Source organism: Lysobacter sp. ESA13C (assembly GCF_019970005.1).
GTDB classification, from domain to species: domain Bacteria; phylum Pseudomonadota; class Gammaproteobacteria; order Xanthomonadales; family Xanthomonadaceae; genus Lysobacter; species Lysobacter antibioticus_B.
Genome location: NZ_JAHXYK010000005.1, coordinates 170819 through 286161, shown reverse-complemented (window position 1 = coordinate 286161; position 115343 = coordinate 170819). Strand labels below are relative to the sequence as shown.

Genomic DNA, 115343 nt, shown 5'->3' with positions numbered 1-115343 from the left:
AACAGCGGCGTCTGGCCGAACTCGGTGATGTTGGCCAGCACCGGCACCTTCACCGCATCGACGAAGCGGCGGTAAGTCGGCAGATCGTAGGCGGCCTCGGCGAAGATGCCGTCGGCGCCGGCCTCGACGCAGGCGATCGCGCGTTCGATCGCGGCATCGACGCCGTCGACCGCGATCGCGTCGGTGCGCGCGATCAGGAAGAACTCGGGATCGGTCTTGGCGTCGGCCGCGGCCTTGACCCGGTCGACCATTTCGTCGGCCGAGACGATTTCCTTGCCCGGGCGATGGCCGCAGCGCTTGGCGCCGACCTGGTCCTCGATATGGCAGCCGGCCGCGCCGGCCTTGATCAGCGACTTGACCGTGCGCTCGATGTTGAACGCGCTCGGGCCGAAGCCGGTGTCGATGTCGACCAGCAAGGGCAAGTCACAGACATCGGTGATGCGGCGCACATCGATCAGCACGTCTTCGAGCGTGTTGATGCCCAAGTCCGGCAGGCCCAGCGAACCCGCGGCGACGCCGCCGCCGGACAGGTAGATCGCGCGATAACCGGCGCGCTTGGCCAGCAGCGCATGATTGGCGTTGATCGCACCGATGACCTGCAACGGCGATTCTTCGGCGAGCGCGGCGCGGAACTTCGCGCCAGCGGACAGTAGCGTCATCTTGGAACTCCGGATGGCCCGGGCGGGGCGATCCGGCATTTTAACCCGCCTCGCCGACCCGCCGATGACGGCCCCGTACAGTCGCCCGGGCCGCGGCCCGCGACAGCGGTCCCAGACCGGCGCTCAGGGGCTTCAGCCGAGCTTCGGCTCCGGCCGGTCGTGGTGGCCGTGGCCTTCGCTCTTGCGCACCACCACTTCGACCGAGTCGAGCCCTTCGACCTGGTAGCGCCCTTCCTGAGTGCGCAGGCAGGCCACCAGATTGCGCAAAGTCGCCTCGTTCAGGCGCAGATGCAGGGCCTCGTCGGCGACTTGCGCGCTATTGCGCGGCGCCGGTTCGAACACGATCCGCGCGGTGGGACCGATCAGGCTGAAGGGCTTTCCGAACGGCAGGCGCAGCGGCAACAAGGCGAGCAACTCGCCGACCTGGCGCGAGTCCAGGGAGATTTCGGTGATCGGCCGGCGCAGCAGGCGCTTTTGCTGGCGCCACTCCAGTTGCTCGGTATAGACCATCGCCGAACTGGAGCCTTCGTGGAGGGAGCCTTCATGCAGGCGCTCGGCGATCTGCACGTCGTCGAGCAGGGATTCGCGATCGAGCTCGGTCACCCACAGCGGCAGGTAATCGAGAAAGACCTCCAGCACCCGCAGGGTCGACCAACGCTTGAGCGCGAACTCTTCTTCGTTGGTGATGCCGACGACCTGCAGGAACTCGACCCGGCCGTTCTCGGTGTCGATCGCCGGCAACTCGGGATCGGGCGCGAACGCCACCGCCTGGATGCGGGTGGTGGTGTCGGCGGCGATCGGGCCGTTGGCGTTGAGGTAGTGCCCGGCGTGGAACGCGTTGCCGCTCTCGAAGACGTAGCGGGCGAGGTTCTGCAGGAAATCCGGCACCCAGGCCGGCGGCGTTTCGGCGTCGCCCGGGTTGGCCAGGCGGAAGGTCAGCTCGAAACCGAAACCGCTGACCTGCGGATCGTCGGAGGCCTTGCGATACAACTCGCTGAAACCGTAGGTGATGAAGTGCCAGTGCGGCACCGGGGTGATGCGTTTGTAGGCGCGGATGCCCGCCAAGGGTTCGCTGCCGTCGTCGACCGAGGGACCGTAGTGCTTGGGCTCCTGACGCAGATACAACCGGGTCAAGGCCCGGTCGATCGCATCCCAACCTGGCGCGCTGTCCTGTAGTGCATCCATTACGCGTTCTGCCTCGCTTTTGGCGATGAGAGCGGACGTACCCGCACACTGGGGCCGATGCTAACGCGACTGCGGAAAAAGTTCTGTCAAGAAGCCTATCGCCATCCTCCCCGGCTCTCAACAGTCTGCCCTCAATAGCCCGCCCTCAACCACCGGCATCGGCCCCGCGCGCCAGGGCGCGGCGGACCTCGTCGAGCGCGGCCGGGTCGTCGAGGGTCGACAGGTCGCCGGGGTCGCGGCTTTCGGCCAAGGCCTGGATCGAGCGCCGCAGCAACTTGCCCGAACGCGTCTTGGGCAAGGCATTGACCACGTACACCCGCGCCGGCCGCGCGACCGCACCGAGCTGCTCCACCACGCAGCGCTGCATGCCGGCCGCCGCCCCGGCCGGGTCCTGGTCGGCGGACTGCTTGAGGGTCGCGAACACCACCGGCACCTGCCCCTTGAGCTCGTCGTGCACGCCGATCACCGCGGCCTCGGCGACGCTGGCATGGCTGGCGACGGACTCCTCGATCTCGCGCGTGCCGAGGCGATGGCCGGCGACGTTGATCACATCGTCGGTGCGGCCGAGGATGAAGGTGTAGCCGTCCTCGTCGCGAATCGCCCAGTCCAGCGAGCTGTACAACAGCTCCTTGAAGTGGCTGAAGTAACTCGACAGGAAGCGCGCGTCGTCGTTCCAGACCGTGGTCATGCAACCCGGCGGCAGCGGCGGCACGATCACCAGCACGCCCTTCTCGCGCGGGCCTACGTCGGCGCCGGTGGCCTCGTCGATCACCCGCAGGTGATAGCCCGGCGTCGGCAGCCCGGGCGAACCGAACTTGACCGGTTGAAGGTCCAGGCCGGGCATCAAGGACAGCACCGGCCACCCGGTTTCGGTCTGCCAGTAGTTGTCGATGATGGTCTTGCCGATGCCGTCGGTGATCCAATGCGCGGTCGGCTCGTCGAGCGGTTCGCCGGCGAGGAACAGCCATTGCAGTTTCGACAGGTCATGTTTCTTCAGCCACGACGCGTCCTGCTTCTTCAGCACGCGGATGCCGGTCGGCGAAGAGAACATGGTGCGCACGCCGTACTGCTCGCAGATGCGCCACCAGATGCCCGGGTCCGGATTCGTCGGCAGGCCTTCGTACAGGACCGAAGTCGCGCCGGCGATCAGCGGACCGTAGACGTTGTAGGAATGGCCGACCGCCCAACCGACGTCGGAGGTGGAGAACATCACCTGCCCGGCGCGGATGTCGTAGATCGACGACATCGATAAGGCCAACGCGACCGCGTAGCCGCCGACGTCGCGCTGCACGCCCTTGGGCTTGCCGGTGGTGCCGGAGGTATAGAGCAGATAGCTGGGCTCGTTGGATTCGAGCCATTCGACCTCGACCTGGGAGCCGTCGTGGCGGGCGCGCAAGGCGGCATAGTCGACATCGCGCCCGGCAACCAGCGTCAGCGCCGGATCGAGGCCGCGGCTGACGACCAGCACCTGCGGCGGCGGCGACTGCGCTTCGGCGCAGGCGGCGTCGACCAGCGGTTTGTAAGGAATAACCTTACCGCCGCGCATGCCGGCGTCGGCACAGATCAACAGCTTGGGCGTGGCGTCGTCGATGCGCAGGGCCAGGTTGTGCGCGGCGAAGCCGCCGAACACCACCGAATGCACCGCGCCGATGCGCGCGCAAGCGAGCATGGCGAACACCGCCTCGGCCATGTTCGGCATGTAGATCACCACGCGGTCGCCGCGCCCCACATCGAGCGACTTCAGGATCGCCGCGAAGGTATTCACTTCGCGATGCAATTCGGCGTAGCTGACCTCGCGCGTCAATCCGGTTTCGCTGGAGATCGCGATCAGCGCGGCCTGCTCGCCGCGCGCCTGCAGGTGGCGGTCGACCGCGTTGTAGCAAAGATTGGTTTCGCCGCCGGCGAACCAGCGCCGGAACGGCGGCCGCGAATAGTCGAGGACCTGTTGCGGCGGCTTGTGCCAATGGATCGCCTGCGCCTGCTCGGCCCAGAACGCCTCGGGCTGCTCGATCGAGCGGCGATGGAACGCTTGATAGGACTCGACCTCGTCACGCATGCGGCTGCCTCGTGCGACCTTGGGGGCTACCGCTCGCAGGCTAGACCAAGCGACGGGCGGGCGGCGTTACGACCATGGTCTAGAGGGGTGTTGGCGGGGTGTGAATGGGGACCTGGCGGCCTAGTCGGAGGCTTGCTCCAGGAGTCGCTGCCCTGCCCTTGCTGCGGTCAGCCATTGCTTTGGCTTTGGCTTTGGCTTTGGCTGTGGCTGTGGCTGTGGCTGTGGCTGTGGCTTTGGCTTTGGCTTTGGCTGTGGCTGTGGCTTTGGCTTTGGCTTTGGCTTTGGCTTTGGCTGTGCGCAGCCTAAGACTTGCGAAGGCAATGGAAGACCCGGAGGGCGGCCTGCATGGATGCAGGCCGTTTTTCATCGGGACATGGATGTCCCGTATGAAAAATCCCTGCGTCGGCATCGCTCGCGCGGGCCTGTGATTCAAAGAGAAAGCGTTTTTCTTTGGTTACTTTCTTTTGTCGCTTATGACAAAAGAAAGTTACCCGCCGCTTTAGTGGCGGAAGCTTTAGGCGTTTGATCTGGATTTTGATCTTGATCTCGCGGGAGCGAAACGCCGCAAGACCGTCGCAGCGCGGTCGCGGCTCGCGCCGCTCCTACCCTGACAGGCTGCGGCTGGCATCGGCGCGATATTGAGAGGTTACGGTCGCGGCTCACGCCGCTCCTACAGGAGAAGGATTCGCGATGCTCCCTTCTTCGAGCAAGTGCAGAGCTTTCGCCCGCAAGCGGGCGAGTTACTTTCTTTTGTCATAAGCAACAAAAGTCCGACTGGATTCCCTTCGGTCAAAGGTAACCAAAGAAAAATGCTTTTCTTTGAATCACAAGCCCGCACGAGCGGTGCATCCGCAGGGATTTTTCATACGGGACATCCCTGTCCCGATAAAAAACAGCGCGCATCCCTGCGCGCCGCCCTCCGGGTCTTCGACGGCCTTCGCTAGTCCTAGGCTACGCACAGCCAAAGCTACACAACTAGAGCTAGAGCCCAAGCACAGGCCGAGCAAAAGCAAAAACAAAGCCAAGCCGATCAGAATCGGGCGTCGATCGTCAGAAACACCTGCCGCGGCGCGTTGGCATGGAAGGCGAAAGTCTTACCTTGCGGGTCGGAAGCGCTGAACGCGGTCAGATTGCTGGCGGTGCGCTTGTCGGTGAGGTTGCTGCCATTGAGCGCCACCGACCACTGCCGGAACGGCCCCATCGCGCCGAAGGTGTAGCGGGCCGAGGCGTCGAAGGTGGTCGAGCCGCCGAAGCCGTTGTCGTTGGTGTAGGTGTAGTAGCGCTTGCCGGTGTACTTGCCGCTCAGGCTCAGCAGCCAGGGGCCGCTGCGGTAGCTGAGTTCGCTCGACAGCATTTTGTCGGGCACGTCGACCACGCGCTTGTCGCGGGTCTGGATCTCGCGGCCGCTGTCGATATAGTTATCCTGGTAGGTCGACTTGTTCCACGACAAGGCGTTGTACCACTGGAACTGTTCGGTCGGCTTCCAGATGAAGACCAGCTCGCTGCCGACGCTGTCGACCGAACCGACGTTGAAGAACTTGGTGATGCACTCCGGCCGGGTGCCGGCTTCGATGCTCGAGCAGGGGTTCAGCGACAGCAGGCGGTTGTCGAAACGCACCGCGTACAGGCTCAACGAGGCCTGGTAGGTCTCGCCGACGCGGCGGTAGCCGGCTTCGATGGTGCGCGACTCCTCGGGGTCGAGGCTGTCCTTCTGCGCATCGAACGCGGCCTGGTTGATCGCCAGCGGGCCGCCGGCGCCGCCGCCGACGAAGGCCGCGACGTTGCGCGTATAGGCCGCAAACAGCTCCTGGCCTTCGCCGAGCTTGTAGCCGATGCCGAACTGCGGCAGGAAGCTCTTGTCGGTCTTGAGGCGGCCGGTGGCGTTCGGCACTTCCATGGTCGACGGCGCCACCTGGCGGGCGCGCATGTCGACCTGTGTGCTCTTGGCGCCGATGTCGAGGGTCATGCGCCCGTCGAGCAGGCTGATGGTGTCCTGCAGATAGGCTTGGCGCGTATTGATGCGGTATTTCTGGAAGAACAGGCGGCGATCCGGGTCGCGCAGGTAGCGGTCGTCGTTGACCGGGCCTTCGATGAAATAGAAGTTGCGCTGCACGTCGTGGTGGTTGCTCTCGTACCAGAAGCCGCCTTCGATGCGGTGGTTGCCGATCTCCCAGTTCAACGAGGCCATCGCGCCGTAGCGGTTGATGCCGTAGTTGGTGCTGCGGATCGAGATCGGGATCGCCTTGGAGGTGTTCGGGTAGGAGTAATTGCCCGGCGACCACCAGTGCCCCTGGCCGCGGTTGTCGTGGTAGTAGGCCTGCGACTTCAGCTGCACGCCTTCGCCGAGGTTGAACTCGCCGGCGATCGCGGCAAGGTGGTCGGTGCGCAAGGCACGGCTGGCGTAGTAGGCGTCGTCGATGCTGTTGGCCGGGCCGCTGAAGGCGCAGCGCTTGTCGCCGGCCAGATGCTGGCGCGCCGGCCACGGGCGCGGCGCGCAATAGGCCGCGGCGAGGGCGCGTTGCCAATCGGGCTTGTACAGGTTCCAGTCCCAACCGGCGCCACGCGCGAGCAGGCCCTTGGACAGATAGGCGAAGTTGGCCTGGCTGGTCTCGGCGCTGGCGAGGTAAGCGCTGATGCGGTGGCCGTCGCCGAAGTTGTAGACGGCCTTGAGGTTGACCTGGTTCTGGTCTTGGTTGTCGCCCGGCGCCGACCACATGTCGGCGCTGAGGATCGAGCCGGACAGATACATCGAGAAGCCGCCGTGATCGCCGGTGTCCAGGCGCGCATAGGTGCGGCGGGTCTTGTCGCTGCCGAAGGTCTGGGCCAGGCGCAGGCCGAATTCGGCCTCCGGGTCGGACGAGAAATACTGCAGGGTGCCGCCGAGGTTGCTGGTCGAGGCGGTGCCGAGCGAACCCACGCCGGCGGCGAGTTCGGCGCCGGCGAGGTTTTCGCCGATCAGGGCGCGGCTGATGCCCAGGCCGTTGTAGTTACCGTAGCTGTTGTCGCCGAGCGGGATGCCGTCGAGCGTGTAGCCCAACAGGCGCTGGTTGAAGCCGCGCAGGCTGATGGTCTGGGATTCCTCGTTGGCGCCGTAGACGTCGTTGGACTGCACCGAGATGCCGGGCAGCTTGTTGAGGATCTTCTGTGCGCTGGTGCCCGGGGCCGGCAGCTCCAGGTCGGCGCGCTTGATGCGCTGGACCTGGCGGGTCTCGCCCATGCCGATCACCGACACCGCATCGAGCGTGGTCGCGTCGCTGCCGGCGGCGGCATCGGCCGCAGAGTCGAGGGCACCGGTCTCGAGCTCGGCGGCCTGTGCCGGAAGCATCGCCAGCGCCGACCAGATCGCCAGCGCCAGGGTCGGCGTTGCGTGGGCTCGTTTCATTCGCACATCTCCAAAGGGGCATCGATCACAGCCGGCAAGGATGGCGGTCGCAGATGACGCGCAGATGGCGAGGCTGCGCCCGCGACGCCGCTGCGAGGCGCGAGTGCGGCCGCGCCGCGACGCCGATTGCCGATGGCGCGGTCCGCGGATTCATCGACCGCCGTCACGGCGCCGAAGCCCCTCGCCGCCGTCGATCCGCACACGCCGAATGCGGCGGAGCGCCTGCATTTCCGGCCTTCGGCGCGGCCTCGGCCGGCCCTAACCCTAAGGTGCTATTGGTCGCGGCCGGCCGCGCGCCCACCATCGGCAGCGGGCGCAGGGACGTGCCGCCGTCGTGCCATGGCCGTTCCGCGATGCCTCCGCATCGAACGATCCGGCGCCGTCCCTACCCAACCAGGAGCCGCCGTGAGCGCCACCACCGCCGACACCTTCCTTGCCAGCGCCCCGGCCATGAGCCCCAGCCAGCGCCTGAAGTCGATCTTCTCCGGGTCGATCGGCAACCTGGTCGAGTACTACGACTGGTACGTCTACAGCGCGTTCTCGCTGTACTTCGCCCACGTGTTCTTCCCCAAGGGCGACCCTATCTCGCAAGCGCTCAATGCCGCGGCGATCTTCGCCGTGGGCTTCCTGATGCGCCCGCTCGGCGGTTGGGTGTTCGGCCGTTACGCCGACCGCCGCGGCCGCAAAGCGGCGCTGATGCTGTCGGTGCTGATGATGTGCACCGGCTCGCTGATCATCACCTTCACCCCGGGCTACGAGACCCTCGGCATCTTCGCGCCGATCCTGTTGGTGTTCGCGCGCCTGCTGCAGGGCCTCAGCGTCGGCGGCGAATACGGCAGCTCGGCGACCTACCTCAGCGAGATGTCCTCGCGCGAGAACCGCGGCTTCTGGTCGAGCTTCCTCTACGTCACCCTGATCATGGGCCAGTTGCTCGCCCTGATGGTGCTGATCGTGTTGCAGCAATTCGTGCTCGACGACGAGCAGCTGAAGTCCTGGGGCTGGCGCATACCGTTCGCGATCGGCGCGCTGGCCGCGGTGATCGCCCTGTACCTGCGCCGCAACATGCAGGAGACCGAATCCTTCACCAAGCTCAAGGCCAGCGACACGCCGCAGCGCAAGGAAGGTTCGCTGCGCACCCTGATGCAGCACCCGCGCGCGGTGTTGACGGTGATCGGCCTGACCATGGGCGGCACCTTGGCGTTCTACACCTACACCAACTACATGCTGAAGTTCCTCACCATCAGCACCGGTTTCGACAAGGAGACCGCGTCGCTGATCAACGCCGCGACCCTGTTCGTCTACATGCTGATGCAGCCGCTGGTCGGCGCCCTGTCCGACCGCATCGGCCGGCGCCCGCTGCTGATCGCCTTCGGCGTGCTCGGCACGGTGCTGACGGTGCCGGTGATGCACCTGATCCAGGACGCGCAGACGCCGATGCAGGCGTTCTGGCTGATCATGATCCTGCTCAGCGCGGTCAGCGGCTACACCGCGATCAACGCGGTGGTGAAGGCCGAACTGTTCCCGGTCGAGATCCGCGCGCTCGGCGTCGGCCTGCCCTACGCGCTCACCGTCGCCCTGTTCGGCGGCACCGCCGAACCGGTGGCACTGTGGTTCAAGAAGATCGGCATGGAGACCGGCTTCTTCTGGTACGTCAGCGCCTGCATCGCCTGCTCGCTGCTGGTCTACACCCTGATGCCCGACACCCGCAAGCATTCGCACATCGACCGCGACTGAGCGCCAACGCTCCACTCACTGCTCGTTCCTCTCCACTCGTTCCTCGCCTGAGTACCCGCCATGAAAAAGTCCGGCTCGCGTTTCTACCTCTGGGTGCTCGGCGCCATTCTCCTGGGCGGCGTGGTCGGCCACTTCTTCCCGGACTTCGCGGTCAAGCTCAAACCGCTCGGCGATGGCTTCATCTCGCTGATCAAGATGCTGATCGCGCCGATCATCTTCCTGACCGTGGTGCTCGGCATCGCCGGCGTCTCCGACGTCAAGAAGGTCGGCCGCGTCGGCGTGAAGGCCATCCTCTATTTCGAGGTCGTCTCGACGATCGCTTTGGTGATCGGCCTGATCGTGGTCAACACGCTCAAGCCCGGCGCGGGCTTCAACGCCGATCCGGCCACCCTGGATGCGAGCGCGGTCGAGAAATACGCCGCCGCGGCCAAGGACCAGAGCACGGTCGAGTTCCTCCTGCACATCATTCCCAAGACCTTCACCGATGCCTTTACCGGCAACGGCGACCTGTTGCAGGTGCTGCTGCTCGCGGTGCTGTTCGGCTTCGCCCTGCTGCACATCGGCAAGACCGGCGAGAAAATCGTCGATCTGTTCGAGTCGGTGTCGAAGGTGTTCTTCGGCATGATGAGCATGATCATGAAGCTGGCCCCGATCGGCGCCGGCGCGGCGATGGCCTTCACCATCGGCAAGTACGGCGTCGACTCGCTGGGCCCGCTGGCGCGCCTGATGGGCAGCTTCTACCTGACCTGCGCGGTGTTCATCCTGGTCGTGCTCGGCACCATCGCCTACTTCACCGGCTTCAGCATCCTGCGCTTCATCCGCTACATCCGCGACGAACTGCTGCTGGTGCTCGGCACCTCGTCGTCGGAGTCGGCACTGGTACCGCTGATGCGCAAGCTCGAACGCCTGGGTTGTTCCAAGCCGGTGGTCGGCCTGGTGGTGCCGAGCGGATATTCCTTCAACCTCGACGGCACCAACATCTACCTGACGATGGCGACGATCTTCATCGCCCAGGCGCTGAACGTCGACCTGACCCTGACCCAGGAACTGACCCTGCTCGCGGTGGCGATGCTGACCTCGAAGGGCGCCTCCGGCGTCACCGGCGCCGGCTTCATCACCCTCGCCGCGACCCTGACCGTGGTGCCGGCGGTGCCGGTCGCGGGTCTGGCGCTGATCCTCGGCATCGACCGCTTCATGAGCGAGGCGCGCGCTTTGACCAACTTCATCGGCAACGGCGTCGCCACCATCGTGGTGGCGCGCTGGGAGAACGAGCTCGATCGCGACAAACTCAACCATGAGCTGCTCAACCCGCCGAGCGCGGTCGAACTCGACGCCGCCCTGCCCTCGGACACGCACGCGCCGCTGGCCGACAAGATCGCCTGAGCCCTCCGTAACGCCCGCTTAGCGACACCCCCTCCCTTAGCCATCGCCGCAGCCGGACGCATCGCGTCCGGCACGGCACGCTGCTGCCAGGACGGCTGCTGCACGACCCTGGAGCCCGCCCGATGCCGCGTCCCGATCGTCTCGCCCTCGCCTTGTCCGCCGTGTTGTTGTCGTCCGCCTCGTGCATCGCCCAGGCCGCCGGCTTCGACGATTGGCCTACCAAGTACAGCTTCGGCAACGGCACCGAGTTGTCGGCCACCGGCAATTTCGCCTACGACGTGGTCGACTTTTCCGGCGACCGCGGCTACGGCACCGCGGCGACCGCGCTCGGCGACGACGGCCACTACCGTCGCCGCGAATTCGGCATCGGCCTGAAGAAAAAAGATGTCTACGATTTCACCGCGGTCATGGATTTCGAGTCCAAGCTCTGGCTCGACGTCGCCCTGCGCCTGGAAACCAAGGCGCTGTTCGGCGCCGACTACGGCAAGCTACGGGTCGGCTATTTCAAGACCCCGGTCAGCATGGAAAGCGTCGCGGCCTCGCGCACGGGCAGCATGATGGAACTGTCGGCGGCCTCGCAGGCGATGTTCCAGGGCCGCCGCACCGGCGTGGAGTGGTCGCTGGAACGGCCGCGCTATGCCGTGAGCACGGCCTACTTCTTCGGTCACGACCTGCAGGGCGACAACCCCGGCACCACCGCCGCGGCGCGCGCGGTGTGGACGCCGGTCAAGGACAAGAACCGCGTCGTGCATCTGGGCCTGACCGGCTCGGTCGAGAACCCGCACGGCTTCCGCGACGGACGCGGCGCCTACTTCGGCCCGTCGGCGCGGTTCCGTGCGCGCCCGGAGAATGGACTGACGCCGGTGCGCCTGGTCGACTCGGGCAGCCTGCGCAACACCGACCGCATCGTGCGCAACGGCCTGGAAGCGCTGTGGATCGACGGCCCCTGGTCGGTGCAGGCCGAGTACCTGCGCGCCAGCGCCGAACGCGAAAACGGCGCGCGCGATTTCACCGCCCACGGTTATTACGTGACCGGCAGTTGGGTGCTGACCGGCGAATCCCGCCCCTACAGCAACAACAACGTCGCCAACATCAAACCGGCGCACGGCTATGGCGCGGTGGAACTGCTCGCGCGTTACGGCGAACTCGACCTCGACGACGGCGGCATCGCCGGCGGGCGCCAGCGCGACCTGACCCTCGGCGTGAACTGGTACCTGACCACGCACTTCAAGTTCCAGGCCAATTACGTGCGCATGTCGGCCGACAAGGGTGTGTTGTCGGCCGACCCAGACGTGCTGGAGCTGCGGGCGCAGGTGCATTTTTGAGTCTCGTGTGACCATCGTCGCGCAGTAGTTGCTTTGACGCGGTCGCGGCTCGCGCCGCTCCTACCCCTTAAGAGCGCGCCGCTTTGGGTAGGAGCGACGTCCTACTGGATTTGCTGCGGTCACCAGTCGCGACCGCGAACCCTCGACACCCGGCGCCACTGCGGCCCTCGGCCCAAACCGGTTAGTCTTGCACCGAGGCCTCAACGAGCCCCGCCCCCGTGATTCCCCGCCCTCGCCAGCTCAAGACCGCGCTCTGGATCGCCGCGATCCTGGCCGTGCTGTTGCTGGCGATGCTGATCGCCGGGCGCGTGGCCTATACCCGGGCGCTGCAACGCCAGGCCGCCGAGGCGCGGGTCCTGCTCGATCAACGCGCCCAGGTCATCGAACAGCACATCGACCGCTACCGGATCATGCCGGCGGTGCTGTCGCTCGATCCGCAACTGCGCGCCACCCTCGCCAACCCGGACGACAAGCTGCAACGCCAGCGCGCCAACGAACGTCTGGTCCAGCTCAATTTCGCCAACCGCACCAGCACCCTGACCCTGATCGACGGCAACGGCATCGGCATCGCCGCGAGCAACTGGGCGGGGTCGAACAGCAACGTCGGCCATTCCTATGCCTTCCGCCCTTATTTCCAGCAGGCGATGACCGAAGGCACCGGCGAGTTCTATGCGATCGGCGTGACCACCCACGTGCCCGGCCATTTCATCGCCCGCGCCATCCACGACGAGCGCGGCGGCGCGGTCGGCGCGGTCGCGGTCAAGGTCGAACTCGAAGACATCCGTTCGGACTGGAGCGAGCGCGGCGACCTGGTCTTGCTCAGCGACGCTAACGCCGTGGTGTTCCTGAGCGCGACGCCGCAGTGGCGCTACCGCATGCTGGAGCCGCCGACACCGGCGCAACGCCGCGAACTGCAACTGACCCGCCAATACCAAGGACAGCCCTTGCGCCTGGCCTCGATCCGGCTCGAACGCGACATCGGCGGCGGCGCGCGCGTGGTGCGCCTGCGCGACCCGGCGATGCGCGAGCCGATGCTGTGGCAATCGCTGCACCTGCCGCGCGAAAACTGGACCCTGCACCTGCTGCGCGACACCACGCCGAGCCTGCGCACCGCCTGGATCGCGCGCGCGGTCGCCGCCGGCGGCTGGTTGCTGCTGGTCTCGCTGGCCCTGCTGATCCTGCAGCGTCACCGCATCGCGACGCTACGCCTGCGCAGCCGGCAGGAACTGGAAAAGATGGTCGAGCACCACGCCGAGGCCTTGCGCACGGCGCAGGACGGCGTGGTCCAGGCCGCGCGCCAGGCCAGCCTCGGCGAAGGCCACAGCCTGGAGCATTTGCCGCAGGGCGTCAGCGTGGTCGATTCGCAACTGCGCCTGGTCGCCTGGAACCAGCGTTACGCCGAGCTGTTCCGCTACCCGCCCGAGCTGCTGCAGGTCGGGCGGCCGATCGAGGACCTGATCCGCTACAACGCCCGCCGCGGCCTGCTCGGCAGCGATCCCGAAGAGGCGATCCGCCGCCGCCTCGATCACCTGCAACGCGGCCAGCCGTACCTGCACGAACGCGAGCGCCCCGACGGCACCGTCATCGAGATCCGCGGCAACCCGATGCCGGACGGCGGCTTCGTCACCAGCTACGCCGACATCACCGCCTACAAACAGGCCGCGCGCGATCTGCGCACGCTCGCCGACAGCCTCGAACGCGGCATCGAACAACGCACCAGCGACCTGCAGACCGCCAAGGGCGAGGCCGAACGCGCCAACCGCTCCAAGACCCGCTTCGTCGCCGCGGCCGTGCACGACTTGTTGCAGCCCTTGAACGCGGCGCGCATGTATCTGTCGTCGCTGCGCCGGCGCGTCGATGCCGAGGGCATCGAACTCACCGACCACATCGAGGCCGCGCTGGCGGCGCAGGACGACATCTTGTCGAGCCTGCTCGACATCTCGCGCCTGGAATCGGGCGCGCTCGAAGTGCGCCGTGGCGCCCTGCCCTTGGCGCGCGTGTTCGCCACCATCGACAGTCAGTTCCGCATCCTGGCCGAGTCGCGCGGCTTGCGCCTGCACTGCATCGCCTCCAGCGCCGTGGTCGACAGCGACGAAGTGCTGTTGCGCCGGATCGTGCAGAACTTCCTCTCCAACGCCTTGCAGTTCACTCCGCGCGATGGCCGCATCGTGCTCGGCGCGCGGCGCCTGGACGATAGCCTGCGCATCGAGGTCTGGGATACCGGCCCCGGCATTCCGGCCAACAAACTCGAACTGATCTTCGAGGAATTCCAGCGCCTCGACCTCGGCATCGAAGCGCCGGCGCGCGGCGCCGGGCTCGGTCTGGCGATCGTACGTCGCGTCGCCCAACTGCTCGACCACCGCATCGCGGTGCGTTCGTGGCCCGGCCGCGGCAGCGTGTTCTCGGTGGAAGTGCCGTATGCGGCCACCCAAGCCGAACCGGCTGCGGCCGCCGCTTCGGACCAAGCCCACGACAGCGATGCCGTATCCGATTTCGACCCGTTGTTGCGCGGCCGCCGCGTGTGGGTGGTCGACGACGATCTGCATTCTCGACACGCCGCGCAACGGCTACTCAGCGATTGGGGCTGCCGCGTCGACACCGCCGCCGACGCGGCCGGCGCCCTGCACATGGCCGCGTCGCGGGCCATGCCCGAACTGTTGCTGCTCGATTATCGCCTGGGCGAAAGCACCGGCTTCGAGCTGGCCCTCCAACTCGAAGCCGAGTGGGAGCGCATGCCGCCGGTGGTGCTGATGTCGGCCGACGCCGACCCCACTCTGCGCCCGCGCGCAGCCGAACGCGGCTGGAGCTTCCTGCCCAAACCGCTCAAACCGGCCGCACTGCGCGCGCTGTCGATGCGCTTGTTGGGACGCGGTGCGGTTGAGGGATAGCGGTTGCGTATTCGGAGCAAGCCTTAGTCAGAGACAAGGCACTGCGCTGCTTTGCTTGAGCGTTGGCCGCAAAGCCAAAGCAAATCCCCCCCTGCCCCCCCCTTTTTCAAAGGGGGGAACTGCACGGCTGCCTTGTCGCGTTGTCGGCCGTGCAAGATCCCAGCTCGTAACGAAGTTGCCGACCGGAATAATCGCCCCCTTTGACAGAGGGGGCTGCGCCCTGCGCCCCCCGAGGCCCGGGTTCGATTCCAATGGCGCGAGAGATTTGCTTTGACGTTCGCCGTAAAGCCCAAGCCCCCTCTGCCCCCTTTTTCAAAGGAGGGAACTGCACGGCTGCCTTGTCGCGTTGTCGGCCGTGCAAGATCCCAGCACGTAACGAGGTTGCCGACCGGAATAATCGCCCCCTTTGACAAAGGGGGCTGCGCCCTGCGCCATCACGAGGCCTGAGTTCGATTCCAATGGCGCGGGGGATTTGCTTTAGCGCTCACTGCAAAGCCAAAGCCCCCTCCCTTTTGCAAAGGGGGGAACTGCACATGAGCTCTGGCGCCCTCTTCGCTACTGCGCCGTCGAGCCGTGCAAGTCCGCGCCTTCGTCTTCCAGCGACAGCCCCTTCACCAGCACCGCCGCCTGGGTGCGCGAGTGGCAGCCGAGTTTGCGCAGGATCGCGGTGACGTGGATCTTCACCGTGTTTTCGGCCAGCGACAGTTCGTAGGCGATCTGTTTGTTGAGCAGGCCATCGGCGAGACGCATCAAGACGCGCAGTTGCTGCGGCGTCAGCAGGGCAAGACGGTCGGCGAGTTGCGCATCGTGTTCGTCGCGTTCGGCCTTCTGCGCCGGAAACCAGACATCGCCGGCCAGCACCGCCTTGACCGCTTCGCCGAGCACCGTGGTCGGCGCCGACTTGGGTACGAAGGCGGCGGCGCCGAACTGCTGGGCACGACGGATCGTACGCGGGTGTTCGTTGGAGGAAATGATCACCACCGGCAACTCGGGCCGCTCGCCGCGTGCGTATACCAGCGAGGAGAAACCCATCGCGCCGGGCATCATCAGGTCGAGCATGGCGAGGTCGAACTCCTCGCCGCTGGCGATGGCCGCTTCGAGCGCGCTCTGGCTCGACACCTCGACGATGCTGGCGCCCGGCGCGATCTCGCCGAGCGCATAACGCAGCGCCGCCCGGAACATCGGGTGGTCGTCGGCAATCAACAGGCGCAGGGTCTCGCTCATCGGACTGGGGTCCCCTCGGACTTCGGAGCGGGATCGATGCTACACGCTCGCGGCCGGTTCGGCGGCAGAGGGCCCGGCCCCTTTCGACCAAGGGGAAAACGCCTGGGGCGCTGCGCAATGGGCCGACGACGCGAGCCGCCATCGCGATGCGTCGGCGAAACACGGGGCGATCGCCGCGGAGAGGGATCGGGGCATCCGGCGATCCAGCCCCCAAACGAAAACGGGGCGGCCAAGGCCGCCCCGTTCATGCATCGCGATCGCGCGGCGATCAGCCCAGCAGGTGGGCCACGCCGGCGCGCTCTTCTTCGAGCTCGGCCAGGGTCTTGTCCATGCGCTCGCGGCTGAAGGCGTCGATTTCGAGGCCTTCCACGCGGGTGTATTCGCCGTTCGCGGTGATCACCGGCACGCCGTACATCACGCCTTCCGGGATGCCGTAGCTGCCGTCGGACGGCACGCCCATGGTCACCCACTTGCCGTTGCTGCCGAGCACCCAGTCGCGGATGTGGTCGATCGCGGCGTTGGCCGCCGAGGCCGCCGAGGACAGGCCGCGCGCTTCGATGATCGCCGCGCCGCGCTTGCCGACGGTCGGGATGAAGCTGTCGGCGTTCCAGGCGGCGTCGTTGATCTTGTCCTTCAGCGACACGCCGCCGGCCTTGGCGAAGCGGTAGTCCGGGTACATGGTCGGGCTGTGGTTGCCCCACACGATCAGGCTGTCGATGTCGCCCACGGCGACGCCGGCCTTGGCGGCGAGCTGGCTCAGCGCGCGGTTGTGGTCCAGGCGCAACATGGCGGTGAAGTTCTTCGCCGGCAGGTCCGGAGCCGACTTCATCGCGATGTAGGCGTTGGTGTTGGCCGGGTTGCCGACCACCAGCACCTTGACGTCGCGCGAAGCGACCTTGTTCAGCGCCGCGCCCTGGGCGGTGAAGATCTTGGCGTTTTCCAGCAGCAGGTCCTTGCGCTCCATGCCCGGGCCGCGCGGACGCGCGCCGACCAGCAGGGCCACGTCGGCGTCCTTGAACGCGACTTCGGCGTCGTCGGTGCCGATCACGCCGGCCAACAGCGGAAACGCGCAGTCCTCGAGCTCCATGATCACGCCCTTCAGCGCGGCCTGAGCTTTTTCGAGCGGCAGTTCGAGCAACTGCAGGATGACGGGCTGGTCCTTGCCGAGCATTTCGCCGGAGGCGATGCGGAACAGCAGCGAGTAGCCGATCTGGCCGGCAGCACCGGTGACGGCAACGCGGACGGGGGTCTTCATCGGGGTGTTTCCTTCGCTAGTTGATCGATGGTGCGGGCGCGGGGGCCCGCCAAGGTGATCGTGAATGAGGATGCGAAAGCGCCTAGCGCTTTCAAATTCGATAGCTGCGCCAAGCGCTCCAGGCGCTTCAGAGTCGATAGCCCAGCGGTTTCAGCCGGTCCTTGATCTCGTCCATGTCGTAGCCGTAGACGATCTCCTGGCCGACGATGGTCACCGGCACGCCACGCGCGCCGACCGCGCTCATGGCGCGCTGGCCGGCGGGCGTGTCGATGTCGATGATGCTGTAGCGCACGTCGGCGAGTTCGAAATCCTTGCGCAGCTTTTCGCAGTAGCCGCACCACTCCGCGGCCAGCATCACGATGCGCTTGTCGCCGGTCTGGTGACGCGGGTCGTCGGGTTTCAGTTCTGCCTGGCGCGTGGCGAACCAGGCGGTATCGCCCTTGTAGGCCAGCGCATACGCGCCACCGGCCAGACCCAGGATCAGCAGGACGGTGAGTACGCGCATGCGAGGCTTTCCTTGGCTACGTCAGTGATGGGACTTCGCCGGGCTCAGACGAGCTCGGCGAAGAACTCCTGGAACCGCTGCAGGCCCGGAGCGAGCTGCGGCGTCGGGCAGGTGTAGCTGATGCGCAGCGCCCGCGGCTCGCCGAACGCCGAACCCGGCACGCAGGCGACGCCCTTGGTTTCCAGCAGCGCGCTGCAGAAATCCATGTCGTTGCCGATCTTCAGGCCGCTCGGCGCATGGGTCTTGCCGAAGGCGACGCTGATGTCCGGGAACACGTAGAACGCACCCTGCGGACGCGGGCAAACCACGCCCGGAATGGCGTTCATCACCGCCATGACCTGGTCGCGCTTGGCCTGGAACTCGGCGCATTTCTGCGTCGGCACGTCCTGCGGGCCCGACAGCGCGGCGACCGCGGCGGCGGTGACGACTTCCGGCACGTTGGTGATGTGGTTGGAGTTCATCGTGGTCACGGCCTGGGCGACCGATTCCGGTCCGGCCATGAAGCCCACGCGCCAACCCGGCATGCCGTAGGTCTTGGACAGCGAGTCGATGAAGATCACGCGGTCGCGCAGTTCCGGACGGGCATGGACGAAGTTGTGGTAGCCCAGGCCGTCGAACACCATGCGGTTGTAGATGTCGTCGGTGATGATCCAGGTGTCGGGATACTTCGCCACGACGTCGGCCAGCGCGTCGATTTCTTCCTTCCCGTAGACCATGCCGGTCGGGTTGGACGGGTTGTTGAACAAGAACACCTTCGGCTTCTTCGCCAGTGCGGCGTCGAGCTGGGCGGGGGTGAGCTTGTAGTCCTGCGAAGCCGGGCACGGCAGCAGGTCGATCTGGGCGTTGACGATCTCGGCGATGTCGAGATAGCTGGTCCAGTACGGGGTCGGGAACGCGATCGTGTCGCCTTCGTCGAGCAGCGCTTCGGCGATGTTGTAGATCACGTGCTTGGCGCCGATGCCGGTGGCGACGTTGACGCGGCCGTAGCCGGTCAGGCCGATCTTGCTCATGTGCTCGATGAAGGCATCCAGCAAGGCGTCGGCGCCGCGGTTGCTGCCGTACTGGCCGCTGTCTTTGGCCAGCGCATCGCGCACGGCGGCGTAGACATGGTCGCCGGGCAGAAAGTTGGGAACGCCGATCGAAAAGCTGATGATGTCGCGGCCTTCGGCTTTGAGCCGCTTGGCCTTTTCGGCAACCTGCATGATCGCGCTGGGCTTGGCGCGACCGATGCGCCGGGCGAGCTGGGGCATCGTCTTGAACCTCGTGGGGTGGTGTACGACGGAGCTGGTGCGGGAGAGGAGCGTGCGCGAGACGGCAGTGGCGGCGCGTCGGCGCGCCCGGCAGCTGAAGAACAGTGCTCCGGAAACGCCTGCCGGAACCACTGGTTCGAGCCGCAAAATGGTAGCACAGCGTCGCCGCCGCGCCGGCTTCGACCAGGCCTGTTTACGCGCCCGGATCGGCGTCTTCGCCGCCGTTCGCGGTGCCCGATCGGCCGCGCCGCTTTGCCGGGGCGGCCGCTTCGGCGCGGCCCTGGCGCGGCCGCCGCGGCGGATGCCGGCGGCGGCGCTGCAGAAACGAAAAGACGGCCTTGCGGCCGTCTTTCGTGTCCTGCCTTGGCAGCGATGGCTGCGACGGTGGCCGCCGCAGCCCGCCAGGCCTCAGGCGCGGGCGTTCTCGTCGAGGACCTTGTTCCAGTCGGCGACGCGCTCGGCCTTGGCGGCCAGGGCGCCGGCGACGTCGCCTTCGATCTTGACCGACTTGATCTTGTCGCCCTGCTTGACCGCATCGACCACGTCCAGGCCTTCGAGGACCTTGCCGAACACGGTGTGCTTGCCGTCGAGCCAGTCGCAGACGATGTGGGTGATGAAGAACTGGCTGCCGTTGGTGCCCGGGCCGGCGTTCGCCATCGACAGCACGCCGCGCTGGTGGCCCAGGCCGTTACGGGTCTCGTCTTCGAAACGATAGCCGGGGCCGCCGGTGCCGGTGCCCTGCGGACAGCCGCCCTGGATCATGAAGTTCGGGATCACGCGGTGGAAGTTCAGGCCGTCGTAGAAGCCGCGCTGGGCCAGATTGACGAAGTTGGCGACGGTCAGCGGCGCCTTGTCGGCGGCGAGTTCGACGCGGATCGGGCCGCGGTCGGTGTCGAAAGTGGCGATCAGGCTCATACAGCGGACTCCAGATGGTGCGAGGGGATGGGACAACGGACGTTCGGCAGCCGACATGGCGGCGCCCGGGGCCATCCACAAGGGTACCCGATGGGCGATTCGGGCCGGTCCGCGACGAACCGCGCGCGGCCGCGCCCACGGCAGCCGGCGGCGCCCGGCCCAGCTTGGGACAGTCAGCACGGGCCGCGGGGAAAACCGCGCCCGAGGCCTGCGCCCCGGGGCCTGCCCGGCCCGGATCGCCCTGCCCTGTTCATAAAACTGGCCCGCAGGCGAATAAATCCTCGCCCCGCAGGCACTTGCCATGTTTGCCCGCTATAATGATCGGCTTACTTCCTCAGCTATAGCGCCTTCCGGCGTCCAATCGCATGTCCATCGAACGCCTGCGCAATATCGCCATCGTCGCCCACGTCGACCATGGCAAGACCACCCTCGTCGACTGCCTGCTCAAGCAGTCGGGCACCCTGTCCGAACGCACGGTGCTGGCCGAGCGCGCGATGGACAGCAACGACCAGGAAAAGGAACGTGGCATCACGATCCTGGCCAAGAACACTGCCATCACCTGGCAGGGCAACCGCATCAACATCGTCGACACCCCAGGCCACGCCGATTTCGGCGGTGAGGTCGAGCGCGTGCTGTCGATGGTCGACTCGGTGCTGATCCTGGTCGACGCGATGGACGGCCCGATGCCGCAGACGCGCTTCGTCACCCAGAAGGCCTTCGCGATGGGCTTCAAGCCGATCGTGGTGGTCAACAAGATCGACCGCCCGGGCGCCCGTCCGGACTGGGTCATCGACCAGGTGTTCGACCTGTTCGACAAGCTCGGCGCCACCAACGAGCAACTCGACTTCCCGATCGTCTACGCCTCGGCGCTGCACGGCTACGCCAGCCTCGACGACTCCGCGCGCTCGGGCGACATGACCCCGCTGTACGAAGCGATCATGAAGCACGTGGCGCCGCCGCAGGTCGACCTCGACGGCCCGTTCCAGATGCGCATCAGCCAGCTGGACTACAGCAACTTCGTCGGCCTGATCGGCATCGGCCGCATCCAGCGCGGCAAGGTCCGCCGCAACATGCCGGTCAGCGTGATCGACCGTCACGGCAAGAAGCGCCAGGGCAAGGTCCTGCAGGTGCTCGGCTTCATGGGCCTTGAGCGTCTGGAGACCGAGGAAGCCGAGGCCGGCGATATCGTCGCCATCTCCGGCGTCGCCGAGCTGTCGATCTCCGACACCGTGTGCGCGCTCGATACCCCGGAAGCCCTGCCCGCCCTGACGGTGGACGAGCCGACCATCAGCATGACCTTCCAGGTGAACAATTCGCCGTTCGCCGGCAATAAAGAGCTCAGCGGCGGCAAGTTCCTCACCAGCCGCCAGCTGCGCGAGCGCCTGGAGCGCGAGACGCTGCACAACGTGGCGCTGAAGGTCGAGGAAGGCTCCGACCCGGACAAGTTCCTGGTCTCGGGCCGCGGCGAGCTGCACCTGTCGGTGCTGATCGAAAACATGCGCCGCGAAGGTTTCGAGCTGGCCGTGTCGCGCCCGGAAGTCATCATCAAGGAAATCGACGGCAAGCTGATGGAGCCGATCGAGCAGTTGGTGGTCGACATCGAAGAGCAGCACCAGGGCGGCGTCATGGAAAAGCTGGGCACCCGCAAGGCGCAGATGAAGAACATGGAGCCCGACGGCAAGGGTCGCGTACGCCTGGATTACATGATCCCGGCGCGTGGCCTGATCGGCTTCCAGAACGAGTTCCGCACCCTGACCCAGGGTTCGGGCCTGCTGTTCCACGTGTTCGACCATTACGGCCCGAAGGAACAGGGCGCGATCGCCAAGCGCATCAACGGCGTGATGATCGCGAATGCGCCGGGCGCCACCCCGGCCTACTCGCTGGGCCCGCTGCAGGAGCGCGGCCGCCTGTTCGCCGCCGAAGGCGACAACGTGTACGAGGGCCAGCTGATCGGTATCCACTCCAAGGACAACGATCTGACCGTCAACGCCATCAAGACCAAGCCGCTGACCAACATGCGCGCTTCGGGCAAGGACGATGCGATCCAGCTGAGCCCGGCGATCAAGTACACGCTGGAACAGGCGCTGGACTTCATCGAGGACGACGAGCTGGTCGAAGTCACCCCGAAGGAAATCCGCCTGCGCAAGAAGTTCCTCACCGAGAGCGATCGCAAGCGCGCCTCGCGCGCGGCCTGATCGCTACGAGCGCCGCCTTGTCCGCAAGGCGGCATCGCCCCAACGCTCTCCCGCCCGCGGGAGAGGCCAGGGGCCAAGGAACGCGCGCCGATGGCGCGCGTTTCGGTTTCTGCGGCCTATACCGGCACAGCCGACGGCCACGCTCGATAGCGCAGGCCGGGAACCCTGACGCACAACCGGGATCGAACGCCGCATGTCCATGCACGATCTGATCATGTCCGCTTCTATCCGGTCCGCCTCTATCCGGCCCGCCTCTATCCGGTTCGATTCCACCCGGTTCGACCCAAGCCCCTTCGATTCCTGCCGGTTCGCTTCGAACCGACACGCGCGGCCTGGCCTGCGATCCGCATCCGGCGCACTGCGATGACCTCGACCGCCCCCGATTACGACAGCGACCCCAAGGCCCATCCGGGTCTGCACCTGATCGCCGCGGTCGAAGCGATCAAGGGCCTGCTCGCCTTGTCGGCCGCGAGCGGGCTGGAACTGCTCGGCCCGGCGCCTTTGCAGCGCTGGATCGAAGAACTCATCAAACGCTTCCATCTCGATCCCGAACACGGCTCGCTGGCCTGGCTCGTGCAGGCGATCAGCCCGCACTCGGTGCACCTGGCCGCCGGCGTCGTGCTCGCTTACGGCCTGTTGCATCTGCTCGAAGCGTGGGGCCTGTGGAAGGCGAAGGCCTGGGCCTCGTGGCTCGGCTGCATCGGCGCGGCCCTGTATCTGCCGTTCGATCTCTATGCCCTCTATCGCCATCCCGGCTGGCTGGCCATTGCAGTTCTCATAATCAACGTGATCGTGGTTTGGGTTCTCGGCCGCGACCTGTTCAAGCGCCGTCACTGAGGCCGGCCCTCGCAGTTCGGCGGCGACATCCGGGCGTGCCGGAACCTGCCGCACGCACCACGATCGGGCTCGAAATCACAGGCGCCGCCCACCCGGCGGGTGTATCGTTTTGAGGTCGCGGCCCCGGCCGGACCGCATGCCGCGGCCTCCGCATCCCGGCGTGCGCGATGCAAGGCCGTGCGGACGCGCGCAAGCCATCGCCCGCGGTTCCACCGTCCCGGCAAGGCCCCACTCCCCAACGCGAGGAACCTACATGAAGACCTGGTCCAAGCCTCAGATCCGCGAAATCTCGGTCGGCTGCGAAATCAATTCGTACTCCTCCGGCGACCTGTTCTGAATCATGCCCGCTTCCGCCGTCGCAACGCGCGCGAGTCGTAACGCTGGCCCGATGGCGACACGATGATGCATATCGTCGTGCTCGGTGCGGCGGCCGGAGGCGGTTACCCGCAGTGGAATTGCAACACCCCCGGCAGCCGGCGCGCCTGGCGCCAGGAGCCCGGCCATAAGCGCCGCAGCCAGGCCAGCATCGCGGTCAGCGCCGATGGCGAACGCTGGCTGCTGATCAACGCCTCGCCCGATTTCCGCCAGCAGGTGCTGGCCATTCCACGGCTGTGGCCGCAACGCGGCCTGCGCCATTCGCCGATCGAGGCGGTGCTGCTGACCAGCGGCGAGATCGACCACATCGCCGGCCTGCTGTCGATGCGCGAACGCCAGCGCTTCGACCTGTGGGCCAGTGCGCGCGTGCTGCAGTTGCTGCGCGACAACGCGATCTTCGATGCGCTCGATCCCGAGTACGTAACGCGCAAGCCGCTCACCCTCGATGCGCCGCTCGATATCGCCGGCCTCGACGCTCCGCTCGGCCTGCGCGTGACCGCGTTCAGCGTGCCCGGCAAAGTGCCCTTGTTCATGGAATCGCGCAGCGGCGGCGACCTCGCCGGCTCGGCCGAGGAAACCGTCGGCCTGGAAATTTCCGACGGCGCGCAACGCTGCTTCTATGTCCCCGGCTGCGCGGCGATGACGCCGGCCTTGCGCGAACGCCTGCGCGGCGCGGCCCTGGTGTTCTTCGACGGCACCCTATGGCGCGACGACGAGCTGATCCGCGCCGAAGTCGGCCGCAAGACCGGCGCGCGCATGGGCCACATGAACATCCTCGGCGAAGGCGAAGGCGAAGGCGACGCCGGCGGCACCCTCGCCGCGTTCGCCGACCTCGACGTGCAGCGCAAGCTGTTCATCCATCTCAACACCACCAACCCGGTGCTCGACGAGGCCTCGCCCGAACGCGCGCACGTCGCCGCGCACGGCTGGGAAGTCGCCGAGGACGGCATGGAGATCACGCTGTGATGGAGATCGGGCTGTGAACGCGCACGCCATCGAAACCGACCCGTCCGGGCCGCGCATCGCCGACGACGCGCTGCTGACGCCTGCGCAGCTCGAAGCGCGCCTGCGCGCGATCGGCGCCGAGCGTTATCACGACAAGCATCCCTTCCATGCGCTGCTGCACAGCGGCCGTCTGAACCGCGGCCAGGTCCAGGCCTGGGCGCTCAATCGCTTCGAGTACCAGCGCTGCATCCCGCTCAAGGACGCCGCCCTGCTCGCCCGCATCGAAGACCCCGACCTGCGCCGCGTCTGGCGCCAGCGCATCGTCGATCACGATGGCGAACGCCCCGGCGACGGCGGCATCGCGCGTTGGCTGCACCTGACCGACGCGCTCGGCCTCGACCGCGACCTGGTCGAGTCCGGACGCGGCCTGTTGCCGGCGACGCGTTTCGCGGTCCAGGCCTATATCCACTTCGTGCGCGAACGCAGCCTGCTCGAAGCCATCGCCTCGTCGCTGACCGAGCTGTTCGCGCCGAACATCATCGGCCAGCGCGTCGCCGGCATGCTCGCCCACTACGATTTCGTATCGAAACAGGCCCTCGCCTATTTCGATTCGCGCCTGCACCAGGCGCCGCAGGACGCCCACTTCGCCCTCGACTACGTCAAACATCATGCGCGCACCCGCGAGCAGCAGGACGCGGTCTGCGCGGCGCTGCGCTTCAAGTGCGAAGTGCTGTGGTCGATGCTCGACGCCCTTTACCTGGCCTATGTCGGCAATGCGCCCGGCGAGGACCGCATCGACATGATCCCGCCGGGCGCTTTCCGCCCCGCCCCGGAGCCCGGCGCATGAGCGCGACCATCGATGTCCGCGCGGTACCGCGTTTCCCCGCCGGTGTGCGCCTGCAACACGACCGCGCGCGCGAACAATGGGTGCTGCTGGCGCCCGAACGCGTGGTCGAACTCGACGAGATCGCCCACGCCGTGCTGGCGCGCGTCGACGGTGCCGCCGACGTCGACGCGATCGTCGCCGCGCTCTCGGCCGAGTACGACGCCGATGCCGAGCAAGTCCGCGGCGACGTGCTCGAACTGTTCGCCAGCCTGCTCGACAAGCGCATGCTCGCGGTCGCAGCGCCGGCCTCATGACCGCAGCGACGCCATCGCCGACAGTCGCCGCCGCGCTGGCGCCGCCATTGCGCGCCGAACGCGCACCGGCACCGCCGCTGGCGGTGCTGCTCGAACTCACCCATCGCTGCCCGCTGTCCTGCCCCTATTGCTCCAATCCGCTGCAACTGGTCGGCCTGCGCGACGAACTGGCGACCGCCGACTGGTTGCGCGTGCTCGGCGAAGCCGCCGAACTCGGCGTGCTGCAAGTGCACTTCTCCGGCGGCGAGCCGACCCTGCGCAAGGACTTGCCCGAGTTGCTGCGACACGCGCGTTCGCTGGGCCTGTACTGCAACCTGATCACCTCCGGGGTCGGCGTCGAGCGCGAACGTCTGCTCGCCCTGCAACAGGCCGGCCTCGATCATCTGCAACTGAGCATCCAGGACAGCGAGGAGCGCGGCGCCGACCGCATCGCCGGGTATGCCGGCAGCCATCGGCGCAAGCTCGCCCTGGCGCACTGGTGCGGCGAACTCGGCCTGCCGCTGACTCTCAACGCCGTGGTCCATCGCCACAACGCCGAACGCGTCGCGGCGATGATCGAACTCGCGCTCGATCTCGGTGCCGGCCGGCTCGAAGTCGCCCACACCCAGTACTACGGTTGGGGCCTGAAGAACCGCGCCGCGCTGATGCCGACCCGCGCGCAGCTCGACGCCGTCACCGCCGTGGTCGAGGACGCGCGCCAGCGCCTGCGCGGCACCCTGACCATCGACTACGTCACCCCCGACTATTACGCGCGCCGTCCCAAGGCCTGCATGGGCGGCTGGGCGCAGCGCTTCGTCAACATCACTCCGGAAGGCAAGGTCCTGCCCTGCCACGCCGCCGAAACCATCGCCGGGCTGCATTTCGATTCGGTGCGCGAACGCGGCCTGGGCGAGATCTGGCGCGAGTCGGACGCCTTCCAGCGGTATCGCGGCACCGACTGGATGCCGGACCCCTGCCGCAGCTGCGACCGTCGCGAGATCGACTGGGGCGGTTGCCGTTGCCAGGCGCTGGCTTTGAGCGGACGCGCCGACACCCTGGACCCGGTCTGCGATCGCTCGCCCGACCACGCCGGCGTGCGCGAACTGGCCGAGCGCGAATCGCAGGCGCCGGCGCCGGAATTCGTTTATCGCAAGATCCGGCCCGCGGGCAGCCGCGCGCCCTGAGCCGCATCGGCGCGCCGACACTCGCGCACTGTCCATAGGAGGACCGCCATCCGACCGAACGGCATCCTGCGCCGCACCAGCGGACGAGTGTGCCTCGCCCGTGTACGTTCGCGCGGGCATACTCGCCCGAGTCTCTGCAGGAATCCGCCATGTCCGCCACGCCCGCGCTGCGCCTGAGCGCCGTCGCGCTCGTCCTGGCCGTCGTCGGTTGCGCGAGCAGCGGCGCGCCGCGCCCGACCCGCCCGGCCGTGCCGGCCGACCTGCCGCGCGGTTTCCTGCCTGCCGACCCACTGCGCCTCACCGAGGCCGACAGCGCGACCTTGGCGACACGCATGGCCGCCGGCGACTTCAGCAGCGTCAAACTGACCCAGGCTTACCTCGACCGCATCGCCGCCCTCGACGACGACGGGCCGAGGCTCAACGCGGTGATCGAACTCAATCCGAATGCCGTGGCCGAGGCGCGGGCGCTCGACGAAGAACGCAAGGCCGGCAAGCTGCGCGGCCCGCTGCACGGCATCGCGGTGCTGATCAAGGACAACATCGACGCCACGCCGATGGTCAATTCGGCCGGTTCGCTGGCCCTGGCCGCGCACCGCCCGCCGCAGGACGCGCCGCTGGTCGCCGCGCTGCGCCAGGCCGGCGCGGTGATCCTCGGCAAGACCAATCTCAGCGAGTGGGCCAATTTTCGCTCGATCCGCTCGATCTCCGGCTGGAGCGGCCGCGGCGGTCTGACCCGCAATCCCTACGCGCTCGACCGCACCGCTTGCGGCTCCAGCAGCGGCACCGGCGCCGCCATCGCCGCCAGCCTGGCCACCCTCGGCGTCGGCACCGAGACCGACGGCAGCATCCTCTGCCCGGCGGCCATGAACGGCCTGGTCGGCTTCAAGCCCAGCGTCGGCCTGGTCAGCCGCGCCGGCATCATTCCGATCTCGCACAGCCAGGACAGCGCAGGCCCGATGGCGCGCAACGTCACCGATGCCGCACGACTGCTGAGCGTGCTCGCCGCGGCCGACGCCGGCGGCGATGCCGCCGCACAAGCCGCCGCCGGCAAGCGCATCGACGACTACGTCGCGACGCTCGACGCCGAGTCCTTGCGCGGCGCCCGCCTGGGTTTCATCCGCGACTCCGGGGTCAAGACGCCTCCATCGATCGACGCGGTGCTCGAACGCACGTTCAAGGGCATGCGCGATGCCGGCGCGACCATCGTCGAGGTGCGGATTCCGACCGCGGGGCAGTGGAACAAGGCCGAGTTCGAGGTGCTGCTGTACGAATTCAAGGACGGCGTCGAACGCTACCTGCGCGAACACGATGCACCGGTCAAAACGCTGAGCGAGCTGATCGCCTTCAACCGCGCGAACGCCGCGACCGAGATGCCTTACTTCGACCAGGAGCTGCTAGAACAGGCCAACAAGAAAGGCAGCCTCAAGGAGCCGGCCTATCGCAAGGCCGCGGCGCGCGCGCGCCAACTCGCCGGCGCGCAAGGCATCGATGCGGTGATGAAGCGGCACAAGCTCGACGCCCTGATCGCAGTGGCGACGACCCCGGCCTTCATGGTCGATGCGGTCAACGGCGACCCCTTCGGCGGCGCGAGCTGGGGCGCGGCCGCGGTGGCCGGCTACCCGAGTTTGACCGTGCCGCTCGGCGAAGCCTCCGGCCTGCCGGTAGGCATGGTCTTCATGGGCCGGCGCTGGAGCGATGCGAAGCTGCTGTCGCTAGGCTATGCCTTCGAGCAACTGACTCAGGCGCGCACCGCGCCGAGGTACCGGGCGACGCTGAACCCCTGAGCCGCGAGCGGCTGCGTTGCCGAGCGTGTCCGCTTTGCCTGCACGGTGTGGCTTCGGTTCGCGAGCGATCAATCGCGCAGGAAAGCCGTGGTCGTCGACCACAGCGCCGTGCGCCGCGGTTGCAGGTGCAGCCAATGATTGCCGCCCGAAATCTTGACCTCGCGCCGCTCCGCCGCCCCGCTGAGTTCGGCGTACAGTCGCGCGACATCGGCATCGGTGGTGACGTGGTCCCACTCGCCGCGCACGATCAAAGTCGGCTGACGCACGCGTGCATTGTCGACCAGCGCCTGTCCGGCCCAGAGTCGCTCGATGTCGGCGACCGGCCCGTTGGGTACTCTCACCGACGGCGGGCTGCGCGTGGCCGAGCCTTCGTCGCTGTCCAGATAGGCCTGGCACCAGCGCTCCAGTTCCTGCGAACTGACCGGCGTGGCCGCATCCGCCGGCAAACCAGAGCGCTGCCGAGGCCGTTGATCGGCCGCGCTAATCAAGGTCCAGGCCGGCTTGGCCTCATCGCCTGGCGAGCCTTCGCGAGTCGAAACCGGCCCGAACAACACCAGCTTGTTCACCGCATCGGGATGCTCGATCGCCGCCTGCCGAGCTGGCAGCGTGCCCCAGGAATGCGCAAGCAGATGGATCGGCGCCCGCGGCCGTTCGCGCCCGATCGCGGCGATCGCCGCGGCGATTTGCGCCGCGCCCATGCGGTAATCGCCCCAGGCCGGCGCCGAGCCGGGATCGGCCTGGAACACCGCCGGCCGTTCGGAATGGCCATAACCAGCGAAATCCAGACCCCAGGCATCGAAGCCCTGCGCCTGCAGATGGTCGAGCCACGACAGCCCGCCCATGCGCCAGCCGACCGACAAATCGCAGGGGAACGTCGCGCCGTGTACGTACAGCACCACCGGACCGCGGCCCGGCTGCCGCACGAGCGACAAGCTCAGCGTTTCCCCATCCAGGGCGCATGCGACCGAGCGTCGTTCGCGCGCAGGCCGATCACCCGCCGCCATTGCCGGCATCGGCAATATCGACAGCGCCATCGCCGATAGCGGCCAGGTCATCAGATCGCGTCGGTTCATTGCAGTCATGGCAGAGGGAGGTGCGGCGATTGTGCGCATTGCATCGTCGGAACGATTCGGTCGGCAGCGAAGCGTGGGCGTCGCGATTGCGAGAGGTTGCATCATGCAGCCGAGGTTCCGTCGCATCGGCGAATTCGCGGTCGCGGCTTGCGCCGCTCCTACCCAAGAGCAACGACGGCTGTTGCTGTTGCTGTTGCTGTTGCCATGAAAGCTTGGCGCAGTTCCGAACTTGCGATGCAATCGTAGACCCGGAGGGCGGCGCACAGGACGTGCGCCGTTTTTCGATAAGACAGGGACGTCTTATCGAAAAATCCCGGCGCAAGCTGCGTGCTCGCAGGGGAGCTTCGTCAAGGAGAGCCCTTTTCTTTGGTTACCTTTCTTTTGGGCTTAGCAAAAGAAAGTAACCCGGCCGCGTCAGCGGACGGAAGCTTTGCTCTTGCTTGTGGCTTCTCGATCAGCCAAATCAAGATCAAACGCTAAGAGCTTCCGCCACTAAAGCGGCGGGTTACTTTCTTTTGTCATAAGCAACAAAAGAAAGGTAACCAAAGAAAAATGCTTCTCTTTGAATCACAAGCCCGCGCGTTCGATGCCGACGCAGGGCTTTTTCATACGGGACATCCTTGTCCCGATGAAAAACGGCCCGCATCCCTGCGGGCCGCCCTCCGGGTCTTCTATGGCCTTCGCGAAGCTTAGACGGCGCACAGCAACAGCAACAGCAAGGGCAACGGCAGCGGCAGCGGCAACGGCAACGGCAACGGCAACGGCAACGGCAATCGTCCGATGTTCGTGCTCGGGAGCACCCCGTCTGGATTTCCTTCGGTCGCAAGCCGCCACCGTCCACTGCGCGCGACCGGCATCTCTCCAACCACCGACACGCCACCCAACAAAAAAGCCCGCCTTGCGGCGGGCTTTCGTCTTGCGGTGCGTTTGCCGAAACCTGAAGCGAAAAAACCTCAGGCCGGCGCGGCGATCTGCGCTTGCTTACGCACGATCAGCATCGCCACTTCCAGCGCCTGCTCGTAGTTCAGGCGCGGGTCGACCGTGGAACGATAAGCGCGATCGAGATCGCTCTCGGTCAGTTCGCGCGCGCCGCCCAGGCATTCGGTCACGTCTTCGCCGGTCAGCTCCAGGTGCACGCCGCCCATACGCGTTCCGGCCGCCGCGTGCAGTTCGAACGAGGTCTCGATCTCGGCGCGGATGTTGCGGAAGCGACGGGTCTTGTAGCCGTTGCTGGTGCTCTCGGTGTTGCCGTGCATCGGGTCGCAGACCCACAGCACGCGGCGGCCGTCGCGACGCATCGCGTCGAGCAGCGGCGGCAGCTTCTCGGCGATGTGGCTCGCGCCCATGCGATGGATGAAGGTCAGGCGGCCGGGCTCGTCCTCGGGGTTGAGCAGATCGATGGTGCGCAGCAGTTGGTCCGGCGTCACCGACGGGCCGACCTTGAGCGCGATCGGGTTGCGGATGCCGCGGAAGTACTCGGCGTGGGCGCCGTCGACCGCCGCAGTGCGCATGCCGATCCACGGGTAATGCGTGCTGAGGTTGAAGAAGCCCCAGTGACGCGGCACCTGCCGGGTCAGCGACTCTTCGTACGGCAGCAGCAAGGCTTCGTGCGAGGTGTAGAAGTCGACGCGGTTGAGGTTGTGCACCTCGGAACCCGACAGCGTCTCCATGAAGCGCACCGCATCGCCGATGGCGTTGACCATGCGCCGGTACTCGTCGGCCAGCGGCGAGTGGCCGACCCAGCTCAGGTTCCAGTACTCGGGGTGGTGCAGGTCGGCGAAACCGCCGTCGATCAGGGCGCGGACGAAATTCATCGTCATCGCCGAACGCGCATGCGCCTTGATCATGCGGCGCGGGTCGGGCTTGCGCGCGGCCTCGTTGAAGGCCGGCGCATTGACCATGTCGCCGCGGTAGCTCGGCAGGGTCACGCCGTCGATGGTCTCGGTGTCGGCCGAACGCGGCTTGGCGTACTGGCCGGCGAAACGGCCGACGCGCACGACCGGCTTGCGCATGCCGTGGACGAGCACCAGGCTCATCTGCAGCAGCACCTTCAGGCGGTTGGAGATCACGTCCGAGGAGCACTGGTCGAAGCTCTCGGCGCAGTCGCCGCCCTGCAGCAGGAAGCGCTTGCCTTCCTGCGCCTCGGCGAGCTGCTGCTTCAGCGAGAGGATCTCCCACGAAGTCACCAACGGCGGCAGGTGACGCAGTTCCTGCAACGCGGATTCCAACTCGGCCGCGTCCGGATAATTCGGCAACTGCAGTGCGGTGCGCTCGCGCCAGGACGTCGGCGTCCAGTCGGCGGGAAGGTTGACGGCACGGAGGTTGCGATCGGAGGCGCTCATTTCCTTGGTTTCCAGTTGGGGACAGCGGTGGGGATCGAGTGACGCGGGAACTCTATTGAATCAACGACGGCGGAACGCGGCATAGGCCGCCCAGACCGCCAGGACGACGAAGCAGATCAGGCTCCAGGCCGGCATGGCCAGGCCGAGGAAGCTCCAGTCGACCGCGGCGCATTCGCCGGAACCGGTCATGACCTTGCGGATTACTCCGGCAATCGGCATCGCATCGAGCATGTAATCCAGGCCCGGACCGCAAGCCGGAACTTCGCTGGGCGGCAGGTGCTGCAGACGCACGTGGTTGCCGGCGACGGCGATGCCGCCGAGCGAGGCCAGCAGGGCCAGCACGCCGTAAGTGCCGCGTCCGCCGGCCTTCTTCGGGCCGTGCAGGGCGCCGGCCAGGAACACCAGGCCGAGGGCGAAGAAGGCGACGCGCTGGAAGATGCACAGCGGGCAGGGTTCGAGGTGCTGGTACAGCTGCAGGTAGAACGCGTACGCAAGCAGGCCCGTGCAGGCCAGGAAGCCGAGCAGGTACTGGGTCCGGAAAGAGGCTTTGAAGGGGTTCATGTTCACACCATACGGGTCTGGGTCGGGTCGTGCCAATGTCGGATAGGCATGTCGCTACGCAACGTGGCGTTTCGTCGCAGCAACATCGACTGCGCCGGGCCGGAAAAGTTGCGTCGCGAAACCGATTGCCCCCGAAACCCGTCTCCCATAATCATTACCGACGCAACCGTTGCCGAAGTAACCGTCGCCGAAAAGCAAAAACCCCGGCCGGGGCCGGGGCTTCGCTAGCTGGGCGAGCGACCGTCGCCGGTCGCCTGCCTATTGGCTTGCATGTCGTATCGCAGCGCCGGTCGCCCGGCGCCGGCGATCACTCGGCCGCGGCTTGCGGACGATCGACCAGCTCGACGTAGGCCATCGGCGCATTGTCGCCAGCGCGGAAACCGCACTTGAGGATGCGCAGGTAACCGCCCGGACGCGAGGCGTAACGCGGGCCGAGCTCGACGAACAGGGTGCCGACGGCTTCCTTATCGCGCAGGCGCGAGAAGGCCAGGCGGCGATTGGCCACGCCGTCCTTCTTGGCGAGGGTGATGAGCGGCTCGGCAACGCGACGCAGCTCCTTCGCCTTCGGCAGGGTGGTGCGGATGAGACCGTGCTTGATCAGCGAAGCGGCCATGTTGGTGAACATGGCATCGCGGTGAGCACTGGTGCGGCTGAACTTACGGCCGGATTTCTGGTGGCGCATGGTTGTGATTCCTGATGAATGTCGTAACTGTTGGAGATCGCTGTCGCCATCCAGGCGTTGGAGCATTGGACTGCGGTTGGTCCGAACCGGCCTTCCCTGACCGGCGAGCCGCGGACTTCTGGGTCCGTCGGCTTGTGTTGCGGTGTTGCTGATTGCGGTCTTGCGGGTGGACCTGGATTCAGATCAAAAATCCACGCTTCGGCTTAGCTTCGGCGTGGACTCTCTTCGTTCCCCGGCCCTGCGCAGCGCGCAGGGCGTTCGGCCCAGCCGCGCGGCAGTGCCGCGCGAGCTAGGCTGGGCCTTACCCCATCATCCCGTGCGAGGCGATGCCGGCCGGCGGCCAGTTTTCGAGCTTCATGCCGAGGGACAGGCCGCGCTGAGCCAGCACTTCCTTGATCTCGGTGAGCGACTTCTTGCCGAGGTTCGGGGTCTTGAGCAGCTCGACTTCGGTCTTCTGGATCAGATCGCCGACGTAGTAGATGCTCTCGGCCTTGAGGCAGTTGGCCGAACGAACGGTCAGCTCGAGGTCGTCGATCGGACGCAGCAGGATCGGATCGATGCCGCTGGTGGCCGGCTTCTGCGCACCGCGGTCGCGGTGGGTGAAGTCGCCGAACACCGACAGCTGATCGGTGAGGATGTCGGCGGCGGTGCGCACGGCTTCCTCGGCGTCGATCGTGCCGTTGGTTTCGATGTCGAGCACGAGCTTGTCGAGGTCGGTGCGCTGTTCGACGCGCGCGGCTTCCACCGCGTAGGCGACGCGACGGACCGGCGAGAAGCTGGCGTCGAGCATCAGGCGACCGATCGCGCGGGTTTCTTCGTCCGGACGACGGCGCGAAGCCGCCGGCTGGTAGCCGAAGCCGCGCTCGATCTTCAGACGCATGTTGAGTGCCGTGTCCTTGGTCAGGTGGCAGATCACATGGTCGGTGTTGAGGATTTCGACGTTGTGGTCGGTCTTGATGTCGCCGGCGGTGACGATGCCGGGACCCTGCTTGGCCAGCGACAGCGTCGAAGCGTCGCCGGTGTGCATGCGGATCGCGACGTCCTTGAGGTTCAGCAGAACCTCCAGCACGTCTTCTTCCAGACCTTCGACCGTGGTGTACTCATGCAACACGCCGTCGATTTCGACCTCGGTGATGGCGAAACCCGGGATCGACGACAGCAGCACGCGACGCAGCGCGTTGCCCAGCGTGTGGCCGTAACCGCGCTCCAACGGCTCGATCACGACTTTCGCGCGATTGCCGGTGAGGCGTTCGATCTGCGGACCGCGCGGGCGCAGTACCTGGTTGGCGGTAACCGTCATGTTTCGGTGTCTCCAATGACCTTCGTCGGGGGGCGACGGAAGGCTTTAGCTCTTGGAGCCCCCTCTGTTCGAGGGAGCGGCCGATGCGCCTGGCGCATCGACCTGGGTTGCGGGTACTGCCGGCCCCGGGGGACCGGCAGCGCCCTGCACTATTACTTGCTGTACAACTCGACGATCAGCGCTTCGTTGATGTCGGCCGGCAGGTCCGCACGATCCGGAACCGCCTTGAACACGCCGCTGAACTTCTTGTTGTCGACCTCGACCCACGACGGCGACAGGTCCATCTGCGACGACACGGTCAGGGATTCCTGCACGCGAAGCTGCTTCTGGGCGCGCTCGGACAACGCGATCGCGTCGCCGGCTTTGACCTGGTACGACGGGAGGTTGACCGACTTGCCGTTGACCGTGACGCCACGGTGCGAAACCAGCTGGCGGGCGGCCGGACGGGTCACGGCGAAGCCCATGCGGTAGACGACGTTGTCGAGACGGGTCTCCAGCAACTGCAGCAGGTTCTCGCCGGTGTTGCCCTTCTTGGTCGAGGCCTTCTTGTAGTAATTGCGGAACTGACGCTCCAGCAGACCGTAGATACGCTTGACCTTCTGCTTCTCGCGAAGCTGGGTGGCGTAGTCGGACAGCTTGCCCTTGCGGGCGGTGGGGCCATGCTGGCCGGGCTTTTGCTCGAGCTTGCACTTCGAGTCGAGCGCGCGAGCGGACGACTTCAGACCAAGGTCGGCGCCTTCGCGACGAGCGAGCTTACAGGTGGGGCCAATATAACGAGCCATTTTTCTTCAGCTCCTCAGACGCGACGCTTTTTCGGCGGACGGCACCCGTTGTGCGGGATAGGCGTCACGTCGATGATGTTGATGATCTTGTATCCGACGTTGTTCAGCGAACGAACGGCGGACTCGCGACCCGGACCCGGGCCCTTGATGCGCACTTCCAACGACTTGACGCCGTAGTCGAGCGCAGCACGGCCAGCCTTTTCGGCTGCCACCTGGGCGGCGAACGGGGTCGACTTGCGGGAACCGCGGAAACCCGCGCCGCCCGAGGTCGCCCACGAGAGCGCGTTGCCCTGGCGGTCGGTGATCGTGATGATGGTGTTGTTGAAAGAAGCGTGGACGTGGGCGATGCCGTCGGTGACGACTCGCTTGATCTTCTTCTTGGTTTTGGCAGCTGCCGGCTTGGCCATGGTATGGGTCCCTTACTTCTTGATGGCCTTGCGCGGACCCTTGCGGGTACGTGCATTGGTACGCGTGCGCTGACCACGCAGCGGCAAGCCGCGGCGGTGACGCAGGCCGCGGTAGCAGCCCAGGTCCATCAAACGCTTGATCGCAATACCGACCTCGCGACGCAGGTCGCCTTCGACCACGAACTTGCCGACTTCGGCGCGCAAGCGCTCGACTTCCGGCTCGGACAGGTCACGGATTTTGGTCGTCGAAGTGACGCCTGCGGACTCGCAGACTTGCTTCGAACGGGTACGGCCGATGCCGAAAATGCTTTGCAGGCCAACCCAGACATGCTTCTGGGCAGGCAAATTAACGCCCGCAATACGCGCCATAAGGCGATCTCCAACTGATTTGGCGGCCAGGACGGATTAATCCCGGCGGAGTGAACTGGAAATTATATCTAGGTCTCGGGTTAATAGGAAGCCCCGCGGCACCAAAGGTGCCACGGAACCACGGCATGGGGAGTGTGCCCATGCTCCGGCGACGAATCTGAACTGGCTGAACAAGGCGATGACCTGCCCTCCCAGCCCCGCGCGCTACTCTGGCGCGCGGAACGGTCCTGACTCACCCGCGCGCGAGACCGCCGCGCGAGCCGCCCTTCAAGTTCGCTTTCTTCAACAGGCTTTCGTACTGATGCGACATCAGATGAGCCTGGATTTGAGCGATGAAATCCATCACCACGACCACGACGATCAGCAACGAGGTGCCGCCGAAGTAGAACGAGGTTCCCAGTTGGGTGCGCATGACCTCCGGAAGGAGGCAGACGATCACCAGGTAAATCGCGCCAGCCGCCGTAAGACGAGTCAGCACGCCGTCAACGTAGTCCGCGGTGGCCTTGCCGGGACGGATGCCCGGGATCAGCGCGCCCGACTTCTTCAGGTTGTCGGCGGTTTCCTGCGAATTGAACACCAGCGCCGTGTAGAAGAACGCGAAGCCGATGATCAGGCCAGCATACAGGATCATGTGAACCGGTTCACCCGGGTTCAACCACTGGCTGAGGCGCTGCAGGAAGCCGGAGAAACCGCTGCCGCTGTTGTTCTGGGCGAACCAGGTCGCTGCCGTCGCCGGGAACATCACGATGCTCGAGGCGAAGATCGCGGGGATCACGCCCGACATGTTGAGCTTCAGCGGCAGGAACGAGGCCTGGTTCATGTAGGCATTACGGCCGCCTTGGCGACGGGCGTAATTGACCGTGATCCGACGCTGGCCGCGCTCGACGAACACCACCAGATAGGTGAAGCCGACGACCAGGGCGATGATCGCGATCGCCGCAATGGCGCTCATGTCGCCGTTGCGGATCTGCTCGAACATCTGCAGGACCGCGGCGGGCAGGCCCGCGACGATGCCGGCGAAGATGATGAGCGAGACGCCGTTGCCGATACCGCGTTCGGTGATCTGCTCGCCGAGCCACATCAGGAACATCGTGCCCGCGGTCAACGCGATCACGGCGGTCAGGATGAAGCCCATGCCCGGTGCGTACACCACCGGCACGCCGTTCGGCGCCATGCTCGACTGCAGGCCGGCGGCGATGCCCCAGGCCTGGAACACCGCCAGCGGAATCGCGCCCATACGCGACCACTGGTTGATCTTGCGCCGGCCCGACTCGCCTTCCTTCTGGATGGCTTTCAGGCTGGGCACGATCTGCACCAGCAGCTGCACGATGATCGAAGCCGAGATGTACGGCATCACGTTCAGTGCGAACAGACTGAAGCGATGCAGGGCGCCGCCCGAGAACATGTTGAACATGTCCACGATCGTGCCCTGCTTGGTCGACATGAACTCGACCATCGCCTGCGGGTTGACGCCGGGCACCGGGATGTAGCTACCGATGCGGTAGACGATCAAAGCGCCGATCACGAACAGCAAACGCTGACGGAGCTCGGTGAACTTACCGAGCCCGCCACCGAGGCCAGCCATCGCGTTGCCGCTCCGCGCCATGCGTCGTTTACTCCTCGACCTTGCCGCCGGCCGCTTCGACGGCGGCCTTGGCGCCGGCCGTGGCCAGCACGCCCTTGAGTACGAACTTCTTGGTCAACTCGCCCTTCTTGACGATCTTGGCCTGCTTGGCCGAGCTCGGAACGAGCTTGGCGGCCTTGAGGGCGGCAAAATCGACGTCGCCGGCGTCCAGCTTGTCCAGCTGGTACAGCAGCACTTCGGCCGTGTCGTTCTTCAGCTTGGAGCGGAAGCCGATCTTCGGCAGACGACGCTGCATGGGCATCTGGCCGCCTTCGAAACCGGCCTTGATCTTGCCCTTGCCCGAACGGGCGAACGAACCCTTGTGGCCGCGGCCGGCAGTCTTGCCGAGGCCGGAACCGATACCGCGACCGACGCGCTTGCGGTCTTCGCGGGCGCCGTCAGCCGGCTTGAGTGTATTGAGACGCATGATGTTCTCCTTAGCCCTCGACCTGAACCAGGTAGTGGACCGTGTTGATCAGACCACGAACCTGCGGGCTGTCTTTCAGCACGCGCACGTCGTTCAGCTTGTTCAGGCCGAGCGCCTTCACCGACAAGCGGTGACGGGCCTGGCAACCGCGCATGCCCTTGACCAGGCGCACGGTGACGGTGCCGCCTTCGACGGCCTTGTTCTGAGCCTTAGCCATGGTGCAGATCCTCCACCTTCTTGCCGCGCTTGGCAGCGATCTTCGCCGGCGAGTGCATGCCGGTCAGACCCTTCAGCGTGGCGCGAACCAGGTTGATCGGGTTACGCGAACCGGTGGCCTTGGCCAACACGTTCTTGACGCCGACCGCTTCGAGCACGGCGCGCATCGCGCCGCCTGCGATCACGCCGGTACCTTCCGACGCCGGCTGCATGAACACATGCGCCGCGCCGTGGCCCGACTTCACAGCGTGCCACAAGGTGCCGTTGTTCAGATCGACGTTGTTCATCGCCTTGCGGGCGTATTCCATCGACTTCTGGATCGCGACCGGCACTTCGCGCGCCTTGCCGTAGCCGAAGCCGACCTTGCCGTTGCCGTCGCCCACCACCGTCAGAGCGGTGAAGGTGAACTGGCGACCGCCCTTGACCGTCTTGCTGACGCGGTTGACCGCGATCAGCTTCTCGATCATGCCGTCGTCGATTTCTTCGCGGTTGCGATCACGGTCGCGACCCCGCGGTGCTCTATCGTCTGCCATTTCGATGTCTCGTTTATTGAAGGGATTTGCGGCATCGCCGCTTATGATTGTGATGTGACTCGGGTGTTGCAGCGATGGCGGGAATCCGTCATCGCGCCCGACGCAGCTCGCGTCGGCGAGTTGAAACGATTCGTTGCATCAGGCGTGGAGACGAATCTCCACGCTTTCAAGCCTGCGAAGGCCCGGATGCTTAGAACTGCAGACCGCCTTCACGCGCGGCATCGGCCAGCGCCTTGATGCGACCGTGGTAGCGGTAGCCCGAGCGGTCGAAAGCGACCTTCTCGATACCGGCAGCCTTGGCGCGCTCGGCGATCATCTTGCCGACCTTAACGGCGGCTTCGGCGTTCTTGCCGTTCTTCAGGCCTTCCTTGACGTCGGCCTGGACGGTCGAAGCCGTGGCCAGGACCTTGGAGCCGTCGGCGGTGAAGACCTGGGCGTACAGGTGCTGACCGGTGCGGAGCACGGTCAGGCGGGCCACGCCGAGGTTGCGGATGTGCGAACGGGTCGACTTGGCGCGACGCAGACGAGCGATGTTCTTGTTCATGTTCTGATCTCCGAAAGCTGAAAGCTTGGTGTTTTGGGGCCGGTACGGGACCGGCGCCCTACCCGTTAGGCCTTCTTGGCTTCCTTACGGATGATGACTTCGCCGGCGTACTTCACACCCTTGCCCTTGTAGGGCTCCGGCGGACGGAAACCGCGAATCTTGGCGGCGACTTCACCGACGCGCTGCTTGTCCGCGCCCGAGACCAGGATCTCGGTCTGGGTCGGCGTGGCGATGGTGATGCCTTCCGGGGCCTTGAACAGCACCGGGTGCGAGAAACCCAGCGACAGGTTCAGGTCGGAACCGGCCATCGAGGCGCGGTAACCGACGCCGACGAGCTCGAGCTTGCGCTCGAAGCCTTCCGACACGCCCTTCACCATATTGGCGAGGATGGCGCGCAGGGTGCCGGTCAGCGGGATCAGCGCCGCGTCTTCGGTCGCGAACAGCGCTTCGCCGTTCTCGATCTTCAGGTTGATGGCGGCCGGCTTGGCGATCGACAGCGAGCCCTTCGGGCCCTTGGCGACGATCGAATCGGACTGGACGTTCAGCTCAACACCCTTCGGCAGGGCGATCGGCTTCTTGGCAACTCGGGACATGGTCGTTTACTCCCTTAGGCCACGAAGCACAGGACTTCACCGCCGACGCCCTGCTGGCGCGCCTGCGCATCGGTCATGATGCCTTTCGAGGTGGAGATGATGGCGATACCCAGGCCGCCGAGGACCTTGGGCAGCGCTTCCTTGCCGCGGTACTGACGCAGGCCCGAGCGGGAGTAGCGCTGGAGGCGCTCGATCACCGGCTTGCCTTCGTAGTACTTCAGCGAAATTTCGAGTTCGGACTTGCCCGGAGCGACTTCCGTCACGCGGGAATCCAGGATGTAACCCTCGTCCTTCAACACGGCCGCGATGGCCACCTTGACCTTGGACGACGGCATCTTCACCGTCGGCTTGCGCACAGCCGCCGCATTCTTGATGCGGACCAGCATGTCGGCGATGGGATCAGTCATGCTCATTGAGATTCACCTTATGAGTAGCACCGATATCCGCGGAATTGCGAATTTCAGTTGTAATAACGCTTTGTTGCAGCAGCCCCCAGAAGCGCCGCCGCGACCCGAAGGCCGCGGCGGTGGATCCGGGAAAGCCGACTATCTTACCAGCTTGCCTTGCGAAGACCAGGCACGTCGCCGCGCATGGTGGCTTCGCGCAGCTTGTTGCGGCCGAGGCCGAACTTGCTGTATACGCCGCGCGAACGGCCGGTCAGGGCGCAACGGTTGCGCTGACGGCTCGGCGAGGAGTCGCGGGGCAGCTTGGACAGCTTGACCACGGCCTCGGCCTTGTCTTCGTACGACGAGGCGTCGCTGGAGATGATCTTCTTCAGCGCTTCGCGCTTGCCGGCGAACTTCTTCGCCAGCTTGGCCCGCTTGACCTCGCGGTTGACCATGGAAGTCTTAGCCATTGTTCAATCCTTAAGTATCAGTTGCGGAACGGGAAGCGGAAGGCTTCGAGCAGGGCCTTGGCCTCGGCATCGGTCTTCGCGGTCGTGGTGATCGCGATGTCCATGCCGCGCAGCGCGTCGACCTGGTCGAAATCGATTTCCGGGAAGATGATCTGTTCCTTGACGCCCATGTTGTAGTTGCCGCGGCCGTCGAACGAACGGCCGGACACACCACGGAAGTCGCGCACGCGCGGCAGCGAGATGTTGACCAGACGGTCGAGGAACTCGTACATCTTGGCGCGGCGCAGGGTGACCTTGGCGCCGATCGGCCAACCGTCGCGGATCTTGAACGAAGCCACCGACACGCGGGACTTGGTCACGATCGGCTTCTGGCCGGCGATCTTGGTCATGTCGGCGACGGCATTTTCCAGGATCTTCTTGTTGGTGGCGGCTTCGCCCACGCCCATGTTCAGCGTGATCTTGACGAGGCGCGGCACTTCCATCGGGTTCTTGTAGCCGAACTTTTCGGTCAGCGCCGGAACCACTTCTTTCTTGTAAAACTCTTCGAGCCGGGTGGTCATTTCAGCATTCCTCAGGCGTCAACCGCCTCACCACTGGAGCGGAACACACGCAGTTTGCGTCCATCCTCCAGCATCTTGAAACCGATGCGTTCGCCCTTGCCGGTGGCCGGGTTGAACAGCATGACGTTGGAAATGTGAATCGGCGCTTCGCGCTCGATCACGCCGCCCGGCTGGTTGGCCTGCGGATTCGGCTTGGTATGGCGCTTGATGATGTTGATGTTCGCCACGACGACCTTGTCGCCGAGCACGCGCACCACATCACCCTTCTTGCCCTTGTCCTTGCCGGCGGTGACGATGACTTGATCGCCCTTCTTGATACGGTTCATGTCTAGTTCCTCCGCTCAGAGCACTTCAGGCGCGAGCGAGACGATCTTCATGAACTTCTCGGAGCGAAGCTCGCGAGTCACGGGCCCGAAGATACGGGTGCCGATCGGCTCATGCTTATTGTTGAGCAACACCGCAGCGTTGCCATCGAAGCGGATCAGCGAGCCGTCCGGACGGCGCACACCCTTGCGGGTGCGGACCACGACGGCGTCGTAAACGTCGCCCTTCTTGACCTTGCCGCGCGGGATCGCGTCCTTCACGGTGACCTTGATGATGTCGCCAATGTGCGCGTAACGGCGCTTGGAGCCGCCGAGCACCTTGATGCACATCACTTCCTTAGCACCGGAGTTGTCGGCCACGCCGAGGTAGCTTTGCATCTGGATCATGGTTCAGCCTCCTCTTATTCGGCCGCGCGGCTGACGATTTCAACCACGCTCCAGTTCTTGGTCTTGGACATCGGAGCAATCTCCTTCACGCGGACGATATCGCCTTCTTTGCAGGCGTTCTCGGCGTCGTGAGCGTGGAGCTTGGACGAGCGACGGATGTACTTGCCGTACAGCGCGTGCTTGACCTGGCGTTCGACGAGCACGGTGACGGTCTTGTCCATCTTGTTGCTGACGACCCGGCCTTCAACCGTGCGCAGCGCCTTGTCTGTATTGTTGTCGGTCATGGCGGGTCCTTACTTCTTCTCACCCAGCAGCATGTTGACGCGAGCAATTTCGCGCTTCACACGGCGGGCTTCATGAGTCTTGGCGAGCTGGCCGGTGGCCTTCTGCATGCGAAGAGCGAAGCTCTCCTTGTGCAGTTCCACCAGGTGGGCCTTCAGTTGGTCGGCCGACTTCTCGCGCAGTTGCTTGAGTTCCATTAGCGCACCGTCCGGGTAACGAAAGTAGTGGTCACCGAGAGCTTGGCGGCGGCCAGACGGAACGCTTCGCGCGCCACGTCCTCGCCCACGCCTTCGATCTCGTAAATCATGCGACCGGGCTGGATCTGAGCGACCCAGTACTCGACGTTGCCCTTACCGGAGCCCATTCGGACTTCGATCGGCTTCTTGGTGATCGGCTTGTCCGGGAACACGCGGATCCACATCTTGCCGCCGCGCTTGACGTAACGGCTGATCGAGCGGCGGGCCGCTTCGATCTGGCGCGCAGTGAGCTGGCCGTGAGCGGTGGCCTTGAGGCCGTACTCGCCGAAGCTGACGGCGTTGCCGCTCCAGCTCAGGCCATCATTGCGGCCCTTGTGTACCTTGCGGTACTTGGTTCTCTTGGGTTGCAACATGACGGATTACCTCTGTTCGCGGGCCGGACGGCCCGGACGGTCGTTACGATCACCGCGGTCGCCGCGGTCACCACGATCGCTGCGCGGGGAATCGTCCTGCTTCTCCTGGCCCACCTGGGAGAAGTCGAACACTTCGCCCTTATAGATCCAGGTCTTGATGCCGATGATGCCGTAGGTCGTCTTGGCTTCAGCGAAGCCGTAGTCGATGTCGGCACGCAGTGTGTGCAGCGGCACGCGACCTTCGCGGTACCACTCCGAACGCGCGATTTCGGCGCCGTTGAGACGGCCGGCGACGTTGACCTTGATGCCGAGGGCACCCAGGCGCATCGCGTTGCCGACGGCACGCTTCATCGCGCGGCGGAACATGATGCGGCGCTCGAGCTGCTGCGCGATCGATTCGGCGACCAGCTGCGCGTCGAGTTCCGGCTTGCGGACCTCGGTCACGTTGATGTGCGCCGGGACGCCCATCAGTGCGCTGACTTCCTTACGCAGCTTCTCGATGTCCTCGCCGCGCTTGCCGATCACCACGCCCGGACGGGCGGTGTGGATCGTCACGCGGGCGTTGTTCGCCGGACGCTCGATGAAGATCTTGGAAATACCAGCCTGAGCGAGCTTCTTGCGGAGCATCTCGCGGACCTTGAGGTCGGCAGCGAGGTACTCGGCATACTGCTTCTTGCCGGCAAACCACTTCGAATTCCAGTCCTTGGCAATGCCCAGGCGGATTCCGGTCGGATGTACTTTATGACCCATTGTCTGACTCCGCCTTACTTGCCCGCGCCCACAACCACAGTGATGTGGCTGGTGCGCTTGAGGATGCGGGTGCCGCGGCCTTTCGCACGAGCCATGAAGCGCTTCAGTGCGGGACCCTCGTCCACCATGATGGTCGTGACCTTGAGTTCGTCAACGTCGGCGCCCTGGTTGTTCTCGGCGTTCGCGATGGCGGACTCCACGACCTTGCGGATCAGTGCAGCTGCCTTCTTGTCCGAGAACTTCAGCAGGTTGACGGCGCGCTCGGCGGACAGACCGCGCACCTGGTCGGCGACCAGGCGGGCCTTCTGCGGGGAGATGCGCGCGGTGCGCAGGATGGCTTTCGCTTCCATGGTCATCTCCTTACTTACCCGACTTCTTGTCGCCGCCGTGACCCTTAAACGTACGGGTCAAAGCGAATTCGCCAAGCTTGTGGCCAACCATGTTCTCGTTGACCAGCACCGGGATGTGGTTCTTGCCGTTATGCACGGCGATGGTGAAGCCCACCATTTCCGGCAGCACCATCGAGCGGCGCGACCAGGTCTTGATCGGCTTCTTGTTGTTGCCCGCGGTCTCCACCTTCTTGATGAGATGGTGGTCGACGAACGGACCCTTTTTGAGTGAACGTGCCATGGCCGATTAACCCCTGCGATCGCGCACGATGAATTGCGAAGTGCGCTTGTTCTTGCGCGTCTTGTAACCCTTGGTCGGAACACCCCAGGGGGTGACCGGATGCGGGTTGCCCTGGCCAGCCTTCGCCTCACCACCACCGTGCGGGTGGTCGACGGGGTTCATGGCGGCGCCGCGGACGGTCGGCTTGATACCGCGCCAGCGCTTGGCACCGGCCTTGCCCAGCTTTTCGAGGCTGTGCTCGTCGTTGCCGACTTCGCCGATGGTGGCGCGGCACTCGACCGGCACCTTGCGCATTTCGCCGGAGCGAAGACGCAGCGTGGCGTAGCCCTGCTCGCGAGCGACCAGCTGGACGCCGGCGCCTGCGGCGCGGGCGATCTGAGCGCCCTTGCCCGGCTTCATTTCGATGCAATGCACCGTCGAACCGACCGGGATGTTGGTCAGCGGCAGCGTGTTGCCGACGCGGATCGGAGCATCGCGGCCAGCGATCACCTGATCGCCGTCCTTCAGGCCTTTCGGGGCGATGATGTAACGGCGCTCGCCATCGACGTAGCACAGCAGCGCGATGTGCGCGGTGCGGTTGGGATCGTATTCGATCCGCTCCACGCGCGCCGGAATGCCTTCCTTGTCGCGCTTGAAGTCGATGATGCGGTAGTGCTGCTTGTGACCACCACCGATGTGACGGGTGGTGATGCGGCCGTGGTGGTTACGACCGCCGCTCTTGCTCTGCTTTTCGACCAACGCCGCGTGCGGCGCGCCCTTGTGCAGGCCCGGCGTCACGACGCGGACCGCGTTGCGGCGGCCGGCGGAAGTGGGCTTGAAAGTCATCAATGCCATGGGTCTTTCCTCAGGCCTTGGCCATTACGTCGATCGACTGGCCTTCGGCCAGCTTCACGTACGCCTTGCGCCAGTCGGCGCGACGGCCCATGCGGAACTTGAAGGCCTTGTTCTTGCCCTTCACGTTGACCACATTCACCGCCTCGACCTTAACGTCGAACAGCTTTTCCACGGCGACCTTGATGTCGGCCTTGGTAGCGTCCGTCGCGACTTCGAAGACGTATTGGTTGGATACTTCCTGCAGACGTGCGGTCTTTTCGGACACGCGCGGCGCACGGATGATGCTGTAGAGCTTGGCCTCGTTCATGCCAGCCACTCCTCGATCTTCTTGACCGCATCGGCGGTGAACACGATCGAATCGGCGCCGACGAGGGCCACCGGATCGAGTCCCTGCACGTCGCGGACTTCCACATAGGGCAGGTTGCGAGCCGAGAGGTACAGATTCTCGGAGGCTTCCTCGGTGACGAGCAGCGGACGACGGCCCATTTCGAGCGACTTCAGCATGGCGACCATGCCCGAGGTCTTCGGCGTCTCGACGTCCAGCTTCTCAACGACGGTGATGCGGCCCTGGCGGTTCAATTCCGACAGGATCGCAGCCATCGCTGCGCGGTACATCTTGCGGTTCACCTTCTGGGCGAAGCTGCGCGGCTTGGCCGCGAAGGTCACGCCGCCGCCGACGAAGATCGGAGCCGTCAGCGCGCCATGACGCGCACCGCCGCCCTTCTGCTTCTTCGACTTCTTGGTGGTGCCGTTGACTTCCGAACGCGTCTTCTGCGCCTTGGTGCCGGCGCGGCCCGCGTTGCGGTAGGCCACAACAACCTGGTGGACCAGGTCTTCGCTGAATTCGCGATCGAAGATGGCGTCGGAAACCGACAGCTTCTTGTCGCTACCGTTGATGGCAAGTTCCATCGTCATACTCCCTTGCTCGACGGACGAACGATCACGTCGCCGCCCGGAGCGCCCGGCACGGCGCCCTTGATCGCGATCAGGCCGCGCTCGGCGTCGACCTTGACCACTTCCAGGCCCTGCGTGCTCTGCTGGACGGCGCCCATGTGACCGGACATCTTCTTACCCGGGAAAACGCGGCCCGGCGTCTGGCGCTGGCCGATCGAACCCGGCGAACGGTGCGACAACGAGTTACCGTGCGTCGCGTCGCCCATGCTGAAGTTCCAGCGCTTGATCGTGCCCTGGAAGCCCTTGCCCTTGGTGATGCCCTGGACGTCGACGATCTGGCCCACTTCGAAGATGTCGGCCTTGATTTCGCCGCCGACTTCGAACGCGCCGATCTTGTCGTCTTCCACGCGCAGCTCCCACAAGCCGCGACCGGCTTCGACCTTCGCCTTGGCGAGGTGTCCGGCTTCGGGCTTGTTGACGAGCGCAGCGCGGCGCACGCCGACGGTGACCTGCACGGCGCTGTAGCCGTCGGTGTCCGTGGTCTTGATCTGGGTAATACGGTTCGGGGTCGCCTCGATCAGGGTCACCGGAACCGACTTGCCGTCTTCAGTGAAGAAGCGGCTCATGCCGGCCTTGCGACCGACGATGCCCAACGAATATTTCTTCGCGGTCATGGTGGTGGCCTCAGGTCAGCTTGATCTGCACATCGACGCCAGCCGCCAGCTCGAGCTTCATCAGCGCGTCTACGGTCTTGTCGTTCGGGTCGATGATGTCGAGCACGCGCTTGTGCGTGCGGGTTTCATACTGGTCACGCGCGTCTTTGTCGACGTGCGGGGACACCAGGATGGTGTAGCGCTCGATCTTGGTCGGCAGCGGGATCGGGCCGCGCACTTGCGCGCCGGTCCGCTTAGCTGTCTCGACGATCTCGCTGGCCGAGCGGTCGATCAGACGATGATCGTACGCCTTCAGCCGAATCCGGATCTTTTGGTCCGCCATGACGGAATTCCTTGGTTAAAAGAGCGACGGGCCGGCCTCTGGGTGTGCCGAACCCCACGAAAACGCAAACACTCCAGGACTACACCCACGTCCCGGAGCCTCCTTGCCTGGTAAAAACTAAGGCAGGTCGGTTGCCCGACCCGCCCAGAAAGGAATGGAACGCACGAAAGGCCCCGTTTACTGTTCCTTGGAAGCCCGAGGGCCCGGAACGTACGGAGCGCAGCCGTGCGACATGTCCTTGTCTGGCGAATACGAGGCGCATCCTGCACCTCATTTCGCTGGTCGTGCCGCCCTGGCGTGAACAAGGGTGGCACGGTGGTCGCGCATTCTACATGCATCCGGGAGAAGAGCGCAAGCGCCCTGCCCTGATGGCGGATTGCGCGGGCTGGGACCCTGTTCAGGGAACCGGCCCTCGACCGAAAGCGCAACTCGACTGCCGGCTCTGCACCCCGCCTTCGCGGGGGCACGAACCGACAGAGCCGGGCGCGCTTTGCGGCGCGCCCGGCTTGGTTCGTTACTTGATGATCTTGGCCACGACGCCGGCGCCGACGGTACGGCCGCCTTCGCGGATCGCGAAGCGCAGGCCTTCGTCCATCGCCACCGGGTTGATCAGCGTGACGACCATCTTCACGTTGTCGCCCGGCATCACCATCTCGACGCCCTCCGGCAGCTCGCAAGCGCCGGTGATGTCGGTGGTGCGGAAGTAGAACTGCGGACGGTAGCCCTTGAAGAACGGGGTGTGACGGCCGCCTTCGTCCTTCGACAGCACATAGACTTCGGCTTCGAAGTCGGTGTGCGGCTTGATCGAACCCGGCTTGCACAGCACCTGGCCGCGCTCGACGTCGTCGCGCTTGGTGCCGCGCAGCAGCAGACCGGCGTTGTCGCCCGCCTGACCCTGGTCGAGCAGCTTGCGGAACATTTCCACGCCCGTGACCGTCGTCTTCTGGGTCGGACGGATACCGACGATTTCGATTTCGTCACCGACCTTCACGATGCCGCGCTCGATACGCCCGGTCACCACGGTGCCGCGGCCCGAGATCGAGAACACGTCTTCCACCGGCATCAGGAACGGCTTGTCGACGTCGCGCTCCGGCTGCGGGATGAAGCTGTCCAGCGCTTCGACCAGACGCAGGATCGACGGCACGCCGATTTCGCTCTGGTCGCCTTCCAGCGCCAGACGGGCCGAGCCGTGGATGATCGGGGTGTCGTCGCCCGGGAACTCGTACTTGCTCAGCAGCTCGCGCACTTCCATCTCGACCAGCTCGAGCAGCTCGGCGTCGTCCACCATGTCGGCCTTGTTCAGGAACACGACGATGTACGGCACGCCGACCTGGCGCGACAGCAGGATGTGTTCGCGGGTCTGCGGCATCGGGCCGTCAGCGGCCGAGCACACCAGGATCGCGCCGTCCATCTGCGCTGCACCCGTGATCATGTTCTTCACGTAGTCGGCGTGGCCCGGGCAGTCGACGTGCGCGTAGTGACGCGTCGCCGATTCGTACTCCACGTGCGCCGTCGAGATCGTGATGCCGCGCGCCTTTTCTTCCGGCGCCGCGTCGATCGCGTCGTATGCCTTGAACTCGCCACCGAAACGCTCGGCGCCCACCTTCGTCAGCGCCGCCGTCAGCGTCGTCTTGCCGTGGTCAACGTGGCCGATCGTGCCGACGTTCACGTGCGGCTTGGTGCGCTCGAATTTACCCTTAGCCATGGTTGTCTCTCTTTAAGGAATTACTTGTTGATTGCTTGAACGTGAGCCGGCCGGCAGGCCGGCTCACTTACGATCAGGACTTCTTGATCACTGCGTCGGCGATGTTGTTCGGCGCTTCGGCGTAGTGGTCGAATTCCATCGTGAAGGTCGCGCGGCCCTGGGTCAGCGAACGAATGGTCGTCGCGTAACCGAACATTTCGCCCAGCGGCACCATCGCGTTGATGGTCTTGCCCGACGGCGTGTCGTCCTGGCCCTGCAGCAGGCCGCGACGACGGCTCAGGTCGCCCATCACGTCGCCGACGTACTCTTCCGGCGTCACGACTTCGACCTTCATCATCGGCTCCAGCAGGACCGGATCCGCCTTGCGGAAGCCTTCCTTGAACGCCATCGACGAAGCGAGCTTGAACGCCATTTCCGACGAGTCGACGTCGTGGTACGAACCGAACACGAGCTTGACCTTGACGCCGACGACCGGGAAGCCGGCCAGCGGACCGCTGGTGATGGTCTCGCGCAGGCCCTTCTCGACAGCCGGGATGAATTCCTTCGGAATCACGCCGCCGGTGATGTCGTTGATGAACAGGAAATCGTTCTCGACGTCTTCGTGCGCGCGATCTTTCTCGTTCATCGGCGACAGCTCGATCACGACGTGACCGTACTGACCCTTACCGCCGGACTGCTTGGCGTGCTTGTAGTCCGACTTGACGTCCGACTTGCGGATGGTCTCGCGGTAAGCGACCTGCGGCTTGCCGACGTTGGCTTCGACGTTGAACTCGCGCTTCATGCGGTCGACGAGGATGTCCAGGTGCAGCTCGCCCATGCCGGCGATGATGGTCTGGCCCGATTCTTCGTCGGTACGCACGCGGAACGAAGGATCTTCCTGCGCCAGGCGGCCCAGGGCGATACCCATCTTTTCCTGGTCCGACTTGGTCTTCGGTTCGACCGCCATCGAGATGACGGGCTCCGGGAAGATCATGCGCTCGAGGGTGATGATGTGATCCTGCGCGCACAGCGTGTCGCCGGTGGTCACGTCCTTCAGGCCGACCGCTGCGGCGATGTCGCCGGCACGGACTTCCTTGATTTCGTCGCGCTGGTTGGCGTGCATCTGCAGGATGCGGCCGACGCGTTCCTTCTTCGACTTGACCGGGTTGTACACCTGGTCGCCCGAATTCAGCACGCCCGAGTAGACGCGGAAGAAGGTCAGCGAACCCACGAACGGGTCGGTCATGATCTTGAACGCCAGCGCCGAGAACGGTTCGGTGTCGGACGCCTTGCGGGTGTCTTCCTTCTCGTCCTCGTCGATGCCGGCGACCGGCGGACGGTCGGACGGCGACGGCAGCAGGTTGATCACGCCGTCGAGCATGGCCTGCACGCCCTTGTTCTTGAACGCCGAGCCGCAGAACACCGGCACGATCTCGACGCGCAGGGTGCGCGCGCGCAGACCGGCGACGATCTCTTCTTCGCTCAGCTCGCCCTCGTTGAGGTACTTGTCCATGAGCTCTTCCGAGGCTTCCGCCGCGGCTTCGACCATGAACGCGCGAGCCGCTTCGGCGGTGGCCTGCAGATCGGCCGGCACGTCGCGGTACTCGAACTTGGTGCCCTGCGAAGCGACATCCCAGTGGATGGCCTTCATCTTGAGCAGGTCGACCACGCCCTCGAAGCCTTCTTCGGCGCCGATCGGCACCTGCATCGGCACGGCGTAGGCGCCCAGACGGGCCTTCAGCTGCTCGACGACCTTGTCGAAGTTGGCACCGGTGCGGTCCATCTTGTTGACGAAGGCCATGCGCGGCACGGAGTACTTGTTGGCCTGGCGCCAAACGGTCTCGGACTGCGGCTGCACGCCGCCGACCGCGCACAGCACGAACACCGCACCGTCGAGGACGCGCAGCGAGCGCTCCACTTCGATGGTGAAGTCGACGTGTCCGGGGGTATCGATGATGTTGAAACGGTGCTCGGGCAGGGACTTGTCCATGCCCTTCCAGAACGCGGTCGTCGCTGCCGACGTGATGGTGATGCCGCGTTCCTGCTCCTGCTCCATCCAGTCCATCGTCGCGGCACCTTCGTGCACTTCGCCGATCTTGTGGCTGACGCCGGTGTAGAAAAGGATGCGCTCGGACGTCGTGGTTTTACCCGCGTCGATGTGCGCCATGATGCCGAAGTTGCGGTAACGCTCGATGGGAGTGGTGCGAGCCACGGGACCCTCTCGTAATAAGTTTTCGAATTCCAAATGGCCGGACGCCGCCTCGTGGGCGGCCTCCGGTTCGCTAGGCGGCCTTTACGCCGCCGCGGCAACATCTCATGCGGATGTTGCGAAGGCCCTGTTGCCAGGGCGCTCGGATCACCAGCGGTAGTGCGCGAACGCGCGGTTCGCTTCCGCCATACGGTGGGTCTCTTCGCGCTTCTTGATCGCGGCGCCGCGGTTTTCCGAGGCGTCGAGCAGTTCGGCGGCGAGCTTGCGCGGCATGCTGCTCTCGCCGCGCTTGCGCGCCGACTCGATCAGCCAACGCATAGCCAGCGCCATGCGGCGCGACGAACGCACTTCGACCGGCACCTGGTAGGTGGCGCCGCCGACGCGACGCGACTTCACTTCGACCGACGGAGAGACGTTGGTCAACGCCTTCTCGACCAGCTCGAGAGCATTCGGGCTCTTTTCGCCGATGACGTCCATCGCGCCGTAAACGATCTTCTCGGCGACGGACTTCTTGCCGCTCTGCATGACCATATTGATGAAGCGCGCGATCGTCTCGCTGCCGTGCTTGGGATCGGGCAGAACCGAACGCTGCGGGGTGGAACCTTTACGCGACATGGTGCGTACCTATTCTCGTGATTCTTGGTAGACGTATTTCCGGGACCCGGCGCTTACGCGAAGCGCCAGTCGACGAAACGACGCGCTTAGGACTTCGGACGCTTGGCGCCGTACTTGGAACGGCTCTGGCGACGCTTGGCGACACCGGCGGCGTCGAGCGAGCCGCGCACGGTGTGGTAGCGCACGCCCGGCAGATCCTTGACGCGACCGCCGCGGATCAGGACCACCGAGTGCTCCTGCAGGTTGTGGCCTTCGCCGCCGATGTACGAAATGATTTCGTAGCCGTTGGTCAGGCGCACCTTGGCGACCTTGCGCAGAGCCGAGTTCGGCTTCTTCGGGGTCGTGGTGTAAACGCGGGTGCAAACGCCGCGACGCTGCGGGCAATTCGCCAGCGCCGGCGAGGCGCTCTTGTAGGTGGTCGCCTGCCGCGGCTTGCGGACGAGCTGATTGATGGTTGCCATCTAGAACTCTATTGATGAGGGGCCGGGCGGCCGCTTCGTGAGAAACGAACGGCAAGCCGAATACACCCGACCCACCGAGACGAAAAAGTATAGCTCGCGTTTGACGTGGCCGTCAACGCGAGCGACGCGGACGAACGAAATCGGCGCCGGATAGCGCCAATTCCATTCCAACTCCGATTGATCCCGCCCTGCCCTGGGCCGAACACGAGGCGCTCCCTGCGCCTCATTTCGTGATCTGGGACGGCCCGAAGGCCGTCCGAATTACGTAGTTTAGCTGTATTGCCGTGCGATTACGAGCCGCAGCGCCTCAGGAGGCGCTCGACTCCTCGCCTGCCGCTTCGGCCACCGGGGCCGCCGGGGCCGGAGCCTCGACCGCCGGGGCCGAGACCGGGCCCGACAGGGCTTCCATTTCCGAGTCGGTCAGACCCGAGGCGTTCTTGCGGCGCTGGGTGTGGTACGCCAGGCCGGTACCGGCCGGGATCAGACGACCGACGATCACGTTTTCCTTGAGACCGCGCAGGCCGTCGCGGGTGCCGCGCACGGCAGCCTCGGTCAGCACGCGGGTGGTCTCCTGGAACGAGGCGGCCGAGATGAACGACTCGGTCGCCAGCGAGGCCTTGGTGATGCCGAGCAGGACCGGGTCGTACTTCGACGGGATCTCGTTGCGGGCCAGCAGGCGGGCGTTCTCTTCGACGAAGCGCTGACGCTCGATCTGCTCGCCGTGCAGGAACTTGCTGTCGCCCTGGTCGGTGATCTCGACCTTGCGCAGCATCTGGCGAACGATCACCTCGATGTGCTTGTCGTTGATCTTCACGCCCTGCAGGCGGTAGACGTCCTGGATTTCCTTGGTCAGGTACACGGCCAGCGGTTCGACGCCCAACAGACGCAGGATGTCCTGCGGGCTCGGCTCGCCGTCCACCACGGTCTCGCCCTTCTCCACGTGCTCGCCTTCGAACACGATGATCTGGCGGTACTTCGGGATCAGCTCTTCGTGCTCTTCACCGTCGGCCTGCTTGATGATCAAGCGCTGCTTGCCCTTGGTGTCCTTGCCGAAGCTGACGATGCCCGAGACTTCGGCGAGGATCGCCGGGTCCTTGGGCTTGCGCGCTTCGAACAAGTCGGCCACGCGCGGCAGACCACCGGTGATGTCGCGGGTCTTCGACGCTTCCTGCGGGATCTTGGCGACCACGTCGCCCACGCCGACCGGCGCGCCGTCCTGCAGGTTGACGATCGAGCGCGGCGGCAGCAGGTACTGCGCCGGCAAGTCGGTGTTCGGGATCTGCAGATCCTTGCCGTTCTTGTCGACGATGCGCACGATCGGGCGCAGGTCCTTGCCCATCGAGCCGCGACGCTTCGGATCGGTGATCTCGCGCGAAGCCAGGCCGGTCAGTTCGTCGGTCTTCTCGATCACGGTCACGCCGTCGACGAAGTCGATGAAGCGGATAAAACCGGCGACTTCCGAAACGATCGGGTGGTTATGCGGATCCCAGTTGGCGACGGTCTGGCCGGCCTTGATCTCGGCGCCGTCCTTGACCGCAACGGTCGCGCCGTACGGCAGCTTGTAGCGCTCGCGCTCGCGGCCGTGCGGGTCGAGGACCGACAGTTCGCCCGAACGCGACACCGCGACCAGGTGGCCGTTGGCGTGCGCGACGTGCTTGAGGTTGTTGAACTTGATCGAACCGGTGGTCTTGACCGTGACGTTGTCGATGGCGGCGGCACGCGAAGCCGCACCACCGATGTGGAACGTACGCATGGTCAGCTGCGTGCCGGGTTCGCCGATCGACTGAGCGGCGACGACGCCGACCGCTTCGCCGTGGTTGACCAGGTGACCGCGGCCCAGGTCGCGGCCGTAGCAGTGGGCGCACACGCCGAAGCTGCTTTCGCAGGTGATGGTCGAACGCACCTTGATCGACTGGACGCTGGCGTCCTCGAGCTTCTGCACCCAGGCTTCGTCGAGCAGGGTGTTGCGGGTGACGATCGGATCCTCGTCGTTGCCCGGCAGGAACACGTCCTCGGCCACGACGCGGCCCAGCACGCGGTCGCGCAGCGGTTCGACGACGTCGCCGCCTTCGACGATCGGGGTCATGGTCAGACCGCCGAGCGTGCCGCAATCGGTTTCGGTGATGACCACGTCCTGCGCCACGTCGACCAGACGACGGGTCAGGTAACCCGAGTTCGCCGTCTTCAACGCGGTATCGGCCAGACCCTTACGGGCACCGTGGGTCGAGATGAAGTACTGGAGAACGTTCAGGCCTTCGCGGAAGTTCGCGGTGATCGGCGTCTCGATGATCGAGCCGTCGGGACGCGCCATCAGGCCGCGCATACCGGCCAGCTGACGGATCTGGGCCTGCGAGCCGCGGGCGCCGGAGTCGGCCATGATGTAGATCGAGTTCATCGACTTCTGCGGAACGCGCTTGCCTTCTGCGTTTTCCACGGTGTCGGTGCCGATCGCGTCCATCATCGCCTTGGCCACGCGCTCGTTCGTGCGCGACCAGATGTCGACGACCTTGTTGTAGCGCTCGCCGGCGGTGACCAGACCGGACTGGTACTGCTGCTGGATTTCCAGCACTTCGGTCTCGGCCTCGGCCAGGATGCCCTTCTTCTCGCCCGGGATGATCATGTCGTCGATGCCGATCGAGACGCCGGCGCGGGTCGCGTAAGCGAAGCCGGTGTACATCAGCTTGTCGGCGAACACGACCGTGTCCTTCAGGCCGAGCATGCGGTAGCACGAGTTGATCAGGCGGCTGATGTTCTTCTTGGTCAGCTCGGTGTTGGCCAGCGCGTACGGCAGGCCGTCCGGCAGGATCTCGCGCAGCAGGGCGCGGCCGACGGTGGTGTCGACGATCGAGGTCTTGGGCTCGCGGGTGCCGTCCTCGTTGATCACGATCTCGCTGATGCGGACCTTGACCTTGGCGTGGATCTGCACGACGCGGTTGTCGTAAGCGCGCTTGACTTCGGCCACGTTGGCGAACGCCATGCCCTCGCCCGCCTTGTTCTCCAGGGCGCGGGTCATGTAGTACAGGCCGAGCACGACGTCCTGCGACGGCACGATGATCGGCTCGCCGTTGGCCGGCGACAGGATGTTGTTGGACGCCATCATCAACGCGCGCGCTTCCAGCTGGGCTTCCAGCGAGAGCGGCACGTGGACGGCCATCTGGTCGCCGTCGAAGTCGGCGTTGAACGCGGTGCAGACCAGCGGGTGCAGCTGGATCGCCTTGCCTTCGATCAACACCGGCTCGAACGCCTGGATGCCGAGACGGTGCAGGGTCGGAGCGCGGTTCAACAGCACCGGATGCTCGCGGATCACCTCTTCGAGGATGTCCCACACCTCGGCCTCTTCACGCTCGACCAGCTTCTTGGCGGCCTTGATCGTGGTGGCCAGGCCGCGACGCTGCAGCTTGGCGAAGATGAAGGGCTTGAACAGCTCCAGCGCCATCTTCTTCGGCAGGCCGCACTCGTGCAGACGCAGGGTCGGGCCGACCACGATGACCGAACGGCCCGAGTAGTCGACGCGCTTGCCCAGCAGGTTCTGACGGAAACGGCCCTGCTTGCCCTTGATCATGTCGGCGAGCGACTTGAGCGGGCGCTTGTTGGTGCCGGTGATCGCGCGGCCGCGACGGCCGTTGTCCATCAGGGCGTCGACCGACTCCTGCAGCATGCGCTTCTCGTTGCGCACGATGATGTCGGGCGCATTGAGTTCGAGCAGGCGGCGCAGGCGGTTGTTGCGGTTGATGACGCGACGGTACAGATCGTTCAGGTCGGAGGTCGCGAAGCGGCCGCCGTCCAGCGGCACCAGCGGACGCAGGTCCGGCGGCAGCACCGGCAGCACGGTCATGACCATCCACTCCGGACGGTTGCCGGATTCGAGGAAGGCTTCGACCAGCTTGATGCGCTTGGTGAGGCGCTTGAGCTTGGTTTCGCTGTTGGTCGAGGCGATCTCTTCGCGCAGCTGCAGCATTTCGGCCTGCAGGTCGATCGTGCGCAGCAGGTCGTACACGGCCTCGGCGCCCATCGCGGCTTCGAAGTCGTCGCCGTGCTCCTGACGCGCGGTCAGGTACTGCTCTTCGGTCAGCAGGTTGCCGCGTTCCATCGGGGTCAGGCCCGGCTCGGTCACGACGTAGGCTTCGAAGTACAGGATGCGCTCGATGTCGCGCAGGGTCATGTCGAGCATCAAGCCGATGCGCGAGGGCAGCGACTTCAGGAACCAGATGTGCGCGACCGGCGAAGCGAGGTCGATGTGGCCCATGCGCTCGCGGCGCACCTTGGCCAGGGTCACTTCGGTGCCGCACTTCTCGCAGACCACGCCGCGGTGCTTCATGCGCTTGTACTTACCGCACAGGCACTCGTAGTCCTTGATCGGTCCGAAGATGGCGGCGCAGAACAGGCCGTCGCGTTCGGGCTTGAAGGTACGGTAGTTGATGGTTTCCGGCTTCTTCACTTCGCCGAACGACCACGAACGGATCAGGTCGGGCGACGCCAGCGCGATCTTGATCGCGTCGAAGTCCAGCGCGGGACGCTGCTGGTTGAAGAGATTGAGCAAGTCTTTCATGGGTTTCTCCGGGAATCGGGAATCGAGAATTGGGAGTCGTCAGATCGGGCTTCGGGACGGGGACGGAACGCTTTCGCGATTCCCTCCCGCATTCCCGACTCCCGGCGGTCCTCAGTTCTCTTCCAGCTCCATGTTGATCGCGAGCGAGCGGATTTCCTTCACGAGCACGTTGAAGGACTCCGGCATGCCGGCGACCATCTCGTACTCGCCGTCGACGATGTTCTTGTACATCTGGTTGCGGCCCTGCACGTCGTCGGACTTCACCGTGAGCATTTCCTGCAGGGTGTAGGCCGCGCCGTAGGCTTCCAGCGCCCAGACTTCCATTTCGCCGAAACGCTGGCCGCCGAACTGCGCCTTGCCGCCCAGCGGCTGCTGGGTGACGAGCGAGTACGGACCGGTCGAACGCGCGTGCATCTTGTCGTCGACAAGGTGGTTCAGCTTCAGCATGTGCATGTAGCCGATCGTGACCGGACGCTCGAACGCCTCGCCGGTGCGGCCGTCGTGCAGGATCGTCTGACCGCTGCTCGGCAGCTCGGCCAGCTCGAGCATGCGCTTGATCTCGAACTCTGCCGCGCCGTCGAACACCGGCGTCGCCATCGGCACGCCGTCGACCAGGTTGTGCGCCAGGGTCAGCAGCTCTTCGTCGGTGAACTGCTTCAGATCGACGCGCTGACCGTGCAGCTTCTGGTCGTGGTTGTAGATGTCGTCGAGGAACTTGCGCAGTTCGGCGATCTTCTGCTGCGCTTCCAGCATGCGCTGGATCTTCTGGCCCAGGCCCTTGGCGGCCCAGCCCAGATGCACTTCGAGGATCTGGCCGATGTTCATACGCGACGGCACGCCCAACGGGTTCAGCACGATGTCGACGGTCTGGCCGTCGGCTGCGTACGGCATGTCCTCGACCGGCACGATGGTCGACACGACACCCTTGTTGCCGTGACGGCCGGCCATCTTGTCGCCCGGCTGGATGCGGCGCTTAACCGCCAGGAACACCTTGACCATCTTGAGCACGCCCGGCGCGAGGTCGTCGCCCTGGGTGATCTTGCCGCGCTTGTCGGCGAAGCGGCGGTCGAATTCCTTCTGGTGGACGTCGATCTGCTTCTGGGCGCGTTCGATCGCTTCGATCGCTTCCTCGTCCTTCATGCGCAGGGTGAACCAATCGGACTTCTTCAGGCCGTCGAGCACCAGGCTGGTCACCGTGTCGCCCTTCTTCAGGCCGGCGCCGCCGTTGGCGGTCTTGCCGATCAGCTGCGAACGCAGACGGTCGTAGATCGCCGCTTCGAGGATGCGGAACTGGTCGTCGAAGTCCTTCTTGACGCGACGGATTTCCGACTCTTCGATCTGGCGGGCGCGCTTGTCCTTCTCGATGCCGTCGCGGGTGAAGACCTGCACGTCGATGACGGTGCCGTCCATGCCCGGGGGCACGCGCAGCGAGCTGTCCTTAACGTCCGAAGCCTTCTCGCCGAAGATCGCGCGCAGCAGCTTCTCTTCCGGGGTCAGCTGGCTCTCGCCCTTCGGCGTGACCTTGCCGACCAGGATGTCGCCGGCGCGAACTTCGGCGCCGATGTAGACCACGCCCGACTCGTCGAGGCGGTTCAGCGCCTGCTCGGAGACGTTCGGGATGTCGGCGGAGATTTCCTCCGGTCCCAGCTTGGTGTCGCGCGCGACGCAGGTCAGCTCTTCGATGTGGATCGTGGTGTAGCGATCCTCTTCGACCACGCGCTCGGAGAGCAGGATCGAGTCTTCGAAGTTGTAGCCGTTCCACGGCATGAACGCGACCAGCATGTTCTGGCCGAGCGCGAGCTCGCCGATGTCGGTCGAGGGGCCGTCGGCCAGCACGTCGCCGCGGGCGATGACGTCGCCGACCTTGACCAGCGGGCTCTGATTGATACAGGTGTTCTGGTTCGAACGCGTGTACTTGATCAGGTTGTAGATGTCGACGCCGGCATCGGTGACGCCGGAGATTTCCGACTCGTTGACCTTGACCACGATACGGGCCGCATCGATCTGCTCGATCGTGCCGCCGCGCAGCGCATTCACGGTCACGCCCGAGTCGCGCGCCACGGCGCGCTCGATGCCGGTACCGACAAGCGGCTTCTGCGCCTTCAGGGTCGGGACGGCCTGACGCTGCATGTTCGCGCCCATCAACGCGCGGTTGGCGTCATCGTGCTCGAGGAACGGAACCAGCGCGGCCGCGACCGACACGGTCTGCATCGGCGAGACGTCCATGAAGTGGATCTCGGACGGCGGCTTGAGCAGGGTTTCGCCCTGGTAACGGCAGGCGACGAACTGCGAGCTGATCATGCCCTTGTCGTCCTGCGGCGCGTTGGCCTGGGCGATGACGTACTCGTTCTCTTCGATCGCCGAGAGGAACTCGACGTCGTCGGTGACCTTGCCGTCCACGACCTTGCGGTACGGCGTCTCGAGGAAGCCGTACTTGTTGGTGCGGGCGAACACGGCCAGCGAGTTGATCAGGCCGATGTTCGGGCCTTCAGGCGTTTCGATGGTGCAGACGCGGCCGTAATGGGTCGGGTGCACGTCGCGCACTTCGAAGCCGGCGCGCTCGCGGGTCAGGCCGCCCGGGCCGAGGGCCGACACGCGACGCTTGTGCGTGACTTCCGACAGCGGGTTGTTCTGGTCCATGAACTGCGACAGCTGCGAGGAGCCGAAGAACTCCTTGATCGCGGCGGCCACCGGCTTGGCGTTGATCAGTTCCTGCGGCGTAAGGCCTTCGGACTCGGCCATCGACAGGCGTTCCTTGACCGCGCGCTCGACGCGGACCAGGCCGACGCGGAAGGTGTTCTCGGCCATTTCGCCGACCGAACGCACGCGGCGGTTGCCCAGGTGATCGATGTCGTCGACCACGCCGCGGCCGTTGCGGATCTCGGTCAGGACGCGGATGACGTCGAGGATGTCCGAGGTCTTGCCCAGCTCGTTGCGCAGGCGCACGGACTCGTCGTCCTTGCGCTCGGCGAAGTACTTGGCGTCGTACAGCACCGAGGCGCCGAGGGTTTCCTTGCGGCCGATGCGGCGGTTGAACTTCATCCGGCCCACGCCCGACAGGTCGTAGCGCTCGAAGGTGAAGAACAGGTTGTGGAACAGGTTCTGCGCGGCGTCCTTGGTCGGCGGCTCGCCCGGACGCATCATCCGGTAGATTTCGACCAGGGCTTCCAGCTGCGTCTTCGACGGATCGATGCGCAGGGTGTTGGAGATGTACGGACCGCGGTCGAGGTCGTTGACCCAGATCGTGCCGACCGACTCGATGCCGGCCTTGCGGAACGCGGCGAGCTGGTCGTCGCTGATTTCGTCGTTGGCCGAGGCCAGCAGTTCGCCGGAACGGGTGTCGACGACGTCGTGCGACAGGATGCGGCCGACCAGGTAGCTGTCGGGCACGGCCAGCGCGGCGATGCCGGACTGCTCGAGCTGCTTGACGTGGCGCGCGGTGATGCGCTTGCCGGCTTCGACGATGACCTTGTCGCCGTCGGCCAGATCGAAGTCCAGGGTTTCGCCGCGCAGGCGCTCGGAGACCAGCTCCCACTGCACGCCCTCGGACATGATGTGGAAGGTGTTGATCTCGAAGAACTCGGCGAGCATTTCTTCGTTGTTGTAGCCGAGCGCGCGCAGCAGCACGGTGACCGGCAGCTTGCGGCGACGGTCGATACGGGTGAACAGCGCGTCCTTCGGGTCGAACTCGAAGTCGAGCCAGGAACCGCGGTAGGGAATGATGCGGGCGCTGTACAGCAGCTTGCCCGAGCTGTGGGTCTTGCCGCGGTCGTGGTCGAAGAACACGCCGGGCGAACGGTGCAGCTGCGAGACGATGACGCGCTCGGTGCCGTTGACGATGAAGGTGCCGTTGTCGGTCATGAGCGGGATTTCGCCCATGTAGACCTCTTGCTCCTTCACGTACTTGATGGCCTTGGTCGACGATTCGCGGTCGTAGATCACCAGGCGCACGGTCACGCGCAGCGGGGCGCCGTAGGACAGGCCGCGGTTGCGGCACTCGCGCTCATCGAACACCGGGTCGCCGAGCTTGTAGCCGACGTATTCGAGAGCAGCGTTGCCGCTGTAGCTGGAGATCGGGAACACCGACTTCAGGGCGGCGTGCAGGCCGCGATCGGCGCGCTTGGCCGGGTCGGTGTGCTCCTGCAGGAATTCGCGATAGGAATCGACCTGGATCGCGAGCAGGAACGGCACTTCGAGGATGGACTTGCGCTTGCCGAAGTCCTTGCGGATGCGCTTCTTTTCGGTGAACGAATAGTTCGTGGAAGCTGTGGTCATGGTGAGCTACCGCCTCGATTAACTTTAATGGGCCGGGAAAGCCGCCGTGGCGTCCTTCCGGGCAGACCGCGCGTCCGCGGTCCGGGGGAACAAGGGAAAATTGCCAGTGGGAAGTCGCTGGTATTGCCGGCACCAGCACGCCTTCTCCCGCTACTTCCGACTGGTAACTCGGATGACGCCGGGAACATCGGTTCCCGTGGAACGGCCAAAGGCCGGGGACTTTCGTCCCCAGCCTTCAGTGGTCGCCAAAGTGACTCGGCGACGCAAGTACGACTTACTTGACTTCGACAGCTGCACCAGCGGCTTCGAGGTCCTTCTTGAACTTCTCGGCGTCGGCCTTCGAGACGGCTTCCTTGACGGTCTGCGGAGCGCCTTCGACCAGGTCCTTCGCTTCCTTCAGGCCCAGGCCGGTGATGGCGCGGACGGCCTTAATGACTTCGACCTTCTTCTCGCCGGCAGCCTTCAGGATGACGTTGAACTCGGTCTGCTCTTCGACCGGAGCAGCGGCTTCGGCGGCAACGCCGGCGACGACCGGAGCAGCGGCGGAAACGCCGAACTTCTCTTCGATCGCGCGGACGAGTTCCATGACTTCCATCAGGCTCTTTTCGGCGATGGCTTCGACGATTTGTTCGTTGGAAAGGGACATTTGAATAACCTCAGGAAATATTGATCTTACGAATCGGATTCAGTGAAGCGGTCGCGAATGCGGGGCGGCGATTACGCCGGTTCCGCTTCGGCCGGAGCTTCGACAGCGACTTCGCCACCGCCCTGCTGGTCGGCCACGGCCTTGACGGCGCGGGCGAACATGCTGGCGGGTTCGGACAGGACGCGGGCCAGCATGGCCAGGGCCTGGTCGAGGGTCGGCAGCGAGGCAAGCACGTCGACGTGGCTGGCCGGGTACACCTGGCCTCCCAACGCGACGACCTTGGCCTGCAGCTTGTCGTTACCCTTGGCGAATTCCTTGATCAGACGACCGGCAGCGCCGGGTTCTTCCGTCGAGAACGCATACAGCAACGGACCGACGAGCTTGTCTTGGACGCACTCGTATTCGGTACCGGCGACGGCACGCGAAGCCAGGGTGTTCTTGACGACACGCAAGTACACACCGGTTTCACGAGCCTTCTTGCGCATCGCGGTCATTTGACCGACCGTGATGCCTGCGTACTCGGCAGCAATCAAGGAGTGAGCCTTGGCGGCGACTTCTGCCAGTTCGGCGACTACTTCTTGCTTCTGAGACAGATTAAGAGCCATTGCACTCCTCCAAGGCCGGGATTCGGGATTCGTGAGGGGGAACCGGCGAAGCGGCTTGCGCCTGGCTTCGACCGATCCCCGATCCCGTACTACCCATCCCGGCACTATTAACTCCGCTTACGGCTCCTGCCGCTTGCGGTCCTGGGCGGCGACCGTCCTTGGCGCCGGGGACGCCGAAGGCATCCCGGGTGGTGGCCTTTCCTGAAAATAGTTTCAGGGGCGGCACCATCTACGCCGGCCCGGCTCCGAAGAGTCCGAATTAAGCGATCCCGCTGTACCGACGGCGACTCCTTGCCGTGTCGAGCTTCCCTGCCCGTCGTCGGTATGCGCTGACCGCGCCTGCGGTCTTTGACGGCGATCGCTTCGGGTTGCCCCTGAGCGATAGCCCTCAAAAAGTTAGGAGCGAGGTGAGAGAAGCGAGAAACGAGTGAGAGCGAATGCGGCTTTTCGCTCACTCCTCACTTCTCTTGGCTCACTCCATTGATTCGATTACTTGAGCGACAGCGAGGTCAGATCGACGGTCACGCCCGGACCCATGGTCGAGCTGATCGAGATCTTCTGCAGGTACTGACCCTTGGCGGTCGCCGGCTTGGCCTTGATCAGGTCGAGCAGCAGCGCCTGCAGGTTGTCCTTCAGCGAGGCGTCTTCGAACGAAGCCTTGCCCAGGGTGCAGTGGATGATGCCGGCCTTGTCGGTGCGGTAACGCACCTGGCCGCCCTTGGCGTTCTTGACCGCTTCGGCCGGGTTCGGCGAGACGGTACCGACCTTCGGGTTCGGCATCAGGCCGCGCGGGCCGAGCACCTGGCCCAGCTTACCGACGACGCGCATGGCGTCCGGGGTGGCGATGACGACGTCGTAGTTCAGATCGCCGGCCTGCATCTTCTCGGCCAGGTCATCCATACCGACGGCTTCGGCGCCGGCGGCCAGGGCCTCGTCGGCCTTCGCGCCGGCCGGGGCGAACACCGCCACGCGCACGGTCTTGCCGGTGCCGGCCGGGAGCACGGTCGAGCCACGGACCTGCTGGTCGGACTTCTTCGCGTCCACGCCCAGGCGCACGGCGACGTCGACGGACTCGACGAACTTGGCCTTGGTCGCGGTCTTGACGATCTTGACCGCTTCTTCGAACGAGTAGGCCTTGCCCGGGACCACGGCTGCCTTGATTGCTTTTTCGCGCTTCGTGATTGCCATGATCAGCCCTCCACCACCAGACCCATGCTGCGGGCCGAACCCGCAATCGTCTTCACTGCCGCTTCCAGGTCGGCCGCGGTCAGATCCGCTTCCTTCGCCTTGGCGATGTCTTCGAGCTGCTTACGGGTGACCTTGCCCACCTTCTCGGTGTTCGGGCGCTTGGAGCCCGACGAGATGCCGGCGGCCTTCTTGAGCAGGACCGAAGCCGGGGTGCTCTTGGTGACGAAGGTGAAGGTACGGTCCGAGTAGGCCGTGATGATGACCGGAGTCGGCAGACCCGGCTCGAGCTTGGAGGTCGCGGCGTTGAACGCCTTGCAGAACTCCATGATGTTCAGGCCGCGCTGACCCAGCGCAGGACCGACCGGCGGCGAGGGGTTGGCCTGACCGGCCTTCACCTGCAGCTTGATGTAACCGACTACTTTCTTTGCCATTGCTCTGCTCTCCGGGTGCTAGCGCCTGGACCTCAGGCTCCCCATCGGGCCGGAAATCGCGCGTTCCGGCATCGCGTTTTGCTTGCGCAGACAGCCGCCCCGGACCTTTTCAGAGGGGGCAGCTGAATGAATGGGCCACCGCACCTAGGCAGTGAGCCGCGCACTATATCAGGTTTTTTGGAATACAACACCACGAGGCCCGGCAAGCCGGGCCTCGTTCGATGGGGTCAGCCAGGCCGGGGCCGGGCTCAGGTGGCCTTTTCGACCTGCCCGAATTCCAGCTCGACCGGGGTCGAGCGGCCGAAGATCAGCACTGCAACGCGCAGGCGGCTCTTCTCGTAGTTGATTTCCTCGACCACGCCGTTGAAATCGACGAACGGGCCATCGACCACACGGACCATTTCGCCCGGCTCGAACAGCACCTTCGGACGCGGCTTTTCGACGCCTTCCTGAACGCGCTGCAGGATCCGGTCCGCTTCGCGGTCCTGGATCGGCAAGGGGCGATCGGCGGTGCCGCCGATGAAACCCATGACCTTCGGGGTTTCCTTGATCAGATGCCAGCTTTCGCTGTCGATGCGCGGAATACCGGCTTCGTCGTGCGTGGCGATCTGGACCAGGACATAGCCCGGGAAGAATTTACGTTCGGACCGGCGCTTCTGGCCGGAACGCATCTCGACGACTTCTTCGGTCGGCACCAGGACGTCGCCGAAGCGGTCCTGCATTTCGAAACGGACGATGCGGTCGCGCAGCGCTTGCGCCACGGACTTTTCGAAGCCGGAATACGCATGTACCACGTACCAGCGCTTGTTATCTTGCGAATTCACGTCGGTCGTCTCCTCAACGCGACAGCAGGAACTTGACCGCAGCCTGGATCACATAATCGAAGCCGGACAGGATGAGGCTGAGAATCGCGACCGCGATCATGACCACCCAGGTGGTCTTGAGCGCTTCTTCGCGGGTCGGCCAGACCACCTTGCGCAACTCGAAACGCGATTCCGAGAGGAATTCGCGGGTCTGTGCACCCTTGGTGGAAAACATGAACACCACCGCGCCGGCGAGCAGGCCGGCGACGACCACGCCGCTACGCAGCGGGCCGCTCCAGTTCTCGAACCAGAGGTAGGCGAACACACCGCCCAGCGCAAGCAGCAGCGCCAGCGCGTACTTGGCGATATCACCGGCGCCGCCGGATTTATGTTGTTCGGCCTTGCTGTTCATTCTCGGGGCGATTCCCTCGCGAAAGCCCGCCCATCCCTGCGCGGCCCTTTCAATGCATTCCAGTCGCCGGATCGTCCGAGCCGGCTCGGTATCGAGTGGCACGCCAGGAGGGACTCGAACCCCCAACCTGCGGTTTTGGAGACCGCTGCTCTGCCAATTGAGCTACTGGCGTACGTCTTTGAAGTCTTCTGCCCGACTCAGCGCCCGAATCGGGCCCGGGATCGAGCGGATATTCCAAGGTGTACTAAACAACGAAGGCGGACCGGGTTGCCGGCCCGCCGTTCGCGGCTTGCGGCGGCCTTGCGACCGCCGCGATGGTGCGATTACTTGATGATCTTGGCCACGACGCCGGCGCCGACGGTACGGCCGCCTTCGCGGATCGCGAAGCGCAGGCCTTCGTCCATCGCCACCGGGTTGATCAGCGTGACGACCATCTTCACGTTGTCGCCCGGCATCACCATCTCGACGCCCTCCGGCAGCTCGCAAGCGCCGGTGATGTCGGTGGTGCGGAAGTAGAACTGCGGACGGTAGCCCTTGAAGAACGGGGTGTGACGGCCGCCTTCGTCCTTCGACAGCACATAGACTTCGGCTTCGAAGTCGGTGTGCGGCTTGATCGAACCCGGCTTGCACAGCACCTGGCCGCGCTCGACGTCGTCGCGCTTGGTGCCGCGCAGCAGCAGACCGGCGTTGTCGCCCGCCTGACCCTGGTCGAGCAGCTTGCGGAACATTTCCACGCCCGTGACCGTTGTCTTCTGGGTCGGACGGATACCGACGATTTCGATTTCGTCACCGACCTTCACGATGCCGCGCTCGATACGGCCGGTCACCACGGTGCCGCGGCCCGAGATCGAGAACACGTCTTCCACCGGCATCAGGAACGGCTTGTCGACGTCGCGCTCCGGCTGCGGGATGAAGCTGTCCAGCGCTTCGACCAGACGCAGGATCGACGGCACGCCGATTTCGCTCTGGTCGCCTTCCAGCGCCAGACGGGCCGAACCGTGGATGATCGGGGTGTCGTCGCCCGGGAACTCGTACTTGCTCAGCAGCTCGCGCACTTCCATCTCGACCAGCTCGAGCAGCTCGGCGTCGTCCACCATGTCGGCCTTGTTCAGGAACACGACGATGTACGGCACGCCGACCTGGCGCGACAGCAGGATGTGTTCGCGGGTCTGCGGCATCGGGCCGTCAGCGGCCGAGCACACCAGGATCGCGCCGTCCATCTGCGCTGCACCCGTGATCATGTTCTTCACGTAGTCGGCGTGGCCCGGGCAGTCGACGTGCGCGTAGTGACGCGTCGCCGATTCGTATTCCACGTGCGCCGTCGAGATCGTGATGCCGCGCGCCTTTTCTTCCGGCGCCGCGTCGATCGCGTCGTATGCCTTGAACTCGCCACCGAAACGCTCGGCGCCCACCTTCGTCAGCGCCGCCGTCAGCGTCGTCTTGCCGTGGTCAACGTGGCCGATCGTGCCGACGTTCACGTGCGGCTTGGTGCGCTCGAATTTACCCTTAGCCATGGCTGTCGCTTCTCGTTTGTGGGTCTGTATGTCGCGGCGGCTGTTGGTAAAGCAGCCTTGTCTTGCTTTGGATGGTGCTCACGAAAGGAATCGAACCTTCGACCTCCTCCTTACCAAGGAGGTGCTCTACCGACTGAGCTACGTGAGCGTGAAACCTGGGTGTTGCGACCCGCCTGCGCGGGCTTTACTGCAATGGGACCGACGCGGGCGAATTCAACCTTACCGCCGACGAAGCCGTTCAATGGAGCGGGAGACGGGATTCGAACCCGCATTATCAGCTTGGAAGGCTGAGGCTCTAACCATTGAACTACTCCCGCGCCGCGTACAGCCATTACAGCGTTGGAACTTTAATCTGAAACCCGCACCGCCGACACCCTTGAAAGCGAGATCGTCGTTGCTTGATTCCACTAGTGCCTGCCGCGCCAGAATCCGTCGAACTCAAAAAAACCGACGAACCGTTGCCTGTCGCGATGAAACTGGTGGAGGGAGGTGGATTCGAACCACCGAAGGCGTAAGCCAGCAGATTTACAGTCTGCCCCCGTTGGCCGCTTGGGTATCCCTCCAAAAGAGCCCGTAATTCTGGCGCGCGTTCTTCAGGAAGTCAACGCGTTTTCGTACAACTTTTTTCGGAATCTACTCGCGACGGCCGAACCGGCTGCCAGGCGACCCCGAAACGGCCGCATAGTGTACTCAGACATTGAACCGGAAGTGCAGTACATCGCCCTCTTGGACGCGATATTCCTTGCCTTCCAGGCGCAGACGCCCGGCATCGCGGGCCCCGGCCTCGCCCTTGTACTTGATGAAATCGTCGTAGGAGATGGTTTCGGCGCGGATGAAGCCCTTCTCGAAGTCGGTGTGGATCACCGCGGCGGCCTGCGGCGCGGTCGAGCCGGCCTTGACCGTCCAGGCGCGCACTTCCTTGACCCCGGCGGTGAAATAGGTCTGCAAGCCCAGCAGCTCGTAACCGGCGCGGATGACCCGGTTGAGGCCCGGCTCGGCCAGGCCGAGGTCGGCCAGGAAGGTGTCGCGGTCGGCGTCGTCGAGCTGACTCAGCTCTTCCTCGATCGCGGCCGAAACCGGCACGACCTGGGCGCCCTCGAGCTTGGCGCGCTCGCGCACCGCGTCCAGGTGCGGGTTGTTCTCGAAACCGTCCTCGAGCACGTTGGCGACGTACATCACCGGCTTGAGGGTGAGCAGGAACAGATCGCGCAGCGCGGCCTTGTCATCCTCGGACAGGCTCAGCGCGCGCGCCGGCTTGCCGGCGTCCAGGCCCTCGCGCACGCGGCCGAGGACCTCCTTGCGCACGATCGCTTCCTTGTCGCCGGTCTTGGCCGAGCGCTCGGCGCGCTGGTAGGCCTTCTCGACGCTTTCCAGGTCGGCCAGGGCCAGCTCGGTATCGATGGTCTCGATATCGGCGATCGGATCGACCTTGTTGTTGACGTGGATGACGTCCGGATTCTCGAAGCAGCGCACCACGTGGGTGATGGCGTCGACTTCGCGGATGTGGGCGAGGAACTTGTTGCCCAGGCCCTGCCCGCTAGCGGCGCCGGCGACCAGGCCGGCGATGTCGACGAATTCGACCGCGGTCGGCAGCAGCTTCTGCGGCTTGACGATCTCGGCCAACGCATTCAGGCGCGGATCCGGCACCGGCACGGCGCCGACGTTCGGCTCGATCGTGCAGAACGGGAAGTTCGCCGCGGCGATCCCAGCCTTGGTCAGGGCGTTGAAAAGGGTCGACTTGCCCACGTTGGGCAGGCCGACGATGCCGCATTTGATACCCATGGCTTCGTAATCCGGGAATAGAGAATCGAGAATCGGGAATGGGAAAGCGGGCTCTGACGATTCCCGATTCCCCATTCCCCATTCACGACTTGGGCGTATGCAGGCGGGTCATGGCGTCCATCAGGTTGCCCTGCACCGCCAGCGGCATGACCTCGATGGCGTCGTCGATCGCGCGCAGGATCGTCGCCTCGTCGGCCTTGCCGGGACGTCCGAGCACCCAGGGAGTGACCTTGTCCTTGTGGCCGGGATGGCCGATGCCGATGCGCAGGCGGTGGAACTTGCCGTGACCGAGCAGTTGGATGGTGTCGCGCAAGCCGTTCTGGCCGCCGTGGCCGCCGTCGAACTTGAGCCGGGCCGTGCCGGGCGCGAGATCGAGCTCGTCGTGCGCCAGCAGCGCTTCCTCGGGCTCGATCTTCCAATAACGCAGGGCCGCGGTGACCGACTTGCCCGACAGGTTCATGAACGTGGCCGGCTTGAGCAGCCAGACCGGGCGCCCGGCGATCTCGATCTTCGAGGTTTCGCCGAACAATTTGGACTCCAGGCCGAACCGGCCGCCGAACTTTTCGTTCAGGGCGTCCACAAACCAGAACCCGGCATTGTGCCGGGTCCGGGTGTGTTCCGACCCCGGGTTGCCGAGGCCGACGATCAGGCGCAGATCTGCCATCGCGTAAGACTATCCGTGTACGCAAACCGGCGCGCCGATCACGGCGCGCCGGTCCACGATCACTTCTTGTCTTCGTCCTTCTTGGCGACCTTGGCGGCCGGCACTTCGGCGACCGGCGCCTCGGCGGCTTCCTCGGCCTCTTCCTTGCCGTGCTTGGCGATCACGACGGCGACGTCGTGTTCCTTGCCCAGCTTCAGCTCGGGGATCTCGACGCCCTTCGGCAGCTTGAGCTCCGAGAGGTGGACGATGTCGCCGACGGCGAGCTTGGACAGGTCGATCTCGAGGAACTCCGGCAGGTCCTTCGGCAGGCAGCTGATTTCGACTTCGTTGAGCTCGTGGGTCACGACGACGTCCGCGGCCTTGCCGGCCGGCGACTTGTCTTCGTTGAGGAAGTGCAGCGGCACCGCGACGCGGATGGCCTGGTTCTCGTCCACGCGCTGGAAGTCCAGGTGCATGATGATCTGCTTGTACGGGTGGCGCTGCATATCGCGCAGCAGCACGCTCTCGCTCTTGCCGTCGACATCGAGGGTCAGGATCGAGGAGTAGAACCACTCGTGCTGGCTGGCCAGCCACACTTTCTCGTGATCGAGCTGGATCGGCTGCGGCGTAGCCTTGCCGCCGTAGATGATGGCCGGGATGCTGGCGGCACGACGCAGGCGGCGGCTCGCACCCTTCCCCTCGACGTTGCGGCCAGTGGCCTTGATGATGTGTTCGGACATTGTCGTTTACTCACTTTTACAGCGTTAGGATCGCCTCGCGGCGATTTGGAGACTCATCCGCGACCAGATGAGTCTTTGGAGCTGGGAATCGGAAATGGGGAATCGAGAATCGGTAGAAGCGCATGCCGCGGCGCTGCTTTTTACGATTCCCTATTCCCCATTCCCGACTCCCTGATTCAATCCACGTACAACGAGCTGACCGACTCGCCGAAGGCGATGCGGCGGATCGTCTCGGCCAGCAGCTCGGCGACGCTGAGCTGGCGGATGCGGCCGGTGGCGCGGGCCGCGGCGGTCAGCGGAATGGTGTCGGTCACCACCAGCTCGTCCAACTGCGACTTCATTACGTTGTCGATCGCCGCGCCCGACAGCACCGGGTGGGTGCAGTAGGCGACGACTTTCTGCGCGCCCTGCGCCTTCAGCGCGGCCGCGGCGGCGCACAGGGTGCCGGCGGTGTCGACGATGTCGTCGACCAGCACACAGGTCTTGCCCGACACGTCGCCGATGATGTTCATCACCGTGGCGACGTTGGCGCGCGGACGGCGCTTGTCGATGATCGCCAGGTCGGCGTCGTCGAGGCGCTTGGCGATCGCGCGGGCGCGGACCACGCCGCCGACGTCGGGCGACACCACGATCAGGTTGTCGGTGCCGTGCGCGCGCCAGATGTCGGCGAGCAGCAACGGCGAGGCGTAGACGTTGTCGACCGGAATGTCGAAGAAGCCCTGGATCTGGTCGGCATGCAGATCGACCGTGAGCACCCGGTCGGCACCGACGGCGCCGAACATCTTGGCCGCGACCTTGGCAGTGATCGGCACGCGCGAGGAGCGCGGGCGGCGATCCTGGCGGGCGTAGCCGAAGTACGGCACCACCGCGGTCACGTTGGCCACCGATGCGCGCTTGAGCGCGTCGATCAGGACCAGCAGTTCCATGAAGTTCTCGGCGGTCGGCGCGTTCGTCGACTGAATGACGAACACCTCCTGACGACGCACGTTTTCTTCGATCTCGACCTGCACTTCGCCGTCGGAGAACCGCCCGACGAGCGCCTTGCCGAGCCGGATGCCGAGCTCCTTGCACACCGCTTCGGCAAGCGGACGGTTGGCATTACCGCTGAATACCAGCAGGTTGCGATCGTTTTGCACTGTCTTCTCCGCTTCGCTCTGACCGTGGCGGCTGGTGATGATTGGGGAGTGGGGAATCCACGATTCCCAACTCCCGGCATTCGATGGCAGGGGCGGTAGGATTCGAACCTACGAATGCCAGGATCAAAACCTGGTGCCTTGGGCCTCTTGGCGACGCCCCTGCGGAAGATTTGCCTCGAGTGCGGCACACAGCGCGGAACGCCCTGCACCGCCCGCCGTCCAGGCCCGTAGGCCGGAAGGCAGTTCCGCCAGCGCTGCCTCGGCGGATTCGCGCTGCGCGAACTCGACGAAACACCCGCTGCCAGAGCCGGTCAGGCGTGGCGAACCGATCTGCGACAACGCGGCGAAGGCGGCCTCTACGGCAGCTTCGCGCTTGCGCAACACCGGCTCGAACGCATTCCCGAGCGGCTTACCCGAAACGAAGTCCGACATTGTCGCGGGCGCGGCATCCCGCGTCAATTCAGACGATTGAAACAAGGCCGCGGTCGGCGCGTGAACGCCCGGGTCGACCAGGACATACCAGGCCGGCGCCAGTTCGACCGGCCGCAGCACCTCGCCGACGCCTTCGGCCCAGGCATTCTCACCACGCACGAAGACTGGCACGTCGGCGCCCAGGCGCAGCCCGAGCTCAGCCAGGCGGTCCACACCGAGGTTCGTGCCCCACAAAGCGTCCAGGGCGACCAGGACGGTTGCCGCATCGGACGAGCCGCCGCCGAACCCACCGCCGGCCGGAATGCGTTTTTCGATGACGATGTCGGCACCTTGACTGCTGTTCGACTCTTTCTGCAGCAGCAAGGCGGCCCGCACGGTGAGGTCGTCGTGCTCGGCCACGCAGGCCACCGAGGCGCCGTGACGCATCACCCGACCGTCCGCGCGCGGGCGCAGGCGGAGCGTGTCGCCCCAGTCGAGCAGGCGGAACACGGTCTGCAACAGGTGGTAGCCGTCGGCGCGGCGACCGGTGATGCGCAGGAACAAGTTCAGCTTGGCCGGGGCGGGCCAGATCGACCAATTCGACTCGATCGGAGCGGTCGGCTCGGAGAGGGGGGCGGACATGATCGGATCGCAGCTCGGGCGGGCGTTATCGGGCGGGCGTTAAGGGTCGGGAAAGAACGCTCAGGATCAGCGGCCGGCGCCATCGGACGCCGGCGCGGCCTCCGCGCCCTGCCACTGGTCGACGATCAGGCGCACGCGGGCGTCGCCGCGGCGGGCGTCCAACCGCGATGGCAGGTCGCCGGTGAGCGGCCATTCGTAGGCGATGGTCCAGCCGGCCTGCTCGATCGAAAGCGGGCGGCCGTCGGGCCCCGCGGCGATCCGCGGTGCGGCGCCGCCGGCGGCCGGTAAGGCGCGCAGCCAATCGGCCAGGGCCTCGACGGGAATATCCCAACCGGTGGCCTCGTGTAGCACCGCCGCGGCGTCGGCGCCTTCGCGCGGACCGCCTTCGAGGCCGTCCAGACGCGCTTGGCCGGGGCCGCCGGCAAGGCGCCAGCTCTGCCGGGTGACCGGCGCGCTGAGGGCGACTTCGTAGCGCTCGCCGCGCTGGTTCCATTCGATGCGGCCGCTGCCGCCCTTGCCGGCGTTGGACACGGCGATGCGGCCGGTCAGCGACCACTCGTCGTCGGCGCGGACCCGGGCGATGCGCCCGGCTTCGCGCTCGGCCGCGACCGCCGTCGGCAATACTTCCGGCGGCGGGCGCCTGACGCCCTGCCCGGCGCAGGCGCTCAGCAACAAAACCAATACGGCGACCGCGACGGACTTCGCCGGGCACGAAACAGGGTGCGCCTTAAGACGCGAAGCGAACGAACGCGTGTTCACAGGCCGAGCCGCTTCAGCGCGCGCAACAGCGAGCGATTGTCGGGATCGATCTTGCGCGCCTGCTCGAAGTATTTGCGGGCTTCCTCGCGCTTGCCGCTCTGCCACAACACCTCGCCGAGATGGGCGGCGATTTCGGCGTCCTTCTGCATGGTCAGGGCGCGGCGCAGCTCGGTTTCGGCCTCCTTGACGCGGCCGATGCGGTACAGCACCCAGCCGTAGCTGTCGACGATCGCATAGTTGTCGGGCTCGGCGTTGCGCGCGCGCTCGATCAGTTCCAGCGCTTCCTGGAAGCGCGTGGTGCGGTCGGCCAAGGTGTAGCCGAGTGCGTTGAGCGCGGCGATGTTGTCGGGCTCGGCGACCAGGATGCGGCGGAAATCGGCCTCGGCGCGGGCGATGTCGTCGCGGCGCTCCCAACTCAGGGCGCGGGCGTAAAGGATTTCCGGCTCGTCCGGAAACGCCGCCAGGCCGCGCGCGAAAGCATCGTTCTCGCCGGCGTCGTTCTTGTCCTCGCCGCGCAGATTGGCCTCGACGATATAGGCGTCGCGGCGAGCGTCGTCGCCGGTCGAAGCGTCGGACTGGATCGCGCGCAGATTGGCGTAGGCCTCGTCGTTGCGCTTGAGCTTGTGCAGGACGTTGCTACTGCGCAGGCGCGCGATCGAACGCGGCTGCCCGGCAGGCACGCCCTGGTACCAACCCAGGGCTTCCTCGTAACGCTCGAGGAATTCGGCCAACTGGCCCAGCAGCAGGCGCCGCGCCGGGTCCGGCTTGGCCGCGTTGGCGCGCAATTCGTCGTAGAGCTTGGTCAGGGTCGGCTTGTCTTCGGCGCGGGCCAGGTAGGACGCGCGCAGCGAATAGGTCTGCTCGTCCTGCGGACCGCGCGCCAGGGTCGCGGCGACCGCCTGGAAATCGTTGAGCGCTTCGTACTGCTCGGCGATCAGCGCGCGCAGATTGGTGTCGCGATCGGCCAGCGCGACGATGCTCTGCAGCATTTTTCGGGCTTCGTCGTCCTTGCCCGACTCGCGCAACTGGCTCACCCGCAACAGGGCCACGCGTGGCTCGCCGGGGAAGCGGTCGACCACTTCGGCGACGATGCGTTCGGTGAGCTTGGGCTGGTCCAGGCGCTGCGACAGGCCGCCGAACGCGACCCAGGCCATCAGGTTGCCGGACGGGATCTTGCCGCCGTCGACGAGCTTCTCGAGCACGCGCGCGGCCTGCTTCGGGTCTTTGGAACCGGTGGTCAGCACGATCAGGGCCTGGCGCCAGCCGGCCTCGGGATCGTTCTCCATCAGAGCGTTGAGCTGACGCAATGCGGCGCGGTCGTCGCCGCGGCGCAGCGACAGGGTCGCTTCGGCGGCGCCGATCGAGGTGCCCTTGCCGCCCAGCTTGCGCCACAGCGCCAGGGCCTCGGCGGCCAGCGCGTCCTGCTTGGCGACCACGGCGATGCTGGTCGCCCGCTCGGCCAGGCCGACGTCGTTGGCGGCGCGCGCGGCCTTGAGATAGGCCTCGGCGGCTTCGTTCAGCTTGCCGGACTGGAGGGCGAATTCGCCGCTCAGCAGCGATTCCAGCGAGGCCCCGGTCGGGTCCTTGGCGGCACGCGCCTGGATCGTGGACTTGGCCGTGGCCAGAGCGGAGGCCGATACCGGCGTCGACGGCTCGGCGGCGGCGCTGCCGAGCCAGCCGCCCAGGGCCAGGGCCAAAACCGCGATTTGCAGGCCCCGTCGCGGCGCGGCGGGCCGGCGCGAACCGAGGCCGGCGCAGGCGAGCCGCGCGGCCTCGGCCGAGTCGTCGCTGCCGTCATCGTTGCCATCTATTGGACCGATCGAGCAAATCGAATCGTAGAGAACCACGTCGGGACCAGTGGGCCGGTAGAATGGCGGCCTTCAGCAGCCCGCAGCTTATCGCAAGCACCTGAACCGATGTCCCGCGACGCACGCCGCCTCATGAAACTTTTTTGCGTCGCCGCGACGGCGGTTTACTGCGTCCGCCGCCCGGGATCGAAGCGCGCCCACCGATGAGTCTGTTCGTTCTAGGCATCAACCATCAGACCGCGCCGGTCAGCCTGCGCGAGCGCGTGGCGTTTTCCGGCGACACCGTCACGACCGCGCTCGACGCCCTGCGCGCGCTCGCGCCGGTACGCGAAGTGGCGTTGCTGTCGACCTGCAACCGCACCGAGCTGTATGCGGTGGCCGACGACGACGGCCGCGCCCTCGCCGACTGGCTGGCTACGCACCCGGACGACGTCGGCGATCTGCACGCCTATCTCTATCGCCATCGCGATGCCGACGCCGTGCGCCACCTGTTCCGTGTCGCGACCGGGCTCGATTCGCTGGTGCTCGGCGAGCCGCAGATCCTCGGCCAGGTCAAGGACGCCTGGGCGACCGCGCGCGCCGCCGGCACCCTGGGCAGCCAACTCGACCGTCTGTTCCAGCAGGCCTTCTCGACCGCCAAGCGCGCACGCACCGACACCCGCATCGGCGCCAATCCGGTGTCGGTCGCCTCGGCCGCGGTGCGTCTGGCGCAGGAGTCGTTCGCACGCCTGGAAGACTCGACCGTGCTCCTGGTCGGCGCTGGCGAAACGGTCGAACTGGCGGCGCGGCATCTGGTCCAGGCCAAGGCCAAGCGCCTGCTGATCGCGAACCGCACCCTCGCCCACGCTCAGGACCTCGCCACCCGCCACGGCGGCGTGGCCCTGCCATTGAGCGAACTCGAACGCCACCTGGGCGAGGCCGACATCGTGCTGTCGGCGACCGCCAGCCGCGAACCGATCCTGCACCGCGCCCAGGTCGCCGCCGCGCTCGCCACCCGCAAGCACCGGCCGATGCTGTTGTTGGATCTGGCGGTGCCGCGCGACATCGCCGCCGACGTGGCCAGTTTGAAAGACGTATTCCTGTACACCGTCGACGACCTGGAACGCGCGATCGAAGACAACCGCCGCAGCCGCCGCGAAGCCGCGACCGAAGCCGAAGCCATCGTCGAGCTGCAGGTCGCCCGTTTCGTCGAGACCCTGGCCGCGAGCACGCGCACCGCGCCGATCAAGCGCCTGCGCGACCACGGCGAGGCCGCGCGCGAAGAAGTGCTGGCGAAAGCGCGCCAGCAACTGGGCGCCGGGCAGGACCCGGCGGAGGTGCTGAACTTTCTCGCCCACACCCTGACCAACCGCCTGCTGCACGCCCCGACCGTGGCCCTGCGCGAAGCCGCGCTGAGCGGCAACCCGGAGCTCGCGCGCGCGGCCGACAAGTTGTTTCCGGCGGTGGGGTCGGGAATCGGAAATGGGGAATCGGGAATCGAAACAGCGGATTCGTCGGACGACCGTTAGCGACCAGATCTGATCGCATGCGCTTCCGACTCCCGACTCCCTATTCCCGGCTCTCCAATGACCCCCACCCTGCGCCGCAAGCTCGAAGCCCTGGCCGAACGCCGCGAAGAACTCGAGCGCCTGCTCGCCGACCCCGGCGTGATCGGCGACAACGACCGCTTCCGCAAGCTTTCGCGCGAATTCGCCCAACTCGAACCAGTCGCCGTGGCGCTAGCCGAGGAAGCGCGCGCCAAGGCGGATCTGGCCGCCGCCGAAGCGATGCGCAACGATCCTGAGCTGCGCGAACTCGCCGACGAGGAAATCGCCGCCGCGCAGACGCGCCTGGAACAGCTCGACGTCGAACTGCTGGCGCACCTGATCCCGAAGGACGCGCGCGACGAAGGCGACCTGTACCTGGAAGTGCGCGCCGGCACCGGCGGCGACGAAGCCGCGATCTTCGCCGGCGACCTGTTCCGCATGTATGCGCGCTACGCCGAACGCCAGGGCTGGAAAGTCGAAATCGAGTCGTCCAATGCCGGCGAGCACGGCGGCTACAAGGAAATCATCGCCCGCGTCGAAGGCCGCGGCGCCTATTCCAGGCTCAAGTTCGAGTCCGGCACCCACCGCGTCCAGCGCGTGCCCGAGACCGAATCGCAGGGCCGCATCCACACTTCGGCGGCCACGGTGGCGATCATCGCGGTCGAGCCGGAAGGCGAACCGATCGAGATCAACCCGGCCGACCTGAAGGTCGACACCTTCCGTTCTTCTGGCGCGGGCGGCCAGCACGTCAACAAGACCGAATCGGCGATCCGCATCACCCACATCCCCAGCGGCGTGGTGGTCGAGAACCAGACCGAACGCAGCCAGCACGCCAACCGCGACAAGGCGCTCAAGCGCCTGCAGGCGATGCTCGCCGACGCCGCGGCGGCGAAGGCCGCGGCCGCGCAGGCGCAGGACCGGCGCCTGCAGGTCGGCAGCGGCGACCGCAGCCAGCGCATCCGCACCTACAACTTCCCGCAGGGCCGCATCACCGACCACCGCGTCGAAGGCCTGACCCTGTACGACCTGCCCAACATCGTCGCCGGCGATCTCGACGGACTGATCGGGCGCCTAATCCACGAGCATCAGGCCGACGAACTGGCGCGCTTGTCGGCGGGCTGAGGCGGCCCTCACCCCAGCCCTCTCCCGCCAGCGGGAGAGGGAGCAAGTCCGAGCATCGGCGGTCAAGCGACCGTACTCGCAAGCACGAAGCCTCCCTCGGCCCGGCAACTCTCGACACACAACGGACCGGCCCCGCTCCAGTTTGCGGGAGAGAGTTAAGGCGAGGACCCGCTTGCGGGAGAGGGCTAGAGCGAGGGCATGCTTTCACAGCGAAGCCGCCGCCTGGTTCAAGTCGGCCTGGTTCAAATCGGCCTGGTTCAAATCGGCCTGGTTCAAGTCGGCCTGCCTCAAGTCGGCCTGCCTCAAGTCGGCCTGGTTCCAGTCGGCCTGGTTCAAATCGATTTGACTCAGATCGACCCGACTCGAATCGAATCGCCCACTCCATCGCCACCGCGCCCGAATGGAGCCATATAGCGCACAGCGCCTGAGCCAAAGCCTCCGCCACGCCCGCGCCTTGTGCGCCGCTGCGCGATTCGTCGAAGTCGCGCCGCACAGTCATGACGCCGCGCGCGTTCAACGGCCATAATCCGCCCTCCCCTGCCGGATCGCCTGCCATGAGCCTCTCAGTTCGCCGCGCAAACCTCGACGATCTCGACCTGCTGGCTCCGCTGTTCGATCATTACCGGTACTTCTATACCCAACGCCACGACGAAAGCGTCTCGCGCGCCTTCATCGGCGAACGCCTGAGCCGCGGCGACTCGGTCGTGCTGCTCGCTACGCTGGACGGCGTCGACGGCGCCGGTTTCACCCAGTTGTATCCGACCTTCTCCTCGGTCCGGGCCGCACGCGTGTGGGTGCTCAACGATCTGTTCGTCGATCCGGCCGCGCGCCGGCGCGGCGTCGCTCAGGCCTTGCTCGACGCCGCCACCGGTTTCGCCCGCGCCGATGGCGCGGCGCGGCTGGAACTGGAGACCGACCACGACAACCTCACCGCCCAGGCCTTGTACGACGGCGTGGGCTGGCAACGCTACGACGGCACCCAGCGCTACCACCTGCCGCTCAGTGCGGCCTGATCGCGCCATGCGCAACCGCTGCATGCCCGAACCCGGCGCGAACGCCCTCGTCGCGAGGTCGGCGCCGTGAACGACCCGCGCCTCGAACTGCGCCAGGCGCTGCAGCGCAATCCCGGCGACGCCATGGCCTGGATCATGCTGGCCGAACACGAACTCGACGCCGGCGATGCGCGCGGCGGCGAAGCGGCGGCGCGACGCGCCTTGACCCTGCGGCCGGGCCACCCCGAGGCGCTCGCCCGCCTGGGCCGGGCGCAATGGATGCAGGGCCGCCGCGACGACGCGGTGACCAGTCTGCGCGCGGCCGCGCACAACGCGCCGCAGCACCCCGGCATTGCGGTGTGGCTGGCGCATGCGCTCGAAGACGTCGGCGATGCCGAAGGCGCGCTCGGGGCCTATGCCCACGCCTATGCGCTCGCACCGCGCGAACCGCAGTTGGCCGCCTATCTGCTGGCATGGCGACGCAAACTGTGCGACTGGCGCGATCTCGATGCCCTCGCCGGCCAGGTCCGCGATGCGATCGCACGCGGGCAGGCCTCGGTCGAGCCCTTCGCCTTCCTCAGCGAAGACGCCAGCGCCGCCGAACAACGCCGCTGCGCGGCGCTGCGCGCGACGGTGATCGCCGGCAGCGTGCGGCCTTTGCCGGCCGCACCGCAGAAAGACACATCGGCACCGATCCGGGTCGGCTTCCTCTCCAACGGCTTCGGCGCCCACCCGACCGGCCTGCTGATCGTCGCCTTGCTGGAAGCGCTGCAGCGGCGCGGCGGCCTCGACCTGCACCTGTTCGCCCTCAACCGCGACGACGACAGCGCCATCCGCCGCCGCCTGCATGCCGCCGCAAACGCTTTGCACGACGTCGCCATGCAACCGCACGCCCAGGTCGCCGCGACGATCCGCCGCGCCGGCATCGACGTGCTGTTCGACCTGCGCGGCTGGGGCGGCGGCGGTGCGCCGGAAGTGTTGGCGATGCGACCGGCTCCGGTGCAGGTCAACTGGTTGGCGTATCCGGGTACTTCGGCGGCGCCGTGGATCGACTACATACTGGCCGACCGCTACGTCCTGCCGGAAGCGCTGAGCGCCGATTTCAGCGAAACCGTGGCCTGGCTGCCGCGCTGCTTCCAGCCCTCCGACACCACCCGCGAACCGGCCACGCCGCCGAGCCGCGGCGAATGCGGCCTGCCCGAGCAGGGCGTGGTGTTCTGCTGCTTCAACAACAGCTACAAACTCAATCCGCGCAGCGTCGCGCGCGCACTTGCGGTACTGCGCGGCGTGCCCGGCAGCGTGCTGTGGTTGTTGTCCGGCCCGGGCCGCGCCGACCAGCGCCTGCGCGATTTCGCGAGCCGCCAGGGCATCGCGCCGGAGCGCCTGGTGTTCATGCGCAAGCAGCCGCATGCCGACTACTTGGCGCGGTTGCGCCATGCCGACCTGTTCCTCGACACCGATCCCTACAACGCCCACACCACCGCCTCGGACGCGATCTGGGCCGGTTGCCCGGTGTTGACCTGCCCCGGCGCGACCTTCGCCGCGCGCGTGGCCGGCAGCCTCAACCACCACCTCAGCCTGGAGTCGATGAACGTCGCCGACGACGCGGCCTTCGTCGCCCGAGCGATCGCGCTCGGCAACGACCCGGGCGCGCTGCGGGCCTTGCGCGACGAACTTGCCGCACGCCGCAGCGACAGCGGTCTGTTCGACATGGACGGCTTCGCCGTCGATTTCGCGGCGATGACGATGGCGATGGCGCGCAGGCAGCGCAAGGGCGAAGCGCCGACGCCGCTGCGCGGGCCGGCGCGCTAGCCGTTCCGACACACTCGATCGGATCGACCCGACTTGAACGGCCTGGCTTGAAAGGCCTGACTTGAACGGCCTGAGTTGATCAGCCCCACCCGGTTTGCGCTAGGCTGCGCGCATGACCGCAGAACGCGATTTCATCCCCCTCTCGCTGTGCGTGCTGACCGTTTCGGACTCGCGCACCCTGGCCGACGACAGTTCCGGCGACTATCTCGTCCAATCCCTCACCCAGGCCGGCCATCGCCTCGCCGAGCGCAAGCTGCTGCCCGACGATCGCTACAAGTTGCGCGCCGCAGTGTCGCAGTGGATCGCCGACGACAGCATCGACGGCATCCTGGTCACCGGCGGCACCGGCTTCACCGGCCGCGACTCCACGCCCGAGGCCCTGCTGCCCTTGCTCGACAAGGAAATGCCCGGCTTCGGCGAGCTGTTCCGCGCGATCAGCTACGACGAAATCGGCACCTCGACCCTGCAATCGCGCGCCTTCGCCGGCCTGGCCAACGCGACCTTCCTGTTCTGCCTGCCGGGTTCGACCTCGGCCTGCCGGACCGCTTGGGAAAAGATCGTCGGCGCCCAGCTCGACGCGCGCACCCGGCCGTGCAACCTCGCCACCCTGCGTCCCCGCCTCAAGGAGTGATCGGCATGCCGCTCGACACCACCCTGCGCCTGCTGGCCAAGGCCCGCGGCCTCAACGCCACCGACATCGCCACCGCGATTCCGCGTGCTGGCGTCGCCACGGTCAGCGCCTGGCTGCGCGGCGACAAGCTGCCCGGCAAGGACCAGCTCGATGCGCTCGCGCGCGCCTTCGGCGTGCCGGCGGGCGCGCTGCTGTCGGAACTCGCCAGCACGCTCGACCCGGCCCGCACTCAGGGCGAACACGACCTGCTCGCTGCCTATCGCGCGCTCAACACGCGCCAACAGGGCGCCTTGCTCGAAGTCGCCACCAGCATGGCCGGCACCCAGCGCAGTGCGGCGCCGCGCAAGACCGCGGCGAAGAAGAACAAACGATGAGCAAGCTCAAGCGCAAGGACTACGAAGCGCAGTTGGAAACGCTGCAGTTGGAACTGGTGGCGATGGCGCGTTGGCTGCAATACAGCGGCCGCCGCGTGGTGGTGCTGCTGGAAGGCCGCGATACCGCCGGCAAGGGCGGCGCGATCGGGGCGATCTCCGACCACCTCAATCCGCGCCAATGCCACATCGTCGCTCTGCCCAAGCCGAGCGAACGCGAAAGCGGCCAGTGGTATTTCCAACGTTACGTATCGCATCTGCCGGGCGCGGGCGAGATCAGCCTGTTCGACCGCAGCTGGTACAACCGCGCTGGTGTCGAGCAGGTCATGGGCTTCGCCAAACCCGCGCAGGTGAAGGCCTTCCTGCAGCAGGCGCCGGTGTTCGAGAAACTGCTGACCGACGACGGCATCCTGCTGTTCAAGTATTGGCTGTGCTGCGACCAAGAACAGCAGGAAGAACGCTTCGCCGAACGCCTGGAAGACCCGCTCAAGCGCTGGAAACTTTCGCCGATCGACTTGCAGGCGCGCAGGCATTACGACGACTACACCCGGGCCCGCGAGGCCATGCTCAAGGCCACCCACAGCCAGCACGCACCCTGGACCCTGGTCGATTTCAACGACCAGCGCCAAGGCCGGCTGACCCTGATCCGGGACCTGCTGTCGCGCTTGCCCGACACTCACCTGCCGGATTCGGAACTCGAATTCGCGCCGCTCAAGGGCAAGCCGTCGAAAGAGAAATACGGCGTGCTGAAGCCGATCCGGGCTGGCAAGAAGGGCTGAGCCCGCTCGGGTAGGTCGCGGCTCATGCTGCAGGCTTCCACCACCAAAGCGGCTGCATCGACGAATTGAAGCGCTGCTCTTGCTCGAAGAAGAAAGCGCTGCGAATCCTCTCTCTGTAGGAGCGGCGCAAGCCGCGACCGCGCTGCAACGGTCTCGCGGCGTATCGCTCAAGCAAGATCTAGATCTAGATCAAACGCCTAAAGCTTCCGTCCCTAAAGCGGCGGGTTACTTTCTTTTGTCATAAGCAACAAAAGAAAGGTAACCAAAGAAGTTGCTTTTCTTTGAATCACAGGCCCGCGCGTTCGATGCCGACGCAGGGATTTTTCATACGGGACATCCCTGTCCCGATGAAAAACGGTGCGCATCCTTGCGGGCCGCCCTCCGGGTCTTCTGCTGCCTTCGCGAGTGTTTTACGACGCACAGCAACAGCAATCCTGCAACCACGACGGCACAAAGGGTAGGAGCGGCGCAAGCCGCGACCGCGAATCTGCGGCTGCCGGCACCAGTGATCGTGGTTGCGCGGTCGCGGCTTGCGCCGCTCCTACCCTAAGAACAAAACACGCGTTGCCGTTGCCGTTGCCGTTGCCGTTGCCGTTGCCGTTGCCGTTGCCGTTGCCGTAAAGAGCTTGGCGCAGTTTCGGTCTAGCGATGCGATCGTAGACCCGGAGGGCGGCGCACAGGACGTGCGCCCAGCCTTTAAAGGAATAACTCGATAGGACAAGGATGTCCTATCGAAAAATCTCGGCGACAGCATCGTATTCGTGGCCTGTGCCCTTGCAAGGAGGGCCCTTTTCTTTGGTTACCTTTCTTTTGGGCTTAGCAAAAGAAAGTAACCCGGCCGCGTCAGCGGACGGAAGCTCTGCTCTTGCTTGATAGACGCGCCGCAAGACCATCACATCGCGGTCGCGGCTTGCGCCGCTCCTACCCTCGCGACAGTTCAAGACTTCGATCAAGGACGTAAGCGATGCGGCCTCTGCGCATTCCGTGGTCGCGGCTTGTGACCGAAGGAAATCCAGTAGGACCTCGCTCCTACCCTCGCGACGGCACGCCGCTTCGATGAATGGCATCGGCTATGTCGTTCCTGCGCGTCCCTTGGTCGCGACTCACGTCGCTCCTACAGGGGCCGCGTTCGGTGACGTCGCGAGACCGTGCGCTCTCACTCGCCCTGCGAACGCCGATACGGGTGAAACAGCTGCAACAGCCACGGCTTCTGCGCCAACACCAGGCTCACGCCGACCCGCTCCTGCGCGCTCAAGGCGGCATCGCGCGCCAACAATCCGTCGAACTCGCGCGCGACCTCGCCCAGGCGCTGCTTGAGCTGACGGATGCCGGCGACGCTCAGGGCGCCGCTGAGCAGCAGCAACACGTCCTGCTCGCCGTCGAAGGGATCCGCGAAATAGTCGCCGAGCATGCGCAAGCGGAAATGGCGCTCCATCGGACCGTCGGCACGCCAGCGGAAGTTGCGCGCGGTCAGCGGCCGGCCGCGGTTGCCGGGCATCAATTCGATGATGCCGAGCCGGTCCAAGCGCACCAGCAAGGCCGTCCACTTGACGTCGTCGAAGGTGAAATGCGCCTGCACGTCCGCCTGCTTCCATCGGTTCAAGGTCAGGAACAAGGCCAATAGCAGGGCCGGATCGTCGACCAGGGCCTGCTCCTGCTCTTCGCTGAGCATGGCCATCGGCGCGCGGCCGCGGCCGGCTTCGGCGCTCAACTCGACCAGGCCAATATCGAGCACGTCGCAGATCTGCTCCAGCCGCTGCAGGCTCATCGCCCGCCGCGAAAACATCCGCTTGACCGCGGCCTCGCTGAGCTTGAGGCGCAAGGCCAGGTCGCGGTAGGTCAGGTCCTGGGCGCGCAAAAAACGCTTCAGGCCGTCGATCAGTTCGATGGAAATCGCCATGCGTATCAAAATACGCTACCCGATGGCGAATTCCGAGACACTTTGTCGATGATTATTGCATTCGCCCCGCGTCCCACCGAGGGTGGCCCCGGACCTTCACGAGACGGTGCGAGATGCCAAGGATTGCCAGCTGCATGTGTCCCCTCGCCCTGTCCGTTTCGGCCGCCGTTGGCCTGCTGGCAGGGACGCCGGCCTTTGCGGCGGTGCAGTCCGACGGCCTCAGCCGCCAGTCCGAACTCAGCCTCAACGCCTCGGTCGAAGTGCCGGTGGCCGCGGCGCGGGCGCTATCGGCCGGGGCGAAATTCTCGGTCGCCGGGGTCGAGGCCAGCGCCGAGGGCGTAACGCTGACGGTCTCGGCGGTCGGCCTGGGCACCTCGTTCGCGGTGGCGTTGTCGGCGCAGGCGGTCAAGCAGCTCGGCCTCAAGGTTGGCCAGGCTTTGACGGTGTCCACGGTCGCCGGCGGTTGGCTGCTCAGCGGCGCCGATGGCGATCCCTTTTGCTTCATCCCCAACGAACGCGCCCGCGCGCTGATGCACAGCGAGCGGATCGATGCATGAGCGCCGCGCGCGTTCCTTTTGCTTATTCCGGATTCGCGGCCTGCAGGATGCTTATGGCCGCGTTGGCGGTGGTGGTCCTGGGAGTGTTGCCTGCACAGGGACGTGCAGGCACTCGCTGCGACAACCAGACCGTCACCCCACAGAAACTGGCCGCGGCGGCACAGACCGCGCTGACCGTCGCCACCGCGCTCGAGCAACGCGATGCACCCGCCGCGCTGGTCGCCCGCGTCGGCACCGACTTATCGGCGCAGGGCCTGGTCTATAGCCATGTCGGTTTCGTCGTGCGCGACCATGCCGCCGGCCGTTGGACCGCGGTGCATTTGCTCAACGAATGCGGCAGCGACCGCTCCGGCCTGTACACGCAAGGCCTGGTCAACTTCTTCGCCGACGATCTGGTCAACCAGGACGCGCGCATCGTCTGGCTGCAACCGGCCCAGGCCGAACGCCTCGCCGCGCACCTGCGCGGCCTGCCCAGCGGGGGCCTGCACCAGCCGCACTACAACCTGATCGCACGCCCTGGCAGCGCCGACTATCAGAACTCGACCGCATGGGTGCTGGAGCTGTTCGCCGACACCCTGCCGGACGCGTCCGCGCCCGGCAATCGGCGCGAGGCCTATCGCGCCGCGCTCGCCGACGGCTTTCGCCCCGATCGCGTGCGGATCCCCTATTCCAAGCGCGTGCTCGGCGGTTTGTTCACGGCCAATGTGGCCTTCAGCGATCACCCGATCGGCACCCGCCTCGCCGGCGACTACCCAGTGGTGACCGTGCGCTCGATCGTCGACTACCTGGCGCGCGGCGGGCACATCAGCGAGCAGCGCGAATGGCGCAACGGACGCTTGATGGCGAATCCGGGCGCGTTGTAGCCCGGCTCAACCGCAGAGGAAGCCGGCGCCGGCTTCGTCCTCGCGCGCCGGCTCGCGGATCACCCGGTCGACGCGCGCCTGCGCCGGGCCGTGGCCCAGCCATTCGGCCAGGCGCGTCACGGCGGCCTCGTCGCCGACCGCCAGCACTTCAACGGTGCCATCGGCGAGATTGTTGGCGTAACCGCGCAGCCCCAGGGCGAGCGCCTGCTCGCGGGTCGAGGCGCGGAACCACACGCCCTGGACCTTGCCGGCCACGAAGAAGCGCGCCGCGCTCATGCCTTCGGCACGGCGACCTGGGCCGAGGCCTTGGCGATGGCGGCCTCGATCTTCTTGGCGTCGACCGGGCCGAGGAATTTCTCCGCGACCTTGCCGTCGGGCCCGATCAGATAGGTCATCGGCAAGCCGCGCGGCGTATCGAAGGCCTTCGGCGGGTCGGCGACGTCGAGGATCGCGATCGGATACGACACCGGGTGCTTCTTGAGGAAGGCCTGCATATCGGCGAGCTCGATTTCCTCGTAGGCCAGGCCGATCACTTCGATGTGGTCGCGCATGGTGTCCAGCGCCGACAACTCGGGCATTTCCTTGATGCACGGCGCGCACCAGGTCGCCCAGAAGTTCACCACCACCCAACGGCCGCGTCGCTCGGCCAGGTCGTAGGTCTTGCCGTCGATGGTGGCGATGCGCAGCTCGGGCGTGTCGCTCGCGGTATCGGCGGGCGGCGCATCGGCCGGCTTGGCATCGGCCGGCTTCGTGGGCGCGGCCGGCGCTGGTTTGGCGTCGGTCGTTGCGGCCGGCTTGCCGTCGCTGGCCGGCATCTGCGGCTGCCGGCAGGCGCCGAGCGACAGCACGGCAACGGCCAGCGCCAGTGCGGACAACGAACGCAGACTGGACTTGCGATGACTCGGGATCATGTTCCTTCCTCTTCGGCGTGAATACTGGACACGCGTCGTTTCATGAGCGCGCGCAGGGGCACACGCAGTTCGTCCATCGCCGCGACCGCGGACTGACCCAGCGAGTCGTCGCGGCACGGCAGCATCGCCTCGGCGATCGGGATGCGCAGGTTGCAGGCTTCGTACAACTCGCCGAGCGACAGCTCGTCGAGATCGCGCGCGAGCAGCCATTCGCCGTTCTCGGCGCGGCGCACCACGTTGATCTCGCCGAGTTGCTCGAGCATCTGCTGGACCAGCGAATCGGTCAGCATCGGCTCCAGTTGCTGGATGTCGTCGATATGCAGGCCGCGACCGCGCTTGCGCGCCTCGTTGAAGCGGGCGAGCAGACGCAACAGGCCGTACATCTCGAAACCGAGCGGCAAGCGCATCGACGCGGGCTGGTAGCGGAACGCCGAGATCGACGAGGCCAGCGACGCGCCGAGCAGCACCGCGACCCAGCTCAGATAGATCCACAACAGGAAGATCGGCACGAACGCCAGGGTGCCGTAGATCTTCGAGTACGAACCGAAATTGCCCAGGTACAGGCCGATGCCGCCCTTGATGGTTTCGAACAGCACCATCGCCAGGAAAGCGCCGGCGACCGCATGCCGCCACTTGATCGTGCGATGCGGCACGACCCGGTAGATCGCAGCGAAGGCCAACCATTCCAGCAGCATCGGCGCGACCCGCAGCAACAGGCTTTCGAGCCAGCGGCCTGGTTGGGTCGAGAACACCTCCATGGCGAAGAAGCGCGCCGAGATCGCCAGGCTCGCCGCGGCGATCAGGGCGCCGAGCGTCAGCACGGTCCAATAGACCAGGAAGCGGCCCAGACGCGGGCGCGGCGAATGGATGCGCCAGATCCGGTTGAACGCCGACTCGACGCCGTTGAGGGTGATCAACAGCGAGACCACCAAGGCGATCACGCCCGCCGTCGTCAGCTGGCCGGCGTTGGCCGAGAACTGCTTGAGATAACTCTCCACCGAGCGCGCCGCCGAGGGCACGAAGTTGGAGAAGATGTAGTCGCTGAGGCGGTCGCTCCATTCGCCGAACATCGGGAACGCCGACAGCACGCCGAACACGACCATCGACAGCGGCACCAGCGCGAACACGGTGGTGTAGGACAGAGCGCCGGCGGCCTGGAACAGGTTGTCGTCGAGAAAGCGGCGGGCCAGGAAGCGGAAGAACGTTCCGGCGCGAGCGCGATCGCGCACCCGGTCGCTCCAGCGATAAATCGAGTCCAAGGGTTCCATCCGGCGCAGGGTAACCGATGGCGCGTCACGGGGGGCATGCGCTGCGGTTGCCTGGGGGTTCGTCGGGGATGAAGGCATTGCGGCACCAGGCGATGCGCCCCGCCCGCAACGCCCACCCAGCCGCCCTGGCTCCCCAAAACCCCAATCGCCCTCTCCCCATCCTCTATCCTTGCCGCCTACAGGAGAGATCGATGACCGAAGTTCTGGTGCTCTATTACAGCCGCGGCGGATCGGTGGCGCGGCTGGCGCGGCAGATCGCGCGCGGGATCGGCGAAGTCGACGGCATCGCCGCGCGCGTGCGCAGCGTCCCGCCGGTGGCCGCGATCACCCAGACCGCGGCGCCGCCGGTGCCCGAGGACGGCGCGCCCTACGTCGAAGCCCGCGACCTGGCCGAATGCGCCGGGCTCGTGCTCGGCAGCCCGACCCGGTTCGGCAATATGGCCGCACCGGTCAAACACTGGCTGGACGGGCTCGGCGCCGAATGGGCCAGCGGCGCTCTGGTCGGCAAGCCGGCCGGCGTGTTCACCTCGACCGCGAGCCAGCACGGCGGCCAGGAATCGACCCTGCTGACGATGATGGTGCCGTTGCTCCACCACGGCTGCGTGATCGTCGGCATTCCCTATACCGAACCCTTGCTCAGCACCACGCGTGGCGGCGGCAGCCCCTACGGCGCGAGTCATGTCGCCGGGCCCCAGGACGACCCGCAGCTCAGCGACGACGAAGCGGTGTTGGCGCGCGCCCTAGGCCGCCGGGTCGCCGAACTGGTCGCCAAGGTGAGCCGATGAGCACCGCCACGCCACGTCCCCGCTCCAATCTGGTCCTGCTGCTCGCTCTGCTGGCCCTGAGTGCGCTGTATGCGGCGTGGATGCTGTCGCAGCGTCATCTGGCCGCGACCCTGGTGGTGTTCGTGCTGCCGCCGCTGCTGCTCGCGATCGGCGTCTGGTTCCGCAACCGCCACGCCGCCTACTGGGCCGGCGTGCTGGCGCTGGGCTGGTTCAGCCACGGGGTGATGGTGGCCTGGTCGCGGCCGCCGGAACGCCTGCAGGGCTGGATCGAACTGGCCCTGGCGGTGACCGTCGTGTTCGCCGCCAACCTGCCCGGCATCCAGGCCCGCTTCGGCAGGAAACCCTGATCCGGCCCGGCGGGCATCCGAAGCCCGCGGCGCGAAAACCACGCGGCACGACGACGCCGGCATCGACAGCGAACGATCCGGCCGGGCCCTGGCCATGGGCCTATAATCTCCGCTTCCCCGACCTCGCGACCTTACCCACGATGGACCAGCTCTGCATCGTCACCACCGGCGGCACGATCGACAAGATCTACTTCGACGACAAGTCGGACTACCAGATCGGCGAACCGCAGATCGGCCGCATCCTCGACGAGCTCGGCGTGGCCTTCCGCTACAGCGTGATCCCGATCATCCGCAAGGACTCGCTGCACATCAACGCCGGCGACCGCGAGCTGATCCGCGCCGCGATCGCCGCCCAGGACGCGCAGCACGTGCTGGTCACCCACGGCACCGACAGCATGGTCGAGACGGCCAAGGTGCTGGCGACGATTCCGAACAAGACCATCGTCATGACCGGCGCCCTCAATCCGGCGCGTTTCCGCGGCTCCGATGCCGAGTTCAACATCGGCACCGCGGTCGGCGCGGTGCAATCGCTGCCGCCGGGCGTCTACATCGCCATGAACGGCCGCATCTGGGACCCGAGCAAAGTCCGCAAAAACGTGGACGCGAACCGCTTCGAAGCGATCTGAGCGGCGCATCGCGCCGCAGTTCGCGCAAGCGCCGCTTTGCTGCACTGCGATGCTTCCGGATCGATGCATTAGGATCGGGGGCTGTCCGATAGCAATGGTGATCGCGATGCGCGTACTCGTCCTGGCCGTAGCGGTGTTGGCACTGTCGGCTTGTCAGAAACCCGCCGACAGTGCGGACTCCACCCGGACCGCCAAGAACGACACCGGCCAGCCCCCCTCCGCATCGCCCGCGGCCTCGACCAATTCTCTATTGCCGCCGGAACGCGTGCTGCGCAGCGACGCGATCGGCTACGACGGCTTCAACGGCAGCGACCAGGCCGGCACCGTCACCGCGAAGTTCGGCGCCGACAGCGCGAGCGTCCGCCAGGCCTGGGGCGGCGAGATGAAGGACAACCGCGATCAGCGACCGGACGCCGCCTGCCACCTGCTCTATCCGGTGCGCGGCGCGGTTACCCACCAATACGCCTTCCTGATGGCCGGCGACAAGCTCGCCGGCATCGACGTCTACGACGCCAAGGCCATCGCCCCGGGCGGCGGCCGCGTCGGCATGAGCATCGCCGAAATCAACCAGGCCTATGCCGGCCGGACCAAGCAGGTCGCCAACCCGACCTTCGAAGGCTCGGCCTTCATCGAAGTCGCCGCGCCGCAGGCCAAGAACAGCCAGCTGACCTTCGAGACCGACGCACTCGGCACGGTCACCCATTGGCGCATCAGCGAACGCGGCACGCTCGAAGCCAGCGAGAGCTGCACGCGCTGAGGCGCGGTTCCAGCGTCAGTCGCACAGACCCGCCCTGGCCGAAACCGGCGCCGATCGGGCGCGCCGGTCGGTGCCGGGCCGCCACTCGTCGCGCGGCACGCCCGGAGCATGGTCATTTTTTGTGACTTTCGTCACTATTGAATGATCAACGGGAGTCTGGAGCCATGCTCATCGCCTCGCCGCCACCAGTCCAAACCTCGTGGGTCTTGCCCGACGCCACGGTCGAATCCGTGACGGTCCTGATCCAGCAGGCGCGGCAAGGGCGTAGCGACGCCTGGAATCTGATCTATGCGCGCATCTATCAGGACCTGCACCGGCTGGCGCGCTCCGAGCTGCGCCAGCGGGGCCGCCGTCCGTCGCTGTCGCCGACTTCGTTGATCAGCGAGGCCTGGCTGAAGATGGCCGGCGCCGCGTCCACCGCGGAAAGCCGCTTTCATCTGATCGCCTTGATCGCCCGCGCCATGCGCTATGCGATTCTCGACGAAACCAAGAAGGCGGTCGCGAGCAAGCGTGGCCAGGGCGCCGAGTTCGTCGATTACGACGAAGACTTCAAGACCGGCGAAACCGCGCGCATGGAGGAACTGGTGCTGATGGACCAGTTGCTCGAACACCTGGGCAAGATCGACAAGCGCCTGGTCTCGGTGGTCGAGCTGCGCTACTTCGGCGGCATGTCCGACCGCGAGATCGGCGCGTTGTTCGAGGTCAGCGAAGAGCGTATCCGGCGCGAGTGGCGGACCGCGCGCAGCTATCTGATCGCTCACCTCGGCGCGGTCCCGCTGCCCGATCCTCCGGCCGCCTGAGCCCGCCGGCGTCCATGTCCTCGGTCGAGGCCCGCGTGCTGTCGCTGTTCAGGGCCTACATGGATCTGGACACGCGCCAGCGCCCTGGTTTCCTCGCCGAGATTCGCCACGACGATCCACAGGCGCACACGCTGCTGGCGGCGATGATCGCGGCCGACGCGGTCGCGCATCCGCTCGACGAACCGCTGCGCCCTCCGGCGAGTGCGCACGATGACGCCGCACCCGGCTCCGACACGGAAGGCGACGAACGCATCGGCACCCGCCTGGGGCCGTGGCGGATCGTGCGCAAGATCGGCGCCGGCGGCATGGGCATCGTCTACGAGGCGCAACGCGACGATCGGCAATACCTGCAGCGCGTGGCCTTGAAATGCGCGCGTATCGAACTGTCGTCGCCGCGTTTGGCCGACGCCCTGCTGACCGAACGCAACCATCTGGCGCGGCTCCAGCATCCCAACATCACCGCCCTGCTCGACGGCGGGCTCGACCCCGACGGACACCCCTGGTTCGTCTTGCAGTATGTCGAAGGCCTGCCCATCGACGATTGGTGCGACCGGCATCGCAAGACCCTGGAAGAACGTGTTGCGGTGCTCGGGCAAGCTTGCGATGCGCTCGCCTACGCGCATGGCGAAGGCGTGCTGCACCAGGACCTGAAGCCTTCGAACCTGCTGGTGACCGCCGAAGGCCGAGTGCAGTTGCTCGACTTCGGCCTGTCCGCGCCGCTGAGCGCGCATGGCGACCCGGCATCGATACCGATTGCGCTGACGCCCGGCTATACCGCGCCGGAGATCGTCTTCCAGGGCTCGCCGCCGAGCGTCGCGGCCGATCTGTATTCGTTCGGCGTGGTGCTGCGCCGGCTGTTGACCGGCGACACCCCCTGCCCATCGTTGCTCGCCCAGGCCAGCCGCTGGATGGGACCGTCGCGTGCCGACGATGCGCTGGTGCAGGCGGCCCTCGCGGCACCGCCGGGCGTCGCCGAGAACCGGAGCTTGCCCGACAACCGTACCCTGGCCAGACGCCTGGCCGGCGATCTGGATGCAATCGTCGAACGCTGCACCCACGCCGACCCGCAGCGGCGCTACACCAGCGCGCAGGCGCTCGGCGAGGATCTGAAACGCTGGTTGCAACAGCGCCCGGTCAGCGCGCGCAACGGTGCCCTGTACCGCGCCGGCCTGTTCCTTCGTCGTCATCGCCTGGCCCTGGGCCTGACCGGCGCCATCGTCGCAACGGCGGCGGTCGGCATCGGCGCGACGCTGTGGCAGGCGCAACGCGCCCAGGGCGAAACCGAAGCCGCGCTCGCGGTCAACCGTTTGTTCGAAGACACCTTGGGCACGGCAACGCTGTCCGGCCTTGGCGATACGCCGTTCTCGTCCAGCGAGCTGTTGCGTAAGGTCGAGACGAAGATCCGCAGGCTCGACCTGGAAGAACAACCGCGCGTATTCGCCGGCGCCCTGGCCTCGCTGGCGCGCAGCCACGCAGTGATCGGCGATTACCCCGGCGCCACCCGCCTCGCGGGGGAAGCCTCGCAGGTGCGCGGCGGTGGGGATGCGGCGTCGGCCGAGACCCAGGCCACCCTGGCCTCGTTGTTGAATCTGCAGGCGCGCCACACCCGGGCGCGCGAGCTTGCAAGACAAGCCCTGCAGGCGCTGCCCGACGACGACGACGCGAGTCGCGCCGCCCGCCTGCGCCTGCTGACCGAAATCGCCCGCAGCGAATGGGAGCTGGTCGAACATCGGCAAGCGCAACAAAACCTCGACCGGGCGCTAGCGCTGGCGCGCATGCGCCTCGACGCCGAGCCCGCGCCCTATGTCGAGCTGCTGACCTTGCGAGGCCACTGGAATACGCGCTTGTTGAATCTGTCCGCGGCCGAAGCCGACCTGCGCCAGGCAATCGCGCTGTCGGCCGACGAGCCGTCGCAACTGGCCAATCTCGCCCGCGAAAGACTGGTGCGCCTGTTGACCGTGCAAGAGCGCTACGCCGAAGCGCAGACCATCGCCCAGCAACTGCTCGACGAGCGCCGCCGCAGCCTGGGCGAACGCCACCCGGACACCGGCCGCGCCTGGGCGGTGCTGGCCGACAGCCAATGCGCCGGCGACCGGCCCGAGGATTGCCGCGTATCGATCGCCCGCGGCCGGGAGATCCTGCGCGCCAGTTACGGCCCGTCGCATCCCGAGTACGCCGAAGCATTGCGCGTATCGACGCAAATCTACTTTTTCGACGAGAACAGCTACGCCGAGCACCTGGACGAAATGCGACGCGCGGTAGCGATCATGCGCACCTCTTACGGCCCGAAGCACGAACTCAAGCTGCGGGCGGAAGCTGACCTCGGCGTGATGTTGGTGCATCGCAAACCGGCGGCGATGCCGGCCGAAGTCGCTGCGACGCTGAAAGACGAAGGCATGAAACAGCTCGCATCGTTCATTGCCGAAGCCAACCGGCAGAGGATTCCGGTGTTCGCGCCGAAGCTCTATTACGCCCGCGGTCTGGCCATCCGCAACCGCGGCGACGATGCGGCGCAAGCCCTGCGCCTGCTCGCCGAAACCGAAACCGATGCGCGACGCTATTTCGGCCCATCGCACAGCTTGCGGTTCCGGATCCCTTTTACGCGCGCGGCGATCTCCTACTACGTTGGCGATCTGAAAGGCGCCGAAGCGCAGCTCATTACGCTGACGCCACAGGTCGAAGCCTCTCTGCCCAAGGTCCGCGCCCGACTCGCGCTGATCAACATCTTTCAATTGCGCGCCAAAATCGCCCTGCAACAGGGCGACGGCGCGCAAGCCCGCCGCTTTCTGCTGCGGATGCGCGACACCGCCACCCGCTGGCTCGGGCCGGAGCATGCGTCCGTCCGCCTGGCGCGCGAGGCTCTGGACGAGCTCGCACGCAGCCACCGATGACCTGTCCGGACCGAACGCGGCCCACCGGAGCGGTCGTGCCGGCCGCCATGCCTCACTGCACGGTGCAAGTCAGAAGCAGGCTGACACTGCTGTTGGCCGGGAAAGTGGCGACGACCAGGCCGCTGCCCTGCAAGGTCGCGACATCCACCGTCCCGGGGCACACCGCACCGCCATTGGCGCTACAGCTCACCGTGGCGCAAGTCAGCCCCGGCCCGACCGTATCGCGAATCACCGCACCGTCCGCCGCGTCCGGGCCGGCATTGCTCGCGACGATGGTGTACGTGCTGGCGGCGCCTCTGGTTACGGTGTCGCCGGCCTGGTCGTTCGCCCCGGCCGCCGGTGTATTGGTCTTGGTGATCGACAGATCCGCCACCCGCCGGGTGTTGGTCACGCTGCAGAGCAGATTGACCCCGGTGTCGGCATCGGTCAGCGCATAACTGCCGCCGGAAGCCGGCACGGTAAACGTCGTCCCGTCGCTGGAACGCGTGCAGATGTAGTCGGAGGTCGTATAGGTACCGGTCTGGGTCAGCCAAGTCTCGGCGCTCAGGTTGAGGGTATCGCCGATGTAGACCGCGGTCGGCGGCGAGGTCGACGTATTATTGCCGGTGGCGTCTGCGACGGGCGCGTAATTGCCCGAGTAACCGCTGGCGCTGTTCGCGCCGGCCGTACGCGACCAGGCCAACACGACCCGATCCCCTGGGGCGGCACGCGCCCAAATTTTCTGCGTTTGGAAGGTGGGCGACTTGCGGTCGGTGACCGTGCAGACGATGTCGGCGCCGGCAGGCACGCTGAGCAAGGTGTAGGTGTCGCCGGAGTTCCTGAAGACTTTATTGGCGGCGATGTTGGTGCAACTGAAATCGGTCAGCGTCCACGCCCGCCCGGACGACAGCACGGTGGTCTCGATGATGCGATAAGTCTGCCCTGGGGTCATCGGCACCGGCACGCTATCGGTCACCACCGTGCCCTCTGTCGCCGTGGTCAGGCTACGCGTTGCGACCACGCTGGCCGAACCCTGGTCGATGGTGAAATCGAAGGTCCCCACTCCACCGTAACTGACTTTGCGCAAGGTCAGTTGCGCTTGCGCCAGCGTGTCGCTGTCGGTCGCGCTGTTGTTGGTCAGCGCGGTGTCGCCGGTGCCGGCTCCGGCCGCGACCGTGGCGGTATTGGCGAGGGTGCCGGTCGCGCTCGTGGCGATGGTGCCGGCGATGGTGAAGGTCACGCTGCTCGAAGTACCGCCGCTGTAAGGCAGGGACGGAATGACGATGCCGCTGCCCTGCATCAAGGCGACGGTGGTATTGGCCACGGTCGGGCACACCGCTCCGCCGGTCGGGCTGGCGCAGGTCACCGAACTGACCGTGAAACCTGCGATCGCCGGGTCGGTGAACACCGCATTGGCGGCACCGAACGGGCCCGCGTTGGTCACCGTGACGGTGTAGCTACGCGGCCCCGGCGCATAGGTGTCGCTGGTCTGGTCGACGTTGCCGTTGACCCCGGGCGTATTGGTCTTGGTGATCTGCAGGTCGGCGCCGAAGGTGATGTTGGCGGTCGGGCAATTGGAGCCGTCGTTGGAACTCGAACCGGGCGCGCCGCTGATCAAGGTGGCGGTGCCGGTGGCCAGATCGAACTTGTAGAAACCGCTCGGCGGGTTGTTGCCGGAGCCGTACAGGCCGTTGGGTGCGCCGTACATGGCGCCGAAGAAGCCGTCGGGCAGGCTGTTGGACGCACCGATATTCGCCACCGAGCCGGTGCTCGGGTTCACCGACACCAATTGGCCGGTGAAGGTGACGCCATACAACAGACCATTGACCCAGGCCCAGTCGGCGATATCGATCGCCGCGCTCAGACTGACCGCCGTCGCGGTCATCGTGGTCACGTTGATCGCGTACATCGTCGTGCCGGCGGCGAGGTTGCTCTTGACGTAAAGAATATTGCCGGCGGTGCCGAACGCTCCGCTGATGTAAGTCCCGACAGGCAAGCCGCTGACGGTGCCCAAACTGACAACAGCGCCGTCGGACCCGATCCTGACGAGCGTATTGCTAGTCGGGGTGACCAGGCCGTACTGATAATTGTCGGTTGGGTTGTAGCCGACCGCGTTGTACACCACCGTCGCCGTGCCGACGGCATCGAAAGTCAGCGGATTGGCATTGGTGCCGATCTGGTACAGCGTGGTCGGCGTCGGCGCGCCCGGCGACTGCTCCAGCCACAGCCTCGAATCGCAGGTGCCGAAGCTCGGCTGCATGCCGTCGGTGTCCGAAGCGCTGTTGTCGGCCGCGGCGGTCTCGCTCACCCCGACCGGCACGGCGATCGCCGCGGTGTTGGTCAGGCTGCCGCCGCTGGCGGTCGCCATGGCGGTCACGGTAAACGTCACGCTGCCGCCGGCGGTCAAGCGCGGGATGACGATGCCGGCACCTTGCATCAGAGCGACCGTGGTGCTTGCGGCGACCGGGCATTGCGAACTCAAAGTGGCGCTGCCGCAGGCGACCCCGGTCACCGACAAGCCGCTCACCGCCGGATCGGTGAACACCGCATCGCTGACCGTCGTCGTGCCGGCATTGCTGACCACGATCGTGTAAGTCAGGGTCTGGCCGGTACCGTACTGGGTCTGGCCATCGGTCTTGCTGATCCGCAGGTCGGTGTTGCTCGGGCCGCTGAATTCCGAGGTCGAGCCGATCGAGGTGGTCGCCGTAGTCACGCAACCCGCGTTCTGGCAGCGGGTCGCGGTCATGCTCAGCGACGCCGCATCCAGGCCGGCGACGGTGCAACTGCTCGGCACGCTGGCGCTCGGCACGGTGACGGTGCAACTGCTCAGCCACACTTGGCCCTCGCCGAAACCGGTCGCATCCAGGCCGCCGAGGTTGCGGTAAAAATCGATGCGATAGCCGTTGGCATTGGCGGTGGTGTCGAGGACGAACTTGACCGTGGTGCCGACGATGCTCGTCACCACCGGGTAATTCATCAAGGTATTCGGGCCGGTATCGGCGTCGGCGGCATCGTTCGCATTCACGCCATCGGTGCCCAGGTCGATGCCGAGCCCGCTGTTTCCGGAGATGTTGGTGTTGGCATAGATAGCGTTGTTGGTCGCCGTCGTGCCGCTGACGTTGATGCCGTCGCCCGAGTTGCCGGTGATGGTATTGCCGGTGATCGTGTTCTGGTTGACGTTGCTGTTGGCGTTTCCGGTCAATGCAATACCGACGCCGCCGTTGCCGGTGATGATGTTGCCTTCGATCCGGTTGTCGTTGGTCTGGTTGGTGCCGGTACCGCCGGTGGTGCCGGTCAGCACGATGCCCGCGCCCGTATTTCCGCTGATCGTATTGTTAGTCAGTGTGTTGCCGCTGGTGATATCGCCATTGGAGCCTACCAAACGGATACCGGCACCGCTGGTTCCGCTGATCACGTTGGAGTCCACGGTCACGTCGGTCACGCCCGAGAGAGCAACGCCGATACTGACGCCGCTGAGGCGGTTTCCGGCCACCCTGCCCTGGTACCCGGCAATGGCCGCATTGTTGAATACACTGATGGCGTAGGAGCCGATCCCGCCGATGGTGTTGTTGGTGATGGTGCAGCCGTTGCTGTCCGAGCAGCGAATGGCGTCGAACGCGGCCGACATGGTGATCGTGTTGCCGTTCATCAGCATATTGGCGACATTGGCCGCGCTCACCGCCACCGCAGCGAAGTTGCGGATACTGATATTGCGAAGCTGACTGTCGCCCGCTCCCGCGGCGAAACGCAGTGCCTGATAAGCACCGTTGTTGCCGTTCAGGGTGATGCCGGCGCCGTTGAGGGTCAGCGTGTCGGAGACTATCGGCAGTTCCGATCCGACGTTGATGGTGCCGCCGACGCTGAAAACGATGCTGTCATTGACCGTCGCGGTCAGATTGGCCGCCGTAATCGCCGCGCGCAGCGTGGTGCAACTGAAATTCGGGCTGGTGCCCGCGCAGGTGCCGGCAGCATCGCCCAGGCTGGTAACCGTATAGGTTGCAGCCAGACCGCTGCCTGCCCACAACGACGAGGAAGCCACCAGCAGCCACAGACAGGCGATCCTGAACCTGCGCGGCCGTTTCCGCTCAGCCCCGGCGCTGCGGGCTACGGTCATCGGCTCGGTCCGGCGGCGCGCCGCCGCGATCCAAGTACGCAAATTCATGGTGCTGTTCCCCTGAGTGGTATCGATGCGAACGCCGCAGCGATCTGCCTGCACTCGACCGCGGACCGCTCCAGGACACGGCAGCGGTTCGCCTCGACTGCGGGCGGTTCAGAGGGAAAGTAGAAAGGCGCGCCTGAAACCGTCGGCGCGGATTCAGAGAGGATTCACTTTGGCGACAACGGCGCCGACATGGCAAGAACAGCTGTAAAATCAATAGCTTGTGCTGCTGCGAGCGCGAACGGGCGAGCTCGCGGCAAGGCCGCAGCGCTGCTGCCTCGATCCAAATCGCAGGCCGGCCGGCACGGCATCCGGTGGGCATTCGCCGCTACTGCCGCACGGTCAAAGCCCACGACCACCGCCGATCGCATCGGGGCCACAAAAGAAACGGGCTCCATCGCGGAGCCCGTTTCGGTTCGATCAGCTACGGACAGGCATCAGAAGGTGATGCTCCAGGTGTCGATGCGGCCGACATCGTTGTTGGCGTTGTCGTTGACGCGCAGCTTCCAGGTGCCGTTGAGCGGCTCGCTGGACAGGTTGAAGTTGAAGGCACCGCTCAGATTGTCGGCGCTGCCGCCGGCGCGGTTGCTGATGTTGTAGAGCGAGCCGTCCGGCGCGACCAGGTCGACCTTAATGTCGCCGCGATAGGTGTGGATGATGTTGACCGACACCGAAGCGCTGGTCGGCGCGTTGCCGGTGCGGCCGGACACGGTGATCGGGCTGTCGACAGTGGCGTTGTCGTTGATCGCGTAGTCGGTGCCGTTGGTATAGGTCTGGGTGCCCGGACCCGGGCCGGTGCCGGCGGTCTTGCCGAGTTCGCCGAGGAAGGCCAGGCCGAGCTTGGCAAAGGGCACGCTGTTGGCGGCCGAGTTGCCCATGTTGGCGAGGGTGTCGTTGGGCGTGTGGATGGACCCGAAGTAACCGCCGCTGGAGGTGCCGCCCTCGAAGTAGATCGCCGCGGGGAAGCCGGCCGAGGTCCACGAGGCATGGTCGGAGCAACCGTAGCCGCAGGTGTAGCTGCCGACGGTGCCGCCGATGTAGGTCGTGTACAGATCGCGCAGGAACTGCTGCAGGCTGGAGTTGGAGTAATCGCTGACCAGGCGCACCGCCGGCGCGCCGCTGGTGCGGTAGTTGGTCATGTCCAACTGCAGCACGCCGACCACGTTGACGCCGCGGTTCTTGAAATCGGTGGCGATCGCCTTGGAGCCGCGCAGGCCGACTTCCTCGGCGGCATAGCCCATGAACTTGATCGTGCGCTTGGGCTTGTAGCCGCTCGCCATGGCCACGCGCAGCACTTCGGTCAGGGTGGCGATGCCCGAGGCGTCGTCGTCGGCGCCCGGTGCGTTCATCGAATCGCCGCTGCCGCTGCTGGAGATCGAATCCAGGTGCGCGCCCAGCACCACTACTTCGTTCGGCAACTCGCTGCCCTGGATGGTCAGGATCGCCGAGGGCTGAGTCGAACAGGTGGTGCAACCGGTGTAGAGCTCGGCGGTAACGTCGCTGCGGCCGTTGGCCAGTCCGGCCCAGGTGTCCTTGATCCAGGTCGCCGAGGTGCGGCCGTGGCTGGAGGCGTAGTAACGGTTCGGGTACTGGGTCGACAAGTGGCTGATGGTGCCGCGGATGTTCGCTTCGGCGACCTGGCCCAGCCAGGGATTCACCGTCGCCTGGTTGTCGATGGTGTAGGTGGCGAACTTGGTGTTCATCGCTTCGACGCTGCGCTCGCTGCGCACGAAGGCTTCGGCCTCGGCGCGCGTCTCGAAGGCGACGAAACCGCCGCAGCGCTTTTCCTTCTCGTGGACATGACGGGTCACGTCGGCGAGCTGATAAGTCTTCAGTTCGGCCACCACCAGCTTGGCACCGGCCGGGTTGCTGACGCCGGTGGCGTTGCGCGCGAGCGACTGCACGCCGGCATCGAAGGTCTCGCGCGAGGTGACGATGAACACCGGCTGCAACGGATCGTCGGTGGCGTCGGCCGGACGTGCGTGATCGTGGCTGTGCGTCTGCGCCATCGCCGGTGCGATGGCGGCGGACAATGCGAGGGCGAGCAAGGCGGGCAACGGGGCAAAGTGCTTGTTCACGGAAGGCGCTCCTGTTCGGCGTCGCCCGGCCGGATGCGGGCGGCATCGGCGCAGGGACGCGATGGACTGGGATGACGGCCGCAGAGTGCGGTTCGTCGCGAGAGTTTGCTGCGCGTGAAAGCGGCGCCGAACGGTGCGGGGGGAAACGTTCCGATACGCCCGGGACTCGACCCTAAGCGCGATCCGATATGACGAACAAGCGACAACCTGTTCGAGCGCACATTCGCGTTCGTGACCTCGGTCATGCATACGCGCAGTAACCGCTTACGGCGCACGTCCGGAGGGCGAAATCGACACTAAAACCGCGGAATTTTCACTGTTTCGGCGATGGAAACATCGCCGTTGCGGCGGCCCGACGCGATCGCCCTGCACCGCAGCATGCGGCTGCGCAGAAACTCGACGAAGCCGATGCGTGCCTGCATAAACGCGCATCCCCGGTCGTAGCCGGGGATGCGCGCTGCAACTTGCCTACGATCCGAAAACGATCAGAAGGTGATGCTCCAACTGTCGATGCGGCCGGTGTCCTGGGTGGCGTTGTCGTTGACGCGCAGCTTCCAGGTGCCGTTGAGCGGCTCGCTCGACAGGTTCTTGACGAAGGTGCCGACGACGTTGTCGGCACTGCCGCCGCTGCGGTTGTGGATGTTGTAGAGGGTGCCGTCCGGCGCCACCAGGTCGACTTTCAGATCGCTCTTGTAGCTGTGCAGGATGTTGACCGCGATCGAGGCGTCGCTCGGTGCGTTGCCGGTACGGCCGGACACCACGATGCTGCTCTCGACCGTGGCGTTGTCGGGGATCTGCACGTCGGTGCCGTTGCTGTAGGTCTGGGTGCCGCCGCCTCCGCTGACCGTGACCGAGGCGGTCTTGCTGTGGCTGGCGTTATCGTCGTCGGTGACCGTCAGGGTGACCGTGTAAGTGCCCGATGCGGCGTAGGTCTTGCTCGGATGGGTCGCGGTCGAGGTGGTGCCGTCGCCGAAGTTCCAACTGCGCGCGACGATGCTGCCGTCGCTGTCGCTGGAGCTATCGGTGAAGTTCACGCTGAGGCCGCTGACGCTGGAAGTGAAATTCGCGACCGGCGGGGTATTGATGGGACCGGTGCCGCCGACGGTGAAGCGCACCGCGTTCGGCGTGCCCGGCTTGCCGGCGGCGTCGGTGCCCTGCACGTACAAGGTGTGCACGCCGTTGGCCAGGCCGGTGGTCGGGATGCTCGCGGTCACGACTTCGCGGCTGCTGTTGTAGCTGCCGTCGCTGGCGTTGAGCGGATACGAGACCGCTCCGGCCGCCCACGGCGGCGCATCGAGGTAGGCCCGCGCCGAAGCGATGTTCTGCACCGGCTCGGTGCCGTTGCTCTGGTTGAACACGCTGTCGTCGACGGTCGCCGTCAACGTGACCGGGGTGCCGGCCGGCACGGTCGCCGAAGACACGCTGACCGCGGTGGTGTCGGGGCCGGACGGCAGCTTGTACGGCGCCCATAGGCTGCGCGCTGCGTAGCGCAAGGATTTCAGGTTGTCCGGCAGGGTCGTGCCCTGGAAGGTGCTGCAGCTCTCGAAGAACGACACGCCCAGCTCGATCGTGTACGCCGGCACGCCGAGCAGGCCGTACATGGTGTCGTCGGTGGTGCCGTCGGTGGCGTAGAGCTCGTCGGATTGTTGCGGGCGGTAGTTGTTGTGGAAGGCCATGCGCCGGCCGAGCGCACGCAACGCCGCGCTGTTCGGCGCGGGATTGCTGGTGTCGCCCCACGACCACAGCACCAGCTGGGCGGCGCTGTGGATGTCCATGAAAATGCCCTGGTAATCCTCGGGCGCGGCGGTGTTGACGTCGTCGGGACGACGGTCCGGGAAGATGCCGCCGGTATACACGCCGCTGCTGTTACGGGTGCCGGCGACCAGGCGCATCAGGTTCTGCGTCTCCGGCTCCGAGGCCGCGAGCGGGCCGCGATAAGTCTCGGCGCAGGCGTTGCCGCTGGAGCCGCCGGCGGCGCTGTTCCAGTGATAAGGGAAGTTGCGGTTGAGGTCGACGCCGATGGCCGAGGCGCTGCAACTGCCATTGCTGTTGTTGACGTTCTTGCGCCAGGACGAGCCCGCCTCGGCCTTTTTGCGGCCGTCGGGATTGGCCTGCAGCACGAACTGGAAGGCGAAGTTGTCGAGCAGCCAGGTCGCCTCGTCGTTCGTGCCGTAGTTGTTGGCCAGCCATTCGGCGAAACGGGTGACGGTTTCGGCCGGCGTGTACTCGCGCGCGTGGATCGAACCGAACAACACCAGGGTCGGCTTGTTCGGCAGCGCGGCGTCGGTCGCCGAATTGGTCAGCTTGAGCACCTTCATCTCGTAGCCGGTGCCGGCGCTCTGGGTCTTCTGCCAGCTCGGTCCGATGTTGGTCACGCGCGCCAACTGCGGCTTGCTCGCCGCCAGCTGGTCCATGGTCGTATAGGTTTCCTCGACCGTGCGATAGCAGGCATAACCGGGAATGCTCTTGATGCCGAGCGCGGAGCTTTGCAGCGCGGTCTGCAGGCGTTGCAGTTTCTCGGTCGCGTCGCGATCGACCTCGTACTTGAAGCCGGCGCGGCTCAGCGCGGCGAGATCCTCCGGCATGGCTTCGACGCGGACGGTCTTGGCCTCGCGGTCGACGATCAGATGCTGGAAGCGCGACGCGATGCGTTGCAACTGCGCGCTGTTGGTGTATTTCGCGGTGACGAAGACAGGCAGGTCATCGGCTGCCTTGGCGCCGGCGGACAAGGCCAGCAACAGGGGCAGCGCGGCGTATTGGAAGCGCATTGGGAAACTCTCCATGTACCGGTACGTTGGACAGCGATGCGGTGGGTGCGGCCACCATGCTGGGTACGCGGCACGTGGGCTGACAAGCGTCGCCCGTCGCGGCCATGCCTCGCTTTCGTGATGCGTACGGCAGAACGGCGCAGTGGTCTGCGATGACGCATGGCGCGTCTTTGGATCGGGGTGCACGCGGCGAGGTCGCCGGGCCGCGCGGAATTCCATTCGCGAACAGGACTTCGTCCATGGCGCTTCCCCGCGGACGGGGAAGCGCCAATGGAAACGCCGCGCGCCGTTACGGCGCGCGGCGTCGGTGGATCAGAACGTGATGCTCCACTTGTCGATGCGGCCGGTGTCCAGGTTCGCATTGTCGTTGACGCGCAGCTTCCAGGTACCGTTGAGCGGTTCGCTCGACAGGTTCTTGGTGTAGGTGCCGATGACGTTGTCGGCGCTGCCGCCGGTGCGGTTGTGGATGTTGTAGACCGTGCCGTCCGGCGCCACCAGGTCGACCTTCAGGTCGCTCCTGTAGGTGTGGTAGATCGTCACCTGGATCGGCGTGGTCGCCGAGCCGTTGCCGCTGCGGCCGGACACGGTGATCGAGCTTTCCACGGTGGCGTTGTCGCTGATCGCCACATCGGTGTCGTTGGTGTAGGTCTGCGCACCCGGGCCGCCCGACACCGTGACCGTACCGGTCTTGGTGTTGGTCGCACCATCGTCGTCGGTGACGGTCAGCGTGACGGTATAGGTACCGGCGGCGCTGTAGGTCTTGGACGGGTTGGTCGCGGTCGAGGTGGTGCCGTCGCCGAAGTTCCAGCTACGCGAGGCGATGCTGCCGTCGCTGTCGGTGGAGCTGTCGGTGAAGGTCGCGGTCAGGCCGCTGACCGACGAGGTGAAGTTCGCCACCGGCGGATTGTTCGGCGTGCCGCCGCCCGAATCCAGGCCGTCGATGAACTGCGCACCGGTGTTGCCCGGGTCGAGCCAGTTGCTCAGGCGCGAATCCGCCGCACCGCCGCCGGTCCACGAGGTGAACACGCGGCCGTACTGGTCGCTGCGGTTGGTGCCGGTGGCGCTGCAGCTCGACGGACCGCCGTGCAGCTGGCCGATCACGCGCTTCTCGGGGCTGTAGATCGGCGAACCCGAGGAACCCGGCTCGGTCACGCCGCCGGTCGGCTGCCACTGCACGTTCAAGTGGGTGGTGCCCGCGCCGCCGCCCCAGGCCACGAACGAAGTCGGGCTGGTCGAGTTGCTGATGCGCTTTTCGGCCACGTTCGGGTGATGGATGCCGATCGCACCCGGATAGTTCTGATCGCGGCGGTCCCAACCGGCCCAGAACAGATTGAACGCAGGGTTGGCCGGCGTGTTCAGTTCGAGCAGCGTGAAGTCGGAGGTCGCGTAGGTCGCCTTGTAAGTCGAACCGGACTGGGTGTTGGTCATCGAGCCGTCGCCGTTGGCGCCGCTGGCGGGCGTGTTCGGCGGGCGGCAGGTCGAGTTCTGGTAGTTCCAGTACACCACGATGCTGGCCGCGGTCGACGCCGTACCCATGCCGCAATGGTGCGCGGTCAGGAAGTACATCTTCTTGTCGTTGGCGGTGTTGTTGACCAGCGAACCGGTGCAAGCGAGCGAACCGTTCTTCGAGTAGGCCGCGACCGAGCGGATGATGTCGCGGCGTCCGTCGCCTTCCGGGCAGACCACGTCGATGTTGCAGGCGCCCGAGACGCCCTTTTCGCCGCTTGCTGCCGCAGCCAGGCGGCGCGCGAGCGGTCCGAAGCCGACATAGTCGTGACCGAGCTTGGTCAGGTGCAGCTTCAGTTCGCCGGCCTTGGCCGCGGGCACGACCACTTCGATCACCGCCTCTTCGCCGGGCACGATCGCCGTCCACAACTGGCCGGAGGGATTGTTGTCGCGGTCGGTGTACTCGCGGATCAGGCTGCGATCGCCGCCTGCGGTCTGCGTCGCCGGATACACTAACAGACGGCCGCCGGCCGGCATGTGGTACTGGGTGAAACCGAAGTTCAACGACAACGCCTTGTCCGAACGCACGCGCTGGCGCCAGATGACGTTATCGGCATCGAGCTTCTCCCACACGCCCGAATTCAACGGCGTCATGTCGAGATCGAGCGAGGCGGCGAAGCGAGGAATCTCATTGCGCGCTTCGCGCACGCGGTCTTCCGCGCGCAACTTGGCGACGTCCACCGCCGGCATCGCGCGCAGCGCGATCTTGTCCAGGCGCGAGATATTGGCGTGGTCGAACGCTGCCGGGCGCGTGGCCGGGGCAGCAAGTGCGGCACTGATCGACAGTCCGAGCAACAGCAAGGAACCACAAAGTCGTTTCATGAGTCTCTCCGTCCGTAGTAGAGGCAAGACCGCGACGCCGGCTGGGCCGGTGTGTTCGACAATGGCGATGGCGACGGGGTCAGGCGATGGGAACTGGATGCTCCAGCGTTTGATGCAGGCGAGGCCGCATGCTTCCCCTGAGCGTGCGTTTTTTCTACGACGCGTGGTGCGCGTTGCTACCGTGCCTTTGCGACCACGGCGCGACTCTGAGGCACACGCGTCGCGCACAACAAGACGCAAACGCGTCGAGTCGACATCGCATCCGTGCCTGACGTCACGCATACAACGAAGATTTGTTTCGATTGAAATCGGTGTGCCGGAGCGGAAATTGAAACTGAGAACCCGTCCGCGTTCATGATGCAATGCACGACACGAACCCGGGGAACTCCGACGCAGCCGCGTCGACGGCCCATCGCCGGCGCCGTTTTTCCGATGCCATTCCCGCGCGGAAAGATACCTCTTCGACTACGGCTCGCCCCATCGAGAACGGCGGCATTCGGCAGGGAGCGGTACGTTCGTGCCGCCGAAGGTGCGCCCGGGTCTCTGCCGCTCGGCACGGCCGGCCTCGCCCGCTCCATCGACATCGTCGCTTCCATGCTTCTATGCGCCACAGGCAGATTCGCTGGCGACTCGAAATGGACCGCGCAAAGAAAAACCCCGGCCGAAGCCGGGGTTTTACAGGGTCATCGTATCGATGCCCGGTCGATCAGAACGTGATGCTCCAACTGTCGATGCGGCCGGTGTCCTGGCTCGCATTGTCGTTGACGCGCAGCTTCCAGGTACCGTTGAGCGCTTCGCTCGACAGGTTCTTGTTGAAGGTGCCGGTGACGTTGTCGGCGCTGCCGCCGCTGCGGTTGTGGATGTTGTAGAGGGTGCCGTCCGGCGCCACCAGGTCGACCTTCAGGTCGCCCTTGTAGGTGTGGACGATGTTGACCGCGATCGGCGTGCTGGCCGGCGCGTTGCCGCTGCGGCCGGACACGACGATCGAGCTTTCGACCGTGCTGTTGTCGGCGATGGCGACGTCGGTGCCGTTGGTATAGGTCTGCGCACCGCCGGTGCCGACCGTGACCGAAGCGGTCTTGCTGTGGGTGGCGCCGTCGTCGTCGGTGACCGTCAGGGTGACGGTGTAGGTGCCGGCCGCGGTGTAGGTCTTGCTCGGGTTGGTCGCGGTCGAGCTGGTGCCGTCGCCGAAGTTCCAACTGCGCGAGGCGATGCTGCCGTCGCTGTCGGTGGAGCTGTCGGTGAAGCTCACGGTCAGGCCGCTGGCCGTGGAGCTGAAGTTCGCTACCGGCGGGGTATTGGTCGGCGTGCCGCTGGAGTCGATGCCGTCGATGAACTGCGCACCGGTGCCGGACGGGTCGAGCCAGTTGCTCAGGCGCGTCGCAGCGGAGCCGCCGCCGGTCCAGGAGGTGAAGATACGGCCGTAGTAGTCGCTGCGGTCGGCGCCGGTCGCCGAGCAGCTCGACGGGCCGCCGTGCAGTTGGCCCAGCACGCGCTTCTCCGGGCTATAGACCGGCGAACCCGACGAACCCGGCTCGGTCACGCCGCCGTTGGCCTGCCAGAACACGTGCAGGTGGGTACTGCCGCTGGCGCCGTTGTAGCCGCTGATCTGGGTCGCGGTGGTCGAGTGGCTGATGCGCTTCTCGGCGACGTTGGGATGATGGATCGCGGTCGCGCCGGAGAAGTTCTGGTCGCGGCGGTCCCAACCGGCCCAGAACAGGTTGTGGGCCGGGTTGGCGGCGGTGTTGAGTTCGAGCAGGGTGAAGTCGGACGCGGCGTTGGTCGCGCGGACCACCGCGCCGGTCTGCGACTGCGACAACGAGCCGTCGCCGTTGGCGCCGCTGGAGGACGAGCCCGGCGCGCGGCAGGTCGAGTTCTGGTAGTTCCAGTACACCACCATGCTCGCGGCGATCGCCGCGGTGGTCATGCCGCAATGGTTCGCGGTCAGGAAGTACATCTTCTTGTCGTTGGCGGTGTTGTTGACCAGCGAGCCGGTGCACCACATCGTGCCCTGCTTGGAGTAGGCGGCGACCGAGCGGATCACGTCGCGATGGGCGTTGCCTTCGGGGCAGACGACGTCGATGTTGCAACTGCCCGACACGCCGGTGGCCTGCTCCAGCGCGGCTTCGCGCGCGAGCCGGCCCAGGCCCTTGTAATCGTGCTGGACGCCGGCCAGGTGCAGCTTGAGCTCGCCGACCTTGGCGCGCGGCACGACCACTTCGATCACCGCCTCATCGCCGATCACCACCGGCGTCCACAGCTCGTTGAAGGCGTTGTTGTCGGCGGCGGTGAAGCTGCGTACGCGCGAGGCGTTGGAGCCCGGGGTCTGGTCGGCCGGATAGATCAGCATGCGTGCGCCGGCGGGCAGCTTGAACTGATCGAAATGGAAATTCAGGGTCAGCGCGTTCTTGGATTCGATGCGCGTGCGCCAGACCGCATGGTCGGCGTCGAGGTCTTCCCAGGTGCCGCTGTTGAGGGTGTTCATGTCCACCGGCAACGAAGTGGCGAAGCGCGGCGCTTCGTTGCGGCCACGCTTGAGGTCTTCGGCGCGCAGCTTGGCTACGTCCACCGCCGGCATGCTGCGCAGGGCGATGCGGTCGATGCGCGAAAGACGGGCATTGTCGAAAGCCGCCGGACGCAGGGTCGGGGCGGCGAGCGCGCTGCCGATCGACAGTGCGAGCAGGGCCAGGGAAGCGGTCAGTCGTTTCATTACTTGCTCCATGTTGGGAAGGACGACGTGGTGGCGAGGTTCCGCAACGAAGTCTGGACCGGCCCGGAGCATCCGGCCCCTCGAGGCGAAGGGCCGGATGCCGGGCAAGCGCGCCCGCAGCGAGCTGCGGTCCGCGTCCGGATCGCAGCTCGCCACGGCCGTTTCAGACCATCGTCGAGCGGAAAGCGGACTCCCCTAAGCCCGCCGGTATTTCAGGAGCCCGGCTCCTCAGAAGCCGGGACTCCCCCGTACACGAGGTCCCTCCGGAGGGAGGTTCCTCAAAACGCGAGGCTGATCAGAACGTGATGCTCCAGGTGTCGATGCGGCCGACGTCCTGCGAGGCGCGGTCGGCCGCGCGCAGCTTCCAGGTACCGTTGAGCGGCTCGCTCGACAGGTTCTTGGTGAAGGTGCCGGTGACGTTGTCGGCGCTGCCGCCGCTGCGGTTGTGGATGTTGTAGACCGAGCCGTCCGGCGCGATCAGGTCGACGATCAGGTCGCCCTTGTACGGGTGGACGATGTTGACCGAAACGCTGGCGTTGCTCGGCGCGTTGCCGCTGCGCCCGGACACGGCGATGCTGCTGCTCGCGCCGGTGGCGTTGTTGTCCGGGATGTTGACGTCGGTGCCGTTGCTATAGGTCTGCACGCCGCTGGCGCTGACCGTGACCGAGGCGGTCTTGCTGTGGGTGGCGCCGTCGTCGTCGGTGACCGTCAGGACGACGCTGTAGGTGCCGGCTGCGGTGTAGGTCTTGCTCGGGTTGGTCGCGGTCGAGCTGGTGCCGTCGCCGAAGTTCCAGCTGCGCGAGGCGATGCTGCCGTCGCTGTCGGTGGAGCTGTCGGTGAAGTTCACCGTCAGGCCGCTGGCGCTGGAGCTGAAATTCGCCACCGGTGCGACGTTGGCGCCCGGGTCGGCGCGGAATGCCGCCATCGCCGCCTTGGTCTGCACCAGCACGCGCTGGTTGTGGTTCACATCGGCCGTGCCCATCGCCACGCCGCCATATGTGACGTCCGGGTTGGACCAGTAGTTCAGGCGGGTGCAGGCCGTGCCCGGGCACTGGTAGGCCATGATGGTGCGCCAGCGAGCGCCCTGCGCGGGCATGTACTGGTAACCGTGACCGTAAGCGTAAGGCAGCGTATTCGGATCGTTTTGCTGGTTGTGACGGGCCGACAACAGATGGCCGATCTCGTGAGCGAAGCTGTAGTAGCCGGTCGCGCAATCGTAGTGCACGGTCGCGAACGCGGTGGCGGCGTTCGAACCGATCGCGGCCGCGCGGCCGCAGTTGCTGTCGTCGTTGATGACCAGGACATTGACGTCGGCAGCATTGGCGTCGCGGGTACCGTGGATGTCGTCCATGTAACCGTCGTTGGTACCTTCGAAGCGGTCCACGTCGGTGGCGTGGCCGTCGCCGACCGAGGTGTATTGGACGGTGCGGTAGTTGGCCAGCACCATGTTGATGCCGACGTTGGAATTGACGTAGCCCTGGTTGCTTTCGGCGACGGCCAGTTCGACCAGCGCCTCCATATCGCCGCCATAGGCCGTGACCGCGTCGTTGGTCGCGACCACCTGCACACGGATAGTGGCGGTGGCTCCGGGCTCGGTCGCGGCCGGGCCGACCAGGCCGCCGCTGCGGGCGGCATGCGTGGCGGCCGCGCGCATGTCGATCTGGGGCAGGCTCGCCTCGTTGTAGTCGGCGGCATGATCGGGCGGCATGCGGGTTTCGTCGACCTCGATCACCGCATGGCTGCCGTCGGCGAGCGGACGGATGCGATACAGCTGGCCGTCGACGCGGACGTTGCCGGTGACGCCGTTGCCGCGGCGCACCAGGGCGACCGAGTTGCGTTCGTCGCTGCGCACTTCGCGCGCAGTGCGGGCGGCGGCCTTGCCGGTGCCGCGCAGGTGGCCCATCCAGACCGTGCTGCCGCCGCGGGTTTCGCGGACGTTGTCGAGCACGGCGTTGACCAGGTGGCCGCCGAGCTGCAGTTCGATTTCGCGCGTCTGCGCGCTGACCACGGCGGCATCGGCGCGCTTGAGCCGCAGCGAGGCGGTGGCCGGCGCGGCGGCCAGGCTCTGCGCACGGCCTAGGGCGGACGAGCCCTGGCTGCCGGCGATACCGGCGCGCGGCGTGGCGTCGCCGACGAACAGCGGTTGTGCGGCGAAGGCCGGCAGTGCGGCGATCGCGGATGCGAGTACGGCGACGCGAGCGGTGTTCAGGCCGCGCGCACGGACGCGGTTGCGAGACTTGCTGGTCATTGGTGGAACCCCCGAAGGAAGTAAAGCCGCAAACGCGGCCGAAAGGTGATCGCCGGAACATCGAAGGCAGGCGGCCTGTTCGCCAGTACCTGTTCGCCCTCGTGCCCCGATCTGGCGTTTCGTGATTGCGGATCGAGTCGTCGTCCCTCCGCACTTCGACGCTAACGTTTCGCGCAAGGCCGCGGCAACGGTTTGGCCTGCGATTAGACGGCACCGTTCGTGATGCAGGTCATGCATCGGAAAACTCTTTCGCGCAGGCGAAATCCGCCGATCGCGGAGCGATAAAACCTCCGCGCGACGGCGCCTTTCGCGCAACAAAAAACCCCGGCTTTTGCCGGGGTTTTTTTGTGCTTCGCAGCGAAGATTGCGTGCCTTGCGTCAATGAATTTCTTGCAGTCTTGCTGGAGGTTCCGGCGACGCGTCGCGCCGGCGATTACTTCTCGATGACCTCCGGCCCGCGGATGATCGGATCGAGCGCTATGTGGTTGTCGGGCTCGATGAACTGCACGTCCGGATCGGCGGCGAAGGCCTGCATCAGGCGCTGCGCGCCGGCGCGGTCGAGCGCCGGGCTGACGCTGAACACGTCGGCGTTGATGCCCATGCGGTGCTTCCAGGTCAGGGTCGGGGCGCCCCCCTTGCCGGCCACGCCTTGCAGGCGCTGCGCGGTCTGGTTCAGGCGCGTCTGCACCGTGCCTTGCTGCTTGAGCGGCGCGCTGTCGTCGCGGTACTTGACGATGAACTGCGCGAACGGGCCGCCGCCGGCGGGTTCGCCGACTTGGGCCGGCGCCCGCTTCGGGTTCGGATTCACTTCCGGATTGACTTCGGAATTCACTTGGGATCTCGCGCCGGGAGTGTTGTCGGGAGTGGTGCTGGAGGCCATGCAGGCGGTCATCGCAATGGAGAGGAACAAGGCCGTGGACGACAGCCACAACGTACGGATCGGGAACGGCATGCGGGCTTCTCCTGTGAGCGGGTATCGATGGAACGCATGAACCTGAGGTTCGGGGTTGCATCTTGCGATGAAAAGATCGGGCATCGCGACCGGTCGCGGCCCGCTGCCGGCGACGTTCAGAGCTTACTCCCCGCGTTCGTTGGCGGACGTGAGCGCGCTATCTGGCACAGCCGGAAGTCGGCGTGCGTTCACCTCGGTGACTGCGCGCGAGCCTAAAAAAAAGAACCCCGGTCGAAACCGGGGTTCTGAACGTCGGCAAGCCTCACGGGCAGCCTGCCGGCGGGTTTAGAACGTGATGCTCCAGGTGTCGATGCGACCGGTGTCCTGCGAGGCGTTGTCGTTGACGCGCAGCTTCCAGGTGCCGTTGAGCGTTTCGCTCGACAGGTTCTTGGTGAAGGTGCCGACGACGTTGTCGGTGCCCGAGCCGGTGCGGTTGTGGATGTTGTAGAGCGTGCCGTCCGGCGCGACCAGGTCGACCTTCAGGTCGCCCTTGTAGGTGTGGACGATGTTGACCGAGATCGAAGCATTGCTCGGCGCGTTGCCGGTGCGGCCCGACACGGCGATGCTGCTTTCGACCGTGGCGTTGTCGCGGATGGCGACGTCGGTGCCGTTGGTGTAGGTCTGCACACCGGTCGGCGGGGTGCCGCCGCCGAGCGCGTCGAGCGCGGCCTTGGCGTTGACGATGCCGGCGCCGCAACCGCCCGAGCAGGCGCCCGGGAGCGCACGCGCGGTGTTCTTGAGCAGGGTCTCGATTTCGGCCGGGGTCTTCGGCGTGGTCGCCTTCGACTGCAGCAGTGCGACCACACCGGCGACGTGCGGCGAAGCCATCGAGGTGCCGCTCATGTACACGTACTGCTCGGCGCCCTGGGTGGTGGTGCCGCCGTTGTGGGTCGAGGCGATCTGGTCGCCCGGCGCCGACACGTCGATGCCGGTGCCGTAGTTCGAGAAGCCCGCCTTGGCGCCGGCCGAGGTGGTGGCCGCGACCGCGATGACGTTGGCGCAGTTGGCCGGCGTCGAGGTCGAGACGTTCGCGCTTTCGTTGCCGGCGGCCACGACGATGGTGGTGCCGCGGCCGACCGCGCCGTTGATCGCGGTCTGGTAGCTGCTCGGGCAGGCGCCGCCGCCGCCCAGGCTGAGGTTGATCACTTCGGCCGGGTTGGCGTTGGCCGGGATGCCCGACACGCTGCCGCCCGAAGCCCAGACGATGGCGTCGGAGATGTCGGAGTCGTAACCGCCGCAGCGGCCGAGCACGCGCACCGGCACGACCTTGGCGTTGAACGCGGTGCCCGCGACGCCCTTGGCGTTGTTGGTCACCGCGGCGACGGTGCCGGCGACGTGGGTGCCGTGCCAGCTCGAATCGCTGGCGTCGACGTCGTAGCCGGGCTGGTCGCACTCGGTGGCGTTATTCCAGTCGCCTTCGTCGTTCGGGTTCGAATCGCGGCCGTCGCCGTCGCGCGAAACGAAGGTGTCGGTGATGAAGTCGTAGCCCGGCAGGATGTTGGCGTTGAGGTCGCTGTGCGGGGTGATGCCGGTGTCGAGCACGGCAACGACCGCGCCGCTGCCGGTGGAGACGTCCCAGGCCTGGTCGACGCGCATGCCGCCGTTGGCGCCGTTGAAGCCGTACTGCACGCCGTAGTGAGTGTCGTTCGGGGTCAGCAGGGCATGGCGGCGCACGTCGACTTCGACGAAGTCCACGTTCGGGTCGGCGGCGATCTGGCGCATCAGCGATTCGGCCTCGGCGCGATCGAGCGCACGGTCCGCGCGCACGACATCGGCGCCGATGGCGGTGCGGCGCAGGTGCTTCAGGCCGAGCGCGGCCTTGCCCTTGACCTTGCCGGCGGATGCGGTCGCGGCGGTGCTGAGCGCGCTCTGCACGCTCGCGGCGCTGCTGCGCTCGACGCTGCCGTCGCGGTACTTGACGATGAATCGGTCGAACTTGGCGGCGGTCTGCAGGCCGCTGAGGTTGACGCGCTCGGCGGCGAAAGCCGAGCCGGCGACGGTCGAAGCCAGCACCAGGGCGGTGGCGGCGGCAAGGGCGTGTACGCGATTCGAACGAACGGACATCTGTTGAGAACCCCTAAACTGAAGTGGCCGCAGTACGGCGGAGTCGTCCGGTGGACCGTCGGCAACGACGAGGACGCCGCGATGCCCGGACTTGTTCGCGAAGCGCATCCGGCGAAAGCCGATGCGATCCGTCGATCCACGCTAACGATTGCGCGGCCGCAACGACAAGAGATCGACGTCACCGTTTTGTGGCGTAAAAGTGAAGCAAATCACGCATTTGTTACGCACTTGTGTGGCGAGCGTCACAACGTAAAAACGTAAAAACCCCCTACCTCAGGCGCGAAAAAGTGTCGCCGGACACATCTTCGTGGGAGCCGTCCTGGACACCGCGATGACGCGATGCCCGGGTGATCCATCCGCAACGCCGAGCCCGCATTGCGCCGCTGCGAGCCGCCATGCTTCAACCCGGCACGCGTTCAGCGACTGCGCATTCAGCGACCACGCGTCCGGACGTCGAAGCGCACCCGCAGCGCCACTGAATCGCCCGTTCGCAGGGCTTTCGTTCGAACCGATGCCCTGCCCCACGCGGCAAAAAAAGACCCCGGCCGAAGCCGGGGTCGGTGTTGCGCCTGGGTCTATGCGGATCGTCGGCCCGCCATCAGAACGTGATGCTCCAGGTGTCGATGCGGCCGACGTCGACCGCTGCGGCATCGACCGCGCGCAGCTTCCAGGTGCCGTTGAGCGCTTCGCTGGACAGGTTCACCGTGAACGTGCCGCTGACGTTGTCGGCGCTGCCGCCGCTGCGGTTATGGATGTTGTAAACCGAACCGTCCGGCGCGATCAGGTCGACCTTCAGGTCGCCCTTGTACGGGTGGATGATGTTGACCGTCACCGAAGCGTTGCTCGGCGCGTTGCCGGTGCGGCCCGACACCGCGATGCTGCTCGACACGCCGGTCGTGTTGTTGTCCGGAATGTTGTAGTCGGTGCCGTTGCTGTAGGTCTGCGTGCCCGGGTTCGGGGTGCCGCCGAGCGCATCCAGCGCCGCCTTGGCGTTGACGATGCCCACGCCGATCGGCTGGTCCGGCGTCTGCGGGAAAGCGCGCGCGGTGTTCTTGAGCAGGGTTTCGATTTCGGCCGGGGTCTTCGGCGTCGTCGCCTTGGCCTGCAGCAGCGCGACCACGCCGGCGACGTGCGGCGTCGCCATCGAGGTGCCGCCGTAGGACGCATAGCTCTCAGCGCCCGGGGTGGTGGTGCCGGCGTTGAGCGTCGACAGGATGTTCGAACCCGGGGCGGCGATGTCGACCACCGCGCCGTAGTTCGACTTCTGCGTGCTGCTCCACACCGAACGCGCACCGGCGCTGTCGACCGCGCCGACCGTGATCACGCCGGTGCAGTTGGCCGGACGCGCATCGGCGGCATTGCCGTTGTTGTTGCCGGCGGCGACGACGACGGTGGTGCCGCGCGAGACAGCGCCGTTGATCGCGGCCTGGTAGGTCGAACCGCAGGCGCCGGAACCGCCGAGGCTCATGTTGATGACTTCGGCCGGGTTGGCGTTGGCCGGCACGCCGGAAACGGTGCCGCCCGAGGCCCAGGTGATGGCGTCGGCGATGTCGGCCAGGCTGCCGCCGCACTTGGCGAGCACGCGCACCGGTACGACCTTGGCGTTGTACGCGGTGCCGGCCACGCCCTTGGCGTTGTTGGTCACCGCCGCGACGGTGCCGGCGACGTGGGTGCCGTGCCAGCTCGAATTGCTGTTGTAGGTGCGGCCGCACTCGCCGGCGACGAACCAGTCGCCCTGATCGCTCGGATCGGAATCGCGGCCGTTGCCGTCGCGCGCGGCGGTGGCGTCGCTGACGAAATCGTAGCCGGGCAGGATGTTGGCGTTGAGGTCGGTGTGGCTGACGATGCCGGTGTCGATCACGGCCACGACCACGCCGGTGCCGGTGCTGATGTCCCAGGCGGTGGTGGCGTTGATGCCGGCGTCGGCATCGGTGTAGCCCCACTGCTCGCCGAAGCGGGTGTCGTTCGGGGTGGCGGTCGGATACATGCGCGCGTTCGGCTCGACGTATTCGACGTTCGGGTCGGCGGCGATCTGGCGCATCAGCGATTCGGCTTCGACGCGGTCGAGCTTGCGGCCGGCGCGGACCACGTCCGAACCGAGCGCGGTGCGGCGCAGGTGCTTGAGGCCGAGCGCCTTGCCCTTGCCGGCGAAACCGGTCGCGGCGCTGCTCAGCGAACGCTCGAGGGTGGCGGCGTTGCTGCGCTGGGCGCTGCCGTCGCGGTATTTGACGATGAATTCGTCCTGGCTTTCATTGGCCAGGGCGGCGAGGTTGATGCGATCGGCGGCGAAGGCGGACATCGCAACGCAGGACAGCGCGGTCACGGTGGCGGCGGCGAGCGCGTGCTTGCGCATCGCGCGCATGGAACGATCGGACATGGATGGAACCCCCAAAAACGAAGTGCCGAATGACGGCGTCAACGCGCGGTGGTCTGCCTCGAACCGATGTTGAGTCGTCCGCGACAGCGTCCGCGCTGTTTGTGTACGGACTCGCTATGACCCGGTCCGCGTTATCACGCTAAGCGCTGGACAAATGTGCCTTCAAGCCGGCGCGGGCCAATTAACAGGGTCCCGGACGTGTCTTCTGTCACGCATTCCGACAGTGCGCGGGCGCATGCGGCTTCGCCGTGGGAAACATGAACGCGTCGCACCGGTGCCGCAGCGGCGCGATGAATGGCCTCGCCGAGAGACAGGACGAGGCATGCCGGCGACAGCCCTCGGCCGTGTCGGTTCAGCGTGTTCAGGTCGCTAAGCGGCGTGCCGGCGGAGGGCGGCGACGCGCGGTTCGAACGGCAGCGGCGGTGCCGCAGCTCCGTTCAGAGCATGCCGGTTTCGAGCCGGGCGGCCTCGGACATCATGTTGCGGTTCCACGGCGGGTCGAACACCAGCTCGACGTCGGCCTCGGCCACGGTCGGGATCATCTCGAGCTTGGCGCGCACGTCGTCGACCAGGATGTCGCCCATGCCGCAGGCCGGCGCGGTCAGGGTCATGCGTACCTCGACCATGCGCTGGCCGTCGTCGCGGTGCTTGACG

General features: G+C 66.1%; 102 protein-coding genes and 5 tRNA genes (2 of these 107 running past the window's edge). 27 read left to right on the top strand and 80 right to left on the bottom strand.

The genetic code is table 11. From position 1 onward, the window contains the following. From prpB to prpE, 3 genes are all read right to left on the bottom strand, one after another. Positions 1-659: the 5' portion of a methylisocitrate lyase gene (gene prpB, locus LC490_RS12565; protein WP_031373152.1), read on the bottom strand. Its footprint begins 229 nt before the window's first position; only the first 659 of its 888 coding nucleotides appear in the window; it begins with the start codon at positions 657-659; its stop codon lies beyond the left edge, outside the window. A 132-nt stretch (positions 660-791) separates the two neighbouring features. Further along, positions 792-1844, bottom strand: a complete 1053-nt coding sequence (locus tag LC490_RS12560; protein ID WP_223620350.1) for a suppressor of fused domain protein — start codon at positions 1842-1844, stop codon at positions 792-794. A 145-nt stretch (positions 1845-1989) separates the two neighbouring features. Beyond that, the gene (gene prpE / locus LC490_RS12555) at positions 1990-3900 is read right to left on the bottom strand and encodes a propionate--CoA ligase (protein ID WP_223620349.1); all 1911 of its coding nucleotides are present in this window, start codon (positions 3898-3900) and stop codon (positions 1990-1992) included. Positions 3901-4058: 158 nt separating this feature from the next. On the opposite strand from prpE, the gene LC490_RS12550 reads away from it, so the two are divergent. After that, a complete protein-coding gene (locus LC490_RS12550; protein ID WP_223620348.1) occupies positions 4059-4328 on the top strand; it encodes a hypothetical protein in 270 nt (89 codons plus the stop codon). Between the two features lie 602 nt (positions 4329-4930). On the opposite strand, the gene LC490_RS12545 is transcribed toward LC490_RS12550, so the two are convergent. Beyond that, positions 4931-7282 (bottom strand): TonB-dependent receptor, encoded by a 2352-nt coding sequence (locus LC490_RS12545; RefSeq protein WP_223620347.1) that lies wholly within the window; start codon positions 7280-7282, stop codon positions 4931-4933. 405 nt (positions 7283-7687) lie between these two features. On the opposite strand from LC490_RS12545, the gene LC490_RS12540 reads away from it, so the two are divergent. From LC490_RS12540 to LC490_RS12525, 4 genes are all read left to right on the top strand, one after another. Then, a complete protein-coding gene (locus LC490_RS12540; protein WP_223620346.1) occupies positions 7688-9016 on the top strand; it encodes an MFS transporter in 1329 nt (442 codons plus the stop codon). Positions 9017-9076: 60 nt separating this feature from the next. Further along, the gene (locus LC490_RS12535) at positions 9077-10399 is read left to right on the top strand and encodes a dicarboxylate/amino acid:cation symporter (protein ID WP_051885240.1); all 1323 of its coding nucleotides are present in this window, start codon (positions 9077-9079) and stop codon (positions 10397-10399) included. 122 nt (positions 10400-10521) lie between these two features. After that, positions 10522-11724, top strand: a complete 1203-nt coding sequence (locus LC490_RS12530; RefSeq protein WP_223620345.1) for a porin — start codon at positions 10522-10524, stop codon at positions 11722-11724. A 221-nt stretch (positions 11725-11945) separates the two neighbouring features. Further along, positions 11946-14612 carry a hybrid sensor histidine kinase/response regulator gene (locus LC490_RS12525; RefSeq protein ID WP_223620497.1) on the top strand — a complete coding sequence of 889 codons (2667 nt, stop codon included), beginning with the start codon at positions 11946-11948 and terminating at the stop codon, positions 14610-14612. A gap of 555 nt (positions 14613-15167) precedes the next feature. On the opposite strand, the gene LC490_RS12520 is transcribed toward LC490_RS12525, so the two are convergent. From LC490_RS12520 to LC490_RS12500, 5 genes are all read right to left on the bottom strand, one after another. Beyond that, positions 15168-15836, bottom strand: coding sequence for a response regulator transcription factor (locus LC490_RS12520; protein WP_223620344.1), 669 nt, complete (start codon positions 15834-15836; stop codon positions 15168-15170). Positions 15837-16104: 268 nt separating this feature from the next. Next, positions 16105-17091 carry a malate dehydrogenase gene (locus LC490_RS12515; protein WP_223620343.1) on the bottom strand — a complete coding sequence of 329 codons (987 nt, stop codon included), beginning with the start codon at positions 17089-17091 and terminating at the stop codon, positions 16105-16107. Between the two features lie 127 nt (positions 17092-17218). After that, positions 17219-17596: a glutaredoxin domain-containing protein gene (locus LC490_RS12510; protein WP_031373214.1), complete on the bottom strand. Its 378-nt coding sequence runs from the start codon at positions 17594-17596 to the stop codon at positions 17219-17221. A gap of 44 nt (positions 17597-17640) precedes the next feature. Then, on the bottom strand, positions 17641-18846 hold the full coding sequence (locus tag LC490_RS12505) for an aminotransferase class I/II-fold pyridoxal phosphate-dependent enzyme (RefSeq protein ID WP_031373213.1): 1206 nt from the start codon (positions 18844-18846) through the stop codon (positions 17641-17643). A gap of 408 nt (positions 18847-19254) precedes the next feature. After that, positions 19255-19761 carry a peptidylprolyl isomerase gene (locus LC490_RS12500; RefSeq protein ID WP_031373212.1) on the bottom strand — a complete coding sequence of 169 codons (507 nt, stop codon included), beginning with the start codon at positions 19759-19761 and terminating at the stop codon, positions 19255-19257. A 365-nt stretch (positions 19762-20126) separates the two neighbouring features. Between LC490_RS12500 and typA the strand changes: the two genes are divergently transcribed. The 7 genes from typA (at position 20127) to LC490_RS12460 (ending at position 28200) form a co-directional block, all read left to right on the top strand. Continuing rightward, positions 20127-21956 (top strand): translational GTPase TypA, encoded by a 1830-nt coding sequence (gene typA, locus LC490_RS12495; RefSeq protein ID WP_031373211.1) that lies wholly within the window; start codon positions 20127-20129, stop codon positions 21954-21956. A 363-nt stretch (positions 21957-22319) separates the two neighbouring features. Beyond that, on the top strand, positions 22320-22793 hold the full coding sequence (locus tag LC490_RS12490; protein ID WP_223620342.1) for a DUF2127 domain-containing protein: 474 nt from the start codon (positions 22320-22322) through the stop codon (positions 22791-22793). A gap of 402 nt (positions 22794-23195) precedes the next feature. Next, positions 23196-24134, top strand: coding sequence for a pyrroloquinoline quinone biosynthesis protein PqqB (pqqB, locus tag LC490_RS12480; protein ID WP_223620496.1), 939 nt, complete (start codon positions 23196-23198; stop codon positions 24132-24134). Between the two features lie 55 nt (positions 24135-24189). Then, a complete protein-coding gene (pqqC, locus tag LC490_RS12475; RefSeq protein WP_223620495.1) occupies positions 24190-24960 on the top strand; it encodes a pyrroloquinoline-quinone synthase PqqC in 771 nt (256 codons plus the stop codon). Next, positions 24957-25253: a pyrroloquinoline quinone biosynthesis peptide chaperone PqqD gene (gene pqqD, locus LC490_RS12470; protein WP_223620341.1), complete on the top strand. Its 297-nt coding sequence runs from the start codon at positions 24957-24959 to the stop codon at positions 25251-25253. The genes pqqC and pqqD overlap by 4 nt, the downstream gene beginning before the upstream one ends. After that, positions 25250-26416: a pyrroloquinoline quinone biosynthesis protein PqqE gene (gene pqqE, locus LC490_RS12465; protein WP_223620340.1), complete on the top strand. Its 1167-nt coding sequence runs from the start codon at positions 25250-25252 to the stop codon at positions 26414-26416. The genes pqqD and pqqE overlap by 4 nt, the downstream gene beginning before the upstream one ends. A gap of 332 nt (positions 26417-26748) precedes the next feature. Then, positions 26749-28200 carry an amidase gene (locus LC490_RS12460; protein WP_255610891.1) on the top strand — a complete coding sequence of 484 codons (1452 nt, stop codon included), beginning with the start codon at positions 26749-26751 and terminating at the stop codon, positions 28198-28200. Positions 28201-28268: 68 nt separating this feature from the next. On the opposite strand, the gene LC490_RS12455 is transcribed toward LC490_RS12460, so the two are convergent. The 55 genes from LC490_RS12455 to LC490_RS12185 form a co-directional block, all read right to left on the bottom strand. Then, complete coding sequence (locus LC490_RS12455; RefSeq protein ID WP_223620338.1) at positions 28269-29273, bottom strand: alpha/beta fold hydrolase; 1005 nt, start codon at positions 29271-29273, stop codon at positions 28269-28271. Between the two features lie 953 nt (positions 29274-30226). Continuing rightward, on the bottom strand, positions 30227-31615 hold the full coding sequence (locus LC490_RS12450) for a 3-deoxy-7-phosphoheptulonate synthase class II (RefSeq protein WP_031373809.1): 1389 nt from the start codon (positions 31613-31615) through the stop codon (positions 30227-30229). A 60-nt stretch (positions 31616-31675) separates the two neighbouring features. Then, on the bottom strand, positions 31676-32176 hold the full coding sequence (locus LC490_RS12445; RefSeq protein ID WP_031373810.1) for a disulfide bond formation protein B: 501 nt from the start codon (positions 32174-32176) through the stop codon (positions 31676-31678). Positions 32177-32483: 307 nt separating this feature from the next. Next, positions 32484-32858, bottom strand: a complete 375-nt coding sequence (gene rplQ, locus LC490_RS12440; protein ID WP_031373811.1) for a 50S ribosomal protein L17 — start codon at positions 32856-32858, stop codon at positions 32484-32486. A gap of 301 nt (positions 32859-33159) precedes the next feature. Next, on the bottom strand, positions 33160-34158 hold the full coding sequence (gene rpoA, locus LC490_RS12435; RefSeq protein ID WP_031373812.1) for a DNA-directed RNA polymerase subunit alpha: 999 nt from the start codon (positions 34156-34158) through the stop codon (positions 33160-33162). Positions 34159-34310: 152 nt separating this feature from the next. Continuing rightward, positions 34311-34940 carry a 30S ribosomal protein S4 gene (gene rpsD, locus LC490_RS12430; protein ID WP_031373813.1) on the bottom strand — a complete coding sequence of 210 codons (630 nt, stop codon included), beginning with the start codon at positions 34938-34940 and terminating at the stop codon, positions 34311-34313. 14 nt (positions 34941-34954) lie between these two features. Further along, on the bottom strand, positions 34955-35347 hold the full coding sequence (gene rpsK, locus LC490_RS12425) for a 30S ribosomal protein S11 (RefSeq protein ID WP_031373814.1): 393 nt from the start codon (positions 35345-35347) through the stop codon (positions 34955-34957). A gap of 12 nt (positions 35348-35359) precedes the next feature. Beyond that, on the bottom strand, positions 35360-35716 hold the full coding sequence (gene rpsM, locus LC490_RS12420; RefSeq protein ID WP_031373815.1) for a 30S ribosomal protein S13: 357 nt from the start codon (positions 35714-35716) through the stop codon (positions 35360-35362). Positions 35717-35948: 232 nt separating this feature from the next. Beyond that, positions 35949-37322, bottom strand: coding sequence for a preprotein translocase subunit SecY (gene secY, locus LC490_RS12415; RefSeq protein WP_031373816.1), 1374 nt, complete (start codon positions 37320-37322; stop codon positions 35949-35951). A gap of 7 nt (positions 37323-37329) precedes the next feature. Continuing rightward, a complete protein-coding gene (gene rplO, locus LC490_RS12410) occupies positions 37330-37767 on the bottom strand; it encodes a 50S ribosomal protein L15 (protein WP_031373817.1) in 438 nt (145 codons plus the stop codon). Positions 37768-37777: 10 nt separating this feature from the next. Beyond that, positions 37778-37984 carry a 50S ribosomal protein L30 gene (gene rpmD / locus LC490_RS12405; RefSeq protein WP_057918897.1) on the bottom strand — a complete coding sequence of 69 codons (207 nt, stop codon included), beginning with the start codon at positions 37982-37984 and terminating at the stop codon, positions 37778-37780. Continuing rightward, positions 37977-38516: a 30S ribosomal protein S5 gene (gene rpsE, locus LC490_RS12400; protein ID WP_031373819.1), complete on the bottom strand. Its 540-nt coding sequence runs from the start codon at positions 38514-38516 to the stop codon at positions 37977-37979. Before rpsE ends, rpmD begins: the two co-directional genes overlap by 8 nt. A 190-nt stretch (positions 38517-38706) precedes the next feature. Beyond that, positions 38707-39060, bottom strand: a complete 354-nt coding sequence (gene rplR, locus LC490_RS12395; RefSeq protein WP_031373820.1) for a 50S ribosomal protein L18 — start codon at positions 39058-39060, stop codon at positions 38707-38709. A 65-nt stretch (positions 39061-39125) separates the two neighbouring features. Then, complete coding sequence (rplF, locus tag LC490_RS12390; protein WP_031373821.1) at positions 39126-39653, bottom strand: 50S ribosomal protein L6; 528 nt, start codon at positions 39651-39653, stop codon at positions 39126-39128. Between the two features lie 14 nt (positions 39654-39667). Beyond that, entirely contained in the window at positions 39668-40066 is a 399-nt protein-coding gene (rpsH, locus tag LC490_RS12385) for a 30S ribosomal protein S8 (RefSeq protein WP_031373822.1), read from the bottom strand. 137 nt (positions 40067-40203) lie between these two features. Beyond that, positions 40204-40509: a 30S ribosomal protein S14 gene (rpsN, locus tag LC490_RS12380; RefSeq protein ID WP_031373823.1), complete on the bottom strand. Its 306-nt coding sequence runs from the start codon at positions 40507-40509 to the stop codon at positions 40204-40206. Positions 40510-40526: 17 nt separating this feature from the next. Continuing rightward, positions 40527-41069 (bottom strand): 50S ribosomal protein L5, encoded by a 543-nt coding sequence (rplE, locus tag LC490_RS12375; RefSeq protein WP_031373824.1) that lies wholly within the window; start codon positions 41067-41069, stop codon positions 40527-40529. An 11-nt stretch (positions 41070-41080) separates the two neighbouring features. After that, the gene (gene rplX, locus LC490_RS12370; protein ID WP_031373825.1) at positions 41081-41395 is read right to left on the bottom strand and encodes a 50S ribosomal protein L24; all 315 of its coding nucleotides are present in this window, start codon (positions 41393-41395) and stop codon (positions 41081-41083) included. A gap of 15 nt (positions 41396-41410) precedes the next feature. Beyond that, the gene (gene rplN, locus LC490_RS12365) at positions 41411-41779 is read right to left on the bottom strand and encodes a 50S ribosomal protein L14 (RefSeq protein WP_031373826.1); all 369 of its coding nucleotides are present in this window, start codon (positions 41777-41779) and stop codon (positions 41411-41413) included. 14 nt (positions 41780-41793) lie between these two features. Further along, a complete protein-coding gene (gene rpsQ, locus LC490_RS12360) occupies positions 41794-42063 on the bottom strand; it encodes a 30S ribosomal protein S17 (RefSeq protein ID WP_031373827.1) in 270 nt (89 codons plus the stop codon). Between the two features lie 9 nt (positions 42064-42072). Then, a complete protein-coding gene (rpmC, locus tag LC490_RS12355) occupies positions 42073-42258 on the bottom strand; it encodes a 50S ribosomal protein L29 (protein ID WP_031373828.1) in 186 nt (61 codons plus the stop codon). Beyond that, positions 42258-42671, bottom strand: a complete 414-nt coding sequence (rplP, locus tag LC490_RS12350; RefSeq protein ID WP_031373829.1) for a 50S ribosomal protein L16 — start codon at positions 42669-42671, stop codon at positions 42258-42260. The genes rpmC and rplP overlap by 1 nt, the downstream gene beginning before the upstream one ends. 6 nt (positions 42672-42677) lie before the next feature. Continuing rightward, positions 42678-43421: a 30S ribosomal protein S3 gene (gene rpsC / locus LC490_RS12345; protein ID WP_031373830.1), complete on the bottom strand. Its 744-nt coding sequence runs from the start codon at positions 43419-43421 to the stop codon at positions 42678-42680. 14 nt (positions 43422-43435) lie between these two features. After that, the gene (gene rplV, locus LC490_RS12340) at positions 43436-43771 is read right to left on the bottom strand and encodes a 50S ribosomal protein L22 (protein WP_036149638.1); all 336 of its coding nucleotides are present in this window, start codon (positions 43769-43771) and stop codon (positions 43436-43438) included. Between the two features lie 10 nt (positions 43772-43781). Next, on the bottom strand, positions 43782-44051 hold the full coding sequence (rpsS, locus tag LC490_RS12335; protein WP_031373832.1) for a 30S ribosomal protein S19: 270 nt from the start codon (positions 44049-44051) through the stop codon (positions 43782-43784). Positions 44052-44057: 6 nt separating this feature from the next. Further along, positions 44058-44885, bottom strand: a complete 828-nt coding sequence (gene rplB, locus LC490_RS12330) for a 50S ribosomal protein L2 (protein WP_031373833.1) — start codon at positions 44883-44885, stop codon at positions 44058-44060. Positions 44886-44895: 10 nt separating this feature from the next. Next, entirely contained in the window at positions 44896-45192 is a 297-nt protein-coding gene (rplW, locus tag LC490_RS12325; protein ID WP_031373834.1) for a 50S ribosomal protein L23, read from the bottom strand. Next, on the bottom strand, positions 45189-45794 hold the full coding sequence (gene rplD, locus LC490_RS12320) for a 50S ribosomal protein L4 (protein ID WP_036149636.1): 606 nt from the start codon (positions 45792-45794) through the stop codon (positions 45189-45191). Before rplD ends, rplW begins: the two co-directional genes overlap by 4 nt. A gap of 2 nt (positions 45795-45796) precedes the next feature. Next, the gene (gene rplC, locus LC490_RS12315; protein WP_031373836.1) at positions 45797-46453 is read right to left on the bottom strand and encodes a 50S ribosomal protein L3; all 657 of its coding nucleotides are present in this window, start codon (positions 46451-46453) and stop codon (positions 45797-45799) included. 10 nt (positions 46454-46463) lie between these two features. Then, complete coding sequence (gene rpsJ / locus LC490_RS12310) at positions 46464-46775, bottom strand: 30S ribosomal protein S10 (RefSeq protein ID WP_031373837.1); 312 nt, start codon at positions 46773-46775, stop codon at positions 46464-46466. 514 nt (positions 46776-47289) lie between these two features. Beyond that, positions 47290-48480, bottom strand: a complete 1191-nt coding sequence (tuf, locus tag LC490_RS12305) for an elongation factor Tu (RefSeq protein WP_031373753.1) — start codon at positions 48478-48480, stop codon at positions 47290-47292. 73 nt (positions 48481-48553) lie between these two features. Next, the gene (gene fusA / locus LC490_RS12300) at positions 48554-50671 is read right to left on the bottom strand and encodes an elongation factor G (RefSeq protein ID WP_031373764.1); all 2118 of its coding nucleotides are present in this window, start codon (positions 50669-50671) and stop codon (positions 48554-48556) included. A 144-nt stretch (positions 50672-50815) separates the two neighbouring features. Continuing rightward, positions 50816-51283 (bottom strand): 30S ribosomal protein S7, encoded by a 468-nt coding sequence (gene rpsG, locus LC490_RS12295; protein WP_031373763.1) that lies wholly within the window; start codon positions 51281-51283, stop codon positions 50816-50818. A gap of 86 nt (positions 51284-51369) precedes the next feature. Continuing rightward, positions 51370-51744: a 30S ribosomal protein S12 gene (rpsL, locus tag LC490_RS12290; RefSeq protein ID WP_031373762.1), complete on the bottom strand. Its 375-nt coding sequence runs from the start codon at positions 51742-51744 to the stop codon at positions 51370-51372. Between the two features lie 307 nt (positions 51745-52051). Next, positions 52052-56293 carry a DNA-directed RNA polymerase subunit beta' gene (rpoC, locus tag LC490_RS12285; protein WP_031373761.1) on the bottom strand — a complete coding sequence of 1414 codons (4242 nt, stop codon included), beginning with the start codon at positions 56291-56293 and terminating at the stop codon, positions 52052-52054. 111 nt (positions 56294-56404) lie between these two features. Beyond that, positions 56405-60568: a DNA-directed RNA polymerase subunit beta gene (gene rpoB, locus LC490_RS12280; protein ID WP_031373760.1), complete on the bottom strand. Its 4164-nt coding sequence runs from the start codon at positions 60566-60568 to the stop codon at positions 56405-56407. Between the two features lie 274 nt (positions 60569-60842). Next, a complete protein-coding gene (gene rplL / locus LC490_RS12275; protein WP_057918903.1) occupies positions 60843-61214 on the bottom strand; it encodes a 50S ribosomal protein L7/L12 in 372 nt (123 codons plus the stop codon). Between the two features lie 71 nt (positions 61215-61285). Further along, positions 61286-61819, bottom strand: a complete 534-nt coding sequence (gene rplJ, locus LC490_RS12270) for a 50S ribosomal protein L10 (RefSeq protein ID WP_031373758.1) — start codon at positions 61817-61819, stop codon at positions 61286-61288. Positions 61820-62308: 489 nt separating this feature from the next. Beyond that, the gene (gene rplA, locus LC490_RS12265; protein ID WP_031373757.1) at positions 62309-63007 is read right to left on the bottom strand and encodes a 50S ribosomal protein L1; all 699 of its coding nucleotides are present in this window, start codon (positions 63005-63007) and stop codon (positions 62309-62311) included. 2 nt (positions 63008-63009) lie between these two features. Then, entirely contained in the window at positions 63010-63438 is a 429-nt protein-coding gene (gene rplK / locus LC490_RS12260) for a 50S ribosomal protein L11 (protein ID WP_031373756.1), read from the bottom strand. 248 nt (positions 63439-63686) lie between these two features. Further along, positions 63687-64262, bottom strand: coding sequence for a transcription termination/antitermination protein NusG (gene nusG / locus LC490_RS12255; RefSeq protein WP_031373755.1), 576 nt, complete (start codon positions 64260-64262; stop codon positions 63687-63689). Between the two features lie 13 nt (positions 64263-64275). Then, the gene (secE, locus tag LC490_RS12250; protein WP_057918904.1) at positions 64276-64653 is read right to left on the bottom strand and encodes a preprotein translocase subunit SecE; all 378 of its coding nucleotides are present in this window, start codon (positions 64651-64653) and stop codon (positions 64276-64278) included. Between the two features lie 96 nt (positions 64654-64749). Next, positions 64750-64825 (bottom strand) — tRNA-Trp (locus tag LC490_RS12245). A gap of 151 nt (positions 64826-64976) precedes the next feature. Further along, a complete protein-coding gene (gene tuf / locus LC490_RS12240) occupies positions 64977-66167 on the bottom strand; it encodes an elongation factor Tu (RefSeq protein WP_031373753.1) in 1191 nt (396 codons plus the stop codon). Positions 66168-66239: 72 nt separating this feature from the next. Beyond that, positions 66240-66315 (bottom strand) — tRNA-Thr (locus LC490_RS12235). A 94-nt stretch (positions 66316-66409) separates the two neighbouring features. Further along, a tRNA-Gly gene (locus LC490_RS12230) sits at positions 66410-66484 on the bottom strand. Between the two features lie 160 nt (positions 66485-66644). Then, a tRNA-Tyr gene (locus LC490_RS12225) sits at positions 66645-66730 on the bottom strand. A gap of 127 nt (positions 66731-66857) precedes the next feature. Next, positions 66858-67949, bottom strand: a complete 1092-nt coding sequence (ychF, locus tag LC490_RS12220; RefSeq protein ID WP_031373752.1) for a redox-regulated ATPase YchF — start codon at positions 67947-67949, stop codon at positions 66858-66860. A gap of 82 nt (positions 67950-68031) precedes the next feature. After that, a complete protein-coding gene (gene pth, locus LC490_RS12215) occupies positions 68032-68613 on the bottom strand; it encodes an aminoacyl-tRNA hydrolase (RefSeq protein WP_031373751.1) in 582 nt (193 codons plus the stop codon). A 59-nt stretch (positions 68614-68672) separates the two neighbouring features. Then, complete coding sequence (locus LC490_RS12210; protein ID WP_031373750.1) at positions 68673-69332, bottom strand: 50S ribosomal protein L25/general stress protein Ctc; 660 nt, start codon at positions 69330-69332, stop codon at positions 68673-68675. Positions 69333-69508: 176 nt separating this feature from the next. Next, positions 69509-70468 carry a ribose-phosphate diphosphokinase gene (locus LC490_RS12205; protein ID WP_031373749.1) on the bottom strand — a complete coding sequence of 320 codons (960 nt, stop codon included), beginning with the start codon at positions 70466-70468 and terminating at the stop codon, positions 69509-69511. Positions 70469-70552: 84 nt separating this feature from the next. Continuing rightward, positions 70553-70629, bottom strand: a tRNA-Gln gene (locus LC490_RS12200). Further along, positions 70592-71521 carry a 4-(cytidine 5'-diphospho)-2-C-methyl-D-erythritol kinase gene (gene ispE, locus LC490_RS12195; protein WP_223620337.1) on the bottom strand — a complete coding sequence of 310 codons (930 nt, stop codon included), beginning with the start codon at positions 71519-71521 and terminating at the stop codon, positions 70592-70594. Before ispE ends, LC490_RS12200 begins: the two co-directional genes overlap by 38 nt. A 66-nt stretch (positions 71522-71587) precedes the next feature. Beyond that, positions 71588-72202: a lipoprotein insertase outer membrane protein LolB gene (lolB, locus tag LC490_RS12190; protein WP_255610847.1), complete on the bottom strand. Its 615-nt coding sequence runs from the start codon at positions 72200-72202 to the stop codon at positions 71588-71590. Positions 72203-72276: 74 nt separating this feature from the next. Beyond that, positions 72277-74127, bottom strand: a complete 1851-nt coding sequence (locus tag LC490_RS12185; protein WP_223620335.1) for a tetratricopeptide repeat protein — start codon at positions 74125-74127, stop codon at positions 72277-72279. A 164-nt stretch (positions 74128-74291) separates the two neighbouring features. Between LC490_RS12185 and hemA the strand changes: the two genes are divergently transcribed. Beyond that, complete coding sequence (hemA, locus tag LC490_RS12180) at positions 74292-75596, top strand: glutamyl-tRNA reductase (RefSeq protein WP_223620334.1); 1305 nt, start codon at positions 74292-74294, stop codon at positions 75594-75596. A gap of 57 nt (positions 75597-75653) precedes the next feature. Further along, the gene (prfA, locus tag LC490_RS12175) at positions 75654-76736 is read left to right on the top strand and encodes a peptide chain release factor 1 (protein WP_031373745.1); all 1083 of its coding nucleotides are present in this window, start codon (positions 75654-75656) and stop codon (positions 76734-76736) included. Between the two features lie 204 nt (positions 76737-76940). On the opposite strand, the gene LC490_RS12170 is transcribed toward prfA, so the two are convergent. Beyond that, positions 76941-77087 carry a pentapeptide repeat-containing protein gene (locus LC490_RS12170; RefSeq protein ID WP_223620494.1) on the bottom strand — a complete coding sequence of 49 codons (147 nt, stop codon included), beginning with the start codon at positions 77085-77087 and terminating at the stop codon, positions 76941-76943. Positions 77088-77290: 203 nt separating this feature from the next. Between LC490_RS12170 and LC490_RS12165 the strand changes: the two genes are divergently transcribed. The 5 genes from LC490_RS12165 (at position 77291) to ppk2 (ending at position 81321) form a co-directional block, all read left to right on the top strand. Further along, on the top strand, positions 77291-77749 hold the full coding sequence (locus LC490_RS12165; RefSeq protein WP_223620333.1) for an N-acetyltransferase: 459 nt from the start codon (positions 77291-77293) through the stop codon (positions 77747-77749). 66 nt (positions 77750-77815) lie between these two features. Beyond that, complete coding sequence (locus tag LC490_RS12160) at positions 77816-79540, top strand: tetratricopeptide repeat protein (protein ID WP_343223014.1); 1725 nt, start codon at positions 77816-77818, stop codon at positions 79538-79540. A 112-nt stretch (positions 79541-79652) separates the two neighbouring features. After that, the gene (gene moaB, locus LC490_RS12155; RefSeq protein ID WP_031373742.1) at positions 79653-80171 is read left to right on the top strand and encodes a molybdenum cofactor biosynthesis protein B; all 519 of its coding nucleotides are present in this window, start codon (positions 79653-79655) and stop codon (positions 80169-80171) included. Between the two features lie 5 nt (positions 80172-80176). Then, positions 80177-80545 (top strand): helix-turn-helix domain-containing protein, encoded by a 369-nt coding sequence (locus LC490_RS12150; RefSeq protein WP_223620332.1) that lies wholly within the window; start codon positions 80177-80179, stop codon positions 80543-80545. Then, positions 80542-81321, top strand: coding sequence for a polyphosphate kinase 2 (ppk2, locus tag LC490_RS12145; protein WP_223620331.1), 780 nt, complete (start codon positions 80542-80544; stop codon positions 81319-81321). Before LC490_RS12150 ends, ppk2 begins: the two co-directional genes overlap by 4 nt. A 1156-nt stretch (positions 81322-82477) precedes the next feature. Here the strand turns inward: ppk2 and LC490_RS12140 are convergent. Next, complete coding sequence (locus LC490_RS12140) at positions 82478-83221, bottom strand: helix-turn-helix transcriptional regulator (RefSeq protein ID WP_051885348.1); 744 nt, start codon at positions 83219-83221, stop codon at positions 82478-82480. 134 nt (positions 83222-83355) lie between these two features. Here LC490_RS12140 and LC490_RS12135 point away from each other — a divergent pair, with 134 nt between their 5' ends. After that, entirely contained in the window at positions 83356-83778 is a 423-nt protein-coding gene (locus tag LC490_RS12135) for a hypothetical protein (protein ID WP_223620330.1), read from the top strand. 53 nt (positions 83779-83831) lie between these two features. Then, positions 83832-84641 carry a DUF2145 domain-containing protein gene (locus LC490_RS12130; protein WP_223620329.1) on the top strand — a complete coding sequence of 270 codons (810 nt, stop codon included), beginning with the start codon at positions 83832-83834 and terminating at the stop codon, positions 84639-84641. 6 nt (positions 84642-84647) lie between these two features. On the opposite strand, the gene yccX is transcribed toward LC490_RS12130, so the two are convergent. The 3 genes from yccX to LC490_RS12115 are packed head-to-tail and all read right to left on the bottom strand — an operon-like array spanning position 84648 to position 86820. Continuing rightward, positions 84648-84917, bottom strand: coding sequence for an acylphosphatase (gene yccX, locus LC490_RS12125; RefSeq protein ID WP_223620328.1), 270 nt, complete (start codon positions 84915-84917; stop codon positions 84648-84650). Further along, positions 84914-85552, bottom strand: a complete 639-nt coding sequence (locus tag LC490_RS12120; protein WP_223620327.1) for a TlpA disulfide reductase family protein — start codon at positions 85550-85552, stop codon at positions 84914-84916. Before LC490_RS12120 ends, yccX begins: the two co-directional genes overlap by 4 nt. Continuing rightward, on the bottom strand, positions 85549-86820 hold the full coding sequence (locus LC490_RS12115; RefSeq protein WP_031373734.1) for a YihY family inner membrane protein: 1272 nt from the start codon (positions 86818-86820) through the stop codon (positions 85549-85551). Before LC490_RS12115 ends, LC490_RS12120 begins: the two co-directional genes overlap by 4 nt. A gap of 191 nt (positions 86821-87011) precedes the next feature. On the opposite strand from LC490_RS12115, the gene wrbA reads away from it, so the two are divergent. The 6 genes from wrbA (at position 87012) to LC490_RS12085 (ending at position 93026) form a co-directional block, all read left to right on the top strand. Further along, complete coding sequence (gene wrbA, locus LC490_RS12110) at positions 87012-87605, top strand: NAD(P)H:quinone oxidoreductase (protein WP_031373733.1); 594 nt, start codon at positions 87012-87014, stop codon at positions 87603-87605. Beyond that, positions 87602-87952 (top strand): DUF2069 domain-containing protein, encoded by a 351-nt coding sequence (locus LC490_RS12105; RefSeq protein WP_223620326.1) that lies wholly within the window; start codon positions 87602-87604, stop codon positions 87950-87952. Before wrbA ends, LC490_RS12105 begins: the two co-directional genes overlap by 4 nt. A 140-nt stretch (positions 87953-88092) precedes the next feature. Continuing rightward, on the top strand, positions 88093-88578 hold the full coding sequence (locus LC490_RS12100) for an asparaginase domain-containing protein (protein ID WP_031373731.1): 486 nt from the start codon (positions 88093-88095) through the stop codon (positions 88576-88578). A gap of 106 nt (positions 88579-88684) precedes the next feature. Next, on the top strand, positions 88685-89335 hold the full coding sequence (locus LC490_RS12095) for a hypothetical protein (RefSeq protein ID WP_223620325.1): 651 nt from the start codon (positions 88685-88687) through the stop codon (positions 89333-89335). Between the two features lie 164 nt (positions 89336-89499). Continuing rightward, on the top strand, positions 89500-90135 hold the full coding sequence (locus LC490_RS12090; RefSeq protein WP_223620324.1) for an ECF-type sigma factor: 636 nt from the start codon (positions 89500-89502) through the stop codon (positions 90133-90135). Between the two features lie 14 nt (positions 90136-90149). Further along, entirely contained in the window at positions 90150-93026 is a 2877-nt protein-coding gene (locus tag LC490_RS12085) for a serine/threonine-protein kinase (RefSeq protein ID WP_223620323.1), read from the top strand. 52 nt (positions 93027-93078) lie between these two features. Here LC490_RS12085 and LC490_RS12080 read toward each other — a convergent pair whose 3' ends face one another. The 11 genes from LC490_RS12080 to sufT form a co-directional block, all read right to left on the bottom strand. Further along, positions 93079-97167 carry a right-handed parallel beta-helix repeat-containing protein gene (locus LC490_RS12080; RefSeq protein ID WP_223620322.1) on the bottom strand — a complete coding sequence of 1363 codons (4089 nt, stop codon included), beginning with the start codon at positions 97165-97167 and terminating at the stop codon, positions 93079-93081. Between the two features lie 434 nt (positions 97168-97601). Beyond that, entirely contained in the window at positions 97602-99242 is a 1641-nt protein-coding gene (locus tag LC490_RS12075) for a M20/M25/M40 family metallo-hydrolase (RefSeq protein ID WP_223620321.1), read from the bottom strand. A 296-nt stretch (positions 99243-99538) separates the two neighbouring features. Next, positions 99539-99664 carry a hypothetical protein gene (locus tag LC490_RS24400; RefSeq protein WP_255610845.1) on the bottom strand — a complete coding sequence of 42 codons (126 nt, stop codon included), beginning with the start codon at positions 99662-99664 and terminating at the stop codon, positions 99539-99541. A gap of 63 nt (positions 99665-99727) precedes the next feature. Beyond that, on the bottom strand, positions 99728-102010 hold the full coding sequence (locus tag LC490_RS12070; RefSeq protein WP_051885343.1) for a M14 family zinc carboxypeptidase: 2283 nt from the start codon (positions 102008-102010) through the stop codon (positions 99728-99730). A gap of 312 nt (positions 102011-102322) precedes the next feature. Then, positions 102323-104338, bottom strand: a complete 2016-nt coding sequence (locus LC490_RS12065) for a proprotein convertase P-domain-containing protein (RefSeq protein WP_223620320.1) — start codon at positions 104336-104338, stop codon at positions 102323-102325. A 706-nt stretch (positions 104339-105044) separates the two neighbouring features. After that, positions 105045-107048: a PKD domain-containing protein gene (locus LC490_RS12060; protein WP_223620319.1), complete on the bottom strand. Its 2004-nt coding sequence runs from the start codon at positions 107046-107048 to the stop codon at positions 105045-105047. A gap of 295 nt (positions 107049-107343) precedes the next feature. Then, positions 107344-109296 (bottom strand): PKD domain-containing protein, encoded by a 1953-nt coding sequence (locus tag LC490_RS12055; RefSeq protein WP_223620318.1) that lies wholly within the window; start codon positions 109294-109296, stop codon positions 107344-107346. 433 nt (positions 109297-109729) lie between these two features. Further along, entirely contained in the window at positions 109730-110248 is a 519-nt protein-coding gene (locus tag LC490_RS12050) for a hypothetical protein (RefSeq protein WP_031374076.1), read from the bottom strand. A gap of 285 nt (positions 110249-110533) precedes the next feature. After that, the gene (locus LC490_RS12045) at positions 110534-112312 is read right to left on the bottom strand and encodes a S8 family serine peptidase (protein WP_051885412.1); all 1779 of its coding nucleotides are present in this window, start codon (positions 112310-112312) and stop codon (positions 110534-110536) included. A gap of 598 nt (positions 112313-112910) precedes the next feature. Continuing rightward, positions 112911-114674: a S8 family serine peptidase gene (locus LC490_RS12040; protein ID WP_223620492.1), complete on the bottom strand. Its 1764-nt coding sequence runs from the start codon at positions 114672-114674 to the stop codon at positions 112911-112913. Between the two features lie 452 nt (positions 114675-115126). After that, a protein-coding gene (gene sufT / locus LC490_RS12035; protein WP_223620317.1) for a putative Fe-S cluster assembly protein SufT crosses the window boundary here: on the bottom strand, positions 115127-115343 show its 3' end. Its footprint extends 335 nt past the window's final position; 217 of the gene's 552 nt are visible here — the last part of the coding sequence; the start codon falls outside the window, past its right edge; its stop codon occupies positions 115127-115129.

What these genes read in the sequence shown, in the direction of transcription:
- rplD (WP_036149636.1), bottom strand. Translation starts at nt 45,794, where the DNA reads ATGGAACTTGCCATCAACGGTAGCGACAAGAAGCTGTCGGTTTCCGAC.
- rplF (WP_031373821.1), bottom strand. Translation starts at nt 39,653, where the DNA reads ATGTCCCGAGTTGCCAAGAAGCCGATCGCCCTGCCGAAGGGTGTTGAG.
- rplX (WP_031373825.1), bottom strand. Translation starts at nt 41,395, where the DNA reads ATGAACCGTATCAAGAAGGGCGATCAAGTCATCGTCACCGCCGGCAAG.
- secY (WP_031373816.1), bottom strand. Translation starts at nt 37,322, where the DNA reads ATGGCGCGGAGCGGCAACGCGATGGCTGGCCTCGGTGGCGGGCTCGGT.
- rplJ (WP_031373758.1), bottom strand. Translation starts at nt 61,819, where the DNA reads ATGGCTCTTAATCTGTCTCAGAAGCAAGAAGTAGTCGCCGAACTGGCA.
- LC490_RS12165 (WP_223620333.1), top strand. Translation starts at nt 77,291, where the DNA reads ATGAGCCTCTCAGTTCGCCGCGCAAACCTCGACGATCTCGACCTGCTG.
- rplK (WP_031373756.1), bottom strand. Translation starts at nt 63,438, where the DNA reads ATGGCAAAGAAAGTAGTCGGTTACATCAAGCTGCAGGTGAAGGCCGGT.
- LC490_RS12100 (WP_031373731.1), top strand. Translation starts at nt 88,093, where the DNA reads ATGGACCAGCTCTGCATCGTCACCACCGGCGGCACGATCGACAAGATC.
- LC490_RS12445 (WP_031373810.1), bottom strand. Translation starts at nt 32,176, where the DNA reads ATGAACCCCTTCAAAGCCTCTTTCCGGACCCAGTACCTGCTCGGCTTC.
- LC490_RS12050 (WP_031374076.1), bottom strand. Translation starts at nt 110,248, where the DNA reads ATGCCGTTCCCGATCCGTACGTTGTGGCTGTCGTCCACGGCCTTGTTC.
- LC490_RS12140 (WP_051885348.1), bottom strand. Translation starts at nt 83,221, where the DNA reads ATGGCGATTTCCATCGAACTGATCGACGGCCTGAAGCGTTTTTTGCGC.
- tuf (WP_031373753.1), bottom strand. Translation starts at nt 48,480, where the DNA reads ATGGCTAAGGGTAAATTCGAGCGCACCAAGCCGCACGTGAACGTCGGC.
- pqqE (WP_223620340.1), top strand. Translation starts at nt 25,250, where the DNA reads ATGACCGCAGCGACGCCATCGCCGACAGTCGCCGCCGCGCTGGCGCCG.
- rplL (WP_057918903.1), bottom strand. Translation starts at nt 61,214, where the DNA reads ATGTCCCTTTCCAACGAACAAATCGTCGAAGCCATCGCCGAAAAGAGC.
- LC490_RS12210 (WP_031373750.1), bottom strand. Translation starts at nt 69,332, where the DNA reads ATGTCCGAACACATCATCAAGGCCACTGGCCGCAACGTCGAGGGGAAG.
- rpsJ (WP_031373837.1), bottom strand. Translation starts at nt 46,775, where the DNA reads ATGGCGGACCAAAAGATCCGGATTCGGCTGAAGGCGTACGATCATCGT.
- rpoB (WP_031373760.1), bottom strand. Translation starts at nt 60,568, where the DNA reads ATGACCACAGCTTCCACGAACTATTCGTTCACCGAAAAGAAGCGCATC.
- rplP (WP_031373829.1), bottom strand. Translation starts at nt 42,671, where the DNA reads ATGTTGCAACCCAAGAGAACCAAGTACCGCAAGGTACACAAGGGCCGC.
- LC490_RS12115 (WP_031373734.1), bottom strand. Translation starts at nt 86,820, where the DNA reads ATGGAACCCTTGGACTCGATTTATCGCTGGAGCGACCGGGTGCGCGAT.
- rplR (WP_031373820.1), bottom strand. Translation starts at nt 39,060, where the DNA reads ATGAACAAGAACATCGCTCGTCTGCGTCGCGCCAAGTCGACCCGTTCG.
- LC490_RS12510 (WP_031373214.1), bottom strand. Translation starts at nt 17,596, where the DNA reads ATGCGCGTACTCACCGTCCTGCTGATCCTGGGTCTGGCCGGTGGCGCG.
- LC490_RS12500 (WP_031373212.1), bottom strand. Translation starts at nt 19,761, where the DNA reads ATGAGCCTGATCGCCACTTTCGACACCGACCGCGGCCCGATCCGCGTC.
- ychF (WP_031373752.1), bottom strand. Translation starts at nt 67,949, where the DNA reads ATGGGTATCAAATGCGGCATCGTCGGCCTGCCCAACGTGGGCAAGTCG.
- LC490_RS24400 (WP_255610845.1), bottom strand. Translation starts at nt 99,664, where the DNA reads ATGCAGGCACGCATCGGCTTCGTCGAGTTTCTGCGCAGCCGCATGCTG.
- LC490_RS12460 (WP_255610891.1), top strand. Translation starts at nt 26,749, where the DNA reads ATGGCCGCCGGCGACTTCAGCAGCGTCAAACTGACCCAGGCTTACCTC.
- pqqD (WP_223620341.1), top strand. Translation starts at nt 24,957, where the DNA reads ATGAGCGCGACCATCGATGTCCGCGCGGTACCGCGTTTCCCCGCCGGT.
- LC490_RS12080 (WP_223620322.1), bottom strand. Translation starts at nt 97,167, where the DNA reads ATGAATTTGCGTACTTGGATCGCGGCGGCGCGCCGCCGGACCGAGCCG.
- LC490_RS12150 (WP_223620332.1), top strand. Translation starts at nt 80,177, where the DNA reads ATGCCGCTCGACACCACCCTGCGCCTGCTGGCCAAGGCCCGCGGCCTC.
- LC490_RS12040 (WP_223620492.1), bottom strand. Translation starts at nt 114,674, where the DNA reads ATGCGCGCGATGCGCAAGCACGCGCTCGCCGCCGCCACCGTGACCGCG.
- LC490_RS12505 (WP_031373213.1), bottom strand. Translation starts at nt 18,846, where the DNA reads ATGCCCCAGCTCGCCCGGCGCATCGGTCGCGCCAAGCCCAGCGCGATC.
- LC490_RS12095 (WP_223620325.1), top strand. Translation starts at nt 88,685, where the DNA reads ATGCGCGTACTCGTCCTGGCCGTAGCGGTGTTGGCACTGTCGGCTTGT.
- LC490_RS12120 (WP_223620327.1), bottom strand. Translation starts at nt 85,552, where the DNA reads ATGATCCCGAGTCATCGCAAGTCCAGTCTGCGTTCGTTGTCCGCACTG.
- ispE (WP_223620337.1), bottom strand. Translation starts at nt 71,521, where the DNA reads ATGTCCGCCCCCCTCTCCGAGCCGACCGCTCCGATCGAGTCGAATTGG.
- pqqB (WP_223620496.1), top strand. Translation starts at nt 23,196, where the DNA reads ATGCATATCGTCGTGCTCGGTGCGGCGGCCGGAGGCGGTTACCCGCAG.
- LC490_RS12135 (WP_223620330.1), top strand. Translation starts at nt 83,356, where the DNA reads ATGTGTCCCCTCGCCCTGTCCGTTTCGGCCGCCGTTGGCCTGCTGGCA.
- LC490_RS12070 (WP_051885343.1), bottom strand. Translation starts at nt 102,010, where the DNA reads ATGCGCTTCCAATACGCCGCGCTGCCCCTGTTGCTGGCCTTGTCCGCC.
- LC490_RS12530 (WP_223620345.1), top strand. Translation starts at nt 10,522, where the DNA reads ATGCCGCGTCCCGATCGTCTCGCCCTCGCCTTGTCCGCCGTGTTGTTG.
- tuf (WP_031373753.1), bottom strand. Translation starts at nt 66,167, where the DNA reads ATGGCTAAGGGTAAATTCGAGCGCACCAAGCCGCACGTGAACGTCGGC.
- rplA (WP_031373757.1), bottom strand. Translation starts at nt 63,007, where the DNA reads ATGGCAATCACGAAGCGCGAAAAAGCAATCAAGGCAGCCGTGGTCCCG.
- LC490_RS12085 (WP_223620323.1), top strand. Translation starts at nt 90,150, where the DNA reads ATGTCCTCGGTCGAGGCCCGCGTGCTGTCGCTGTTCAGGGCCTACATG.
- secE (WP_057918904.1), bottom strand. Translation starts at nt 64,653, where the DNA reads ATGAACAGCAAGGCCGAACAACATAAATCCGGCGGCGCCGGTGATATC.
- rpmD (WP_057918897.1), bottom strand. Translation starts at nt 37,984, where the DNA reads ATGGCTAAGGCTCAGAACAAGGCCGTCGAAGGCGGCACCGTCACCGTG.
- LC490_RS12545 (WP_223620347.1), bottom strand. Translation starts at nt 7,282, where the DNA reads ATGAAACGAGCCCACGCAACGCCGACCCTGGCGCTGGCGATCTGGTCG.
- rpsS (WP_031373832.1), bottom strand. Translation starts at nt 44,051, where the DNA reads ATGGCACGTTCACTCAAAAAGGGTCCGTTCGTCGACCACCATCTCATC.
- rplB (WP_031373833.1), bottom strand. Translation starts at nt 44,885, where the DNA reads ATGGCATTGATGACTTTCAAGCCCACTTCCGCCGGCCGCCGCAACGCG.
- rpsL (WP_031373762.1), bottom strand. Translation starts at nt 51,744, where the DNA reads ATGGCAACCATCAATCAGCTCGTCCGCAAGCCGCGGCAGGCGACCACC.
- wrbA (WP_031373733.1), top strand. Translation starts at nt 87,012, where the DNA reads ATGACCGAAGTTCTGGTGCTCTATTACAGCCGCGGCGGATCGGTGGCG.
- LC490_RS12060 (WP_223620319.1), bottom strand. Translation starts at nt 107,048, where the DNA reads ATGAAACGACTGACCGCTTCCCTGGCCCTGCTCGCACTGTCGATCGGC.
- LC490_RS12055 (WP_223620318.1), bottom strand. Translation starts at nt 109,296, where the DNA reads ATGACCAGCAAGTCTCGCAACCGCGTCCGTGCGCGCGGCCTGAACACC.
- LC490_RS12105 (WP_223620326.1), top strand. Translation starts at nt 87,602, where the DNA reads ATGAGCACCGCCACGCCACGTCCCCGCTCCAATCTGGTCCTGCTGCTC.
- LC490_RS12065 (WP_223620320.1), bottom strand. Translation starts at nt 104,338, where the DNA reads ATGAAACGACTTTGTGGTTCCTTGCTGTTGCTCGGACTGTCGATCAGT.
- rpsM (WP_031373815.1), bottom strand. Translation starts at nt 35,716, where the DNA reads ATGGCGCGTATTGCGGGCGTTAATTTGCCTGCCCAGAAGCATGTCTGG.
- rpsC (WP_031373830.1), bottom strand. Translation starts at nt 43,421, where the DNA reads ATGGGTCATAAAGTACATCCGACCGGAATCCGCCTGGGCATTGCCAAG.
- rpsD (WP_031373813.1), bottom strand. Translation starts at nt 34,940, where the DNA reads ATGGCTCGTTATATTGGCCCCACCTGTAAGCTCGCTCGTCGCGAAGGC.
- rplO (WP_031373817.1), bottom strand. Translation starts at nt 37,767, where the DNA reads ATGCGTCTCAATACACTCAAGCCGGCTGACGGCGCCCGCGAAGACCGC.
- rpsK (WP_031373814.1), bottom strand. Translation starts at nt 35,347, where the DNA reads ATGGCCAAGCCGGCAGCTGCCAAAACCAAGAAGAAGATCAAGCGAGTC.
- prpE (WP_223620349.1), bottom strand. Translation starts at nt 3,900, where the DNA reads ATGCGTGACGAGGTCGAGTCCTATCAAGCGTTCCATCGCCGCTCGATC.
- rplN (WP_031373826.1), bottom strand. Translation starts at nt 41,779, where the DNA reads ATGATCCAGATGCAAAGCTACCTCGGCGTGGCCGACAACTCCGGTGCT.
- moaB (WP_031373742.1), top strand. Translation starts at nt 79,653, where the DNA reads ATGACCGCAGAACGCGATTTCATCCCCCTCTCGCTGTGCGTGCTGACC.
- hemA (WP_223620334.1), top strand. Translation starts at nt 74,292, where the DNA reads ATGAGTCTGTTCGTTCTAGGCATCAACCATCAGACCGCGCCGGTCAGC.
- LC490_RS12045 (WP_051885412.1), bottom strand. Translation starts at nt 112,312, where the DNA reads ATGTCCGTTCGTTCGAATCGCGTACACGCCCTTGCCGCCGCCACCGCC.
- rpsH (WP_031373822.1), bottom strand. Translation starts at nt 40,066, where the DNA reads ATGAGCATGACTGATCCCATCGCCGACATGCTGGTCCGCATCAAGAAT.
- prfA (WP_031373745.1), top strand. Translation starts at nt 75,654, where the DNA reads ATGACCCCCACCCTGCGCCGCAAGCTCGAAGCCCTGGCCGAACGCCGC.
- rplC (WP_031373836.1), bottom strand. Translation starts at nt 46,453, where the DNA reads ATGACCGCGAAGAAATATTCGTTGGGCATCGTCGGTCGCAAGGCCGGC.
- typA (WP_031373211.1), top strand. Translation starts at nt 20,127, where the DNA reads ATGTCCATCGAACGCCTGCGCAATATCGCCATCGTCGCCCACGTCGAC.
- LC490_RS12520 (WP_223620344.1), bottom strand. Translation starts at nt 15,836, where the DNA reads ATGAGCGAGACCCTGCGCCTGTTGATTGCCGACGACCACCCGATGTTC.
- LC490_RS12450 (WP_031373809.1), bottom strand. Translation starts at nt 31,615, where the DNA reads ATGAGCGCCTCCGATCGCAACCTCCGTGCCGTCAACCTTCCCGCCGAC.
- rpoC (WP_031373761.1), bottom strand. Translation starts at nt 56,293, where the DNA reads ATGAAAGACTTGCTCAATCTCTTCAACCAGCAGCGTCCCGCGCTGGAC.
- rpsN (WP_031373823.1), bottom strand. Translation starts at nt 40,509, where the DNA reads ATGGCTAAGACTTCCATGGTCAACCGCGAGGTCAAGCGGGCCAAGCTG.
- rpoA (WP_031373812.1), bottom strand. Translation starts at nt 34,158, where the DNA reads ATGACGGTTACCGCCAACCAGGTACTGCGCCCGCGCGGTCCGCAGATC.
- LC490_RS12455 (WP_223620338.1), bottom strand. Translation starts at nt 29,273, where the DNA reads ATGAACCGACGCGATCTGATGACCTGGCCGCTATCGGCGATGGCGCTG.
- rplE (WP_031373824.1), bottom strand. Translation starts at nt 41,069, where the DNA reads ATGACCACCCGGCTCGAAGAGTTTTACAAGAAAGAAGTGGTTCCGGCG.
- LC490_RS12090 (WP_223620324.1), top strand. Translation starts at nt 89,500, where the DNA reads ATGCTCATCGCCTCGCCGCCACCAGTCCAAACCTCGTGGGTCTTGCCC.
- rplQ (WP_031373811.1), bottom strand. Translation starts at nt 32,858, where the DNA reads ATGCGCCACCAGAAATCCGGCCGTAAGTTCAGCCGCACCAGTGCTCAC.
- rpmC (WP_031373828.1), bottom strand. Translation starts at nt 42,258, where the DNA reads ATGGAACTCAAGCAACTGCGCGAGAAGTCGGCCGACCAACTGAAGGCC.
- rplV (WP_036149638.1), bottom strand. Translation starts at nt 43,771, where the DNA reads ATGGAAGCGAAAGCCATCCTGCGCACCGCGCGCATCTCCCCGCAGAAG.
- LC490_RS12130 (WP_223620329.1), top strand. Translation starts at nt 83,832, where the DNA reads ATGGCCGCGTTGGCGGTGGTGGTCCTGGGAGTGTTGCCTGCACAGGGA.
- rpsE (WP_031373819.1), bottom strand. Translation starts at nt 38,516, where the DNA reads ATGGCAGACGATAGAGCACCGCGGGGTCGCGACCGTGATCGCAACCGC.
- ppk2 (WP_223620331.1), top strand. Translation starts at nt 80,542, where the DNA reads ATGAGCAAGCTCAAGCGCAAGGACTACGAAGCGCAGTTGGAAACGCTG.
- yccX (WP_223620328.1), bottom strand. Translation starts at nt 84,917, where the DNA reads ATGAGCGCGGCGCGCTTCTTCGTGGCCGGCAAGGTCCAGGGCGTGTGG.
- rpsG (WP_031373763.1), bottom strand. Translation starts at nt 51,283, where the DNA reads ATGTCGCGTAAAGGTTCCACCCCGCAGCGTTCGGTTCTGCCCGATCCC.
- LC490_RS12490 (WP_223620342.1), top strand. Translation starts at nt 22,320, where the DNA reads ATGACCTCGACCGCCCCCGATTACGACAGCGACCCCAAGGCCCATCCG.
- pth (WP_031373751.1), bottom strand. Translation starts at nt 68,613, where the DNA reads ATGGCAGATCTGCGCCTGATCGTCGGCCTCGGCAACCCGGGGTCGGAA.
- LC490_RS12535 (WP_051885240.1), top strand. Translation starts at nt 9,077, where the DNA reads ATGAAAAAGTCCGGCTCGCGTTTCTACCTCTGGGTGCTCGGCGCCATT.
- rpsQ (WP_031373827.1), bottom strand. Translation starts at nt 42,063, where the DNA reads ATGACCGACAACAATACAGACAAGGCGCTGCGCACGGTTGAAGGCCGG.
- LC490_RS12515 (WP_223620343.1), bottom strand. Translation starts at nt 17,091, where the DNA reads ATGAAGACCCCCGTCCGCGTTGCCGTCACCGGTGCTGCCGGCCAGATC.
- rplW (WP_031373834.1), bottom strand. Translation starts at nt 45,192, where the DNA reads ATGAACGAGGCCAAGCTCTACAGCATCATCCGTGCGCCGCGCGTGTCC.
- LC490_RS12560 (WP_223620350.1), bottom strand. Translation starts at nt 1,844, where the DNA reads ATGGATGCACTACAGGACAGCGCGCCAGGTTGGGATGCGATCGACCGG.